This window comes from Streptomyces sp. NPDC046557 (genome assembly GCF_040645975.1).
GTDB lineage: Bacteria > Actinomycetota > Actinomycetes > Streptomycetales > Streptomycetaceae > Streptomyces.
On sequence record NZ_JBEYZH010000015.1, the window covers coordinates 1 to 111,114 of the forward strand.

The window sequence follows — 111,114 nt, forward strand, 5'->3', positions numbered from 1 at the left end:
TCGGTGCACTGCTGGTTCTGCGGGTTGGACAGGACGTTGATGTCCTGGACGCCGACGTTGACCAGGGCGACCAGCGACTGGACGTTGACCTTGGCCGGCAGGCCGATGCAGGGCTTGTTGAGGGTGCCCTGGACCAGGCTCAGCTGCGGGCTCATCACACCATCGGTCTTCTGGTTGCCGTAGATCTGCGAGGCGCCGTTGCCGTTGAGGGTGTTGATCCCGTTGTCGTTGCCGATGGCCATGGCCGGGGCGGCCACGGCAGCACCCGCGCCGATCGCGGCGGCGGTGGCAGCGACGGTGATCATCATGTTCTTCAGCATTCTCGAGCATTCCTTAGCTTGAGCGGAAACGGGCCCTGACAGGGAAGTCGTCCTGTTAACGCGGCAGAGCCACCGATGTGGCGGTGTGTCACCCGATCGCGCGGGCACGCCCGACCTCGCCCCCGCCCGCCGGCCGCGATCGCCGTGCGGCGTCCGGCCCGCGAACGGATCCGGCCGACCGGCACGTCAACCTGGTGAGGCGGTCGAGCCGGGGCGGTGAGCGGGCGCGTAAATGCGAGGAGGTGGGAGCGCCCCCTGGATCTAAGGTGGCCGGATGGTGCGGATACGGGAGATGGAAGAAGCCGACGTCGACGCCGTCTCGGCGATCCGCGTGCGGGGCTGGCAGTCCGCGTACGCCGGGATCGTGCCCGGGACGTATCTCGACGCGATGACGGTCGAGGGCGACGCGCAAGGGCGACGGACGTGGTTCGCGCACCCGCTCCGGCAGTCGACGGAACTGGTCGCCCTCGACGCCGGGGGAGAGCTCGTGGGTTGGATCAGCTGCGGTCCGTACCGGGGGTCGGTGCCCGGCGGGCGGCCGACGGGCGAGGTCTACGCCTGCTACGTCCGCCCCGACCGCATCGGGCGGGGAGTCGGCCGCGCACTGCTCGGCGAGGTCCACGCGCGCATGGGGGAGCGGGGGTTCCAGGCCGTGTCCCTGTGGGTGCTGGGTGACAACCGGCAGGCCCGACGCTTCTACGAACGCGCCGATTACCGGCCGGACGGCGGGACGCAGGACGACGTCTACGACGGCGTCACCCTCACCGAGCTCCGCTACGGGCGTCCCCTGCGCTGAGCGTGCCCCGCGCCGGGCGAGTCCGCGTCGGGCCACACCAGCAGCACGGGGCAGGGGGCGTGATCGACGACGAAGCGGGTGGCGGGGCCGAGGCTGCGCGGGCCAAGGCGGGTGTGGTCGCCGTCGCGGGCGAGGATCAGCAGGTCGGCCCCCGCCGCGGCGGCCACGACCTCCGTCTCGGGGCGACCGGCACGTTTGACCGGTGTGCAGGGCCTGCCGAGGAGTTCGCCCGCGGCGGTGAGGACGCGGTCGGCGGCGGCGGACGCCAGGTGCTCCATCGCCGTGCCGGGATCGCGTTCGACCCGGGCCCGACCGAGGAGCCCGGCGAACGCCCCGTGGCCGACGTCGCCCACGTCGGGGGTGGTCACGTGCAGCAGCACGATGTCCGCGCCCGCCGGTGCGAACCGGCGGGCGGCCTCGGTGCAGGCGGCCCAGGTGCCTTCGACGAGCCAGGCGATCACGGTCACGGTCGTTCAGCCTCCGAGGACGGTCGGTGCCGTCCACGATGGCACATCCGCTCGCCTCACCTCCGGAGGGCGGCGCGCGGGGCGGGTAGTACTGTGCGCCGGGTGGCTTTTCGATCTTCCCTCTCGATAATGCGGCACAAGCCGTTCCGTTTGTTTGTCCTGGCCCGGATCATCTCTATGAGCGGCTCGGCGATGGCGCCGGTCGCCTTGGCCTTCGCGGTGCTCGGTTTCGACGACCGTCCGAATTCGCTCGCAATCGTCCTGGCGTGCAATACCGTTCCACAGGTGGTCATGCTGCTCGTGGGAGGGGTGGTCGCCGACCGGCTGTCGCGGCGGCGCGTCATCGTGTCCGGGAACCTCGTATCGGCGTGTACGCAGGCGGGAGTCGCCCTGCTCGTGGCGTCGGGGACGGCGGACGTCACACGCGTCGCGGCCTTCGCCGTCCTCGCCGGCGGCGCCTCGGCGCTCGCGCAACCGGCGATGAACAGTCTTCTTCCCCACCTCGTCGAAGCGGGAGAGATACAGGAGGCGAATGCCCTCATGCGTCTTCCCGTCAACGCGGTCAAAATCGTCGCGCCGGCGCTCGGCGGTGTACTGGTCGCCCTTGTCGGGTCGGAATGGACGCTCGCCTGGGACGCCGCCAGTTTTGCCATCGCCGCCGCCCTTGTCGGTCGCATCGGCATTTCCGTACGGGAAAAGCGGACATCATCGGTTCTACGGGACTTCAAGGAGGGATGGGCGGCCTTCTCGGGCCGGTTCTGGCTCTGGTCGTACGTCGCCTCCGGGACGGTCGTCGTCGCGCTGTGGCTCGGCGGGTACCAGCTCTTGGGGCCTGTCGTGACGCAGGACCGGCATCTGGGCGCGGCCGCCTGGGGAACGGTGCAGGGCGCCTTCGCCTTGGGTCTGTTCGCCGGGGGGTTTGTCTCCCTCAGGTGGAAACCCTCCCGGATCATGGTCGTGTGCGTCTGCGCGAACCTGCCGTGCGCGCTTCCGTTGCTCGCGCTGGCCGTCGGGGCCCCGCTCGTGGTCGTGGCGGCGGGCGCGGCACTGGCGGGCATCGGCCTGGACATCGCCATCGTCTGCTGGCACACCGTCCTACAGGAGCAGCTGCCTTCGGAGGTGCTGGGCCGGGTCAATTCACTCGGCTCGACCGGTGAACTCATGGCGGTGCCGCTCGGGTACCTCGCCGTGGGCACCACCGCGTCCACCCTGGGGCCGACCTCCGTTCTCGTCGCCGGCGCCGCCGTGATGACACTGGCCACCCTCGTCCTGCTGCTCGCCCCGAGCGTGTGGGCGATACGTCGGCGGCGCCCGGTGGGCGCAGGGGTCCTCTGATCCTCTGATCCTCCGGCAGCACATGCCGGCCCCGGGCTGCCGAGGGGTCAGTCGAAGGCCGTGGCGAACAGCTCCAGGTGCCCGCACTGTGGGCAACGCCAGGCGTCGATCCGGCGGCGGGCGCGGCCCGACCGCTTCGGCCAACCGAACAAGCCGCGTTCCAGGGGCCCCGCGATCCAGCGGGCATACCCCGGGGCGCCCTGCCCGGCGTCCTCGACGAATCCGGGTTCGATGGCGCCGGCGCCGCAGAAAGTGCACCGCATCTCGGTCATCGGGCGAGTGTACGTACCTCGATGTCGGCCCGGACTGCGGCCCCAGGTCTTCAGCGGTCCGGCCGTTGGCGGTACGGCGGTTCGGCGGCTTTCTTAGCGGGACGTTAGATCTGGGCGCCGCTCCTTGTCCCGGTGCGCGGGGCGACGCATGCTCTGGGCACTTCCCCACCGTTGGGGTCCTCCGTCCTTCGTCCTTCCCCTCTCCCCTCGGGGACTTCCGCCCGGAGCCGCCATGTCCTCGTTCGCAGTCCTGCCCCCGGCGTCGCCCGGGGAGGTCCGAAAGAAGCGCCGTCTCGCCCTCGTGGGTGGTTCCCTCGGCAACCTCGTGGAGTGGTACGACTGGTTCGTCTACGCCAGCTTCGCCATCTACTTCGCCGACTCGTTCTTCCCCGGCGACAACCCGACGACCCAGCTGATGAACACGGCCGGGATCTTCGCCGTCGGCTTCCTGATGCGCCCGGTCGGCGGCTGGATCCTCGGCCGCGCCGCCGACCGGCACGGCCGCAAGAGCGCGCTCACGCTGACCGTCGCCATGATGTCGGGGGCGGCCCTCCTCATTGCCGTCGCCCCGACCTACGGCCAGGCCGGCTACGCGGGTGCCCTCGTACTGCTGCTCGCGCGCCTGCTCCAGGGGATGAGCATCGGAGGGGAGTACGCGGCCAGCGCCACGTACCTCACCGAGGCGTCCGCCCGCAACCGGCGCGGTCTCGGCTCTTCCTTCCAGTACGTGTCGATGACCTGCGGTCAACTCCTCGGACTCGGCATCCTCATCACCCTCCAGCACACGCTCACCGCGGCCGAACTGAAGGACTGGGGCTGGCGCGTACCGTTCGTCTTCGGGGCCCTGTTCGCCGTGGTCGTCTTCTGGCTGCGGCGCAGGCTGCAGGAGACCGACGCGTTCCGGGAGGAGTCGTCCGGCGCCGAGGCGCACGACGACAGCGCGCGCGGCTCGCTCAAGGCGCTGTGGCAGTACCGGCGGCAAGCCGCCCTGGTCATGGCGCTCACGCTCGGCGGAACCGTGGCCTACTACACGTACACCACCTACCTCACCAAGTACCTCGTCGGCAGCGCGGGCATGGCGAAGACGACCGCCACCCTGGTCAGTTTCACGGCCCTGGCCCTCTTCGCCGTGCTCCAGCCCTTCGCCGGGATGCTGTCCGACCGGATCGGCCGCCGGCCCCTGCTGATCACCTTCGCGGTGGGCTGCACCGTCGGCACGTACCCGATCATGACCGCCCTCGGATCGGCGACCTCGTACTGGTCGGCGCTGGGGCTGTCCCTGCTCGCCCTCGTGATCGTCACCGGCTACACCTCCATCAACGCGGCCGTGAAGGCGGAGCTGTTCCCGACCCGGGTCCGAGCCCTGGGCGTGGCGCTGCCGTACGCCGTCGCCAACGCCCTCTTCGGCGGTACGGCCGAGTACGTGGCGCTGTGGTTCAAGGACAGCGGCCACGAGAAGACGTTCTTCTGGTACGTCTCCGGCTGTGCGCTCGTCTCCCTGGTGACATACGTCCTGATGCCGGACACCCGCGACGCCGCGCTCAGCCGCGCGGAGGCGGCGGCCGACGCGGACGGCGGCCTGGGCGACGGCAGCCGGGATGACGGCCGCGCCGACCACGAGGGGCGGCCCGCCGGCGCTCGCGAGAGGGCTCGCTGAGCCACGCCGACGGCCGGTGCGGCGGCTCGCGTAAGCTGCCGCACCGGGCCGACCGGTCGGGCGGGGGCCCGACCACCGGTCCGCGCGCGATCCGAGGAAGCCGCCGATGCACGCCCTTCTCGTCGAGGACGACGACCGCATGGCCCAGGCCCTCGCCACCGCGCTCGTCCAGCGCGGACACACGGTCCGCCGGGTCGGCCGCGCCCTGGACGCCCTGCGACACGTCCACGAAGCCGACTTCGTCCTCCTCGATCTGGGCCTGCCGGACCTGGACGGCCTGGAACTGCTGCGTCGGCTGCGGACCGTCTGTGACGCGCCACTGATCGTGGTGACCGCGCGCTGCGAGGAGCGCGACGTCGTGCAGGGCCTGCGGGCCGGGGCCGACGACTACGTCGTCAAGCCGTTCCGGATGGCCGAGTTGATCGCCCGCATCGACACCGTCCGCCGCAGGACCGGCGCCCCGTCCGGGCGTTCGGCGGAGCGGAGTACCGCGGGCCCTTCCGGCACCGGCGGCCGGTCGGTGCGCAGCGGAGACGTCCAGGTCGACCTCGCGGGCCGCACGGTCACCGTGGCCGGCCTCGAAGTCCGTCTGACCCGCCGGGAGTTCGACGTCCTTGCTTTCCTGGCCGGCCGCCCGGACGAAGTGCACTCCCGGGAGGAGATCCTGGACCGGATCTGGGGTGACGCCTTCCTCGGCGCCTCACGGTCCCTGGACGTCCACGTGGCCGGCATCCGAGCCAAGACGCGCCGCCCCGGGCTGGTGCGCACCGTCCGCGGGTTCGGCTACCAACTCGGGTGCCCCGCCGTGGGCGACGAAGACGAGGGAAGCCGGTGAGGCGCCGGCTCCTCACCGTGCTGACGGTGCTCATGGGCGCCGCCGCGCTGCTGCTCTGCCTGCCGCTGGCCGAGGCGTACGCCCGCGGCCGGACGGAGCACCTGCTGCTGCAACGTCGTTCGGAAGCGGTGCGGTTCGCCGATCTCGCGGACCGGATGCGCACCGGCGCCGACCGGTCGGAACTGACCGCCGAGATCAGCCGGTACGCCGAACTGTACGGCGCGGAGGTGATCGTCGTCGACACGACCGGACGCACGCTCGCCCAGGCCGGCCCCGCCTCCCCGCTCTCCTCCACCGGGACGGCGGACGCCCGGCGCCGGGCGCTCACCGGCCGCTCCACCGACGGGCTGCCCACCCTTCGCCCGTGGGGTCCGAGGAGCGTCGTCGTCGCCGAGCCGGTGGGCCGTGACGAGCGGGTCAGCGGGGCGGTCCTGATGTCCGTGCCCACGACGACGGCCCGCCGCGACGTGACGGTCCGCTGGTCGCTGATCGCAGCCGGGGCGCTCGCGGCCTTCGCCGCGGCCGGCCTCGTCGCGGCGGGGACCGCGCGCTGGCTGATGCGCCCGGTCCTCGACCTCGACCGGGCGGTGGAAGGACTGACCGCCGGTCGCCTCCATGCGCGGGCCGTCTCCTACACCGGACCGCCCGAACTGCGTCGGCTGAGACAGCACTTCAACACGATGGCGCAGGCCATGGCCGACGCCATCGGCCGCCAGCGCGACTTCGTCGCCGACGCCTCCCACCAACTGCGCAACCCGCTGGCCACCCTCGTCCTCCGGTTGGAGAACGTCGAGCCGCACCTCGCTCCCGGCCCCGGCCGAGAGGAGCACGCCCGCGCGCTCGACGAGGCGGAACGACTGGAGGAACTGCTTGACGGCCTGCTGGCGATGGCCCGGGTGGAGTCGCGCATCACGGAGCCGGTCGACCAGGACGTGTCGCGGGCGGTACGGGAGCGGGTGACGGCTTGGACCCCGGTGTTCGGGGCCGCCGAACTGGAGCTGACGGTCTCCCGCCTCCCCGCGGACCTGTGGGCCACCGCCCTCCCCGACGCGGCGGGCCGCGTCCTGGACGCCCTCCTCGACAACGCCGTCAAGTTCGTCCCGCCCGGCGGTCGCGTCGTCGTGTGTGCCGCGCGGGACGCGACCGGGGGCCAGGTCGTCGTCCGCATCACGGACGACGGCCCGGGAGTCCCGGACGACCGACTCGATGTGCTGCTACGGCGCTTCGGGCGCGCGCCGGAGCACCAGAACGTCCCCGGCAGCGGACTGGGGCTGGCCATCGCCGACGAGATCGCCCGCGTCAGCGGCGGCCGCCTCGAAGCCCGCCGCAACACGCCGCGGGGGCTGGTCTTCGAACTGCGGCTCCCGTCCTCGCAGACCCCTCAGCCGTACACGGACCGGTAGTAGGCGACCGCGCCCGGGTGAAGCGGTACGCGGCCGGTGGAGATCGCGAACCGGGGCTCCAGTCGCGCCCCGGCCGTCACCTCCCGCAGCAGGTCGCTCCACCGGTCGAACACGACCGTCAGCAGTTCGCGCGCCGCGGCCTCCGGTACCTCCCCACGTGCGAGCAGGTAGTTGGCGACCCCGAGGGTGCCCACGGGCTCCGCGAGCCCGTACGCCCCGCTCGGAAGGGTGACGGCCGTGTAGACGGGCCCGTAGCGCTCCCGCAGCGGACCCACGTACCCGTCCAGCGGCAGGAACCGCAGCGGCACCTCGCGGGAGAGCGTCGACAGCGCCGGGGTGGGCACGCCTCCCGACCAGAACAGCGCGTCGACGGCGCCCTCGCGCAGCGCCCGCGCCGACTCGGCCAGGCCCAGTTGTCGCTCGCGGGCGGGGGAGGGGCCCTCTCCCAGCCCGGCCTCGCGCAGCACCCGCCCCGCCACCACCTGTACGCCCGAACCCGCCGCGCCCGCCGCGACCGGACGCCCGGCCAGGTCCCGCAGCGACCGCACGGGCCCGTCCGCCGGGACGAGCAGGTGCGTGTAGTTCACGTAGACCCGCGCCAGCGCCGTCGCCGCGGCGCGGCGGGTGAACGGCTCGCGCCCCAGCGCCGCGTCCTCGGCCACGTCCGCCATCGCCAGGGCCAGGTCGACGGCGCCGGCGTCCAGCTCGCGCAGGTTGTCCACGCTGGCCGCGGTGCTCACGGGAACGATTCGCAGGCGACTGCCGCTCGCGGCGACGGCCCGCGCGAGCGCGGCGCCGAACGCGTTGTACGGGCCTCCTTCCGGCCCCGTCGCCAGCAGCAGCCTGCGGGGCGGACCGGATCGCGCGGTGCATCCGGCCGAGACCCCCGCCACGGCCGACGACAGGGCGCCGAGCCCGGCCCCCACCACCCGCCGGCGGCTCAACTTTGCGCTGCTCACGTCAAGAGCGTAGCCAGTGCGGGCGACGCCGCGCGTCCGGTCGGAGCTACGACACGCGCCGCGCGCGCCCGCGGCGCACGGCTGCTCGGGGTCAAATGGGGGAAACGGTGTCCACCCGACAGTCCCGACAGTCCCGTCAACGAGGGAGAACAGCAATGGCCATCCCCATCGAGCAGTTGACCGATCCGACGGTACGCGCCTTCGTCGCCGCGCTGAACGCCGGCGACCGGCAGGCGTTCAACGCGTCCCTCACGCCGGGCGCCACCATGTCGGATGACGGCAGCGACCGTGATCTCACCGCTTGGACGGAGCGCGAGATCTTCGCCTCGGGCGGCCACATGGACGTCGAAACCCAGACCGACGACGGCCTCGGCCTGGTGGCGGACTTCCGGAACGACACCTGGGGCAGCATGCGCACCGCGTGGCGGTTCACCGTGGACGGCGGCAAGGTGACCCGCTTCGAGACCGGTCAAGCCTGACGGCGCCTCGGTCAACGGTCAGGACGCGCTACGGGCCGCCACCTTGGCCGGATCCGGTGGCCGGACCGGGGCGACGGTCGGCCGGCCGGACGCCACGACCGCCAAGGTGAGGCCCGCCGCGAGCGGGTACGCGCAGGCGGCCACCCCGACGGGCCAGGACACCGGCCGGCCGGCCGGGGCCAGCGCGTGGAGCGCCGGGACGATCCAGGTGCCGGCCGCCAGCACCCACATGGCGACGGCCGCCCCACCGAGGCGCCGCCCGCGCGGGGCGCCGTACCGCAACCAGATCAACGCGGGAACCGCCCACACCCAGTGATGACTCCACGAGATCGGGCTCGCCAGCAGGACGAAGAACTGCGCGGCCAGCAGCATGGCCAGCCGGTCACCGCGCAGTACCGCGGCCCGGAGCGCGAGCCCCGTAGCGGCGGCCGCGAGGAGTACGGCCCCCGGCCACCACAGGCCCGCGACGCCGCCGTCATGTCCGAGGAGCCGGGCCGCGCAGCCCCGCAGCGACTGGTTCTCCACCGAGGCCATCGGCCCGATGCGTCCGCTGTCGCCGAGCAGGTGGCGCCAGTACCGCCAGGACTCCACCGGGGCCACGAGCGCGGCCAAGGCGACCGTCGACGCGAAGGCGAAGGCCGCGCACACGGCCGCCCGGCGCCGACCCGCCGCCAGCAGGTACACGACGCCGCCCGCCGGCGTCAGCTTGATCCCGGCAGCGATGCCGATTCCCGCGCCCGCCGCGAGGGGGTTCGGCCGGAGCGCGGCGGCCATTGACAGCGCGGCGAGCGGCAGGCTGACCTGGCCGAGCGCGAGCCCGTGGGACACGGGCTCCAGCCACAGGACGGCGGCCGTCCACAGGAAGACACGGGCCGGCTCGACCGCCGTGCCCGGACGCGCCAGTGCGAACGAACCGCGGACGAGGTACATCGCGGCGGCCAGCGACAGCAGTTGCCACACCACCTGCGTCAGCCACCACGGCACGTACGCCAGGGGCAGGAACACCAGGGCGGCGAAAGGCGGGTAGGTGAAGGGGAGCGGCGGGGCCCCCGGGTCGGCGCGGACCAGCCGGAAGTCGTAGAGATGGCCGGTCAGGACGCCGGGCGCCCCCTCCCGGTACACCCGGAGGTCGAACATGTCCGCCGCGCAGAAGGCGACCGTCAGGTGCGCGACCGCTGAGCACACCACGATCAGCGTGGCGTGGCGCGTCAGCCAACTCGTCATGCCGGCCATCATCGCGCGTCCCACGCCGCCACACCCGCACCGTGGGACGCATCGGCGCGGGTGGACGTTCGTTCACCGTGGGGGCGGAGCCCCGCTAGGCGGAGGGCGGCGGCGGGTCTTCCGGCCCGATGCGCCGCTTGAGCTGTTCCTGTGCCATGTCGGTCTGGCCGCGGTACTTGTTCCCGGTCCGCTGGTCGAAGGCGTCACCGGCCTTGTCGACACCCTGGCCGGCCTGCGCCTCGTGTCCCTTGAGCATCTGCTTGAGCTTGTCCATCATGGACATGACGGTCTCCTTCGGCTCGTTGTCCAGCGCTCCCAGGATGATCCAGGCCCCCCTGATCCGCATCCGGGGACCACCGGCGCGATCAGGAGCCCTTCGCACGATCGAGCAGCGCCCGGGCGATCAGGTCGTGGACGAGGTATTCGCGGGGCGCCCGGTTCTCCTTGAGGCGCGGCAGATCGTCCGGCCCGAACCAGCCGTACGCGGTGTGCTTGGACCATTCCGGGTCGGGGCGGCTCAAGTCGCCCTCGACCTCGACGAGGAAGTCGGCCTCGTGCCGGGTTCCGGCGCCGTCGTCGCCGGTCCAGGTGGTGGTCCCGAGCAGGCGCCGTACCATCGTCAGGCGCCGGCCGGTTTCCTCTTCGACCTCGCGGGCCAGGGCGTCCAGGAGGGACTCGCCGGGTTCGACGTGGCCACCTCTCCCGCTCCGCCCACACTCGCCCCGCCCGCTTCAGCACGGCCGGTTGATCCGGCCGCGGTCCCACCCGGAGGGTCTCCGACAACGCCCTCAGGCGGGCTTGCGTGCCACGTGGACCACGTCCGGCACCCCGCGCGCCACGGGCACCTCCCGGGTCCGCACATCAGTGAAACCCACCTCGCGCAACGCGTCTTCGAAGACGGGGGAGTGCTGCGCCGACCAGACGGCCAGGACTCCGCCGGGATGAAGCCGGTCCCGGCACGCCGCGAGTCCGGCCGGGGAGTAGAGGTTCCGGTTCTCCTCGTCGACCGTCCAGTCCGGGCCGTTGTCGATGTCCAGGCAGAGCGCGTCGTACCGGTCGGCGGACGACGTGAGGTATTCGACCAGGTCGGTGTGGAGGATCGTCGTCCGGGGATCCGCGAGGGACCGGGCGGAGATCGCGCCGAGCGGCCCCGTCCGGTGCCACTCGATGATCGCCTCCTCCCGTTCGACGACCGCGATCCGCCCCCAGCGCGGCTGCGCGGCGGCGTGCGCGAGCGAGAAACCGACGCCCAGACCCCCGATCAGCAGGGCCGGCGGCGTCCCACCCGGCGGCGGGTCCAGCGCGAGGTACGCGGCGTCGACGAGCAGCCGCTCCGACCGTCCGTCGGAGGTGTCCATGAGGAAGCAACCATTGGCGATGATCTCGTACGTGGCTCCGCGTCGCCGCAGCACGACCTCGCCGAACCGGCCCTCCCGGCGGTCCACTGTCAGGGCCGCTCCCGATGTCACAGGTGTGGTCATGCGACGTCCAACGAACCACACCCGACCGGTGTTCCGGCCCGCACCGCACGGTATCCGCCGCTCCGCGCGCCGGCCGTGGACCCCGGCTCGCCTCGCGACCCCGATGGCGCGGGCCTACCTGATCCTGGGCATCTTCGACGTCCGCATCTTCGACGTCCGCATCTTCGACGTCCAGGGCTGGCTCGGCCACAACGGTTCGCTCCCCGGCTACGAATGCATCGCCGTCTACCTGCCCCAGGCGCAGGCGACCATGGTCATCGTCCTCAACACCGATGTCCTGCACGACGGCAAGGAGCCGAGCACGCTCTTCGGCGAGGCGGTCACCCACATCGTGCCCCCCAGCACGTGTACCCCGGCCACGAACCGTCGGCGCCCAAGGTCGGTTGAACGCGTCACACGGTGAGGGGGAAGCCCGAGGTGCGTCGGGCTTCCCCGCCGGAGTCCACCGTCAACAGCTCGTAACCGGCCTGCGCGGCGATCCATTCGTGCGCGGCCGGCCCGAGCACCATCGCGGCCGTCGCCCACGTGTCCGCCCAAGTCAGGTCCGGCCCCGTCACCGTCGCGGCGAGTAGCTGACGCACCGGACGGCCCGTGCGGGGATCGAGGATGTGCGGGCCGCGCTCGGCGACACCCGAGGTGGCGACGGCGAAGTCGCGGCCACTGACCGTGGTGAGCAGTTCCCCGGGGCGGGCCGGGTCGGCGATGCCGACACACCAGGGCCGGCCGGGGGCGGGCTCGCCCCCGAGGCGGATGTCGCCGCCGCCGTTGACGGCGCTGTTGGGCGCGCCCGCCGCGCGGAGGATCGCGTAGGCGTGCTCCACGGCCCAGCCCTTGACCAGGCCCGACGGGTCGAGTCCGCCCCGGGACAGGTCGGGGCCGGGCGCCGGGCGGGCGGAGAAGGCGCCTCCGGTGGCGGCTTCGGCCTGTTCGCACATCACCAGGACCCGTTCCACCTCGGCGGGCACATCGCGCCGCTCCGTTACCCCGCTGTTCAGCCGGCTGATGACGCTGTCGGGCCGGTAGGTGGAGAAGAGCCGGTCGATCTGGTGCAGCCAGTGCACCGCCTCCCGCAGGGCCTGCTGTACCGCCGCGGTGGACCGGTGGCGCAGGTCGAAGGAGAAGACGGTGCCCATGACGTGCTCGGTGTGACGGACACGTCCGGCCGGGGCGACCTCGCGGTCACGGTCCCCCTCGCGTTCGGCCTCGGCCTCGGCCTCGGGCTCACGGTCGTGGTCAGCCACGGGCCTGGTCCAGCGCGCTCTGCAGCGACCGCGTGTAACCGTGGCTGGTGTACGTGGCCCCGGAGACGGAGTCGATGCGCGCGGTCTGGGCCGCGAGGGCCTCGCGCGTGAGGCGGGGAACGGCGTAGGAGGCGATCTCGCGATCACGCCGGTTCTCGGACGGCACCCGCAGGACCTGGACGGCGGTGAGCCTGCCGGCGTCGAGGGTGACGGCGACCTGCACGGGCCCGAAACGGGTGTCGATCGCCTCACCGGTGAAGGTCCCGGTACGCGCGGCTCGGCCGGCGGCTGCGCCGGCCTGGTCGCCGGTCCCGCCGGAGGGCGCCGACGCGCCCGCCGGGGGCGGGGCCAAGGCCGTGGAACGGTCGGGCTGATGCGGTTTGAGGGCGAGGAGCGCGACGATGCCGGCGGCGGTCGCGGCGACGGTGGTGACTACGCGGCGCACGTGGATTCCTTCGGGGGCGGGGCGGCATGGGGTGGGGCGGCCTGGGGGCGGGGCGATCGGGACCGGACGCGTGCGGGGGCGGGCGTCACAGCGCGAAGTCCTCCTGGTGGATGCGACGGCGCGGAACGCCGGCCGCGCGCAGGGCGGACAAGGCGGCCTCGGTCATGCCCGGGGGCCCGCACACGTAGACGTCCCGCCGGCCGAGGTCCGGGACGAGCGCGGTGAGGCACGGGGCGGTGAGCGCCAGCGCGTGCCCCTCGGGCCGGTCGACGGAGTAGTGCACCCGGGCCCCCCGCGCGAGCGCGATGCCGTCGAGTTCACGGCGCAGCACCAGGTCGGCGGGGGTGCGCGCCCAGTAGATGAGGACCGGGTCACCGGGCAGGGACGCGAAGAGGGCCAGCAGGGGGGTGATCCCGATGCCGCCCGCCAGCAGCAGGGTCCGGCCCGCGCGCGTGCGCTCCGCGGTGAGGGCGCCGTACGGACCCTCGGCCCAGACCCGGGTGCCGGGTTCCAGCCGGGCGAGGGCGGCGCTGTGGGCGCCGAGGGCCTTGACCGTGATCCGCAGGAAGCGGGGATCGGCGGGTGCGGACAGCGAGTACGGGTTCGCCGTCCACCACAGGCCGGGGGTCAGGAAGCGCCAGCGCAGGAACTGCCCGGGGCGGGCGGCCAGCGCTTCGAGCCGTCGCCCGGTGACGTACACCGAGACCACGCCGGGCCCCTCCCGCCGCACCTCGGCCACCCGCAGCCGGTGTCTGCGGGCCGCGCGCAGCGGGGTGAGGAAACGGAACCAGAGTGCCAGTGCGGCGGCGGTCAGGTACATCGCGTACCAAAGGAGCTGCGCGGAGCGGTCGCCGACGAAGTCGGCTCCGTCGGCGAGTTGGTGACCGAAGGACAGGAACACGGCCGCGTAGGTGGTGAGGTGCAGGAAGTGCCAGGTCTCGTAGGAGAGGCGACGACGGGCCGAGCGGGCGGAGACGAACGCGGTGAGCAGGAGCAGCAGGGACGCGGCGGTGGCCTTGAGCATGTCCGGGTAGTGCAGGACCAGGGTCGTGGTCTCGTCGAGCAGCCCGGTCCCGTCGGTCAGCGCGTAGCCCCAGACGATCAGCAGGACGTGGGCGAGGAGGAGCGAGAGGGCGTACCGGCCGGCGGACGCGTGCCGGCGGGCCAACCGGTCGCTGCCGATCGTCCGGTCGAGCCAGGGGATCCTGGCCATGAGGACGACGACGACCACGCAGGAGTATCCGGCCAGCAGACCGGTGATTCGGCCCGCGCCGGTGAGCCAGCCGGCAGGCCCGACGACGGACGAGGTGTCGGCCCACCACAGGCCGAGGACGGCGACCGCGCCCGCCCAGCCGACGAGGTGCAGGGCGACGGGAACCAGGCGCGTGGCCGGCGGGAGCGCGGCGGGCCGTCGGCGGCCACGGAGCGGGGGCGATATGACGGCGTGTGGTGAGGTCACGGGGTCTCCAGTCGGTCGGTGCGGCGGGCCGGCACCCACACCGTGCCTGGTGTTCCTTTGAATAGCCTCTGAATGCGGCGCCCGCGAGCGTTGTGCGGGGGACTCCCGAGGTCCGGTCCTTCCCCCCTCCATGGCCGCCGCCCGCCGCGCGGTGTCAGCCGACCAGCCGGCGACGCCAGTCCAGGGGAGCGACGGTGAGGGTCTGACCGGGATCACCGTCCCACTCGACGCGCAGACCGGCCGCTTCGATGGCGCCCACTACTTCCCGGCCGATGGCCGCGGTGGTATCGGACGAGCCGTCGAACCCGCCGTAGAGGAGCGTCAGCCCGTGGCCGGCCGCGGCGGCGTCCGTGCACTGCGTGTGGAAGTAGACGAAGCCACGCGCGTCGGGGCCGCCTTCGCCGCCGATCTCGGCCTGGCCGCAGCCGCGGCAGCAGGTGAAGTTCTCCCGGGCGGTGATGCCGGCTTCCCGCAGGGTGGCGAAGGCCCGGGTGAGTCGCTCCGGGTCGGTCTCTCCCCGCCACTCGGCCTGCTCCGCGACCCGATCCAGCCACATCCGGTCCGCCAACGCCGCCGCCTGCTCGGGCGAGACGGGTCGGCTGCCCTCGGTGACCAGGTAGTCCTCGGCGAGTTCCGCCAACTCGGCACGGGTGGCGTAGCCGCCGATCAGCACCTCTCGAACGCGTCGCTCCAACTGCTCGTACGAGGCGGCGTCGAGGTCGAGCGGCGGCACCTCGCGGGCGGGCGCCAGGTTCAGCCTCGACCACGCCAGGCCGGTGTCCCAGCCTGCCTCGCGGCGGGCCCAGCCGCTCATCGCCGCGATCACGGGCCGAGGGCTCCGGAGCACCGACCGGTAGTGCCGGTCGGCGGCGCCGTCACGGTGCTCCAGCGTGTAGGACCCGCCGGCCTCGTGCCAGACCTGGATGAAGACGTCCGGCAGGTCGGGTATCCGCTGGACGACCAGGAACCGGTCACCGTCACCGCCGATCCGGCCGACGAGCGCCGCCAGACCACCGGCGGACGGGCGGACGTGCCGCTCCAGGTTCTCGGTCTCCACCACGATGTCGAACATGCCCGGACTCTGACACACGCCTCCGACAACGGACCCGCCGCCTCCGCCGTGACCTACCGCGGTCCGAGCCGCGGCTCCGCCACCGTACCCACCCACTCGGGCCGACCGACGGACCGAGCCCGGTCGGAGACGAGACGATCGGGATACGGCGAGGCGGCGGCGACGAGCCAGGAGGCCGACAGCATGGCGGAACCGTCACGCAGTCCCGGTAGCGATCCGGGGAAGAGGCTGCCCCGCGGCGGCCACCCGGCGACCGACCGGATGCCGCGCACGCTCCTGCGGCGCCGCAAGACGTCGATCCGCATCGCCGGCGTTCCTGCTGATCCGCCAGGGCGGGATCGTGCTGCCCGCCGTCGGCTGCGCCGTGCTCGGCCTGCTGCTGGTCTGCTTCGCCGGGACGGCCGCGTCCACCCTGCCCGCGCTGTTCCCCACCCGACTGCGGTACGGGGCGCTGTCCCTCGCCTTCAACATCTCCGTCTCGCTGTTCGGCGGGACCACGCCGCTGGTCGCCTCGGCGCTCGTCGAGGCGACGGGCGACACCATGGTCCCGGCGTACTACCTCATGGTCGTCGGCGTCGTCGGCGTCGTCGGCTTCGTCTCGACGCTCTTCCTGCACGAGACGGCCGGCAAACCGCTGCGGGGCTCCGGCCCCATGGTCGAGACGGCGGGTGAGGCGGACCGGCTGGTGGCCGGCAGTCGCTCGGCGGCCGGACGGCAGGCCAGGGACGTCTGGATCCGGCTGCGGCACCCGCGGGCCCACAGGGGACCCCACGACCACGACGGATGAGACGTCCGGTGGCGCGGTGGCTCCCGGAACGCCGGAAACCCGGAACCCCGGTTCGTGGTCATGGGCCTGCCCGGACCACGACCACTGCCTGCGCCCGACGACTTCCGGCGGCGTGAGCGGACCGTCGATCTCGGTGGAGCAGACGGCGGGGTTGCCGCGCACGACCCGGAGCCGGATGGGACAACCCGGCGGCCGGCGGGGCCCTACGGGTGATGTCGCCGGGGGAGGAGGAGCCGGCGGCCCGAAGGGGTAGATCCACCCCGTGCAGACATTCCTCCCCTACCCGGCATTCCTGGACTCGGCCGCCGTACTGGACCCGAGGCGCCTGGGAAAACAGCGCGTCGAGGCGCTCCAGGTCTTCCGGGGCCTCACCGTGCCCGGATACGGCTGGCGCCACCACCCCGCCGTACGGATGTGGGCGGGGTACGAGGAAGCCCTGGTGCGGTACGGCCTGGACATCTGCGGCGTCTGGACCGCCGAGGGGCGCTCCGACACGTGTGCGGCGTCGCTGCTGGGCGGCTACCTCGCCTTGCGTCCGGGAGCCGCCCCGCGCGAACAGCTCCGGCTCGCGGCGGACGGCGAGTTGCCCCCCTGGCTCGGTGATCCCGACTTCCACCGAAGCCACCAGTCCGCGTTGCTGCGCAAGGCCCCCGAGGTCTACCGCCGCCACTTCCCCGGGGTGCCCGACGACCTTCCGTACGTATGGCCGGCGTCCGACCGGGAGGGCGAGCCGCCTCCGTACACCGGGAGGACGCCGTGACCTCGGTGACCTCGGCCGGCCCGGCGGCCCGACGGCCTCCCCCCCCCGCCCCCTTGGAAGACGCGGTCTGCCGACCGATCCCGCCCATAGCGCAATTCGGTCCGCGGTACCACATCCGAACAACGGAATACGGCCGAAAGCGAACGGAATAGAGGTTCGAATTCTCTCGTCCATTTGTGCGATCGGAAGTCTTCCACCTCCTCTTTTGGCGCCGGCCACCCGGAACGGACCCTGTGTGGTGCCGGAATCCGGCCCCGTAAATGGCGCGTATTGGGTCCTCCGGTCCGATGAACTCCAACGAAAGTACTCATGCGGGAAGTTGGGCGTAGTTATGCTCCCGCCCACCGGTCATAAGATCCCCACTTTCGATGGTTCGAGGACGCCGATGGCGCAAAAAGACATTCCACCCGAAGCCGCCCGCCCCGAGGCGGGAACGAGCTGGATGATGCCCGTGATCGCGGCCGTGGCCGCCGCGTGCCTCGTCGGGGCGCTCGTTTCCCCCTCGGAAGCGGTCCGCACCGTCTGCGCCGTCATGGGCGCCGGCTGCACCGCCGTGGCGATCGCCGAAGCGCTCCGCCGCGGCCGCGCGCTCTCCGCCCGTCGCGCGCAGGTCGCGGCGCTGCGGCACTCCCTGTCCCGGCAGGAAACCGAAGCGGTGCGCCTGTCCGAGGTGGTGCTGACCGAGGCGATCGAGCGCCTGCGCAAGGGCGAGTTGCCCGAAGAGGTGCTCAACTCCATGGGTGGTCGCGGCGGACCGGGCAACCGCTGGGGCAACGACAGCGCCCTGACACCGCGCTTCAGAGCCGCCCTGCAATCCGTGCTGGCCCAGGCCATCGACGCGGTCCACAACGAGGAGAACCTGCGCGACTCGGCGCAGCGGGCCTTCGTGAACATCGCCCGCCGCGTACAGGCGATCGTCCATCAGCAGGCCCAGGAAATGCGGGAGATGGAGGACCGTCACGGCCGCGACCCGGACGTGTTCGGTGACCTCCTGCGCCTGGACCACGGCACCGCCCTGATCGGCCGGCTCGCCGACTCCATCTCGGTCCTCGGCGGTGCCCGCCCCGGCCGCCAGTGGAGCAGGGCCGTCACCCTCTACAGCGTGCTGCGCGGCGCGATGTCCAGGATCATCGACTACCAGCGGGTGGAGCTCCACTCGGTCTCCGAGGTCGCCGTCGTCGGCCCCATCGTCGAACCCCTGATCCACACCCTGGCGGAGCTGCTGGACAACGCCACGCGCTACTCGCCGCCGCACACCCGCGTCCACCTCACGGCCGCCGAGGTGCAGTCGGGCATCGCCGTGGAGATCGAGGACGGCGGTCTCAGCATGAGCGAGGAGGCCCGCAGGCGCGCCGAGGGGATGCTCGCTCAGGCGCAGTCCGGCATCGACCTCAACGACCTCGGGGAGACCCCCCGGTTGGGTCTCGCGGTGGTCGGCCGGTTGGCTCAGGCGTACGGGTTCCAGGTGTCCCTGCGCTCCTCCGCGTACGGCGGTGTCCGCGCCGTCGTCATCGTCCCGCAGCACCTGATCACCACGGCGGCCGCGGCGACCGGCCTCGCCCACGGCATCGGTTCCTCCTCGGGGCCCCGGGCCGTGCCCGCCGCACCGCGCGAGCACCCCGTCGACCGCTTCTCGGCCGGTGTGTCCGCGCCCACATCGGCACCGGCTCCCCTGCCGAGGCCGGCGCCCGCCACCGGTGGCCCCGCCACCGGACGTACCGCGACGGGCCTGCCGCAGCGACGCCGCAAGGACCGCGCCACCCTCCCCGACGCCCCGCCGGTGGCGGAGCCGCGGTCGGCGGAGGACCCCGGCCCCGGCATGTGGCTGGAGGCGTTCCACAGCGGACTGTCCGGCGCGTCCGGCCAAGACGCCCAGGACGTCCAGGACGCGTCGGGCTCAGCGACCAAAGGGGCATGAACAGTGATGACTCAGCGAAGCAGTATGGACTGGATGCTCAAGGACCTGGCCGCCGGCGTGCCGCAGACACGGCACGTGATCGTGCTGTCCGCGGACGGGCTCTGCGTGGCGCAGTACGGGGCCGAGACCGACACCGCCGACCGGCTGGCGGCGGCCTGCGCCGGCCTGCAGAGCCTCGCCGGGGCCGTGGCCTCCGAGCTGCCCCGCTCCGAAGGCAGAATGCGCCTGGTCGTGATCGAGATGGACGGCGGGTTCTTCTACCTGATGGCCGCCGGCGACGGCTCGTACCTGGCCGTGCTCGCCGACGAGGGCGTCGACGCGGGCCTGATGGGTGCCCAGATGCGCAACCTGGTGACCCGGATGGGGGAGCACCTGAGCAGCCCGCCCCGACATGACGGGCAGCCCGCGTGAGTGAGCCACCCGCAAGCTGGGAGGCCGGCAGTCCCGAACGGCTTTACGTCATCACCGGCGGCCGCAGCGGACCTTCCACCGCCGTCGACCTCGACCTCGTGACCCTGGTCGTCGCCAAAGCGCCCGCCCTGCCCGAGATGCAGCCCGAGCAGGCGGCCATCCTGCGGATGTGCCAGGCCCCGCTGTCGGTGGCCGAGATCGCCGCCTACGCGGGTCTGCCGGTGAGCGCCGTCACCGTGCTGGTCGGGGACCTGATGGCCGCTCGGCGCGTACACGTACGCCCGCCCGTCCCCCCCGCCCAGCTCCCCGACCTTGCTCTGATCGAGGCAGTGATCAATGGACTTCAAAAGCTCTGACCCGCCCCGCGGGCCGCTCCCCGCGGACATACTCCCCCAGACGGCGGCAGCCGCCGTCAAGATCGTCATCGTCGGCGGTTTCGGTGTGGGCAAGACGACGATGGTCGGCGCGGTCAGCGAGATCAAACCGCTGACGACCGAGGAGACCATGACCAAGGCGGGCATCGGCGTCGACGACACCCGGGGGGTGGCGCACAAGACCACCACCACCGTGGCGATGGACTTCGGCCGCATCAGCATCAACGACGAACTCGTGCTGTACCTGTTCGGAACCCCCGGCCAGGAACGCTTCTGGTTCCTGTGGCGCGGTCTCTTCGAGGGCGCCCTCGGAGCGGTCGTCCTCCTCGACACCCGTCGGCTGGAGACCAGCTTCGACGTCATCGGACGGCTGGAGGAACGGGGCGTCCCCTTCGTCGTGGCCGTCAACTCCTTCCCCGACGCCCCCGAGCATCCGCTGGAAGAACTGCGCCAAGCCCTCGACCTGCCCCACGCCGTGCCGATCCTCGTCTGCGACGCCAGGCGCCGGGACTCGTCCCGCGACGTCCTGCTGACCCTCATGCGCTACCTGCACTCCCAGGCAGCGACCCAGGAGGCAATGTGAGTACCCCCTTCACCCCTCCGCCCGAGTGCCCCGCCCACGCGGCGGGAGCCGGGGGCGGCCCCCTGCACCGCCTCCACGGGCCGGAGGCGGAAGCCGACCCGCTGGCGCTGTACGAGAAACTGCGGGCCGAGTACGGTCCCGTGGCGCCCGTACTGGTCAACGGGGACCTGCCGGCCTGGCTGGTCCTCGGCCACCGGGAGAACCTCGACGTGGCGCGCACCCCCTCGCGGTTCGCCCGCGACCCCCGGGGCTGGCGCGACATGAAGGAGGGCCGGGTACCGGCCGACACCCCGCTCGGCCCCATGGTCTCCTGGGTGCCCGTGTGCAACTTCACCGACGGGCCCGTCCACGAGCGGTTGCGCGGAGCCGTCGTGGAGTCCCTGGAGCGCTTCGACAAGCGCGGCATCCGCCGTTACGTGACGCGCTTCGCCAACCAGCTCGTCGACCGGATCGCCGCCGACGGCTACGCCGACCTGGTGCCCGCCTTCTCCGACCAACTGCCCATGCTGGTCATGACCCAACTCGTCGGAGCGCCCGACGAACACGGGCCCCGGCTGGTCAAGGCGGCGCGCGACATGCTCCAGGGCACCGAGACGGCCCTGCAGAGCGACCGCTACGTCACGCTCACGCTGGAACAACTGGTCATGGAGCGCAAGGCCAAGCCCGCGCACGACCTCGCCTCCTGGCTCATCGAGCACCCGGCGAACCTGAGCGACACCGAAGTGCTGATGCACCTGCGCGTGGTGCTGATCGCGGCGTACGAGACCACCGCCAACCTGATCGCCAACACCCTGCGGACCGTCCTGACCGACCCGCGCTTCCGGGCGAGCCTGTCCGGGGGGCACATGACCCTGCCCGACGCCCTGGAGCAGGTCCTCTGGGACGATCCGCCGATCAACACGATCATCGGACGCTGGGCCACGGGGGACACCCTGCTCGGCGGACAGCAGGTGAAGGCCGGTGACATGCTGCTGCTCGGCCTGGCCGCGGGGAACGTCGACCCGCAGATCCGGCCCGATCCGAGCGTCTCCGTCCACGGCAACCGCTCCCACCTGGCGTTCAGCAGCGGACCACACGAGTGTCCCGGCCAGGACATCGGCCGCGCCATCGCGGACACCGGCATCGAGGTCCTGCTGGACCGGCTGCCCGACCTCCAGTTGGCGGTCGGGGCGAACGAGCTCCGGTGGCGCGGCACCCTGATGTCTCGGCACCTGCTGGGACTGCCGGTACGGTTCACCCCGCGCTCCGTCGAGAACGCCGGACCGCACATCGAGCAGGCGTCCGAGCACCCGCCGCACGCCGTCATCCCGCCGCAGCCGACGGTGGCGCCCGCGCCGGCCGCCACCCGTCGGGGCGGAGCCGGCTGGTGGCGCCGGCTGTTCGGCCGCCGCTGAGCCGAACCACCGCGTAGGGGCCCCGGCCGGTGTGGCCGGGGCCCCGTCGTTCGCGGCGTCGTCAGCCGCTCACCCACCGCCACCAGGGGGCGAGGGCCGGCAGGTCCGGCGGCTCGCCCCCGACGACGCTGGGGCCGTCGGCGTACCGGAGCGCGAAGCCGGCGTCCGGCAGGGGCAGTTGGCACCGGTTGCGCGGACTCGCGTACCGGGGCGCCCGGCTCTGCCAGGCGATGCAGCCGGCAACGTAGTGGTCCAACGCCGCCAGGTGACGGCGCAGTTCCGGGCCGGCCCCCTCCCGCAGTCGCTCCCGGAGCGTGGTGAAGAGGACCATCACCCGGTCACGCAGGGCCACCGCGAGCGGTACCGCCTCGGCGGGGGAACAACCTTCCCGGTGGGCCAGGACATTGACGAGGTTCACCTCCAGCGGCTCCAGATGGTCGTCCTTGTCGTAGGAGAACAGGTCGTTGTCCGCACTGACGATGAACCCCGCCGCGTCGGTGAGCGCCGTCAAGGCGGGCGAATAGAGCACCTCGGCCGGCAACCGGTCCCCGCGTGCGACGTCCGACCAGGTGAGCGAGAAGCGCGTGCCGTTCGCCAAGGGCCCCATGGCGGCGAAGTCGTTCACCCCCGGCATGCCCCCGGCCTCGGCCCGCGCGGCCCTCCAGGCCGCCCCGAGCAGCCAGTCCCGGGTCCCCTCGGTGAACCTGCGGAGCTCGAAGGGGCTGAGCATGGCGTGCGTGCGCGTCACGAGGTCCACCAGCGCGCGGGTCATGGGACCGTCGGGCAGCAGCGACGCCCCAGGATTCTCGATGGTCCGCAGCAGTCGTACGCCGTGCTCCACGACGGGGCCCGTCCCCACGTCATCGGAACCCGAGTCCTGCCAGTCGTCGACCGCGTTGGCCCAGTAGTTCCACTCGGCGAACAACAGCAGGGCCTCCACCTTCCCTTCGGGGATGATGCGGCAGGTGAAGTCGGCGCTGTGGGTGGCCAGACCCCACGCGCGCTCCACCGCGTCGGAGTACAGGCCGAAGGAGTCCACCCACTCGACCGCCCGTGCCTCCACCTCCTTCGCCTCGGGATGGACGAGGTCGCGCTCCAAGGGGCAGTAGAACGCGGGCAGTCGTGACCCGATACGGGAGGGACGAGGGGGCGCCGTCATCGGCCGCCCCCGATCCGGAAGCGCAGCAACCGCGTCTCCATCGCGTGGTCGCGCCACAGTCGGAAGAGCTTGCTGTGCGCGATCGTCGACTGCTGGAGCCGTTCCCCGCTCCAGGAACCGGGATCACCGCCCGCCCGGAGCCGGTCGAGTTCGGCGGTGTTCCACGCCATGGACTGCACCCAGAACTCAGCCACCGAGTCGGTCACGTCCTCGTCCTGCACCAGCTCGAAGCCGGCCGCCTCGGCCGCCGCCAGGTACTCCGCGTGCGTGCCCAGGCGGGTTCTGTAGTAGCCGTCGATGAAGTCGAGCCACTCGGAGCGGCACACGAAATGCTCCTGGATGCCGAACCACCCTCCCGGCTCCAACGCCTTGGCGACGACCTCGAAGAGCCGGGTCCGATCGGTGTAGCCGCTGCTCTCGTTGGCGTAGACGGCGTCGTACGCATGGGAGTCGTGCAGCTCGTGCACATCGGCCACGACGGGTCGCACCCGGTCCGCGACCCCCGCCGCACCGGCGAACTTCCCGATGAGCGGTACGTGTTCGGCCGCGACGGTGAGGCCGGTGACCGAGGCGCCGTGCTCCTGCGCCCAGTAGAGGGAAGTGCCGCCGAGGCCGCAGCCGATGTCCAGGACCCGCCGGGGCGGAGTCTCGTACGCCCCCCAGGAGCGGGCCGCGTGCTCGACTATCCGCTCCTGCCCGGCGAGCAGGTGCTGCTTCAACACGCCCTGGGGAACGGTGGTGGGGGGTGGTGAGCCGTCGGGGAACAGCCCCACATGGAAGTGCACACGTGGGCCCGGGCCGTACTTCTGGAGGATGTCCTGGGTCTTGCCGCTGTAGTAGAGCCGCACCCGGTCGTCCGCGGACGGGTCGCGGTCGCTGCCTAAGGGTGAGGGTACGAGGGGTGTAACGCGCATGGGACGCCCGCCCTTTCGTAGGTTGGGGCCGGTCCCCGGGCACGCTGCCGCCGCTCTCACCGCGTCCCGACCGGCACACTGTTGAAGCACGGATCATCGTGGCACCTCGCGGCTCTCCCGTCAGCCCACTCCGTGGGAAAGATCAGCAGATCTACGCACGTTGTCGACCGGAGCGCCCCGGAGCGCCATCCACTCGGCGGACACCTATGCTGCCGGGATGATCAAGCCGGTGGAACTGCTGATATTCGACTGCGACGGTGTGCTCGTCGACACCGAACGCATCGCCGTACGGGTCCAGGTCGCCCTCGGCGCCGAGCTGGGCTGGCCGCTCACCGAGCAACAGGTGATCGACCGGTTCATCGGCCGCTCCCACGCCGACATCGGCGAGCAGGTCGCCGCGCGGCTCGGTCGGGAAACGGCTGCGATCTGGTCGGAGCGGTTCGAGCGGCTCCACCGCGAAGCCGTCGAGGCCGAGCTGACCCCCGTCGAAGGCCTGCCCGAGGCACTCGACGCGCTGACACTGCCGATGTGTGTCGCCTCCAGCGGCTCCCACGACAAGATGCGCCACACCCTGGGCCGCACCGGACTCTACGCACGCTTCGCGGGCCGCGTCTTCAGCGCCGCGGAGGTCTCCCGCGGCAAGCCCGCGCCGGACCTGTTCCTGCACGCCGCCCGACAGATGGGCGTGGACCCGGCGGCCTGCGCGGTCGTGGAGGACAGTCGCCCCGGCGTCCAGGCCGCCCGCGCCGCCGGGATGCGCGCCTTCGGCTACGCGGGCGGCATGACCCCGGCGGAGCGCCTCGAAGGCGACGGCACGGTGGTCTTCCACGACATGCGCAAGCTGCCCGGGCTCGTCGCCGAGCTGTAGGGGATCTCCGGTCCGGACACCCGTCCCCGATGTACCGGAGTCCGACGAGAAGGAGGATCTACATGCCCCCGCTGATGAAGCTGACCGCGATCACCCTGGACTGCGCCGACCCCGAAGCGTTGGCCGCCTTCTACCACCGGGCGACGGGGTTCGCACCGCACGAGCGGTCCGACGCGGACTTCGTCGGCCTGACCCGCGAGGACGGGCTCTTCCTCGGCTTCCAGCGCGTCGACGGCTACGTCGCCCCACGCTGGCCCCACCAGGCCGGGCCCCAGCAGATCCACCTCGACTTCCAGGTCGAGGACCTGGAGGGAGCCGAGGCCCTGCTGCTGAGGTGGGGCGCGACCAGGGCGGCGCACCAACCCGACGAGGACAGGTGGCGGGTCCTGCTGGATCCGGCCGGTCACCCCTTCTGCCTGACCCGGTCCTGATGCCCTGACCAGGCCCTGGTGCCGCGCGGAGATCGAACACGGGCTTAACCGCCGCGCGGGTGGGCAGGCGCCTGGTACGTCGATCGCCTGTTCGGCCCGGGTCGCGTGGCGCGGGCCGACAGGACAACGGGAGTGAACGTACATGGTGGAGGTGGCCTGGACCCCGGGCGGATGGGCGGTCGCGGCGACGCGGCGGCCCCGAGGTGCGAGTCGAGCGGGGGGTTCCGCATGTGTGGCCTGAGCGGGGAAGTGCGCTTCGACGGCAGGCGGGCGGATCTCGCCGCGGTCGAACGTATGACAGACGAGATGGAAGACCGAGGTCCGGACGGCAGAGGCGCCTGGTCGCAGGGCGCCGTCGCCTTGGGCCACCGTCGTTTGAAGATCATCGACCTGTCGGAGAGCGGCGCCCAGCCGATGACCGATCCACAGCTCGGCCTCACGGGCGTGTTCAACGGTTGCGTCTACAACTACCGGGAGGTGCGCGGACGGCTCGAAGGGCTGGGGCACCGGTTCTTCTCCGACTCCGACACGGAAGTGCTCCTCAAGGCATACGGCCAATGGGGACACGAGTGCGTCGAACGCCTGGTCGGCATGTTCGCCTTCGTGGTGGTGGAGCACCACACCGGCCGCGTGGTGCTGGGCCGTGACCGGCTCGGCATCAAGCCCCTCTACCTCACCCAGGACGGCGACCGGCTCCGTTTCGCCTCGACGCTGCCCGCCCTGCTGGCAGGCGGCGGTGTGGACACCTCCTTCGACCCGGTGGCGCTCCACCAGTACCTGAGCTGGCACGGCACGGTGCCGGCGCCCCGGACCGTGCTGTCCGGCGTACGCAAGCTGCCGCCCGCCACCGTCCGCGTGGTCGAGCGGGACGGCACGCACCGCGACCACTGCTACTGGCAGCCCTCGTACACCCGCCGCCCCGAACTGGGCAGCGACCCGGTGCGCTGGCGGGAAGCCGTCCACGACGCCCTGCGTACGGCGGTGCGCCGCCGCACCGTGGCGGACGTACCCGTGGGCGTCCTGCTCTCCGGCGGACTGGACTCCAGCCTCATCGTGGCCCTGCTCGCCGAGGAGGGCCACGGTGACATGGCGACCTTCGCCATGGGCTTCGAGTCGGAGAACGGGCAGGACGGCGACGAGTTCCGGTACTCGGACCTGGTAGCCCGCCGGTTCTCGACCGACCACCACCAGTACATGATTCCCTCCGACCGGCTCCCGGCCGCCCTGGAGGCTGCCATCGGCGCCATGAGCGAGCCGATGGTCAGCCACGACACCGTCGCGTTCCACCTGCTGGCCGAGCAGGTCGCCAAGGACGTGAAGGTGGTGCTGTGCGGCCAGGGCGCGGACGAGGTGTTCGCCGGGTACCACTGGTACCCGCCGATCGCCGAGGCCGCCCGTCCCGACGCGCCGGACGCGTACGCGGACGTCTACTTCGACCGCCCGCACGACGACGTGGCCTCCCTGCTGCACCCGGACGTGGCCCCCGGGCACGACGCCTCCCGGGATTACGTCCGCGCCCACATGGCGGCCCCGGGCGCGCAGAGCGCGCTGGACGCCGCGCTGCGCATGGACGTGCACGCGCTGATGCCCGACGACCCGGTCAAACGGGTCGACAACATGACGATGGCCTGGGGCTTGGAGGCGCGGGTGCCGTTCCTGGATCACGAGCTGGTCGAACTGGCCGCCGCCTGCCCCCCCGAGCTGAAGCTGGCCCAGGACGGCAAGGGAGTCCTCAAGGACATGGGCCGGCGCGTCCTGCCCCGCGAGGTCGTCGACCGCCCCAAGGGGTACTTCCCCGTACCGGCTGTCCGGCACATGGCCGAGCCGGTGCTCAGCCGCGTACGCGAGGCACTGACCGCGCCGGAAGCGCGCCGACGCGGTCTCTTCGACCAGCGCCGGGTGGCCGAGATGCTCGCGGAACCCGCCCGCCACCGCAGCAAACGCGGAGGCAGCACCCTGTGGCAGGTGGCCTCGTTGGAGATCTGGTTGCAGACCCACGGCATCGACTCACACTGAACGGTGACAGCCCCGGAAGCCCTCGAAGAGGCGGACATGCCCCTGGACAGCTCCGCACGTCAGCACCGTTACCGACCACCCGTCGAGGCGTGGGCGCCGGGCCCGGCCCCGGGCCACCCCGCCGCGCCGGTGCCCGTCCACCTCGCGGACACCGGCGCGGCGGACCCGCCGACGCTGCTCACCGCCCATGGGTGCTGGTACCCCTCGACCGACCCCGGCGGCGACCACGTGGCGTACATCTGCGACCGCGCCGGCGTGCCGCAACTGTGGAGCGGTCCCGCCCGGGGCGACGAGGCGCACATCCTCGACCCCGACCCCGACCCGGTGACCGAGGTGTCCTGGTCGCCCGACGGCCGCTGGATCGCGTACACCTCCGCGCCCGGCGGCGGTGAGCACACGCGCGTCCTGGTGGTGCGCCCCGACGGGACCGGCCGCCGGATCCTCGCGGGCGCCGAACCCGGCGCCTCGGCCCACCTGGGAAGCTGGACCAGGGACGGGGCGGCGCTCGCCGTCACCGTCGCCCAGCCGTCCGCCGCCCCGGGGGCCCACAGCGGCGCGGGTCACCTCACGCAGGACGCCGGCCCACCCGTACCCGACGCGCCGTCCGGCGCGGCCTGGACCGAACGCGACGGCCACGCGACCCTGCTCGGGCCGCCGTCCCCCGTCGCGGAGGCCCCGTACGCGACCGTCCTCCCCCGCCTGGCGCCGGCGTCACCGGTCTCGGTCGACGGCGGTGCGGCCCCGGGCGGGGGACTGGCCGCCTACCTCCTCGACCCGGACGGCACACGGGCCCCCGTGCTGCTGTTCGGCGAGCCGGGCGCCGCCTCCCTGCGAGTCTGCGACATCGGTGCGGAAGGCCGCTTCGTGCTGCTCCGGCGCGGGCCGCGCGGGCGCCGGGAGGCACTCCTGCTCGACACGGCCTCCGGACGCACCACCTTCCGCCTGCCCGTCGCCGACGGCGATCCCTGGATCGGCAGGCTCTCGGCCGACTCGCGCGTCCTGTGGTTGCGCAGCGACGCCGACCGCGAGTTCGCCGCACTCCTTCGGGCCCGGCTCGACGAGCGCGGCGTGCTCCGGGACCTGTCGGTGGCCGCCGAGCGGCGGGAGACGGCGCTCGACCTGCTCAGCCTTCCCGACCACGGGGGATGGGCGCTGCTCGCCTGGAACGTGCACGGCGCGAGCGAGCTGGAGAGCGTCCCCCTCCCGGCCGCCGACTCGGACGACGGCGTCGGACCGCCCCACCGGACGGCCCTGCCGCACGAAGTGGTGACCCGCATGGCACCCGTAGGCCGCGGCGGACTGTTCGCCGCCCTGGCCGGCTCCCGGCGCAGGCCGGGCATCTGGGACCTGACGAGCGGCTTCGCCCCTCTGCGCGCCGGCTGGTCGGCTCGCGACGAGGACGCGGCGCCGCCCGGGCGGCCCCCCGTCAGCCCGATGCCGTTGCGCTGCCGGGCCCGGGACGGGCTGGTGCTCGGCGGCTGGTACTACCGCGCGCCCGAACGCGACCCGGGCCGACCGGCGCCGTGCGTGATCCACCTCCACGGCGGCCCGGAGGAACAGGAGCGGCCCGTGTTCAGCCCGCTCTACCACGAACTCCTCGGCCGGGGCATGGACGTGTTCGCCCCCGACGTGCGCGGCTCCTCCGGCTGGGGGCGGTCCTTCGTCGACGCCGACCTCGGCACGGGCCGGTTCGCCGCCATCGACGACGTCGCGGACTGCGCCGCCCACGCGGTGGCCAGCGGGTACGCGGACCCCCTGCGGCTGGCGGTGATGGGCCGCTCCTACGGCGGCTACCTCACCATGGCCTCCCTGGTCTGGCACCCCCACCTCTTCCGGACCGGCGTCGCCGTCTGCGGCATGTCGGACTTCGCCACCTTCTTCGCCGGAACCGAACCGTGGATCGCCCAGTCGGCCGCGGCGAAGTACGGGCACCCCGAGCGCGACCTGGACCTCCTGCGCACCCTGTCCCCGATGAGCCGCATCGACCGGCTGCGCGCCCCCGTACTGGCCGTCCACGGCGAGCACGACACGAACGTGCCCCCGACGGAGTCGGAGCAGTTCGTCCGCGCGGCGCGCGACCGGGGTGTGCCGGCCGAGCTGCTCACCTTGCGCAACGAAGGGCACGAGTTCCTCCGGGCGGACAACCGTCGCCTCTACCGGCGGGCGGCGGCGGACTGGCTGGAGGAACACCTCGCCGGCGAGGCCGGCTCGGCACGGTAGGGACGACGAGCGAGCCGACTGGACAGCACTAGCGGAAGCCGGTGGGGCGGCGGCGCGCCAGCCACAGGGTGACTCCGGCCGTCACCAGGATGCCGCCGGCGAGACCCACCGCGCCAATGGCGTTCAGGCCGCCCGCGCGGGCCGCCAACCGTCGACCGCCTCCGGCGCCGCCCGACGGGGCTTCCTCGTCGTGGTGGCAGGCGCCGCCACGGACCGGCTGCGGGTGCGCCGCCACGACCGGCCGGGCCGATCGCACGGCGGCCACCACGTCGCCGTTGTCTTCCACGGTCTTGACCCGCGCGATGTCCTGGTGCGTCGTCTGCACACAGGCCGTGTCCCGGTCGGCGGCGGCCGTGTCGGCGGACGCCCCCAGGACACTCGCGGCGGCTATGAGGGTGGCCGCGGCCACGAGTCGGCTCGACATGGTGCTACTCCCTCTACGCGCGCTCCGGCACGACGACGTACCGGCGGGCATGGAACGGGCGCCGTATAGCACCCCAGAGCCATCCCTTCCGCACGGACACGCCGTCGGCACGGCCCCTTCCGCGAATTCACCGCAACGGCCGGTCCGCCCGTCGATCCGTCGTCGTCAGCGGCTGCCGTTCACCGCCCGGCTCGCGGTGTGCCAGCGGTGCTGGGGGAGGTAGCGGACGTCGAAGTCCTCCTCGGCGGCGCGGAACGCTTCGGGGGTGGGCAGGACCGGCCGGTGGGGGAGTCCGAGCTCCTCGGTCGGGGCGCCGAGGTTTTCGAAGAACCGCTCGAAGGTGGTGCCGGGACCGGCGGCCACGCCGACGACCCGGCTGTGGTGGCGCTCGATGCGGTAGGCGTGCGGGCAGTTCTTCGGTACGAAACCGAAGTCGCCGTCGGTCAGCAGCTTTTCGTGCTGTCGGCCTTCGAGGTCCTCGACGAAGAGGCGTACCGCGCCGTCGGTGACGTAGAAGACCTCATACGTGTCCGCGTGGGTATGGGTGGGGATCACTTCGCCCTCGGGGCCTTCGACGGTGAAGAAGTTGAAGCTGTTCTCCGTCTGCTCGCCGCCGGCGTAGACGGTGACCAGATCGGTGATCAGATGGGCGCGGTCGCCCATGCCCTTCTCTATGAAGTAGGGCACGTCCGGCTCGGCGGGGATGCGCGAGCGCGAGCGGTAGCGGGTGGTGAACTCCATCGTCACGGGAAACCCTCCGGAGGTGGGAAGCGATGTCAATCGTCAGGCTACCTGACGATTCGGACCCGGTTCGGCCGGATGGCTATGCTCAAGCCCCCCACCGTCAGAGGAGCCATGAGCGAGTCCGCCGCGAACCTGCCCCAGTTGCTCACCCGGGCCAAGCGTTGGTTCGAGGACGCGTTGCTCGCCGCTATGCGGGCCGCGGGCGAACAGCCGGTGACCGCCGCCCAGGCCGCCGTCTTCGCCGTCCTGGACGACGAGGGCACCTCCATCGCCGAACTCGCCCGCCGGGTCGGCGTCACCCGGCAGACCGCCCACCAGGCCGTGCACAGCCTGATCGGAATGGGGCTGCTGGAGCAGGTGCCCGACCCCGCCTCGGCCCGTAGCACCCTGGTCCGCGTCACCGCCGAGGGTGGTCGCGTCCACCGGCGCGCGCTGGGCGCGATCGCCGTGATCGAGGACGTCCTCACCGAGCGCATCGGCGCCGCCCCCGCCACCGCACTGCGCGCGGCCCTGACCGCCGACTGGGGCGAGCCGCCCCTGGTGGACGTGCCCGGCGCCGGGCACGATGGGGCCGGCGCCGGCCCCGCGCAGGGCGGCCCCACCGGGCGGTGAGGCCGTGACGGCCCCGTTCTCGATCAGCTCGACTGGGGAGGGGCCGCCGGGCGGTCACACCAGGGTCTGGGTGAGTGCGCTCCGCGTCGGTGTGTGGATGAGGCGGCCGTGCGCCCCGTTGACGATCGGCATGTACGGCGGGAGATGCCCGCACTCCACATCGGCGACGATCGGCACCTTCAGCGGGCCGAGCGCGTCCAGCACCGCCTCGTGCTGGGACAGCGAAGGCGCGTCCGGTGCCGGGGTCCGACCCACGAGCACCGCGTTCGCCGCGTCGAAGACGCCGGCCAGTCGCATGCCGTGCAGGTTGCGGCAGATCTGGAAGGCATCGTCACCGCCGGCCTCCACATATACCAGCAACCCGTCCGGTGCCTCGGCCCGAGCGAAGGCGGACACGTCGAGATATCCGGTCCCGGTGAGGTTGCACAGCGTCTCGATACAGCCCCCGACCAGCCGGCCCTCGACTTCCACGTCGTCGGTTCCGTCCAACCGCGTCCACCCTCCGGGGGTGTCGAGGACGTGTTCACGCACCTCGGGCCGGGCGGCGTAGTCGTCCCAGCCCGTCGACCTGTGGCGGCCCGGGGGTTCCTGCGTGAACCGGTGCCCTCGGGGCGCCTCGACGATGTCGAGCCACGAGAGCAACCCGGCGGGCACCCGGTAGGGCGTGTCCATCAGGTTGTTGCCGTGAAGGGTCGCAGCGCCGGTGAGAAGGGTCAGCGGGGTCATGATGGTCGACAGGTCGGAGAACCCCACGACCCAGGTGGGTTCGGCGCCGCGCAATCGATCCCAGTCCAGCAGCGGCAGCAGGTCGATCGCCAACTCCCCGCCCCACGGCGGCACAACCGCCCGGATGTCGGGATCGGTCAGCATCGCCATGAGTTCCGCCGCCCGCTCGGCGGCGGAGGCGCTCGCGTGCCCGGCCCCGTCCATGCACCGTCCGATGACCACCTCGAACCCGCGGGCCTCCACCACGCGGACGGCCACCTGGAGGCGCTCGCGCATCCTGTCGTCGACCCCGCTGGAGGGAGAGGTGACTCCGACGCGGTCACCGGGGCGCAAAGGGCGAGGGTATCGAACGGGCATGCGCCGGATTTTGGCACGTCAACGGACCGTACCCCAACGGGTTTGAGCGTCGCCAAGGGTGCGCTCCGGCCGGCAGTCACAGGGTCGGACCCATCGGGTAGATTCCTGGAAACTGACTCCAATTCGAGCGGGGCTGACGTGTTACAGCTGAGGGGGAGCGGGGCCGAGCCGCTGGAGGCCGAGGATCCGCCACGGATCGGGTCGATCGCGTTGGCGGGACGGCTCGGAGCCGGCGGTATGGGGCGGGTGTACCTCGGGGTCCACGAGGGTCGGTACGTGGCCGTCAAGCAACTGCTCGCCTCCGTCGTCGGCGAGGACGAGGACTTCGTACGCCGCTTCGGCCACGAACTGGACAACCTCTCCCGACTCCCGGCGCGGGCCACCGCGCCGCTGATCGACAGCGACCGCACCGCGCGGCCCCCGTGGTTCGCCACCGCGTACATCCCCGGCATCACGCTGCGGGAGGCCATCGAGGTCCACGGCGGCCCGCTGCCGGCCGCCGCGCTGTGGCTGCTGCTGCGGGAGGCGGCGGCGGGTCTGGCGTCGGTGCACGCGCTGGACATGGTGCACCGCGACATCAAGCCGTCCAACGTCATGCTGACCCTCGACGGCCTCACCCTGATCGACTTCGGTGTCGCCCGGGCCGCCGAACAGAGCCAGCTCACCAGGACAGGCATGGTCGTGGGGACGCCCGCGTACATGGCGCCCGAACAAGCCTCGGGAAAGAAGCGGTTGAGCGGCGCCACCGACGTCTTCGCGCTGGGCTCGGTACTCGCCTACGCGGCCTGCGGCCGGCCTCCCTTCGGTGACGAGTCGGGGCACGGCGTGCTGTACCGCATCGTGCACGAGGAGCCCGACCTGGAGCCGCTGCGGGAACTCGACCCGGAGCTCGCCGAGGTGGTCGCCGCCTGCCTGGACAAGGACCCGGAGGGCCGTCCCACCGCCGCCGAACTCCTCGAACGGGCCTCGGAGCACGGCCCGTTCGCCGAACCGATGTGGCCCGGGGCCGTCACCGAGCGCCTGTCCGAGCGGGCCGCCTTCGCCGCGGACGTGCAGGAGGTCGACGTACCGACGCTTCCGCTCGCCGGTGGGAAGCCGGACCCGGAGCCGGTGAAGGAAGCCGAGCCGACCCCCACGCCCGGGTCCCTCACGGAGCGACCGGAACGGCGGGAGCACCGGCGCCGGACCCGTGTCCTCCTCGCCGTCGTCCCGGTCGTCATGGTCGCGGGCGGCACGACACTGGTCATCCAGCACCTGCCCGCCACGACCTCGCCCCAGGCCGAGGCGAAGGGCGACCCGGCCGCCTCCGCCCCGGCCCCGGTGCCGGCCTCGGCCGTCCCACCGTCCACGACGCCGGGCGGCAGTCCGTCGGGTACGCCGTCACCGGGGGCGTCCCCGGCCCAGGGCGCGGCGCAAGGCGCGGCGCAAGGGGGCGCCGCGGGCGGAGCCCAGACCGGGGTGGCCGGGGGCACCGCGCCCGGCACGGGCGCCGGACCCGGACCCGGCCAGGGCCCTGGGCCGGGCCCCGGCACCGGCTCGCAGAACGGCTCGGGAACCCCGGGCGGCGGTGGCACCCCGGGCGGAGGCGGCGGCGCGACCTCCCCCGCCGCACCGCCCCCCGCCTCCGGCACCCACCGCTTCCGCAACGGCGACAACGGCAGGTGCATCACCCAGGTCTTCGGCTCCTCGGACAGCGGCGACTGCTCGGACGCGTCGGCCCGCTGGACCGTGAAGAGCGTGTCGGGCGGCGGCTTCAAGCTCGTCAACCAGCAGAGCGGCGGCTGCCTCTACTCCAACGGGCTGGGCCAAGCCGTCTTCGTCGGCGACTGCGCCCAGAGCGCCACCCCGATATGGCGCTCGGGCTCGGGCGGCAGCCTCCGCAGCGAGTACGGCGGCGGCTGCCTCGACCTGGGCATGAGCAGCGGCCTGGTCACCTCCACCTGCGCCGGAGAGGCGTCCCAACGCTGGACGCAGAGTTGAGCGCACGGCGGATGCACCCCGGTACGCACCCCACGGACGACCGGCTCGTACGACGGTCGATCGCCGGGCAGCTCCCGCGGTGGGCGGGGTTGCCGGTGGAGCGGTGACCGTCCGGTGGGACGGTCACCGCCGTGTACCGGCTGGGCGATGACATGGTCGTGGGGGGCGCCCGTGCGCACGACGGCCACCCGTACGGCGGAGACCGGCGACGAGAACGTGGGGGACCGCCGCGCTCCGACTCCCGGTCTCAGCCGCGGGCGCGGAGGTACGCCTCCAGCTCCGCGGCGCCCGCCAGCATCGCCCGCCCGCGGGCGGACAGCCGGCCGTGCCAGTCGCTCAGCGCGGCCGCCAGCGGCTTCAGACCACCGGCCGACCGCACTTGGGCGATCAGCGGGGCGATCCGGTCCAGCGGATAGCCGCCCCGCCTGAGCTGGTGCGCCAGCCGGGCGTCCCGTACGTCCGCCTCGTCGTAGACGCGGTACCCGGTCAGCGGGTCGCGCCGGGGCCGTACCAGCCCGGCCCGCTCCCATGCGCGCAGCGTCGCCGGCCGGATCGCGAGCCCGGCTGGTGGGTCTGCGGGACCTGATGATGGCCGACACCCTTCTCGCCCTCGCCGAACGGGGCCCCACACTCGTCCACGCCCACAACGCCCATCTGCAGCGGGAGAAGAGCACGATGCGGATGGGCGGGACGCCGCTGGAGTGGTGGAGCGCCGGTGCGCTCGTGAACGCCCGACTCGGCGGGGAGTACGCCTTCGTCGCCACCGCCCTCGGCACGATCCGGCACCGGGGCGTGGACACCCCGCCGTCGGACACCGTCGAAGGACTCCTCTACCGGCTCCCGCGGGACCGCTCCGTCATCGACGCCTCCCGGTTGGCCACCGCCCTCGGCGACACGCCCCCCGCGGCCCGCGTGTCCCCCTGGTTCGGCTACGCCCCGTTCGACCCGGCCCATCTCGCGGACAGCGACGGGATCGTGTTCGTCAAGGACGTCCCACAGGTGCGGTGAAGGCCGGACACCGAGGACCGGCGGTCCCTGACCCGCCCGCCTCGCCCCGCTCTGCCCCCACGTCCCGCACGCCGCGCTTGCTCCGTGCCCACCCGGGCATACGACGGGAGTGAGAGGTGAGCGGCAGACGTTCGACGGTTGGATCGCCGCCGTCGGAACGGGGTCCGGCACCCGTGTGGTCGTCGGCCACTGGCTCCGCTCGCCCTTCGGACCGTTCAGCGACGTGATGCTGGAGGGCGCCGACGGGCACCGGATGCTGCTGGCGCCCACCGATCGCATCGCGGACTACATCGCGGGCCTCTACCACTTCGACGAGGTCCGCATCGTGCCGGTGACGGTGCACACGCCGGACTCCGCATGGGACGTCACCGCGGGGCCGCTGGCCCTGCGCTTCGCCGTCGCCCCCAGGGGAGTCCTCGGGCTCGCCCTGCGGGCGGTCCCACCCACACTCGCGCGCAGCCCGGCATGGGCGACCCTGGCCGCCGTGCCGGCCCGCCTGCTGCCGGGCGTACGGACCCGGGGCAGCTCGCGTCCCGGGTGCCGCCAGTGGTACGCGGCCCGCGACCTACGGCCGATCGCCCTGGCCACCGCGAGCCTGGACGGGGCCGACCTCGGTCCGCTCGCCCCGGTCACCCCGCCCCTGCGCTTCGGATTCGGCTCGGCCCCCGCCGCACCGGCGCTGGTACGGGTCGTCTCCACGGTCGAACGGTCCGGGGCCGGGGCACCGGGTCCCGGACCGCCTTGAGCCTTTGCCCCTGCCGCGTTCCACCGGCCGTCACCGCCCGCCGCGGAAGTCCCACGCCTCGATGTCGCGGTAGTGGATCGGTCCCGGGCCGCGGCCGATGTTGCTGCCGACGAGGTGCAGGCGCTCGGCGCGCCATGGCCGGCCGGTGAACGCGGCGAGTGCGCCGGCGGCCTTCACCACACTGGACGGGTCGTCGCGCCGCGACCGGGCCAGGGTCAGATGGGGGCGCAGCGGCCGGTCCTCGAAGGGGATGCCGCACTCCTTGATTACGCGCCGGACTTCTCCGGTGAGGCGGTGTAGTCCTTCGAGGTCGCCTTCGAGTCCGCTCCACAGCACGCGCTCGTCGAAGTGGCCGCCGCCCCGCAGCGCCAGTTCCACCGGTCGGCCGCGGGCCGCGAGTTCCGCGAGCCGGGGCCGCAGGAGCGGAACGGTGGCGACGGGAAGCTCACCGAGGAACGCCAGGGTGATGTGCCAGTCCTCGATGCGGTTCCACCGCATGCGGGGGTATGCCTCGTAGGCGGGCGCCAGTTCGCGAGCCAGCTCTTCCTTGGCGTCGTCGGGCGGGGCGAGTGCTATGAACACGCGGACGGTCGAGGCGGGGGTCTGTTCCTTCACGAAGGACTTAGTACACCACCGCCGACCGGGTCGTTCACAGCGCACCCGGACATCCGGCCGGCGGCCGGCGGTCCGGGTCGGCCGAGGAACGACCGACCCGCACCGCCGGAGCGCCCGAGGCGGTTCACCCGGGGCGGCTCGCCGGGCGTGCGATCAGCCGAGGTCGAACCGGTCGAGGTTCATGACCTTGTCCCAGGCCCTCACGAAGTCACGTACGAACTTCTCCCCACCGTCCTGGCACGCGTAGACCTCCGCGGTGGCCCGGAGCTGGGAGTGCGAACCGAAGATGAGGTCGACGGCGGTGGCGGTCCACTTCGCCTCGCCCGTGCCACGGTCCCGGCCCTCGAAGACGTTCTCCGCCGACTCCGACGCCTTCCACTCCGTGCCCAAGTCGAGCAGGTTGACGAAGAAGTCGTTGGTCAGCGTCCCCGGCCGCCGGGTGAACACCCCGTGGGGCGACCGGCCGACATTGGCGTCGAGGGCCCGCATGCCGCCGACCAGAGCCGTCATCTCGGGAGCGGTCAGGGTCAGCAGGTTGGCGCGGTCCAGCAGAAGCGTCTCAGGCGAGAGCTTCTCTCCCGCCTTGAGGTGGTTGCGGAACCCGTCCGCCCTCGGTTCGAGCACGGCGAACGACTCCACGTCGGTCTGCTCCTGCGAGGCGTCCGTACGTCCCGGTGTGAACGGCACCGTGACGTCGTGCCCGGCGTCCTTGGCGGCGCGCTCCACGGCCGCGCAGCCGCCCAGGACGATCAGGTCGGCGAGCGACACCCGCACCCCGCCGGTCTGCGCGCTGTCGAAGTCCTGCCGGATCCGCTCCAGCGCCTCCAGTGTCTCGGTCACCTCGGGCAGGTCGTTGGCCTCCCACGACCTCTGCGGCTCCAGCCGGATCCGCGCACCGTTGGCCCCACCACGCTTGTCGGTGCCGCGGAAGCTCGCCGCCGACGCCCACGCCGTGGCGACGAGTTGGGAGACGGACAGCCCCGAGGCGAGGATCGTGCGCTTGAGGGCGGCGATGTCCTCGTTCCCGACCAGTTCGTGATCGACCTCGGGGACGGGGTCCTGCCACGGCTGCGGCTCGGGGATCCACGGGCCGAGGTACCGCGACACGGGACCCATGTCGCGGTGCAGCAGCTTGTACCACGCCTTGGCGAACGCCTCCGCGAGCTCCTCCGGGTTCTCGTGGAAGCGCTTGGCGATCGGCCCGTAGATCGGATCCACCTTCAGCGCCAGGTCCGTCGTCAGCATCATGGGAGCGTGCCGCTTCGACGGATCGTGCGCGTCGGGCACCGTGTCCCGCGCCGCGGGGTCCTTCGGGGTCCACTGCTTGGCGCCGGCGGGGCTGGTCGTCAGTTCCCAGTCGTAGCCGAACAGGTTGTCCAGGTACCCGTTGTCCCACTTCGTGGGTTCGTTCGTCCAGGCCCCCTCCAGCCCGCTGGTCAGCGCGTCGGCGCCCTTGCCGCTGCCGTACGTGTTCTTCCAGCCGAGACCTTGCTGCTCGATGGGGCACGCCTCGGGCTCCGGGCCGATGTACTCGGCGCCGACCGCGCCGTGGCACTTGCCGAAGGTATGGCCGCCGATGATGAGCGCGGCCGTCTCCTCGTCGTTCATGGCCATGCGCCCGAACGTCTCGCGGATGTCCCGGGCGGCGGCCATCGGGTCCGGGTTGCCGTTGGGGCCCTCCGGATTGACGTAGATCAACCCCATCTGCACGGCGCCCAGCGGACCGGAGAGTTCCCGGTCGCCGCTGTAGCGCTCGTCGCCGAGCCAGGTGTCCTCCGGCCCCCAGAAGATCTCCTCGGGTTCCCAGACGTCCTCGCGCCCGAAGCCGAACCCGAAGGTCTTGAACCCCATCGACTCCATCGCGCAGTTGCCGGCGAAGACCAGCAGGTCGGCCCACGAGATCTTCCGGCCGTACTTCTGCTTGACCGGCCACAGCAGACGGCGGGCCTTGTCGAGGCTGGCGTTGTCCGGCCAACTGTTGAGGGGGGCGAAGCGCTGGGCGCCCGCGCCGCCACCGCCCCGTCCGTCGGCGATGCGGTACGTCCCCGCCGAGTGCCAGCTCATGCGGATGAACAGCGGACCGTAGTGGCCGTAGTCGGCGGGCCACCAGTCCTGGGACGCCGTCATCACGTCGAAGACGTCCCGCTTCAGGGCGTCGACGTCGAGCGTCGCGAACTCCCGCGCGTAGTCGAAGTCCTCGTCCATCGGATTGGAGCGGGGCGAGTGCTGGTGGAGCACTTGAAGGTCCAGCTGGTTCGGCCACCAGTCCCGGTTCGACCTGGGTCGACTCGGCGCGGGCGTCGGGGAGGGGATTACCGGGTTCTCGCTTTCGCTGCCGGACACGTCCGTCCTTCTTCCTGTGTCGGTGTTTCCTTCTGCTGGCTGCATGCTCGTGACGTCGGGTGCCCTGCCGGTCGCGAGCAATGCGACCCGCGCGCCACGGAGCCCCGCCAGCTGGAAACGCCTCACCCGACCCGCGGCGGTCAACGCGGGGGCTGGACCGGCCGGCGAGAGACCCATCCTCACGCACCGGTGACGTTCACCACCCGCTCGACACGGCCGCTCACCGGCTGTTCCTCAGGCCGGGCCCGCAGAAGGGGCTACACGGAGACCGGGTGGCCGCCGCGCTCGACGGGACGGGCGCTGTCGCGAGCGCCAAGCACCCCCGGAAATGGGGCCCGCTCCTGCGCTGTCGCAGCCGGTTGACCGGGACCGGCACGGTCGAGGTCGAACTGCCGGACGGCGCCGTCCTGGCCGCCGGGGCACCCCGAGCTGGACCACAGGTTGTCCACGCTGCCGGGCCGGGACGTCGCCTTGTCGCGGACACCGCCCCGGCACGGCGCCGTCCTGGAGCGGGCCTTGCCCGAGTGCGAGGGCGGAATCCCGGACGGCATGCGCGGCAGCGCGTCCGCGCACGCCACCGGGGCGACGATCACCTCCGGTCATGTCGCGCCGGGGACGTTCTTCGACTTCGGAACGATCCACCTCCTCACGACCTCCGCCCTGGCACGGCTGCCGAGCCGCACACCCCACCGGTGACGCCGACGCCCGCCGCTTCCGCCCCGACCTCGTCGTGGAGACGCCCGACGAGCTGCGGACACCCCGAAGACGCCTGGACCGGTGCGCACCTGCGCGTCGGCGAAGCCCTCTTCCGCGTCGTGGTGCCCACGCCCCGGTGCGTGGTCCCCACCCTCCGGCACGACGAACTGCCCCCGGAGCCCGCCCTCATGCGGGCCGTCGCCCGCGACCACCGGATACCCCTGTTCGACCCGGGCCGGCTGTCGTACCTCGGCGTCTACCCGGACGTCCTGGAGCCCGGCACCGTGCGCGTCGGCGACCCGGTCGTCCCGGTGGCCCGGGACTCCTGAGCAGGCGCGGCGACAGCGGGGGCGGGAACAGCAGGAGCGGTCCGCGGTCGGGCTGGTGCGGACCAGGTGTAGGAGGCGGGGTCGAAGTGCCGGAGCCGGCGCGTGAGGCGCGGGGTGGACCAAGGCCAGGCGAAGGTGTTGCGTCCGCTGGGGGTGAGGTAATAGCTGGTGCAGCCGCCGGTGTTGTAGACGGTCGTCGCCAGCGCCTCCTGCACGGCGCTGTTGTGGGTCGCCTGAACGGCGGGCCGTACCTCCAGCGCCCCGTCGCCGCTCCGGTCGAGGTGGGCAAGGGCCGCGGTGAGGTGGTCGAGCTGGGCCTCCAACACGGTGATGGCCGAGGTGGAGCCGCCCAGCAGGTTGGGGCCCAGGAGCAGGAAGAGGTTGGGGAAGCCGCTGACGGTGGTGCCGAGGTATGCCTGCGGTTCACCGTCCCAGACATCGTGCAGGGTCCGGCCCTCCACGCCGCACAGGGTCCGGGACAGCGGCATGTCACCGACGCGGAAACCCGTGGCGGTGACGAGGACGTCCGCCTCGACGAGCGTCCCGTCGGCGCCGACGACGGTGTTGCCGCGTACGGCGCCCACCGCCGTGGCGTGCAGGTGGACGTGCGACCTGCCCAGGGTCGGGTAGTAGGTGCTGGAGGTGAGCAGGCGCTTGCATCCGAGCCGGTAAACGGGTGTGAGGGCCCGGCGCAGCCGCGGGTCGGCGACGGCGAGTCGCAGGTGCGCGCGGGCCGCCGCCTCGATGAGGAGGGCGAGCCGGGGATGACGGAAGGCGTAGCCGATGCCTTCCTGTAGGGCGTACTGGGAGGCGCGCAGGCCCCGTCGGGCGCCGGGGAGGCGGCCCACGGCCCGGTGGAACGCCGGGGGCAGCGGCAGGTCGGGTTTGGGCAGGACCCACTGGGCGGTGCGTTGGAAGAGGTGCACGGCAGCCGCCCGGTCGGCGACGGCGGGTACGACCTGCACGGCCGAGGCACCGCTGCCGACCACGGCCACCCGCTTTCCGGTCAGGTCGACGCCGTCGTCCCAACGGGCGGTGTGGAGCACGGGCCCGGCGAACGCGTCGAGCCCCGGTACGTCCAACGGACGCGGGACGTGCCACGGGCCGGTGGCCATGACCAGGACCGCGGCGCGGTAGGGACCGTCGCTGGTATCGAGCGACCAGCGGGCGGTGCCCGCGTCCCAACGGGCTCCGTACACCTGGACACCGGTGCGCAGCACTTCGGCCAACCCGTACCGCTCGGCCGTGGTGGCGAGGTACCTGCGGATCTCCTCCTGTCCGGCGAACATACGGCTCCAGGCCGTGTGGGGGGCGAAGGAGTAGCTGTACAACGTCGAGGGCACGTCGCAGGCGCAGCCCGGATATGTGTTCTCCCGCCACGTTCCGCCCGGCCGGTCCGCCTTCTCCAGCACCAACACGTCGCGGAACCCGGCCTCACGCAGTCGGATGGCGGCGCCGAGCCCCGAGAACCCCGCCCCGACGACCACCACCCGCACGTCCCGCGGGCGCCGGCCGCCCTGTGCGGGGATCACCGCGCTCTTCCGGCCGCGCCGGCGGCGCCGTGCCCCGGATCACCGCCCGTGCGCGCGAACCACCGATGTCCGAAGCCGAGGTCCTCCATGAACGCCATGCGTCCCATGATCCCCATACGGCTCTGCCCGCGTCGCCGCGCGGTGGGCGGTGGATCCGTTGCAGAAACGTCCCACTCTGGTTGTTCGACGGCTCCGCGGTACGCGGTCGGGTCCCCCGAACGGGGCAATCCCGCCCACCGCGGCCTCGGGCGGGCTCGGCCGCACGGGCGGACCTGCGCCCTGGTTACGGCGCCACGGCGTGGACGCCGCCGGACCGGGGCCGCGTCACGGGAGAGTGGCACCCGGGCTGGTCCCGGCCCTTGACCCCGGAAGTATCGGAGGAGCCGGTGGCGGCCGAGAGCATGACCGGTCCGGAACTCGCGGAAAGTTTGCTGCGGGAATCGGACGACCGAGGGGCCCGGGCCGCGACCCGGCTGCTGGGCGCGTACGACGACGGTTCCTGGCTGCGGCGCCTCATGGAGGACCGCTCACTGGAAACCGCCGCCGACCGGCCGATGATCAAACGGTCCGGCGCGCACCGGGCGGTCGACTGGGACGCGCTCGGCCGCCTCATGCTCACCCTGGGGTGGTCCCACCGGGCCACCAGGAGTCAGGTCGTGGTGCTGGAGGTCGCCGCCTCCCTCGTCGGCGGCTGCGCCGTCCAGCTCCGGCAGGTCGTCGAAGCACTCGACGAAGCGGAGCTCCGGCTCGTCCTGCGAGCGGTGGAGGAGGCGGCGCACGGCCCGTCGTCCTGACCGCCACGCCCCGGGCGGCCGGGTGGTCGCACGTCAAGGACGTCACCCGAATGGACGCGCCCGGATGCCCGGGCCACGACTTCGCCGGATGCTGGGACCGCGCCACGTTCCGGCGCACCGCCCGATGAAGGAGCTTGTCGTGGCACAGCCTTCGACCCCCGAGTCCACCGCACGCGCGCCCCGCGGCCACGAGGCCCACACGACCCGTGGAGCCTGGGCGGCGGGCGGCACCATGTTCGCAGGCGTCCTCCTCCTCGTGGACGGCATCCAGGCCATCATCAAGGGCATCGCCGGCATCGCGAAGGACGACGTCTACGCCCGCCTCGGCCACTACGTCTTCAAGTTCAACCTGACCGCCTGGGGCTGGATCCACCTCGTCCTGGGCATCGTGCTCGTCGTGGTCGGCGTCGGACTGCTCAAGAGGGCGGTCTGGGCGCGGGTCGCGGGTGTTATGCTCGCCGGGTGCAGCATCATCCTCAACTTCATGTGGCTGCCCTACACACCGGTCTGGGCGATCGTTTCGATCGCCATCGGCGTCTTCGTGATCTGGGCCCTGTCCAACACGGGCGACCACCGCTCGCCCGCCGTCTGAGACCGGCGCGCAGCGCGTCGGGGACGGCCCGCCTGATGCGGACGGTCCCCGACGCGGAGGCGTGTCAGACCGTACGCGCGGGCAACGGCAGCGGCAGCGCCGGCAGCCCGTCCAGGCTCGTCTCGATGAAGTCCTTCTTCTCGCAGTACGCGGCGAACTCCTCGTCGGTCTTGCGGCCGAAGTACTCGGCGTGCAGCGTCCGTTCCCCCTGGTACTCCATCAACGGGACGGCATAGCCACAGACATCGGCGATGCGCCGGGCACGAACCACGATGATCGCCCGCGCCGAGGGACCGTCGGCGTCCCCGAACAGGCCGATCAGCTCCGCCCAGCGCGGGTCGTCACGGAAGACGGCCTCGCCCTCGCCGTGGATGCGCACGATGTTCGGCGGTCCGCTGAACGCACACCACATGAGTGTGATGCGACCGTTCTCGCGAACGTGGGCGATGGTCTCGGCACCACTCCCACCGAAGTCCAGGTAGGCCAGGGTCTGTTCGTCGATGACGGCGAGGGTCCCCGCCCGGCCCTTGGGGGAGAGGTTGACATGGCCGTCACCGGAGAGCGGGGCGGTGGCGGTGAAGAAGATCGGCTGCTCCTCGATGAAGGTGCGCAGGCGGCCGTCGATGCGTTCGTAGAGTTTTCCCATGACCCGACTATCCACCAGAGCGGTCGGTCGGCCCAGGTCGCCCCCTGGGCACACGCATCGACGGCTGCCCGTTCACCGCCCGCGCAGGAGAGCGCCCCGCGCGAGGGCGTGGGCGCCGGTCACCCGACCCCGGGAATACGTCGGTCCCGGAACGCCGAACGGACGGCGTCCGCGGCGCTCTTGCCGTACATGCGCTGTGCCGTCGCGATCGTCGTCAACGCCGCGTCCTGGAAGCTCGTGTCGGGGCGGAAGCCGAACTGCGCGTTCACGATGATCCGGTCCGCGGTCCGGGCTCCCAACGCCCCGCGGATGTCGAAGAGCGCCCGCGACCAGATCTCACCGTCCGCGTGCACCTCCCCGACCCGGTCCGCGTACACCTTGTCGCCGTCCACGCGCCGCAGGCAGTGCGGAGCGGTGGTGTACCCCGTCGAGTCCCAGTCGGCGACACATGCCAGGTCCGTCTTGCGCGACCACCCGTAGACCTCGTCGGCGTGCGCACCGACCTCGACCGCGAGGTAGTCGCCGAACGCCTCACCGATCGCGCCGGCCTCCGGCGAGGTGCCGAATCCGGGAACCTGCGCGTTGTGTACGGCGTGGCCGTACTCGTGGACGATCACCTCGGCGTCCTCGGCGTCGTCCACCCCGCCCTTGCCGAAGCGGATCTCGGCCTTCTTGTCGGAGAAGAAGGAGTTGTCGGCCCCGTACTGGTTGATCCGGACCGGCTGCGCACGGTCGTCGGCGCCCGGCAGCTCGCTCCCGAAGCCGAGACCCTGGAGGTACTCCTGTGCCTCGTTCACCCAGAAGTAGGCCATGACCTGCTCGAACTGGTCGTCGGCTCGGGTGTAGCCGGCCGCCTCCGAGGTCTTCGCGGAGCTGCCGGTGTCGGAACGGACGTACGCCCAACGGCCCGACAGCGCGCCGCCGGGGTCGAGGTTGCGCAGCGAAGCCGTGGTGTACGCCGAGGCGGGCACGGCGTCGGCGGCGTCCTTGCCGTCGGTCAGCGTCTGGTCGCCCGAGGACTGCACCGGGTTGACCATGAAGACGCGGGCCTGGGGCGCGGACGGCTCGGAGGTCCCGCCCGACGGCAGAGCCGAAACCGGGCCGGCCAGGGCGAAAACGGCCGCGGTGGTGGTGGCCGCGGCGATCAGGCCGCGGGATGTGCGGCGGCCCATGGACGTCCTCCCGTGGTGGGGTGGTTGGGTGTGCGGCCGTGATCCTCGCGCACACCGACGCCCTTTGGCCAGGGGTTCGACCGTACCCGCCCCGGGGGCATGCCGAAGGGCCCCCGCCCCGGCCGGTCGGCGGGGGTCGGGGGCCGATGGCGGGCCGCGGTCAGCGCGTGGCGAGCAGGGTGAGCGTGTCGATCACCCGGTTCGAGAAGCCCCACTCGTTGTCGTACCAGGCGACGACCTTGACGTGACGGCCGTCCACCCGCGTGAGGGCCGAGTCGAAGATCGACGAGGCGGGATTGCCCGTGATGTCAGAGGAGACGAGCGGGTCGTCCGAGTACTCCAGTACGCCGGCCAGCGGCCCCTGCGCGGCGGCGCGGTACGCGGCGAGGACGTCCTCGCGCGTCACGTCGCGGGCGACGGTGGTGTTGAGTTCGACGATCGAGCCGACCGGAACCGGCACCCGGATGGAGTCGCCCGACAGCTTGCCGTCGAGGTTGGGCAGCACCAGCCCGATCGCCTTGGCGGCGCCCGTCGTGGTCGGCACGATGTTGACTGCGGCGGCGCGGGCGCGGCGAGGATCGCGGTGCGGACCGTCCTGCAGGTTCTGCTCCTGCGTGTAGGCGTGCACCGTCGTCATGAATCCGTGCTCGATGCCCGCGAGTTCGTCGAGTACGGCGGCCAGCGGCGCGAGGGCGTTGGTCGTGCACGAGGCGTTCGAGACGATCGTGTGCAGGGCCGGGTCGTACGCGTCGTTGTTGACCCCGTACGCGAGCGTGACGTCGGCGCCGTCCGACGGCGCGCTGACGAGGACCTTCCTCGCCCCCGCCTTGAGGTGGGCGCGGGCCGCCTCGGCCGAGGTGAAGCGGCCGGTCGCCTCCAGCACGATGTCGACACCCAGCTCGGCCCACGGCAACTGCTCCGGCTCCCGCTCGGCGAGCACCGTGACGCGCCGGCCGTCGACGACCAGGACGTTCCCGTCGACGCTCACGGGGCGGCCGAGCCGTCCGGACGTGGTGTCGTACGCGAGCAACCGGGCGAGGGTCGCGGGTTCCGTGAGGTCGTTGACGGCCACGACCTCCAGGTCGCTGTCCCGTTCGAGCAGCGCGCGCAGCACATTGCGTCCGATGCGGCCGAAACCGTTGATGGCGATACGAGTCATGAGCGGTGTCCCCTTCTCTGTTCGCCACCAGGTTCGCTCCGGTGCGCCTGCCGCGGACAGCGGCGTGATTGCCACGGTGCGAAAGGATCCCGCCAAAAGGATCTCACCGAGGACCAGGTCGACGTGGCGAGGGGCTATCCGTCCCGGGTGAAGGTGCGCCGGTACTCGCTCGGGGTGGTGCCGAGGATGCGCCGGAAGTGCAACCGCAGGTTCGCCCCTGTGCCCAGCCCGACGTCGGCGGCGATCTGCTCGACGCTCCGCTGCGAACGTTCGAGAAGCTCACGGGCCACGTCGAGCCGAGCGCGCATCACCCACTGCATCGGCGTGTACCCGGTGTCCTCGGCGAAGCGCCGCGAGAACGTACGGGGCGACACCGCGGCGTGCTCGGCGAGCGCCTCCAGGGTGAGGGGCTCGCCGAGACGGTGCAGCGCCCACTCGCGGGTGGCGGCGAACCGCTCCCCGAGCGGCTCCGGCACACTGCGCGGCACGTACTGCGCCTGGCCGCCGCTGCGGTACGGAGCCGCGACCAGGCGCCGGGCCGCGTGGTTGGACGCGGCCACCCCGAGGTCGCGGCGCAGGACGTGCAGGCACAGGTCGATCCCGGAGGCGGCCCCGGCCGAGGTCAGCACACTGCCTTCGTCGACGAACAGCACGTTCTCGTCGAGCAGGACCCGCGGATGCTTCGCCACGAGCGCACGCGCGTAGTGCCAGTGGGTAGTGGCGCGCTTGCCGTCGAGCAGTCCCGTCGCGGCCAGCGCGAACGCGCCCGTGGAAATGGCGGCGAGGCGCGCGCCACGGGCGTGTGCGGCGATCAGCGCGTCGATCACCGCCGGTGGAGGGTCGTCGCGGTCCGGGAACCGGTATCCGGGGACGAAGACGATGTCCGCCCACTCCAGCGCGTCCAGCCCGTGGGAGACGGAGTAGGACAGGCCGTCGCCGCCCGTGAGGAGCCCGGGCGCCGCGCCGCACACCCGCACCTCGTACGGCATGCTCGCCCGGGTCGAGAAGACCTGCGCGGGAATGCCCACATCGAGGGGTTTCGCCCCTTCGAGGACGAGGACGGCGACGCGGTGGAGGCGGGAGGCTGACACACACCGAGGGTACGCGGGGGGTCGGCGGGCGGGCCGCCCACCATCCCGTGGGCCTCCTTCGCCCTGGGCGCACGTCCGCCCCCGCCCGGGGAGGGGCGGGGGCGGGGCGAGGGGGAGGGCGGAGGCCCGAACGGGGCGTCAGAAGGCGAAGAGCGCGTTTCCGTTGAAGGTCGCGGACATCACGCAGCTGTTGGAGAAGGTGTGCTTCCAGGAGACGCGGCGGCCCTGCCACACCCCGTCCGCGGTGACGGTGACGGGGTCGTAGATCATCGGACAGACACGGGTCGAGTCCGGGGCGGCCAGGAGCGTGTCGAGGGAGCCGGCGGTGGCGGCGAGGGCGGTACAGGCGGCCTTGGGGTCGGGGTGCGTTCCCTGGGCGGTCGGGGCGCAGCTGAGGGTGGACGCCCGTACGACGGTGGCGCCGTTCTCGCCCTGACCGAGGGTGAGGACCACGGCGGACGGGGCGTACAGGCTGTCCGGCTTGGCCTCCGCGATGCCGGTGGCGCCTGCCAGGGTCAGGAGGGCGGCGGCGGAGACGGCAGCGATGCGGTAACGCACGAGGTGACTCTCTTTCAATTCTAAGGTAAGACGCAGCGGTTGGCTGCGTTCTTTCGACTGGACGCTGCCGAGTCTGTCGGGTGTGAAGGGTGCGCGCACATTGATGACCGATTTACAGACATCTCGTTCGATTATCGGCGACCGAACGGTCGTTCAGGCAGCTCAGGGGGCGGATGTGCCCTCTGCGATCACGCGCGGACGCAGGGTGACAACGGCCATAACGGCCGAACGGCGGCGCGCTGACCTGCTGTCGGCCGTGCCGGGTTCATCGAACGTCCATCCAGGCTGACCGGATCGCGTCGGTGTCACGGCCGCGGGCGGACCGCCGTTCCCCTGGCTCGGCTGTCCCTCGCCGAAGTCGTAGCGCGGGCTCAGCGCCTGTCCTGTGCCGTCATGTGCGCCCGGCGCCTGTCACGTGCCGTCCGGCGTGGGCGGGTGCCCTGCATGCGCTCCGTGCGGGGGCGGCGGGACCGGCCGGGCGCCGGGGCGCGCCGCCTCCCTCGGCCTCACCGCCCCGCACCCCACCGACCGCCGGGCCAAGCGCCTCGTCCTCACGGGCGAGGGCACCGCGCTGCGCGAACGCCTCCTCGCGCTCCTCTCCGAGAACGGCCTGCTGGCCGGCCTCACCCCGCACGAGCAACGCGTCCTCCAGGGACTGCTGGAGCGGGCGATCGTCTCCGGTTGACAGCGCCCTCCGGCTCACGGTCGACTGCAGGCTGCGCGCCGGTAGCGGACGGCCGGGGACCGTGGAGCGCGTCACGCGCTGTGGCTGGGGGCCGGTTCGGGCTCGTGCCGGGACGTGCGCTCGCGCCGGGGGAGCAGGAGCGGGGTCGTCATGAGGAGGAGGCCGGCGATCGCGATCGCGGTGCGGGGCCCGGTGACGGCGGCCAGCAGGCCCCACAGGGCGGTCAGCGCGGCGACGGTGAGTTTGCTGGTGATCGACCACGCGGACAGGGTGCGCGCGACCCGGTCCGTAGGCGTCCGGTCGAGCCGGTAGGTGGCGAACACCGGGTTGAACACACCCATGCAGGTGATCAGCCCGAACTCGACTGCCATGACGAGTACGAGCCCGCCCGTGCCGGGCCCGATGAAGGCCGGCCCGAGCGACCAACACGCCCGCAGCGCTCCGGCGGTGAGCATGACCCGGTGCCGCCCGAACCGTTCGACGAGCGGGGAGGCCAGCCGGGAGCCGAGCAGGCCGCCGAGACAGGGCACGGCGAACGCGAGGCCGTACTGCCACGGTGAGAACCCGAGGGGCCCAAGCATCAAGACGGCCAGCGACGGCATGGTCGCCATGATCAGGCCGCTCACCAGGACCGTGTTGAAGAACAGCGGTCGTAGGGCGGAGTCGGCCAGGATGTGGCGCCACCCGTCGAGCAAGTCGCCCGCGCGCAACCGTGTCGGTGCCCCGGTGCGCGCGGGCCGCGGCTCCTTCCCGCCGATCGCGCGGATCGCCACCGCCGACAGCAGGTAGCTCACCGCGTTCGCCACGACGGTCATCACGGGACCGAACAGGCCGATGGCGGCTCCGCCGAGCGGCGGCCCGAGCACGGTGGCGGTCCACGTCGTCGACTCGAACCGCCCGTTCGCGACGAGCCGGTCCTCCGGGCGCACCAGCGCCTTCAGGCACGCGCCAGCGGCCGAGGTGAAGGCGATGTCGGCCGCCCCGACGACGACCGACACGACGACGAGCTGGGCGAAGCCGAGCCGGCCGAGCGCGAACGCCGCGGGCACGCTCAACAGCGCCGTGAACCGGAGCAGGTCCATCGCCACCATCACCGGCCGCTTGCGGCGGAACTCCACCCACGGGCCGAGCGGCACCGCGACCACCGCGGCGACCGCCAGGCCCGCGGCCGCCAACAGCGACACCTCGGTCGTCCCCGAGTGCAGCACGCGGATCGCGATCAAGGGGAAGGCGTCGAACGCCAGCCACGTGCCGGCCGTGCTGACCGCGTACGCCGCCCACAGCCACCGGAACCGCCGCCCCAGCGACCGCCTGCCCATCATGATCGCTACACCCCCGCTCCCGCACACCGGACGACCGGAAGTCGACCGGTGCGATCAGAGCGAGCAGCCTACCCGCCGGTCACGGGTGGTGGGGCGGGACGGCCTCGGCCAGGGTGACGGGCTCCGGCGGCGTACCGTCCCCGAACGGGCGGCCGCCCAATTCCGCCCGGTCGTGCGGGGCGAACCAGCCCGACGGGTCGGGGCCGACGGGAACGATCCCGGACGGGTTGATGTGGCTGTGGACGACGTAGAAATGCTTCTTGATGTGGTCGAAGTCGACCGTGTCCCCGAAGCCGGGGGTCTGGAACAGGTCACGGGCGTACGCCCACAGCACCGGCATCTCCGAGAGCTTCTGCCGGTTGCACTTGAAGTGGCCGTGATAGACGGCGTCGAAGCGCACGAGCGTGGTGAACAGCCGCACGTCCGCTTCGGTGATCGTCTCGCCGACGAGGTAGCGGGAGCGCTCCAGCCGCTCGGAGAGCCGGTCGAGGCGGGCGAAGAGACGCTCGTACGCCGTGATGTGCGCCTCCTGCGACCCGGCGAACCCGACCCGGTAGACACCGTTGTTCACGTCCGTGTAGACCTCTTCGTTGATCGCGTCGATCTCCGGCCGCAGCGCTGCCGGGTACAGCGCCGGCGCCCCGGCACGGTGGTACGCCGCCCACTCCAGCGACATGTCGATGGTCATCCGGTCGTAGTCGTTGGTGACCACCTCGCCGCTCGTCACGTCCACGATCGCGGGCACGGTGATGCCCCGGTCGTATTCGGGATCACGGGCGAAGTACGCCTCCTGGAGCCGCTCGATGCCCAGTACCGGGTCGCGGCCCCCCGGGTCGAGGTCGAAGGTCCAACTGCGCTTGTCGTGCGTCGGCCCGGCGACGGCCATGGGCAGGGCCTTCTCCAGTCCCAGGAGCCGCCGAACAATGATCGCGCGGTGCGCCCAGGGGCAGGCGCGGCTGACCACGAGACGGTAACGACCGGGCTCCACCGGGAATCCGTCGCGTCCGTCGGCGGTGATCCGGGTGGTGATGTAGCGGCTGTCGCGGGAGTACCCCTTGGCGGGGTTTACAGAGCTCATCCCGGGGCTCTACCCGGGGCCGCGATCACGGACACCCCGGATGGATCGTCGCTCCAGTCGGACTCCGGCGACCGGTCCTCCTGCCACGCGGTCGCGCGGCAGGAGGACCGGAGGGCGCCCGTCAGGTGCGGTACGCGTAGTAGATCGCGTTCGGGTAGGACGCGATGATGCTCGCGAGCGACTTCCGGTACGTATTGGTGGAGTGGTAGGTGAGGTACGGCATTCCGGCGCCGCTGCGGTACGTCACCATCATGGAGTGGTCCTTGGACCCGTCCCTGTTGAAGTCCATCTGCACGATGTCGCCGACGTCCGCCTGGTAGACGTCGGCCAGGTTGGCGGCCCGCTGGTTGGACAGCGTGAACCACGCCCACTCGTTGGCGCCGACGAAGGAGTCGGACTGGTGGGCGCCGTCGTACCACCAGTTGCGGTAGTCCGACGCGGAGCCGGGAACGGCCTTCCAGCCGCCCGCCTTCAGCGCCTGGCTGATGAAGTTGGTGCAGTCGCCCCCGGCGCCCGTGAACTTGCGGTACGCCGGGTTGTAGTTGCTCCAGTAGGTCTCCGCGTACCGGGCCATGGCGGCGTAGTCGTAGGCGCCGCCCGTCTTCGCCTTGGGCTTGGCCGTGGCGGGGTACTTGGTGGACGCGGGCGTGCCGTCCGGGTACTGGTTGCCGTCGTCCTTGGCGACCTTCGCCTCGGCCGCGACGGGCACGTTGATCGCGACGGGTCCGCTGTCCTGGGACTTGATCGAGCTCACTTCCCAGGCGCCGCCCCGCTTGCTGGTGAGGGTGAGCTCGTAGCGCGTCCGGAAGTCGGTGGACGGCGGCTCGTCGCCGCGCAGCTTCTTGTAGACCAGCGTGGTCTGCTCCGTGACCTGGACGGTCGCCTTACCGCCGGTGACCGTGGCCTGGTCGACATGGACGGTGCTGCTCGCGCCCGTGTACGCCTCGCCGAGCTCCGCGAGCCGGGACTTGCGGGACCGCAACGACGAGATCGTCGCGTCCTCGTCCTTCTTCAGCTGCGGCGACAGCCGGGTCTTCGGGGAGGTCTGACGGGAATTGTGGTGTCCCGGCTGATCCTCGACCAGGGCCTGGTTGCGCTGGGAGAGCACGTCGTCGGCTATGCGGGCGAAGGTGTCGGCGGTGGCGCGGTCGGCCGCCTGGGGGCCGGTGCCCGCGTTCGCCGAGTAGGCGAGCATGCTGCCGGACGCCAGGGCCACGGTCAGGGCCGCGATGGCGGCGGGCCTGAACCTCTTAGGTATCACTGTGTTTCCCCTTGTCACCCGGTACGCACGAACCGGGGGACGGCATCTTCGCACAACTGGATGGCTCTTTCGCCGCGTTCCGCTTTGTCGGCCGTCCCGGGGCGCGGTCGCGCGGCCGCCCGGCGGCCCTGCCTCCGCTTCGCACCGGGACCGGAGCACCCGGGGGCTCGCGACGGGATGCGGACACCGCCTGCCGCTCTCACAGCAAGTGCATCTAGGGTGGGCGGGAAAGCACGGCACAGGGGGCATTCGGAGTGGGCGGGCAGGATTCGGCCGCAAGAGGGCGATCGCGGGGCGGGCGCGAGGCCGCGGAGGGCGCGGGCGGAACGCCGCCGGGCCGCCGGGGCAGTTCCGGGGCGCGGCGGCGCCCCCGCGCGCGGTCCGGGCGGCTGGGCGATCTCGCACGGGCCGGCGCCGGCCGGCTCGGCGCCCTCGCCCCGGCCGCCGCCGCGGCGCGTACGGCACTGCGACGCCTGCGGCCCGACTACCCGAGGCCCGGCCGCGTCGGCTGGCGCCGGTGGGCGCCCTCCTGGCGCCAATGGCTCGGTGCCTGCCTGTATACGTTCATAGCCCTTACCGGCTTCGTCGCGCTCGCGTACGCCACCACGGACATACCCGACGACCTCAACTCATTCGCCCGTCAACAGGACAACGTGTACTACTGGGCGGACGGTTCCACGATGGCCCGCACCGGCTGGGTCAGCCGGCAGGAGATGCCCCTGGACAAGGTCCCGCCCAAGGTCCAGGGAGCCGTGCTCGCGGCCGAGAACGCGAGCTTCTACTCGGACCCCGGGGTCTCGCCGTCCGGCGTCCTGCGCGCGCTGCGCGCCGCCGTGACGGGAGGCGAGACCCAGGGCGGGTCCACCATCACGCAGCAGTACGTGAAGAACGCCTACCTCAACCAGGACCGCACCCTGTCCCGGAAGTTCACCGAGATCCTGCTCGCCCTGAAGCTGGACAACCAGACGGGCAAGAAGCAGATCCTGCAGGACTACCTCAACACCAGCTGGTTCGGGCGCGGCACGTACGGCATCCAGCGCGCGTCCCAGGCGTACTACGGGAAGGACGTCTCCCAGCTCAACCCGAGCGAGGGCGCCTTCCTCGCCTCCCTCCTCAAGGGCGCCGGGCTGTACGACCCCGCGCTCGGCAAGGAGAACCACGCGCGGGCCGTCGAGCGGTGGTCCTGGATCCTGGACCGCATGGTGGACACCGGACAGCTCACCCGCGCGGAGCGCGCCGGCTACACGAAGTTCCCCGAGCCCACGGGCGCGTCCCTGCCCGGCACCCCCGGGGCGCAGACCGGGTACCTGGTCGAACTGGCCAAGGCGTACGCGATCAAGACCGGTCACATCCCGGACGCCGAGTTCGACCTCGGCGGCTACCAGATCTACACGACCTTCGACAAGAACCGCATGACGGCCCTCACAGCCGCCGTCCAGGAGGCGCAGAAGGGCTTCGACGCCGAACGGCGCCCCGACACCGACAAGCACGCCAAGATCGGCGCGGCGAGCGTCGCCCCGGACGGGCGGCTGCTCGCCGTGTACGGCGGCCCCGACTACCTCAAGCAGGGGTTCAACGAGTCGAACGCGACGACGATCCCGGCCGGTACGGCGTTCACACCGTTCGTCTACGCCGCCGCGCTGGAGGAAGGGGTGCAGCGCACGCGCGGCACGGCCCGTACGCCGGTCTCCCCCTCCACCCCGTACGACGGCAACGACCAGGTGACCGTGCGGACCCCCGAGGGCCCGTACTGGGACCGCAGCGGCAAGGTGGTGAAGGGGCACAACGACGGGGGGCGCAACTGGGGTCAGGTGACCTTGCGCCAAGCCGTCGCCGACTCCGTCAACACCCCGATGGTGCAGCTCGGCCTCGACGTGGGCCTCGACCGGGTGGACTCGTTCGCCGAGCGTTCCGGCCTGCTCGGATCGAGCCTCGGACCGCGGATACCCACCTTCTCGCTCGGAGAGAACTCGACCCCCAGCGCGATCCGCATGGCCGGCGCCTACGAGACCTTCGCCGCGGGCGGGATGCACACGGACCCGTACTCGGTGCGCTCGGTCAGCCGCAACGGCGCCGCGGTATCGCTCGACGCTCCGAAGCCGGTCCGGGCCCTGAAGCCGGAGACCGCCCGCGCGGTGACGGACGCCCTGCGGTCCGCGGTAACCGAGGGATCGGCGAAGGCGGCGGCCAAGGTGCGTCCGGGCACGGCGGCCAAGACGGGAACGACCGCCGCGAACACGGCCGGCTGGTTCGTGGGCAGCACCGAGCGCGAGTCCACGGCGGTGGTGGTCTACCGGATGTCGCTGACCGACCTGATCCCGCTGCCGCTGACGGGCCTGGGCGGTGATCCCCAGAACACGCCGGGCAGCGACCGGGCGCTGCGCCTGTGGGCCGACTACACCAAGGCCGTGAAGTAGGCGGGGGCCACGCGCCGGCCGCCCGGCCGCCGGCCGCACCGGGCCCGGCGACCGCCGGGCCGACTACTTGATCAGCGTCGTCCAGTCCGGCGCCTGCGCCGGGTCGAGGAGCCGAAGCTGGGCCAGGACCTTCGGGTCCTGGGCGTCGAGCCAGTCCGACAGCTCCTTGAACGAGACGCAGCGCACATCCTGGCGCGGGCAGACGTCCTTCATCACGTCCTCGACGGCCTTCATGTAGATGCCGCCGTTCCAGTCCTCGAAGTGGTTCCCGATGAACATCGGGGCCCGGCTGCCGTTGTAGACGCGGTTGAAGCCGTCCAGGTACGAGCCGCGGGTCTGCGCCTCCCACGCCGCGAACTTCGCCGGATCGCCCTGGGTGCTGTCGCCCGACTGGTTGTAGAGGAAGTTGAAGTCCATCGACAGGACCTGCACGTCCTTGCCCTGGAGCGGCACGAGCTGGAGTGGGAAGTTCCACATCCCGTTCAGCTTGGACGGCCACAGCTGGAAGTCCCCCGAGGAACTCGCGTCGTACCGCCAGCCGTAGGGCTTGATCGCGGTCAGGAGGTTCTTCTGCCCCTCCAGACAGGGCGCGCGACCGCCGACCATCTCGCGGTCCGGGTCGAAGGGCAGGGGCGCCTCCTTGGTGAAACCGGTATTGGTCTTCCAGTTCTTCACGAAGGAGTACGTCTGGTCGATCTCGCTCTTCCACTCGTCGGGGCTCCAGTCCCCACCACCCTTGGGTCCGCAGAAGTGGCCGTTGAAGTGCGACCCGATCTCGTCGCCGTCGCCCCAGGCGCCGCGCAATTGGGCGAGGGTGGACTTCACGTGCGGGACGGTCGGATAGGAGATGGCGGCGGCGCCCGGGTTGTGCTGGGGCGGGTGGTAGAGCGTCTTCTTGTCCTCCGGCAGCAGGTAGATGCCGGTGAGGAAGAAGGTCATGTGGGCGTTGTTCGCCTTGGCCACCTGGCGGAAATGCGAGAAGAGGTGGTCGTCGCCCTCCAGGGCGCCGTCCCAGGAGAACACCACGAACTGCGGCGGCTTCTCGCCGGGCCCCAGCCGCTCGGGCTTGAGCTGCCCCGGCTGCGGCCCGGTGTAGGAGGTGGAGCCGTCCCCCAGGACCTTGACCTTGCCGTCCCAGTCCTGCTCCGGGCCCTTCACGGCGGCGGCCCCGTTGGCCGCGGCGCCGGGTGCGGTGAGCTTGGCGTCGCTCTTGACGGACTCCGAGCCCGTGGCGAAGGCGTACGCGGTGGCGGCGGCCCCGCCGAGGGCGATCACGGCCCCGCCTATGCCCAGGCGTTTACGGATTTGTGCCTTCCTGCGTACTTTGCGGCTGGTCCGGGACTCCGTCCGGGTGTGGGCAGTGGCGTCGGTGTCGGCCATGGCTTTCGTCCCCCCTGCTCACCGCAGCAGGGCCGCGTGTGGATGGTTCATACGAATATAGAACTTGTCGGCACTCCTCCCGCACCCAGTGTCCTTCTCTTGCGTCGCTTCACAGCCGACCCACAGCTCCCCGCCGTTCCGGCCGGCGGCCGGGGAAGAGGGGGAGCCGTGGGTGCCGGTGCCCGGGCACCGGGTTATCCGGCGTGTACCTGCGTGTTCTGGCAGGCGTGCAGCAGCCACCGCCCGTCGTCCTGCTTGGTCATGACGTAGAGCGGAGCGCCCTCCGTATCCCCTTCCGCCGAGCGGTAGACCTGGCGGACCTTCACGGCCGCCACGTCGGGCCGAAGGAACCGGGTGTGCACCGCCTCGTAGGTGACCTCGCCGTCCCAGCTCGCGGCGGGCAGCACGGCGCGGGTGAACTCGGCTATCGCGTCGAAGCCGATGAGTACCTTGCCGTGCGCGGTCGTCCAGAGGGCATCGGGATGGAACAGCGCGAGGAAACCCTCCACGTCCTTGGAGCGCTGGGTGCGCTCGACGGTGGCCACGACTTGTGCGATGGCCTCGATGTCCGCGGTTTCGGTGCTCATGTGGATCATTGTCGAACCTCGAGTCGACTTGAGGTCAAGGCCGGCAGGAGCCGACGCGCCTGTTCCGGGCAGGACCGGGGTGGAGCGTCCGGGCGGCAGGCCGCCCGCTGCGTCCGGACAGGACGAACGGCGAGACGCAACGGTGATGGAGGGGACCCTTGACGAGGCTGTTGTTAGCGTTAACACTGCTGAAACGGCAGGCGGGAGCAGCGGTGAAACCGGGCTCACGGCGCGCCCCGCTGCCGGTTCCGCCCCCCGCCGCCCGCGCGCCTCCCCGACGTCCACCGGGCCGGGCCCCATCTCACCCCCTCGCCACGCCGAACACGGCGTACCACTGGAGGAAACGTGCGAAGAATGTCGATCGGCCTCGTCGCGGCGGCTCTCACCCTGACCCTGGCGAGCTGCGGCCAGAGCGCGAACGGCGTCGGCGAGGACGCCGCCGGCGGCGACGCCAAGGGCGGTCTCGTCGGCATCGCGATGCCCACCAAGTCCTCGGAGCGTTGGATCGCGGACGGCGACAACATGGTCAAGCACTTCCAGGCCAAGGGCTACAAGACGGACCTCCAGTACGGGGACAACGTCGTCGAGAACCAGGTCGCCCAGATCGAGAACATGATCACCAAGGGTGCGAAGCTGCTGGTCGTGGCCCCCATCGACGGCTCCTCCCTCAGCGACGTGCTCCAGCGGGCCGCCGACGCCAAGGTGAAGGTCATCTCCTACGACCGCCTGATCCGCGGTACCGGCAACGTCGACTACTACGCGACCTTCGACAACTACAAGGTCGGCGTGCTCCAGGGCAGCTACATTGCCGACCGGTTGGGACTGAAGGACGGCAAGGGACCGTTCAACGTCGAGCTGTTCGCCGGGTCGCCGGACGACAACAACGCGTCCTTCTTCTACCAGGGCGCGATGAGCGTCCTCAAGCCGTACATCGAGGGCGGCGAACTCGTCGTCAAGAGCGGCCAGAGCGAGTTCAACCAGGTGGCCACGCTGCGCTGGGACGGCGGCGTCGCCCAGTCCCGGATGGACAACCTGCTCAGCAAGGCGTACACGTCGGCCACCGTGGACGCCGTGCTGTCGCCCTACGACGGCATCTCCATCGGCATCGTCTCCTCCCTCAAGAGCGTCGGCTACGGCGGCGCCGGCAGGCCCCTGCCCATCGTCACCGGCCAGGACGCCGAACTCGCCTCCGTGAAGTCGATCATCGCGGGCGAACAGACCGAGACGGTCTACAAGGACACCCGGGAACTGGCCGAGGTGGCCGTCCGGATGGGCGACGCCCTGCTCACCGGCGGCAAGCCCGAGGTGAACGACACCAAGCAGTACGACAACGGCGTCAAGGTGGTGCCCGCCTACTTGCTCCAGCCGGTCAGCGTCGACAAGGACAACTACCGCAAGGTGCTGGTCGATTCCGGTCAGTACTCCGCGGACCAGCTCAAGTAGCCACCACCCGGCCCCCCCAGGGCCGAAGAGCCGGGTCGTGCGGCGCCGACGGACGGGCCGACCGCATCACCCCAGTCGAACGGACCACCACCATGGCCGGACCCACCGCCCCGCCCGGACCCGCAGCAACGCCCGGACCCACCACCCCGCCCGGACCCGTCCTCGAAATGCGCGCCATCAGCAAGTCCTTCCCCGGCGTGAAGGCGCTCACCGACGTCAACCTGAGTGTTGCCCCCGGCGAGGTCCACGCCGTCTGCGGCGAGAACGGCGCGGGCAAGTCCACCCTCATGAAGGTGCTCAGCGGCGTCCACCCGCACGGCACCTTCGAGGGCCAGATCCTCTTCCAGGGCGAGCCCTGCGCCTTCGGCGACATCCGGGCCAGCGAGCGGCGCGGCATCGTGATCATCCACCAGGAACTCGCCCTGATCCCCCACCTCTCCATCGCCGAGAACCTCTTCCTCGGCAACGAACACGCCTCCCGCGGGTTCATCGACCGGCGCCGCACGTTCACCCACGCCAAGGCGCTCCTCGAACGCGTCGGCCTGCCGGAGAACCCGCACACCCGGATCGCGGACATCGGCGTCGGCAAGCAGCAGCTCGTCGAGATCGCCAAGGCCCTCGCCAAGGAGGTGAAGCTGCTCATCCTCGACGAGCCGACGGCCGCGCTGAACGACGAGGACAGCCGCAAGCTGCTCGACCTCGTCCTCGAACTGAAGGGCCAGGGCATCGCCTGCGTCCTCATCTCGCACAAGCTGAACGAGATCGCCCGGGTCGCCGACTCCGTCACCGTCCTGCGCGACGGGCGCACCGTCGAGACCCTCGCGGTCGGCGCCGACGGCGTCTGCGAGGACCGCATCATCCACGCCATGGTGGGCCGGGACCTGGAACACCGCTACCCCGAGCGCACCCCGAGGATCGGTGACATCGCCCTGGAGATCCGGGACTGGACCGTCCTGCACCCGATCGACCTCCAACGCAAAGTCGTCGACGGCGCCTCGATCACCGTCCGACGCGGCGAGATCGTCGGCATGGCCGGTCTGATGGGAGCCGGCCGTACCGAACTCGCCATGAGCGTCTTCGGCCGCTCCTACGGACGTCGTACCGGCGGGCGTGTGCTGCTGGACGGCAAGGAGATCCGTACCCGCACCGTCCCGGAGGCGATCGGCCACGGCCTCGCCTACGTCACCGAGGACCGCAAGCACCTCGGGCTCAACCTCAAGGACGACATCCGCCGCAACATCTCCCTGAGTGCCCTCGGCAAGGTCTCCCGGCGGGGCTGGGTGAACCGGCACCAGGAGACCAAGGTCGCGGAGAAGTACCGCACCGCCATGAACATCAAGGCGCCTTCGGTCTTCGCGGAGACCGGAAAGCTCAGCGGCGGCAACCAACAGAAGGTCGTCCTCGCCAAATGGATCTTCTCCGAGCCCGAGGTTCTCATTCTCGACGAGCCCACCCGCGGCATCGACGTCGGAGCGAAGGCCGAGATCTACGCGGTCATCGCCGACCTCGCCGACCAGGGCAAGGCAGTCCTGGTCATCTCCTCCGAACTGCCCGAGCTCATCGGCCTGTGCGACCGCGTCTACACCATGGCGGAGGGGCGCGTCACCGGTGAGGTCAGCCGCTCGGAGGCGACCCAGGAAACCCTCATGCGCCTCATGACAGTGAGCGCGGCAAACCACGACGAGCAGGTGTGACGCATGACCTCCCACATACAGGTACAGGGCAAGAGTCGGGGTCCGGCCGCCGACGGCGGTGCGGGCGGACCGGCGGGGGAGAGGCCCGCCGGGGTGTCCGACGGTCCGGGCGCCCTCCTCCTGCGCCTCCTGCGCGGCAACATGCGCCAGTACGGCATGTTGGTCGCCCTGACGCTGATCATCGCGCTGTTCCAGGTCTGGACCGACGGAACGCTGCTCAAGCCGCTCAACGTCACCAACCTGATCCAGCAGAACGGCTACATCCTCATCCTCGCCATCGGCATGATGATCGTCATCATCGCCGGCCACATCGACCTGTCGGTGGGCTCCCTGGCGGCCTTCGTCGGCGCCGCCGCGGCGGTGATGATGGTCCGTCACGACATGCCCTGGCCGGTCGCGGTCGCCCTCGCGCTGCTGATCGGCGCCCTGGCCGGCGCCTGGCAGGGCTTCTGGATCGCCTACGTCGGCATCCCCTCGTTCATCGTCACCCTCGCCGGGATGCTGCTCTTCCGCGGCGGTACCCAGATCCTGCTCCAAGGCCAGTCGGTGGCACCCTTCCCCCGGGGCTTCCGCCAGATCAGCAGCGGCTTCCTGCCGGAGCTCGGACCGCACACCGACTACCACAACCTCACGCTGCTCCTCGGCCTCGGTGTGCTCGCCCTGGCGGTCGTGCAGGAGGTCCGGGGCCGCCGGCAGGCCGCCGACTTCGGGATCCCGCTGCTCCCCGTGGGCTTCTTCGTCGCCAAGCTGGCCGCGATCACCGTCGCCGTCACCGTCTTCACCCTGTTGCTCGCCAGCTACCACGGCTTCCCGATCGTGCTGCTCATCCTGGGCGGGTTGCTGGTGGCCTTCGGGTACGCCATGCGCAACTCCGTCCTGGGCCGCCACACCTACGCGATCGGAGGCAACGAGGCCGCCGCCCGGCTGTCCGGTGTCAAGAGCAAGAGGATCGTCTTCCTCGCCTTCGTCACCATGGGGGTCCTCGCGGCGCTCGCCGGGCTCGTCTTCGCCGCCCGCCTCAACGCGGGCACCCCGCAGGCGGGCATCAACTTCGAACTGGAGGCGATCGCGGCGGCGTTCATCGGCGGCGCCTCCGCCTCCGGGGGCGTCGGAACCGTACTCGGCGCGATCATCGGCGGGTTGGTGCTCGGCGTGCTGAACAACGGCATGTCGTTGGTCGGGATCGGCACCGACTACCAGCAGGTCATCAAGGGACTCGTGCTCTTGGCGGCGGTCGGCTTCGACGTGTGGAACAAGCGCAGGGCGGGCGTCTGAGGCTCGTCCCCCAGGACGGTCCGGCCCATCGGGGCCGGGCCGTCCGCTTCGGCGTGTCCCGGTACGGGGCCCCCGGCGCCCCGCGCCATGGGTTGTCGGGCTCCCACGTCTTGACCCCCGAGGCGTGCGGGAGCATGGTGGGAGCGCTCCCACCACCGGTCGCGTCGACGCTCTCGACGCCCCCTCCCTCGACTTCCGCAGGGATGCCCACCGTCGGCGCCGCGTCAGGCACGCGCCGCAGCCGCAAGGAGTCGCCCATGCGAAACCCCCCGCACCTGCCCGCGTTACTCATGGGCGTGGCCCTCGCCGTGGCGAGCGCCGTGCCCCTGTTCCCCCGTCAGGCGGCGGCGGCCGAGCCCGCCTGCTCGGTCCGGTACACCGTCACCAACAGCTGGGACCACGGCTTCCAAGGCGCCCTCACCCTCACCAACAAGGGCGCACCGCTCTCCACCTGGGCCCTGACCTTCGACTTTCCCGGAACGCAGAAGGTCACCCAGGGCTGGAACGCGAACTGGTCCCAGTCGGCCCGCCATGTCACCGCGACCAACGAGAGCTGGAACGGCAGCCTCGGTACCGGCGCGAGCACCACCCTCGGGTTCCTGGCCGCATGGTCGGACGGCAACACCGCGCCGTCCGCGTTCGAGCTCGACGGTACCGTCTGCGACGCCCCGCCCACCGACCCGAGCGACCCGACGGACCCCACCGACCCGCCGACACCGCCGGTCCCCGGCCCACCGGCCCTACGGGTACAGGGCGACCGGCTGGTCGACTCCTCCGGCGCACCGCGCCGCCTGACCGGGGTCAACCGCTCCGGCGCGGAGTTCATGTGCGTCCAAGGCCACGGGATCTTCGACGGCCCCGTCGACGACCGGGCGCTGACGGCCATCGCCGACTGGAAGGCCAACACGGTCCGGGTACCCCTCAACGAGGAGTGCTGGCTCGGCCTCGACAACATCAAGCCGGAATACTCCGGAGTCCGCTACCGCGACGCGGTGACCGCTCTGGTCCGGCGGATCGAGGTGCACGGCATGACACCCGTCCTCGACCTGCACTGGTCCTGGGGCCAGTACACCGGAAACTCGTCGGGCTGCGCGGACGTCCACGCCACCTGCCAGAAGCCCATGCCCGACGCCCGCTACGGCCCCGCCTTCTGGACCTCGGTCGGCGAGACGTTCAAGGGCGACCCCGCCGTCGTCTTCGACCTGTTCAACGAGCCCTACCCGGACCGCGCCACCGCGACCGCCGAGCAGGCGTGGGCTTGCTGGCGGGACGGTGGGACCTGCCCCGGCATCGGGTACGAGGTGGCGGGCATGCAGCGACTCCTCACCGCCGTGCGGGCCACCGGGGCGAAGAACCTGGTCCTGGCCGCCGGACTCGCGTACGCCAACGACCTCGGCCAGTGGTGGGCCCACCGGCCACAGGACCCGTCCGGCAATCTCGCCGCCGCCTGGCACGTCTACAACTTCAACGCCTGCGCCACCGAGACCTGCTGGGACTCCGTCCTCACCCCCCTGGCCACCCACGTACCGGTCGTCACGGGGGAGATCGGCGAGAACACCTGCTCGCACGGCTTCGTCGACCGCGTCATGAGCTGGCTCGACGGCCACGGACTGTCCTACCTCGGCTGGACCTGGAACACCTGGGACTGCTCCTCCGGCCCTGCCCTGATCAGCTCCTACGACGGCACACCCACCCCCTACGGCATCGGCGTGCGGGACCACCTGCGCGCCGTCCCCCCACCCACTGGGAAGGACCCACGATGAACCCCACCACAACGATCCGTCCCCGCACGGCCTTACTGGCGGCCGCGGCCCTGGTCGCCGCGGCCACCGGCACCGCGACCGCGATGTCCCCCGGCGCCACGGGAGCCGCCGCGGCCGGATGCCGGGTCGACTACACCGTGCAGAACCAGTGGGGATCCGGCTTCACCGCCGCGGTCACCGTCACCAACACCGGCGCCCCCGTCCAGAGCTGGCAACTTGATTGGTCCTTCGCCGGGAACCAGCAGGTCACCCAAGGATGGAACGCCGCGCTCACGCAGAACGGCCGCGCCGCCACCGCCAAGAGCGTTTCCTACAACGGCGCTCTCGCCACGGGAGGCTCCGCCTCCTTCGGCTTCAACGCCTCCTACAGCGGCGCCAATCCCGTCCCCGCCACCTTCACACTCAACGGGGTCACCTGCCAGGCCCCCGGCGGACCCACCGACCCGCCCACTCCCACCGACCCGCCGCATCCGACCGACCCGCCCACCGGCCGCGTCGACAACCCCTACCGGGGAGCGGCGGTCTACGTGAACCCCGAATGGTCCGCGAAGGCGGCGGCCGAACCCGGTGGCAGCCGGATCGCGAACCAACCCACCGGCGTCTGGCTCGACCGGATCGCCGCCATCGCAGGCGCCGGGGGCGGCATGGGACTGCGCGACCACCTCGACCGGGCGCTGAGGCAGAAGGGGTCCGGGGAACTGGTCGTGCAGCTCGTCATCTACGACCTGCCCGGCCGCGACTGCGCCGCGCTCGCCTCCAACGGTGAACTGAAGCCCGACGAGATCGAGACGTACAAGACGCGGTACATCGACCCGATCGCCGCGATCTTGGCCGAGCCCAAGTACGCCGGTCTGCGCATCGTCACCACCGTCGAGATCGACTCGCTGCCCAACCTCGTAACCAACACCGGCGGCCGGCCGACCGCCACCCCGCAATGCGACACGATGAAGGCCAACGGCAACTACGTGAAGGGCGTCGGCTACGCCCTGAAGAAGCTGGGCGCCATCCCCAACGTCTACAACTACGTCGACGCGGGCCACCACGGCTGGCTCGGCTGGGACGACAACTTCGGCGCCTCCGCCGAGCTCTTCAAACAAGCCGCGACGGCCGAGGGAGCCACCCTCGCCTCGGTCCACGGCTTCATCACCAACACCGCCAACTACAGCGCCCTGAAGGAAGACCACTTCACCGTCGACGACACCGTGGCGGGCAAGTCCGTCCGAGAGTCGAAGTGGGTCGACTGGAACCGGTACCCGGACGAGCTGTCCTTCGCGCAGGCGTTCCGCGCCAAGCTGGTCTCCATCGGCTTCGATCCGGGGATCGGCATGCTCATCGACACCTCCCGCAACGGCTGGGGCGGCGCCGCCAGGCCGGCCGGCGCCGGCCCCTCGACCGGTGTGGACGCGTACGTCGACGGCGGGCGCTACGACCGCCGCATCCACATAGGCAACTGGTGCAACCAGTCGGGGGCGGGACTCGGCGAACGCCCGAAGGCCCAGCCCGCGCCCGGGATCGACGCCTATGTGTGGATGAAGCCGCCGGGCGAGTCGGATGGCTCCAGCGCGCAGATCCCCAACGACGAGGGCAAGGGCTTCGACCGGATGTGTGACCCGACGTACGGGGGCAACGCCCGCAACGGGTTCAACCCGTCGGGCGCCCTGCCCGGCGCGCCGCTGTCGGGCCGCTGGTTCTCGGCCCAGTTCCAGGAGCTGATGCGCAACGCTTACCCCCCGCTGTCGTGAGGTGAGCGTCCGCCGGTGACCGCGTCCGGGCGGTCACCGGCGCACGTGCGCCAGGGAGCCGGGCGGCTCTAGCGGGACGCCGTACCCGTGCTGCGGCGCAGGACGATCTCCGTGGGCACCAGGACGTGCCGGACCGCCCGGCCGCCGTGTTCCGCCGCCGAGGTCGCCTCCGCTCCGGCCTCACCCGCTCCGGGGAGGTCGGACCCGGGCCGGTCCGACCCCGTCAGTTCCTCCACCAGCAGTTCCAGGGCCCGGCGGCCCAGCTCGCCGAAGTCCTGGCGCACGGTGGTCAGCGGTGGCGTGAAGTAGGCGGCTTCCGAGATGTCGTCGAAGCCCACCACGCTGATGTCCCCGGGGATGGTCCGCCCCGCCTCGTGCAGGGCCCGCAGCAACCCGAGGGCGAGCTGGTCGTTCGCGCAGAACACGGCGGTGACCGTGGGGTCGTCCGCGAGGGTGAGCCCCGTCTCGTAACCGGCCCGGGCGCTCCAGTCGCCGGAGTGCGGAGCGGGCGCCCGTACCCCGGCCTCCTCCAGCGCCTTGCGCCATCCGGCCAGCCGCGTCGTCGTCTCCAGCCAACCGGGCGGACCGGAGATGTGGTGAACGGTGGCGTGCCCGAGGTCGAGAAGGTGCCGGGTGACGGCGTAGGCGCCCGCCTCGTTGTCCACCGACACCGTCGGCACGCGTGAGCCGGCGCCCGCACCGACCGCGACGACCGGGACGGCGGTGGTCAGCCGGGCGATCGCGCTCACCGCCGGGGTCTGCGGGGCGATCACCACGACCCCTTCGACGCCCTGGTCGCGGAGCCGGTCCACCGCGTCCTGCACCGAGCGCGTGTCGAGCGAACGCAGGCTCGCCACGCTGACGAAGTAACCCGCGCCGCGCGCCGCCTGCTCGATGCCGTCCAGCATGGAAGCCGGCCCGTGCAGGGCGCTCCCGAAGCTGACCACGCCCAGCGTCTGCGACCGGCGCGTCACCAGGGCGCGGGCCGCCACGTTGGGGCGGTAGTCGAGCTCCCGGATGGCCGCGAGGACCCGCTCGCGGGTTTCCGGCCGGACGTGCGGCGCACCGTTGAGCACCCGCGAGACCGTTTGGTGGGACACCCCCGCCACCCTGGCCACATCCGCCATGACGGGCTGTCGGGGCTCCGGTGCGCTGCGTCCCGTTCCCACTGAGAGCCCTCTCGTCAACGTGTCCGCGGCGCGGCGGGCGCGCGCAGCACTTACGACGGGAGTGTAATTGTCCACGATCACGATCACGGCCACCCCCCGCCGCGGCGGGGGTCAGAGCCAGCCGTTGCGGCGGAAGGCGCGGTAGAGGAGGCCGGAGGCCAGCGCCATGAGTCCGAGGGCGAGCGGGTAGCCGTAGCTCCAGCGCAGCTCGGGCATGTGCTCGAAGTTCATCCCGTACACGCCGGCGACCATGGTGGGGATCGCGAAGATCGCCGCCCAGGCCGAGATGCGGCGCATGTCGTCGTTCTGCCAGGTGCCCACCCGCGCCTGTTGCGCGTCCAGGACCGAGGTCAGCAGCTCGTCCAGGGACCGGACCTCGGTGTCGGTGCGGTGCAGATGGTCCGCCACGTCACGGAAGTAGGGCAGCACCTTCGGCGGATGGTCCTGCCCGTCGCCGACCGGGCCGGCCAGGAGCCCCTGGAGGACGGGCACCAAGGGCGCCACCGCGTCGCGGAACTCCCGCACCTCCCGCTTGAGGGAGTAGATGGCCTCGGTGTGATCGACGCGGGAGGTGGAGAAGACGCAGTCCTCCAGCTTCGTCAGCGCGGCCCGCACGTTGTCCGCGGAATCGCCGTAGGCGTCCACGACCACGTCGAGGACGGCGTGCAGGACGGACAGCGGGCCGAACCGCAGCATGCCGGGGTCGGCTTCGAGCCGGCGCGCGGCTTCGGCGGCCGGGTCCACGGGCCCGTGCCGCACCGTGAGCACGTACCGGGGACCGACGAACACCATCAGCTGTCCCGTCTCCACCGCGGCGTCGGCGTCGACGTACCAGAGCGTCTTCAGCGCGACGGCCAGCACGTCGCCGAAGCGCTCGCGCTTGGGGCGCTGCCGTGCCTGGACCGCGTCCTCGACCGCGAGGGGGTGCAGGCCCAGTTCCCCCGCCAGCCGCACCAGCTCCGACTCGGCCGGGTCGACCAGACGCACCCAGCCGAACTCGCCCCCACCCAGCCCGCGCAGCCGCTTCAGCACCAGTTGGCAGGCTTCGTCCTCCACGCCGCACTCCACCGTCTCCGCCCGGCCCGAGCCTTCCTCGTACATCACGCATTCCATGTCACGCGCATGCTTCAACGCGCCGGTTTCATGCGTCGCGCGATGACCGGCCGAGTTCTGCCCGTCAGCGCGTCGGGTTCCAGCCGTCGGTGCCGGCCAGTTCGGAGGCGGAGACGTTCACCGTCTCGTGGTAGGTGCCGCGCGGGACCAGCACGGTCCGGTGGGCGGCGGAGCCGTCGGTGGCGACCGTCACCGTACGGCCGCCGGACGAACCGGTGGGCGCACCGGTGCGGTGCGCTGTTCCCCCTCCGGTTGCCGCCGGGGACGCAGAAGGTTGCCGCACCCTCACCGAAACCCAGCCGCACCGGTGACCTGTCGGTGCCGTGTCGGTGCCGCGCCGGTGTCAGGCGCCGTCGATGAGTCGCTGGAGGCCGGGCGCGTACAGGTCCGCCAGCCGTTCGGCGCTCGCGCGGGATCCGGCGCCGTCCGGCCGGTGCAGGCTCAAAGTAGCGCCCAAGCCCAGCAGTTGGCCGGCGATGAGCTCGGCCCGCAACCGCGCGTCGGGGCCGGTCAGCGTGTCGGCCAGCCGGTCGGTGACCTGCTCGCGGAACCGGGCGCGCAGCAGGGTCCGTTCGTCCTCCATGCCCAGGGAGAACACGACCCGCAGCAGGGGGTCACCCCGGAGCCGGTCGCGCAGCTCGACCATCGTCAGGACCAGATGCCGGCCGAGCGTGGCCGGCGGAGCGGCGAAGAGCGCGTCGGCGGCCGCCCGGAAGTCGGCGACCGTGTTGAACAGGGCCTCCTTGCTGCCGAACCGTTTCACGATCAGTGACGGGCTCACCCCGGCGTCGGCGGCGATGCCGCGCATCGTGACCTCGGCGTACGGCCGCAGCGTGAACGCCCTGCGCGCGGCGCGCACGATGGCATCGCGTCCCGTCCCGGCACCGGCCTCCCCACCGGCCGTGGCGGTGACGGATTCGTCGGTGCTGCTCATGCGCTCTCCCGGGCGGCGGTCGCGGACGCTGACACCGTGACCGTACCGCCCGTGCGGCCTGGGCCGCGCGTGGCGCCGGCTCCGGGCCGGTCCGAGGGAAGGAACAGCGTGGCACCGAGGGCGGCCAGCGCCGCTCCGGCGGCGATGAGGAAGATCAGCAGGTAGGCATGCAGGGTGGGGGCGGTGCGGCCGTCGGCCACGAAGGTCACGTGCGCCAGCACGGCGGCGACCACGGCGCTGCAGCAGGCCTGGCCGACGGAACGCATCAGGGTGTTCAGCCCGTTGGCCGCCGCCGTCTCGCTCACCGGCACGGCCCGCATGACGAGGGCGGGCAGCGCCGAGTACGCGATCGCGGTGCCCGAGGCCACCACGGTGGCCCCGGCCACGATCAGCCAGAGGCTGTGGCTGGTGAAGAAGCGGACCACGTAGCCGACCGCCATGACGACGGCGGCGAGCGCGAGCGCGGTACGCGGCCCACGGGCGGCGGAGATCCTCGCGGAGACGGGCGAGAGGGCGACCATGGCCAGACCGCCCGGCAGCAGGCACAGGCCGCTCACCACGATGGAGGCACCGAGCCCGTACCCCGTGCTGGTGGGCTCCTGCACCATCTGACCGGTGACCAGGGAGTTCGCGTAGAAGGCGAACCCGATCAGCAGGGCCGCGACATTGGTGAGCAGCACGGCGGGCCGGGCGGAGACCCGCAGGTCCACCATGGGGGAGCGGGCGCGCAGCTCGTAGCGTCCCCACAGCACACCCACCACCACCGAGGCGCCGAGCAGGCCCAGGGTGCGCGCCGAGGTCCAGCCCCAGTCCGCGCCCTGGGTGATGGCCAGCAGCAGCCCGACGAGCGAACCGGTCAGCCCCAGGGTTCCCAGGACGTCGAAGCTGCCGCGGGAACGCACCGCGGACTCGGGGACGATCCACAGCACCAGGAGCAGATCGAGCAGGCCGAGCGCGGCCGATGCCCAGAACATGGTGTGCCAGTCGAAGTTCTCGATCACCACCGCGGCCACCGGCAGGCCGATCGCCGCACCGATGCCGAGGGTCGAGCTCATGAGCGCGATCGAGGACAGGACGCGCTCCGCCGGGAGTTCGTCGCGGATGATGCTGATGCCCAGGGGGATCACCGCGAGCGCCGCGCCCTGCAGGGCCCGGCCGGTGATCAGCACTCCGATGTCGGAGCTGACCGCGCACAGTGCGGAACCGGCCGTGAGCACGCCCAGGGACGCGAGCAGGACCCGACGCTTCCCGTACATGTCACCCACGCGGCCGAGCACCGGCGTGAAGACCGCGCCGGTGAGGAGGGTGATGGTCACCAGCCAGCCCGCGGCGCCGGGACTCGCCCCCGTCAGGTCCGGGACGTGCGGCAGCAGGGGCACCACGAGGGTCTGCATCACGGCGACGACCATGCCGCAGAAGGCGAGGACGGGGACGACGGCCCGGGGATGGGGAGAGGCCGCGGGTGCCGGAGCGGGGGCGGGTATCGCGGAGGACATGCTGCTCCAGACGCGGGGACGAGAGCGGGCACAGCGGGGTGCACAACTGTTCACCCTCAGGGTAAACGATTGTGCACCCCGCTATCCGGTGCGGTCGCCGGTGCGGTCGCCGGCGCTTTCTCCGGTGCCCGCTTCCGTGCCCGCGACCTACGCGTTCCCGCTCCCGTCCCGCCGCCGGAGCAATTCCTCCACGGCGCTCGGCAGGGTCGTCTCGAAGTCGATCAGCTTCGCCCAGGTCGGCGTCACGACGATCCGGACCATCCCGTCGTAGAGCGAGCGGACGCCGGCCTCCCACTCGACCCGCTGCTCGGGCGTCATCCGGTAGGTGCCGTTCGCCTGTAGGTACTCGTCCGGGATGCCGTCGACGACGTCCAGTTCGGCCCGCCCGCGAATGAGGAGGATCTGCGGAGGGTGGACCTCGGTGTCGATGGTCAGGGCCACCGCCGGGTTGTGGCGCAGCGCCGGCAGCTTCGGCGCGTTCTTGGCGGTGCACATGACGATCTCCGAGCCGTTCCAGACGAAGGCGATCGGTACGGCCCGGGGTGTGCCGTCCTTGGCGACGTAGGCCAGCCGCGTCAGATCGCGGGCCAGGAGTTCCCGGCTGATCGGACGGTCCAGGATCTCGTCGATCTCGCTCTGCCGCACGATCGGCCCGCCTTCCGAGGGTCGTCCACCAGTCCGCTTCCGAGGGTCGTCCACCAGTCCGCCCAGCTTAGGAGCCCGGCGGCCCGGGACGAGGCCGCCACACCCGCGGGGGCGCGGCGGCCCCGCGCGGGCCGAGCGCGGTGGGCCGCGCCATCGGCGGAGCCGCGATCAGTGCACCTGGATGCCTGCGGCGGTTGCCCGACCCCCGCTGTAACAGGTGGCCGTGCTGGTGGTGCCCACGCGGTTCCACGTCGGGTCGTAGACGTAGTAGTCCTTCGCCCACGTCCTGACGCACTTGGTGTACACGCGGAACTCGCCGGTGCCGTTGGTACACGTACCGGCCGCGGTGGTCCCGGAGGCGTACCAGGTGCGGCAGTCATAGGCGTCCGCGGACGCCGGGCCAGCGACGGCGACCGTCAAGGCCGCCCCGAGGGCCGTCGAGACGATCAGGGACACAACGCGCTTCATACGGGCCTCCGTTGAGGGAAGAGTCCTCGGCGCTGCCCACTATCCCCGCGTGGGACCGATTCGGCCACCACGGACGGGTGTTCGGCCCGTCGGCGGCCGGGTCTATCCGAACAAGGGGAACCGGGCGGCGTCCGCACCCAGGCGGTTCCGGTCGGCGTCGCTCAGCGGGGCCCGCCCGGTCGCCACGCGCGCGTACCGCGCGTCGTCCCACGTCACCGGCGCCGGGTGGCCGAGCAGTCCGTCCAGCGTGCGGCGGACCTCTCCGAGCCCCTCCGCCGAAGGGCCCCGGGCGTCGGGGAGGGAGACGACGAGGTCGAGATGGTGGATCGTCGCCTCGACGGCCAGTGTGCGGAGCAGATCCCCGGCGGCCAGTACGTGGCCCTGCGTGGCGACCGGCCGGTCGAGCGCGGCGCCGGTCGCCGCGTCCACCACCGCGGCCGCGGTCTCCGCGTACAGCTCACACAACTGCTCGACGTGCAGGAACATACCGGCGACCACGCGGTTGAACCTCCGGCCGTTGGCGGCGCCCACCGTCCCCGGACGCCAGTCTGCCCAGTAGCCGACAGCGTCCCGGTCCGGCGCTCTGTCGACAGGCGTGTGCAGCGCCACCAGGCCGCGCTGCGCGTCGCGCAGGCAGTGGTAGACGAGGTCGCGCACCGACCAGCCGAGGCAGCCGGTCGGCAGCCACGACCGCTCGTCCGTGATCGTCGCGACGACGGCGCCGAACGCACCGTACGCCGAGCGCAACACCTGGGCCGGCTCGGGGACTTCCTTCTCGTGCGGCATGCCCGCGAGCGTAAGCCGGTCGCCCGTCCACCGACAACCGTGCCGTGGAGGCGCGCGGGTAGCCGACCGTCAGCCACCCGATCGGGGTTCGCCGGACAGGACTTCCACCTTGCCGGTGTCGAGCGAGTAGTAGGCACCCGCCACGGCGAGGGCGCCCTTGCCCACCAGCGGCGCGAGGTCCTGGTTCGAGCGCAGGGCGGTCGCGGTCAGCGTGACCTGGGCCCGGGCCATGGTGTCGACCGGGTCGGCGCCGCCTTCCTTCACGGCCTGCGCGTACGCCGGCTCCAGGGCCTTGACGATCGCCTGTAGGTTGCCGGGCAGCGGCTTGCCGTCCCGCAGCGACTTGTACGCCGCCTCCACGGCTCCGCACCGTTGGTGCCCGAGGACCACGATCAGCGGAGTGCCGCTCGTCATCGGTCCGTACTCGACGGAACCGGTCACCACCGGTGCGACCGCCTCCCCACCCGTGCGCATCACGTACAGGTCACCCAGCCCGGTGTCGAAGAGGAGTTCGGGCGGCACCCGGGAGTCGATGCAGGCGAGGATCGACGCGAAGGGCTCCTGGCTCTGGGCCACGAACTGACGCCGGTCCGGATCGCGGTCGGGGTGGTGCAGGTCTCCGCTCACCCAGCGCCCGTTGCCCTCCATCAGGCGGGTGAACGCGGCGGTGGGGGTGGTCGGCCGCGCACTCGACGAAGCGTCGGCCGCCGGCGTGGCGGCGCTCTTCGTCGCGCATCCGACGAGGCCGACCGAGGCGCTCGCGAGCACGCCGGCCAACAGGGTCCTACGATCCGGCGCCGCCGCAGTGTCCATCGATCGTTCCGTTCCCCTCGGTGTGCCGCAGAGCCCCGGCCGTGCGTCGACCACGGCGATTGTCCGGCGCCGGGCGGCCGACCGGTCGGAAGGCGCGCGCGGGTGCGGGCCAGTTCGCCACCGACGGCCCACACGGCGGGCGGCCCACGCGGGCGCGCCGCAGTCGTATCGGAAAGACCGCTCGTCGCCTATTCTTCCGGTCCTGGAGCGACGGGGGAGGGCTCATGTCCGAGCGGAAACCGGCCGGAACCGCCTACGGCGGGCGGCCTTGGTTCACGGCCAACGAGGGGCTCGCCTTCCTCGTGGAGATCGTGGCGCTGGCCGTCCTCGCCTGGTGGGGATACCGGACCGGCGGCGGCGGTGTCACCGGCGGGTTGCTCGCCGCGGGGACCTTGGCCGTGACCATCGCGCCGTGGGGCCTGTTCGCCGCGCCGAAGGCCCGTTTCCCCCTGCCCCTGGCGGGAGTCCTGACGGTCAAGGCACTGGTGCTGGGTGGCAGCGCCGCCGCCCTGTACGCCCTCGACCACCACACCGCCGCGCTGCTGTGGGCCGCCGTCGTGGTGGCCAACACCGCGGTCGCCGAAACCCTGCGCCGCCGGCGCTGACGCGGGGTCAGTCGGCGAGCCGCTCACCGCCGTCCTGCTCGGCCGGGAGGCCGGCGACGGCGTGCAGGCTGCGTTCCGCCAGGATCAGGGACCGCTCGCGGACGCAGTCGGCGTGCACGACGACCTCGCCGGGATCGAGGCAGTCGATCGCGCTCTGTACGGCCGCCAGGGCGGGCTCGTACCGTTTCAACCTGCGCAGCGCCCCCGCCTTGCGGAACAGTGCCTCCGGCCCGAGCAGGCCCTCCGAGAGGGCCGAGGTCTCCAACAGGTCCAGCATCAGCGACGCCTGCCGGGGGAGGTTCTCCCCGAGCCACAGCCCGTGCAGCAACGCGTGGACCACCTTGTCCTCGTCGCCCGCCCGGGCCACCACCGCCTCCATCAGCTCCAGCCCTTCCGTCCGCGAACGCCCGAGCAGGGCGAAGGCGCGCAAGGCGTCGGTGTACGGGTCCTGGGAGCCACGCCCGGACGGCAGCCCGGCGAAGAACTCCTCGATGGCGAGACAGCGGAAGTCGTACCGCAGGGTCGTCAGGTACGAGTGCCACAGGCCCCGTCCGAACGCGGTGCCCGGATCCGACGCCGTCACGTACGCGTCGTCCAGGAACAGCAGGGCGCTGAACCCCTCGGCCCGCGCCCGCCACGCGAGGTCGCCCGTCACCCGGGCAGACTCGCGCCACGTCGCCCCTCCCCGCGCGAGCCATCCGGCGGCCTCCCGCGTCCAGTCCCGCCCCGAGCCGATCTCCTCCGCCACCCGGGCGCGCACCATCACCCAGCCACGCCGGCGCAGCGCCTCGTCCCCCTGCCCCAGCGCGTACTCCACGGCATCGGCCGCCCTCGGCAGCCGCCACAGCCCGCCCGCCGCCCGCTCCGAGGCGGCCGTCCACCGCGGGGGCAGCGCACGGATCGCCGCCTTCGCCGCTTCCAGCCCGGGATGACGATCCCGCAGGGCCTGTCGTTCCACGTGCACCAGCCGCCTTCCACACCTACGACACGTTCGCGGCGCACCGACGCGCCCGCGCGCCCGTCGTCCACCCTCCACGGTGATACCCGAGCCCGGGCCGGGACGGGCGACGACGCGGCCACATGGGCTAGCCGATGCATCCGCGACAGCCTGACGGGGGGAAGGGAAGGAGGAGCAGCGGTCGCTGCGCGCCGGAGCGAGAGGGCGGGGAGATTGGACGGGGACGCGGACGCCGACGTGGTGATCATCGGGGCGGGCGCCGCGGGCCTGGGTCTCGCGCTGCGGCTGACCGCCCCCGGGGCCTGGGCCGCCCGTCCCCCTTCGGTGACCGTCCTGGAGGCGTACCCCGGCCCCTTGCGCGTGCCGGACCGGACCTGGTGCTTCTGGGAGCGGGGGCCGGGCGAACACGATCCGCTGTTGACCGGCCACTGGGACCGGCTGAGAGTGACCGGCGGCGACGGCCGCCCGGCCGAATCGGACCTCGGGCCGTGGCGGTACAAGATGCTGCGCTCCGCTCGATTCGAGGCGGCCGCCCGGCAGACGCTGGCGGCCCGGGGCTGCGGGCGCCGCACCGTGGACGTCGACTCGGTGCGGGACCACCCGGGCGGGGCCGAGGTACGCGGACACGACGCGGACGGGCGTACGCGGACGTTCCGTGCCCGTTGGGTGTTCGACTCGCGCCCGCCGCGACCCCTGCCCCCCTCCCGCACCACCCTGCTCCAACACTTCAAGGGCTGGTTCGTGCGGACCCCCGCTCCGGCCTTCGATCCGTCCCACGCCCACCTGATGGACTTCCGCACGCCGCAGCCGACCTCGGGCCTGTCCTTCGGCTACGTCCTGCCGTTCAGCCGCACCGAGGCCCTCGTGGAGTACACGCGGTTCTCGTCGCGCGTGCTGCCCGACGCGGCCTACGACGGGGAACTGCGGGACTACTGCCGCGACGTCCTCGGACTGCGCGCCTTCACGGTCACCGGCACCGAAGCGGGCGTCATCCCCATGACCGATGCCCGCTTCCCGCGCCGGCGGGGCCGCGCGATCGTCCCCATCGGAGCGGCCGGCGGTGCGACCCGGCCCTCGACGGGCTACACCTTCGCCGCGATCCAGCGCCAGACCCGCGCCATCGACACGGCGCTGCGCCACGGTCACGACCCGGCCGTCCCCGCCCCGTACGGGGCCCGCCCACTGGCCATGGACGCGGTGCTGCTGCGCGCCCTCGCGACCGGGCGGATGGACGGGGCGCGGTTCTTCACCGACCTCTTCCGGACCGTGCCGGCCGACCGCCTGTTGCGGTTCCTGGACGGCACGACGACCTGGTGGGAGGACCTCCTGCTCGGTCTGCGGACCCCGATGGCCCCGATGCTGCTGACCCTGCTGGAACTGCCCCTGGTGCGACGACGGACGCACCCCTGAGCCGCCGAGGACGCTTGCGCGGCCTCCCACGGAAGGAACCCCGCACCCCATGCCCGCCACACGATCCGTGCCCCTGCTGCGCGACGAGGACCTGTCCGCCGCTTTCGACCACGCCGCCTCGACCTACGACCTGCTGGTCGGCGCCCACCCCGGCTACCACAGCCAACTGCGCCGTTCGGCCCGCCGCCTCGGCGTCCGGTCGCTGCCCCACGGCGGCCGGCTGCTCGATCTGGGCTGCGGAACGGGCGCCTCGACCGCCGCGCTGCTCGCCGCGGGTGCCCACGGGTGTGGGATCACGGCGGTCGACGCCTCGGCGGGGATGCTGGCGCGGGCGGCCTCGAAGCGGTGGCCGGCGCACGTCTCCTTCGTGCACGCAGCGGCGGACCGTTTGGATCAGGCCGGAGCGGGCGGCCCGTTCGACGCGGTCTTCGCCGCCTACCTCTTCCGCAACGTCACGGACACCGACGGCGCGTTGGCGGCGGTTCTCGCCGCCATGGCACCCGGCGGTCGGATCGCCGTACACGAGTACACGCTGAGCGGCCGCGCGGTACACCGGGCCGCTTGGACCGCCGTGTGCCGGGGAGTGGTGATGCCGCTCGGCCGCATGACGGGGGACGCGGCCCTGTACGCGCACTTGTGGCGCAGCGTCGTCGGCTTCGACACGGCCCCGAGGTTCGCGGACAGGATGCGCCGCGCCGGTTTCCTCGACGTACGCACCCTGCCGCTCGCGGGATGGCAGGGGGGCATCACGCACACGTTCGTGGCGCGGGCCCCGAGGCGCGAGGAGCGGGCGGCATGACGTCCAAGGGCCGGGAGCGCCGCCATCCCGGGAGGGACCGGCGGGCGCACGAGGTGCCGGGGCGTCCGGGCCGCGAGCGGATCCAGGGCGAGCCGCCGCGCGTCGCGGTGGTCGGCGGCGGCATCGCGGGTCTGGCCGCCGCGGTGCCGCTGGCGGAGCGCGGGGTGGCGGTGACCGTGTTCGAGCGGGAGAACGGGCTCGGCGGGCGACTGGCCGGGTGGCCGGTCCGTCTCGGTGACGGATCGCGGGCAACGATGAGCCGCGGCTTCCATGCCTTCTTCCGCCAGTACTACAACCTGCGCGCGCTGTTGAGGCGTACCGATCCGGGCCTGCACGCTCTCGTGGGGCTGCCCGACTACCCCCTTCGGCACAGCGGCGGCGGCGAGGACGGCTTCGCCCGGGTACCGCGCACTCCTCCGCTCAGCGCCCTGGGCTTCGTCGCCCGCAGCCCCTCCTTCGGTTGGCGCGACCTGACCCGGATGGACGCCCGGGCCGCGCTGCCACTGCTGGACGTGGCGGTGCCCGAGGTCTACCGAACGCTCGACGGGGTGAGCGCCGAGGAGTTCCTGGCCGCGATCCGGTTCCCGCGGGCCGCGCGGCACCTCGCGTTCGAGGTGTTCTCCCGCAGCTTCTTCGCCGATCCGTCCCGGCTGTCGGCCGCCGAACTGGTGCTGATGTTCCACATTTACTTCCTCGGTTCCGGCGAGGGCCTGCTCTTCGACGTGCCGCGCGAGCCGTTCCCCCAGGCCTTGTGGGAGCCGCTCGGCCGTCACCTGGCCGCCTTGGGCGCCGACGTGCGCACGGCCACGGCCGTGGAGGAGGTACGCCCGACAGGTGCGGGCGGCTACGAGGTGCGGACGGCCGGCCGCATCGAACGCTACGACGCCGTCGTCCTCGCCATGGACGTCAAAGGGCTACGGCGGGTCGTGGCTGCCTGCGACGACCTCGGCGACGAACGGTGGCGCGAGGACATCGCAGGGCTGCGCACCGCCCCGCCGTTCCTCGTCACGCGGCTCTGGCTGGACCGTCCGGTCCGACCACAGCGGCCCGGTTTCCTCGGGACGAGCGGTTACGGGGACCTGGACAACGTCAGCGTCCCGGACCGCTGGGAAGGCGAGGCCCACCGCTGGGCGCTGCGGACCGGTGGCTCGGTGGTCGAACTGCACGCCTACGCCGTGGACCCGGCGCGGGAGCGTTCGGGGGTGGAGGAACGGCTCGTGGAGCAGTTGCACACGGTGTACGAGGAGACCCGGGGGGCCAGGGCGGTCGACGTACGGCACGAATGGCGCGACGACTGCCCGCTGTTCGAACTCGGCGGCTACACCTCCCGTCCGGGGGTGCGCACTGCCGATCCGCGACTGTTGGTGGCGGGCGACATGGTGCGTACGGGGCTGCCGGTGGCCCTGATGGAGCGGGCCGCGACCAGCGGGTTCCTGGCCGCCAACGCGCTGCTGGAGCAGTGGGGGCTACGGGGCGAGACGCTGTGGACGGTGCCGGAACGGGGGCGGTCCATCCTGATGCGGACGCTGGCGAGGCTGGGCCGGGCGCCCGCCTGAACACCGCGCCGTCCCGAGCGTCAGCCGGGGAATCGGCCGGTGCTGCGCAGGTGCCACCGGCGTTCGGCGTAGGCCAGGTCGTCCTTCCAGAGTCGGCCGGCCGCCCGGCGCACGAGCGGCCGCAGCAGGGCCGCGCCGGCCCGGGCTACGGCGAAGCCGGGGCGCTCGGAGGCCGCGATGACGGCCTCCGTCACCCTGGTCCGGGGCCGGCCGTCCCGCCCCGGCCCCAGCGGGGTCGCATGGGTCTCCACCACGGAGCCTCGGCCCTCGCCCTCGGTGATGTGCATGACGACGGTACGGGGCTCGGGGGCGGTGAACTCGGCGGTGACGGGGATGACGATCCGGTCGGTGAGGCGGAACGACACCCGGACGACCAGGGCGTCGCCCTGGGTCGACGACGACGGGCCCGAGGTCTCCAGTACCCGGAGGTCGACGAACGAGTAGGGGTGGAACCAGGCCCCGTGCCAGGGGTCGAGACGGTTGGCGACGATGTCCTCAGGCTCGCAGGTCCCGGTGGTCCCGTACACGGAGGCCACCGCCCGGCCGAGGTCCGGGCGCCGGGGTACGACCGGGCGCGGCAAGGGCTCCTCCCCGCCGTGCGCATCGAGCCGGACCCAGCACAGGACGCCGTCGTCGTGCGCCGGGTAGCCGGTCCAGCCCGCGAAGGGTCCACCGTCCAGGGCCATTCCGTGCCAGTGGCAGACGAGCGTTCCGCAGTCCACCCGGGCCTGCGCCAACGGGGCTCCCAGGTGGGGACAGATGCCGGAGCCGGCCAGCAGGCGACCCTCCCCGTCGCGCCACGCGACGATCTCCTCGCCGGCCACCGAGAAGCCGTGCGGCGTGCCCGGCCCGATGCCGGAGGAGGCGCCCAGGACGTACCAGTTGCCCGACGGGCGGGCGAGCGCGCCCTCCAGGGACGCACGGATGGTCCGGGGGGAGGCGGCGCGCCAGGTGGGCTCCTGCCGCTCCCAGGGGAGGGGCGCCCGGCGCAGACTGAGGGGAAGGCGGGCGCGGCGGGTGCGTTTCGTGCTCACCGTGTGGTCTCCGTCAGGTTTTCCGGCGTGGCCGTCGGTGTTGGCGTGGCCGCGGACGCCGGCCGGGCGGCCTGGCGCGGGAACCCGCCGGAGCGGCGCCGGCGGGCGGTGACGGCCCGTACCAGGCCCCGTCCGGCGATTGCCGCCCGGCGTCGCCGGGGGACCGTCGAGCGGTGGTGTACCGAGGCGTACCCGTCACGGGCCACGGCGTCGAGGATGTCCCCGTACAGCACGAAAGCGGTCCGGACGCAGGGGCGGCTCGTGGGGTGCAGCAGGTCGATCCCGGGTTCGGCCCGCGCGTAGACGCCCCTGGTGTGGGAGGCCGCGGCCTTGAGCGCCTCGGTGATGCGCGGATCGCCGCGCCCCGTGCCGCGGCTCCACACCAGCAGGTCGCGGTCCACCCCGTATGCGCCGAGGAGGTCCATCGGCAGGTAGACCCGGCCCCGGTCGAGGTCTTCGCCGACGTCCCGGATGAAGTTGGTCAGCTGGAACGCCTCGCCGAGCGCAGCGGCGTACGGCGCGGCCTCGTCGCGGGGGCCGACCGTACCGAGGACGGGGAGCATCTGCAGGCCGATGACGGCGGCGGACCCGTGCATGTAGGCGCGCAGGTGCCGCATCGTCGGATAGTGGGTGACGCTGAGGTCGCTGCGCATGGAGGCCAGGAAGTCGGTGAAGTGGGCGGCCGGGATGCGGTAGCGCGAGGCGGTGTCCGCCAGGGCGCGGACGACCGGGTCGTCGCTGCCGCCGCCGGTCAGCGCCGTCGAGAGGGAGGCGGTGAGCTCGCCCAGGAGCCGCGAGCGGTGCTCTTCGCCGGCGCCGCCGAGGTCGGCGTGAGTGTCGGTGTCGTCGACGATGTCGTCCGCCCGGCGTGCGAAGCCGTAGAGGGCATGGACGGCCGGGCGCCGGTCGGCGGGCAGGAGCCGGGTCGCGAGGAAGTACGTCTTGCCGTGCCGGGCGTTGAGCCCGCGACAGGCGGCGTACGCGGCGCGCAGGGCCGGCTCGGTGATGCCGGCCGCGTCCAGTTCACGTCGCGTCACGCCGGTGCTCCGTTCTCGGTGGATCGACTCTCGGTGGACGGACTCCCGGTGGATCGGGCGCGCGGGAGAGACCGGCCGGTTCCCGCCGTGATGCGCGCGGCGGCGAGCTTCCCGGAGATCAGGACCGTGGGGACGCCGACACCCGGGGTGGTGCCGCAGCCCGCGAGGACGGCGTTCGACGTGCCCCTCACGAGGTTGCGCGGGCGGAAGGGCCCGGTCTGGGCGAAGGTGTGCGCGGCGGAGAAGGGAGTGCCCGCGGCGTGGCCTTGCGCCGTCCAGTCGGCCGGTGTGACCAGGGCTTCCTCTTCGATGGCGGCCTCCAGGCCGGTGAGGCCCCGGTGTTCGAGTACGGCGAGGAGCTCGCGGCGGTAGCGCGGCCCGAGGACCGCCCAACGGTCGGCCGAGGGGCCGATGTCGGTGTTCGGGCAGGGGGCCAGCACGTAGTGGCCGTGCCGCCCGGCCGGGGCCAGTCGCGGGTCGGTGGCGGTGGGCCGGGTGACGAGGAGGGAGGGGTCGCTCATCAGCCGTCCGGTCCGCGTCAGCTCGTGAAAGGTTTCCTTCCACTTCTTGCCGAAGAAGATCGAGTGGTGGGCGAGCCGGGACCAGGTGCGGTCGGTGCCCAGGTGCAGCACCACGGCCGAGGGCGAGTGCCGCAGCCGCAGCGGGCGACGTGGTGACGCCCCGAGGAGCCGGTAGGTGACCGGGAGGTCGGGGGTGAGGACGACGGCGTCGCAGGCGATGCGCTGCCGGTCGGTGACGACGGCGGTGATCCGCTCGCCGCGCCGTTCCAACCGTGTCACCTCCTGCCCGTAGAGGAGGGAGGCGCCCGCGTCGGAGGCGGAGCGGGCCATGGCGCGCGGCAGGGCGTGCATGCCCCCGGTGGGGAAGTAGACGCCGGCGATGGTGTCCATGTAGGCGATGACCGCGTAGGCGGCCAGCGCGCGGGCCGGCGGGACACCCGCGTACAGGGCCTGGAAGGAGAAGACCCGGCGCAACCGCTCGTCCTTGACGAAGCGTCCGATGGCGGGGTCCAGGCGGCCGAAGCCGCCCAGCGCGGCCAGCCGGGCGAGGTCGGGGTGCAGCAGTTGCCGGGGCGAATCGAAGTTCGTGTCGATGAACCGTCGCATCTGGGCCCGGTAGAGGTCCTGGAGCCAGCGGCGCAGGCGGCGGTACCCCAGGGCCTCACGGCTGCCGGCGAACCGTTCGACCTCCGCTTCCATGGCCTCGGCCCCGGTGTGTACGTCCAGGGTGCTCCCGTCGGCGAACGAGGCGCGGTAGGCCGGGTGCAGCGGGGCGAGCTCAAGCCGGTCGCCCAGCGTGTCGCCGACGGCGGCGAAGGCCTCTTCCAGCAGGTGCGGCATGGTCAGGACGGTAGGGCCCGTGTCGAAGCGGAAGCCGCCCTTCTCCAGGAATCCGGCCCTTCCCCCGGGCACCGGCGCGCGTTCCACCAGGGTGACCTGCCGCCCCGCGCCCAGCAGGTGCAGCGCGGCGGCCAGGCCCGCGAGACCGGCGCCCACGACGACCACGTGGTCCGTGCGTCCGCTGACGGTCCTCATCGGCCGCCTCCCGGGCGTCGGGCGGCGGCGGACGGGGACGAGGGGGACGAGGGGGACGAGGGGACGGCGTGGGGGCCGTCATCCCGGCCGGGGCCGGGGGAGGCCACCTCCCGAAGGAGGCGTACCAGAGTGGACGCGGCCGGGCCGTGCAGCTCCGCCCGGGACACGTGGCGCTCGGCCGTGACGGTCAGCCTCCGGATGCGCCGTTCGACGCGGGCGACCGCTCCGGTGGCCCGAAGGACCTCCCTGACCCCGGCCAGGCCGTCCTCGGTGAGGGAGCGGTCGCCCAGGGACCGGTCGAGGAGGCGCAGGGCGCCCGTATCCGGACCGGAGGCCGCGAGGGAGAGCGCCAGCGCCACCAGGTAGGTGTTCTTCCCCGCCCTGATGTCGTCGCCCGCCGGCTTGCCGGTGACCTCCGGATCGCCGAACACACCGAGCAGATCGTCGCACAGCTGGAAGGCGACACCGGCGCAGCGCCCCGCGGCGCCCAGCGCCGCCGCGGTGGCCGCGTCCGCTCCGGCCAGGGCGGCGCCGAGGGCCATCGGCCGCTCCACGGTGTAGCGGGCCGTCTTGAGGCAGGCGGTCCGCAGGGCCAACGTCGTGGAACGGGTGCCGGTGGCCTGGGTATAGAGGTCCAGGTACTGGCCGGCCACCATCTCGGTCCGCATCAGCCCCCATATCTCCAGCACGGAGTCCCGGGTCGCGGCCGGCAGGTCGGCCGCGGCCACGAGGTCGTCGGCCCACGACAGGGCCAGGTCACCGGCGAGGACGGCGGCGGACGCGCCGAAGGCCCCGGGCGCCTCGCACCTGTCGGCATACCGTGCTTCGAGCTGTGTGTGGAAGGACGGGCCGCCCCGGCGGAGCGCGGACCGGTCCATCACGTCGTCGTGGACGAGGGCGCACGCCTGGATGAGTTCGAGGGCCGCGGCGACCCGCAGCAGCGCGGGCGTCAGGGCCTCGCCGGCTCCGCAGGCACGGGCGGCCCACCACAGGAACCTCGACCGGTTGCGGCGCCCGCCCCGCAGGACGAAGGCGGCGAGGCGGTCGGCCACGTCGCAACCGAAAACGGGGTCGAGCGCCCGGGCCCGGGCCAGCAGGTCGTCCAGTACGGTTTCGAGTTCCCGCCCCACCGCCGTGGGCACGTCCGCGTCCACCCGGTCGCGTCGAGGGTCGGTCGACCCGGGTCGTCCGGTGAGGGCTGCGTGTGCGAGAACGGCCTTCGGAATCAATTGCGGTCCTCCGTCGGATGGGCGGCTGCGCTCTCGGTGGTTCGGCGGGCGACGCGCCTTCGGATGCACCCGACCGCACGGATTCCTGTGCTCCTCGGGATTCCTGTCGTCGTCGCGGCCGTGATCCATCTCTGTCCTTCCCCGCCCGGGCCGCCCCCGACGTCGCTTCCGCCCGGACGGCGCAACCGTTGACCCGGACGCGGGCGTATCGCGCGCCGAGGAGGGTAGGGGCCCGGCAAGAACCGCTCGCACCAGCGGGAGGAGCCATGGCCCGACGGGTCCACGAGGTGATGACCGGGAAGCCGGTGACGGTCGACAAACTGACCTCACTGGCGGAGGCGGCGCGCCTGATGCGGGACGCCGACATCGGGGACGTCCTCGTCGTCGACGAAGGTCGGCTGCGCGGCATCGTGACCGACCGGGACCTCGTCATCCGCGCCATGGCCGAGAACCGGGATCCCGCCCGGACGACGGTGAAGGACATCTGCAGCACCGAACCGATCACCATCAAGCCCGACGACGGCGTGGACCAGGCCAACGACCTGATGCGCCGGCACGCCCTACGGCGCCTGCCCGTGCAGACGGCCGACGGGGACCTCGTCGGCGTCGTCACGCTGGGTGATCTCGCGGTCGAACGCGACCCCGGCTCCGCCCTCGCGGCCATCGCGGCTGCCAAGCCGGACACCTGAGCGGCCCGGGCCCCTCTCCGGGATGCGGATGCGGAGGGCGCGGAGGGGAGGCGCGATGTCGGCGATCGCGAACTCAGGCGTTTGGGCCGGTCGGGGCGCCGCGATGACCCGGGTGGGTGGCCGGTGGCGGGTGACACCCCCCTGGCCCGCGCGGTTACGACCGGTCGTGCACAGCTACGCCGGCTACCGGGAACCGCCGCAGGTTCCGCACGAGGCGGTGTAGACGGCGGCGGCCGGAGTCATGTGCTCGCAGGGTTCCGCCAGGTGCGTCTGGCCGGCGTCGGCCTCGCCCCACCGGGTGCGGCTGGGGCCCACGGCCGGGCAGTCGTGGTGATCACACCATTGACCGATCCGCACCGAGGAAGGGGAGAGGGGGCTGGCCGGCCGCGGTCCCGCCCGGCGGGGACCACGGCGATCAGCGGTGCGGGCGCTGGGCGTCGACGATCTGCCGCACGGAGCCGTCGACGTCCGCCCGGGCCTGGACCCGTTCGGAGAAGCCGGGGAACTGCCCGGCGATGGCGCTCAGCAGCCGCAGCTCCAGCGGCGCCACGTTGACCTCGCACAGGTCGCGGTGGACGGCTCGTACGACGCCGTCGGCGACCTTCCCGGGCGTTACGGTGCGGATGCCGTTCGGGGTGGCCGCACCGGTGGCCGCGAACATCCCGGCGTCGCGGACGAAGCCGGGCTGGACCAGTGACACCCCCACTCCCGTGCCCCTGAGTTCCTGGCGCAGCGCCAGGGCGAATCCGCGCAGCCCGAACTTGGTCGCGTTGTAGAGGGAGGTCGACTTGGTCGCCGCCTTGCCGGAAATGGAACCGACCAGCACGATGTGCCCGCGGCCGCGGGCAACCATTCGCTCGGCCAGCAGCCGGGACAGTTGGATGGGCGCCCGCAGGTTGACGTCGAGGGCGCGGTCGAGCTGTTCCTCGGTGTAGTCCAGGAGATCGCCGCTCGCGGGCAGGGCGGCGTTGGCCACGAGGACGTCCGCCTCGGCACAGCTTTCGGCGAGACGGACGACATCGGACCGGACGGCCAGATCGGCGACGACGGTACGGGCGCCCCAGGCGTCCGCGGTGGCCTTGAGGGCATCCGCGCGCCGCCCGGTGACCGTGAGCCGGGCCCCCTCCGTGGTGAGGCGCCCGGCCAGGGCGGAGCCGATGCCCCCGGTGGCCCCGGTGAGCAGAACGTTCGATCCGGATATGTCCAAGACGACTCCCGTGCGGCGACCTTCAACTGTTCGTTCGAACGAACAGTAGGGATCGCCCCGTCCGCTGTCCACACCCGGAACGCACCAACTCGCCGTCCCCGCAAGGCAACGCGCAGAGGTGATGGGGCAGAATGCCGACATGCCCCATGCTTCCGAGACCCGCCAGAGCATCATCGACGCCGTACTGCGGATCATCGGGCAGGACGGCATCGCCGCCCTCACCAACCGGCGGATCGCCAAGGAGGCCGGAGTCTCCCTCGGTTCGGTCACCTACCACTTCGCCACCCAGCACGAACTGCTGCGCGAGAGCCTCCTGCACTTCGTCGCCGAGGAGACCCGACACTTCACCGAACTCGCCGACGCCTGCACCGACGAGCGCTTCGACATCGGGCAGGCCGCCGAGGTGGTGGCGCGGGTCGCGGGCGGCAACGCCTTCGACAGCCGTCACATCGCGCCCTTCGAGCTGTACGTCCAAGCCGGCCGCGACGCCCGTCTGCGCGCCGCCGCGGCCGAATGCTTCGCCGCCTACGACCTGTTGGCCACCGGAATCCTGACCCAACTCGGCGTACCCGACCCCGAACGCCTGGCCGGCGTGGCCGTCGCCCTGGTCTTCGGACAACAGTTGCGCCGCCTGGCCACCGGCGCGCCCGCCGAGGACCTCGTCGACACCCTGCTGATCCTGACGAAGTTCACCCCGACGCAGGCCCCGTAGCCGGCGGCGGCCCACCGGCCACCGGCACGCCCGGAACCCTGACGCACCACCCTCAGCTACAACCCGCGCGCCCCGTCGATCCGCTCGCGGAGCAGGTCGGCATGTCCGTTGTGCCGGGCGTACTCCTCGACCATGTGAATGAGCACCCAGCGCAACGACACCACGCCGCGCCACGTGTCCAGGCCCTGGACGTCCAAGTGCGGGGCCTGGCGGACGAAATCGTCCGCGAACGCCACCTCGTCCCGCCACGCCTGCCAAGCCGCCGCGATATCCGCGGGTTTCGACGACGCGTGGTCGAAGTCCCCGTCGGGTTGGTGAGGCGAGGAAAACAAGGCGGGAGCGTCCTGTCGGGCCAGCACCGCCCGGAACCACCGGCGCTCCACATCGGCGAGATGCCGGACGAGACCGAGCAGGGACAGCGTGGACGGCTCCACGGAACACCGGGCCACGTCCGCGCCGACGCCCGCACACTTCAACTGCAACGTCGCGCGCTGGTCCGCGAGGAAGCCGAGCAGCATGCTCTTCTCGTCACCGGTCGAAGGACCGCTGAACCGGCGGTCGTACTGCGCACCGTCGAACAACTCGGCTCTTCTTCGCGCAAGGGTCATGAGGCCATCATCCATTCCATCCACCGGCACGGGTCCGATCCGTTCGACCGGGCCGCACCGGGTTCCCTCGCCTCCGGCCCCTACGGCCGGACGCTCGACGCCATCCTCGCCGGACACCGCCTAGGCTACGGACATGACCACGCAGACCTATCTCTCCGAACTGTTCTCGCTGGAAGGCCGGGTCGCCGTGGTGACGGGCGGCAGTTCCGGCATCGGGCGGGCCATCGCCGGAGCGCTCGCGCGGGCGGGGGCCGGCGTGGTCGTCGTGGCGCGGAAGGAATCGGAACTGACGGCGACCGTCGCCGAGTTGACGGCCGAGGGCTGCCGGGCGGCCTGGGTCAGCGCCGATTTGGGCACCCGTGACGGGGTGCGCGCGGGCGCGGAGCAGGCGGCGGAGGCATTCGGCGAGCCCGACATCCTCGTCAACAGCGCCGGAATCAACCTGCGACCCCCGATGGACGAGCTGGGCGACGACGTGTGGGACGCCACGATGGCGGTGAACCTGGAGGCCCCCTACCTGTTGGGGCAGCGGTTCGGGCCCGGAATGGCCGAACGGGGCTTCGGGCGGATCATCCACGTCACCTCGCAGCAGGCGCACCGGGCGTTCGTCCAGAGCGGGGCCTACGGTGTCTCCAAGGGCGCGCTGGAGTCGCTGGCCCGCTCGCAGGCCGAGGCGTGGTCGCCGTACGGCGTCACCTGCAACACCTTGGTGCCGGGCTTCGTCATGACGCCGCTGAACGCGCGGCTGTCCTCCGACCCGCAGAAGGTGGCGGAGCTCGCCGCGCGCACGATGGTCGGTCGCAACGGTCTGGCCGAGGACTTCGCAGGAGCGGCCGTGTTCCTGGCCGGCCGCGCCTCCGGCTACGTCACCGGGCAAGCGATCTTCGTCGACGGCGGGCTGTCCGTTCACTGAACCCGAACGGGCCCCGGCCCCCGAACCGGCCGGGCCCCGAGGCGGCGCCCGCGTCGGAAGGCGCGCCCTGCCCGGTCCGGGCCCCGGTCAGCCCAAAGCAAACACCGCCGCGCGTGGCATCCCGGCTCACACGCCCGCCGGCGCGGCGATTCCACGAGGTCGGCGGCTGGTGAGGAGATGATGGGCCGGTCGAACCGGGCTGCGGCTTGCGATGCGGAGGACGAACGCGGTGTACCGACCCGATGGCTGGAACACGCGGGTGCGCATCGGGGTGCTCACCCCGCATGCCGATGTGGGGCCGGAGTCCGAGCTGCGGGCCATGGCGCCCTCCGACGTCGGCATCCACGCGGCCAGGGTCCCTTCGGCGCGATGCGTCCGGGCGGTGCGATGGACCCCACGATCCCGCTCGCCCCCGTACGGGCCTTCGCCGAACCACCCCATGTCGATGACGCCGCGGAGCTGCTCGCCGCCGCGCCCGTCGACGTGCTCGCGTTCGCGTTCACCAGTTCGGCCTACGTGATCGGATCCGATGCCGAGGCGGCGATGCTGGACCGGCTTTCCACGCGGGCACACGGCCTGCCGGTGGTCGGCACCTGCTCCGCCACGGTGCGGGCGTTGCGGTCGCTGGGAGCGCGCCGGATCGCCCTGGTCGACCCGCCCTGGTTCAGTGACGAGCTGAACCGCCTCGGCCTGGACTACTACGAAGCCGCGGGTTTCGACGTGGTGTACGCGGCCCCCTGCTCGCTCTCCAGCGGCCAGCAGCTGGTCCGGCCGGCCGACCTCCACGACTGGGTCGCGGCCCACGTGCCGTCCGATGCCGAGGCCGTCGTCATCGGCGGCAACGGGTTCCGTGCCGTCGGGGCGGTGGAGGCCATGGAACGCACGCTGCGCCGGCCCGTGCTCGCGGCCAACCAGGTCCTCCTGTGGGCGGCCCTGCGAGCTGCCGGGAACCCGGATGCGGGGATCGACGGGTACGGGCAACTGTTCCGACGGACCGCCGACACGTGACGCCGCCGGGCGGCGCTCCCGGACCGAGGTGGGGGCGCAGTCAGACGACCCCGCCCCCACCGCTCACGCCACAGAATCCGGAGCTTGGTGGTGAACACCCGGCCCGCCACCTTGTCGCCCAGGGCGAGGCCGTCGGTGGCGTCCCGCGGGAAGTGGACGCCGAGCCGGACGCGGCTGTCGGCGTCTTCCTGGCCGGAATGGCCGGTCCCGCCCGTCAGGCCGGCGAATATCGGACCGTAGGCGAATTCGGCAATGGCTCGGCGATGAAGAGGGATCGTGCGAACATGGCGCCCGGGGCGAAGCGCCTGCCGAACTCGGGCCGGGGGAACGGCTCGACTGCCCCGAAAGCACGTCCTTGATCCTTGCCGATGGGGGCGTTTGAAACCGTTCTCGCGGTGCAGACGAGCGTTGACAACGGCTTTATCCAGCGAGGCAGGAGACGCATCATGGGCATTCTGGCTTGGATTTTCATCGGGCTGTTCGCGGGCCTCATCGCCAAGGCGCTGATGCCGGGCAAGGACCCGGGCGGCATCATCGTCACCGTCCTCATCGGTATCGCGGGCGGCCTGCTCGGCGGCTGGCTCGGCAAGGTCATCTTCGGCGTCGACTCCATCGACGGCTTCTTCGATCTCTCCACCTGGATCGCCGCCATCATCGGCTCCGTGATCCTCCTCGCGCTCTACCGTCTGGTCACCGGCAACAGGCACCATCGCGGCCACCACAGCCACGCCTGAACGCCCCATTCATCTCATCGCGCAACGGCTCCCCCTTCCCAGGGCGGAGCCGTTTCGTCTTCCGGTCACTTCTCGCCGTGCGGCGGGCGTACGGCCAAGCCCTGCAGTCGGAAGCGCCGTTCACGGTGCGGGTGTCGGGTCTGAGGCGGGAGTCGCACGCCCTTGCTCCAGGCGCATGATGTAGTCGACCGAGAGGCCGGCGAACGCGGCGAGCTCTTCCCGGCGCAACCCGGGCACCCGACGCGGGCCGCCCGCCGGCAGGCCCAGATCGCCCGGCCGGACGCGGTCGCGCCAGGCGCGCAGAAGGGGGGCGAACTCACGGTGCGGGGAGGTCAGCCCCCAGTCGCGCGCAACTGCTCGCGCCCATCGCCCGCTTCGTCATCCCGCTGTCGATCGAGGGCACCCCCGAGCCCTGGTACGTCTTCGAGGGTCCCGAGCGCGTGCTGGGCTACATCGAATCCATCGCGGCGAAGTTCGATCACGTCGCGTTCCTCGACAAGCGATGGACGGTCGGCGAAGACGCCCGCTCGGTCGTCCTCCAGGCCGACGGCGACATCCTCTCCAGCGCGGAAGGCTCGTCTACAACAACGTCTACATCTTCCGCATGAACGTCCAGGACGGGAAGGTGGTGGAGGTCTGGGAGTACGCCAACCCCGTCGCCTATGCCAACCTCGGTGCGCCAAAAGCCCCTGAACGCGACAAACCGATTCGCCCGGGCGACGGTCATCGCCGGCGACATCCGGATCAACCTCCTCGACATCGAACTGCTCACGATCAAGCTCCGCCTGGTGGTCGCGTCCGTCGAGCGGGCCAAGGAGATGGGGATCGACTGGTGGGAACAGGACCCCGCCCTCTCCTCCAAGGCCCGGCACCGCGAACTGGGCAGGGAGAACGAGGAATTGCGCCGCCGTGTGGCCGAGTTGGAAGCGCGCCAGGACGCGCGCCAGGAGGAACTCCCGTGACGGACGAACTGTTCTACGTCTACGCCGTGCTGCGGAGCGCGGCACCACCCTGCGCGCCCCCGGCCCTCGACCAGCGCGCCCCTCTGGGCCGCGGGCTCCAACTGGTCGAGCACCGGGGGCTCACGGCGGTCGTGGAACCAGTGGAGGCGGCCGACTTCGACGAGGAGCCGTTGCGCGCGCATCTGGAAGACCTGGACTGGCTCGCCGATGTGGCGCGGGCCCACCACGGCGTGGTCGCCCACGTCGGACGCCAGACCACCACGGTGCCCCTCCGGCTGGCGACCCTCTGCCGAGGCCGCTCGGGGGTCGAGCGGATGCTGGCCGACGCCCACCAGACCCTCGGCGACGCCCTGGAACGGGTGACGGACGCGGAGGAGTGGGGTGTCAAGCTCTACGCCCAAGCCGCCCCCGTCGCCCCGACCGACCCCGCCGGCTCCCCGACCACCCGCTCCGGCCCGGTCGCCGCCCCCGGTGCCGCCTCCGGCCGTGACTACCTCCGCCGCCGCCTGGCCGACCGCCGCGCCCAAACCGACCTCACCGGGCAAGCCCGGAGCACGGCCGAAGCCCTCCACGAACGGCTCGCCCACGAGGCGTCCGGCGCCGTTCTCCACCCACCCCAGCAACAGCAGCTCTCCCAGGTGCCCGGACAGAACGTCCTCAACGCCGCCTACCTCGTCCCCACGGCGCGCCGCCGGGCATTCCTCGAAACCGTCCCGGCCGCCGACGACCTCCCGTCCGGCGTCCGGGTGGAGGTCACCGGACCCTGGGTGCCCTACTCCTTCACCCACACCACCGCCCCGACCCCGTCGGCCGAGCCGACGTGATCGGGAACCAGGACGTCGCCCTCGTCGACCTCCTCGACCGCCTGCTCGCCGGCGGCGTGGTCCTGGCCGGTGACATCACCCTGCGCATCGCCGACGTCGACCTCGTACGCATCGACCTCAAAGCCCTGATCAGCTCGGTCAACGACAACGTGCCCGCACCCTGGATGGAGGGAACCCCATGAGCCGTCCGCAGCGGGTGGACCTCGACCCCGACACCGTCGAACGCGACCTCGCCCGCCTCGTCCTGACCGTCATCGAACTGCTGCGACAGCTGATGGAGCGCCAAGCCCTGCGGCGTGTCGAGACCGGCGGTCTCTCGGAGGAACAGGAGGAGCGCCTCGGCCTGACCCTCATGCTCCTCGAAGACCGGATGGAACTCCTCCGCAGCCGCTTCGGACTCCGCCCCGAGGACCTCAACATCGACCTCGGGCCCCTGGGAAAGCTCCTGTAGGGCCAGAGGTTGACCGTGCGGAGGGTTTATGGCACGGACTTCCGGTCACACGCTGGACATGACCGAATCGGAGAAGTCACACAACGACACTTCCACGTCCCGCGGTTCCTCCAACGGGACCAAGCCCCGCTCCCGGGCCGCCGGCGCGGCACGCGAAGCCGCGAAGTCGACCGCCGACGCGGCGAGCGGCACCGCTGGCGCCTTCACCGCGCTCCCCGCCCCGCTGGCCCAGAAGACCGCGGCCGCGGCGCAGGCGCTGCGTGGCACCGTCGGTCGAGCCGGCCGGCTCTGGACCGTGGTACGGGCCCGCAAGGCCATCGCGGCCGGAGCCGCCACCGCCGGCGCGGCCGCCGTGACCACCGCCTACACCTTGGGCCGCCGCTCGGTCCTCCGCCGCCGCGGCCCCCTTTCGCGGCTCACCGGCGGACGCATCTGACCCCTCGCGCCGTGCCATGCCCGGCGGGGGCCGGATGGGCCACGACGTGAGCTCTGTCAGGTCGGCCGACGCCTAGGAGACGACGACGGCCTTGCCACGGCGGCCTGCCACGGCGGCCTGCTACAGCGGCCCTGCTACGACCGGCCGGTGGACGGCGGCCGCTCCGCGGGTACGGCGCAGGCCGGTGTGCCGCCCGGCAGCCGCCGCCGATTGATCGCGATGATCCGGTACGCGGCGTGGGCGATCCAACGCATCGGCGGCAGGGTGAGCACCGCCCCCAGGACCGCCCACGCCCCGCCGGTGCGCAGCAGCAGTTTCGCCACCGCCTGCGCTCCGCCGTAGACCTGCCCGTCGGGAGTCACCCACAGCGCCTCGTACGTGGCCTGCTCCTGGGAGACGCCGAGGGATCCCAGATCCGCGGATTGCCACGCCACGACCTCACAAGGAGGGCGGAGCCGGCGTCGCACCGTGTCGGCCGAGGCCGTGCAGAAGCCGCAGTCTCCGTCGTAGACGAGCACGGGACGTGTTCTCATGACCCCATGGTGCCCGCTCTCGCGCGTACACTTCGGGGCCGCGCTGCGAACGCCGGTGGCGGGCGGACCGCCGAGCCCGCTGTCGGCCGGCCGGCCTCCCCACCGTCCGCCCTCCAGGGGTGGTGAGCGGGTCGCCGGGAGCGGCTGGATAGCATCGCGTCATGCCCGTCCGCCCCGCTTGGCGCCCACGTCCCGCTCTCGCCGTTGTGGTGGCGGGCGTGTTGCTGGCCTGCGCCTACCTGATGGGCGGCCCCGGAGCCAGCGCCATGCCCATGCCCATGCCCATGCCCATGCCCATGCCGGGCTCCGCGTCCGCGTCCGGGTCCATGTCGGGCACGGGCACGACCGCGACCGCCGAGGCAGGCGCCGCGACCGCGGAGCAGCCGCAGACGATGGCCCTTCCGACGGACCAGGGTTGTCCGTCCGGAAGCACGGACTGCCCGCTCGCGGTCGCCCATACACCTCTGCCCGTCGCACTCGCGGCCCCGCCCGAGACCGGCACCCTCGCCCGGCCGACCGACGCGGGCGTCGAGCCCGTAGGGGCCACCGGGGACGGGTGCGCGTGGCCGAGGGCCCCCGATCCCGTCTCTCTCCTCTGCGTCAGCCGGACCTGACACGACCGGCACCCTGTCGGCCGTGATGCCGGCCGGGTGCTTCGCCGTGCCCGGATCCGATCACCTGACGCTCGGGAGAGTTCCTCCACCCATGTCCACCACTTTGTTCGTCACCGGTCTGACCACCGGCTTGTTCGCCGGCGGCGCTTCCTGCGCCGCCGTCCAAGGCGGCCTGCTCGCCGGCGCCGTCGGCCGCCGGGCCACCTCTCGGACGCCCGAAGCGTGGGAGCGCGGCGGCCTGTTCGCGCCGGTCGGTGCGTTCCTCGGCGCCAAGCTCGTCTCCCACACCCTGCTCGGCGCCGCCCTCGGGCTCGCCGGAGCCGCCGTCCAGCCCGGGCCGCGCTCCTGGTGGCGAGCGCGCTGCTGATGGTCCTTTTCGCCCTCGACATGCTGGGCGTCCGCCCGGTGCGTCGCTTCGTTCCCCGTCCGCCCGCCGGGTGGGGGCGACGGGTACGCCGATCGGCGAAATCGAGGGCCGTCACCACCCCTGCCGTCCTCGGCTTCCTCACCGTCCTCATCCCCTGCGGAGTCACCCTCAGCGTCGAACTGATCGCCGTCACCACCGGCTCACCCCTGACCGGGGCGGCGGTCATGGCGGGCTTCGTCCTAGGAACCGGCCCCCTCTTCGCGCTCCTCGGCGTCTTCCTGCGCTCCGCCGCCCGTGTGTGGCAGGGCAGGCTCACCGCCGTCACGGCCCTGATCGTGCTGGCCGTCGCCTCCTGGACGCTCACCTCCGGGCTCCGACTGGGCGGCTGGTGGCCCACGACCACGACCACGCCCACGACCGCGGCGGTGGCGGTGGCCGCGACGGCCGCGCAACCGGCGCGGACGGTGGCCGTCGAGAACGGCGTCCAGACCATCACCGTCCAAGCCCGCAGCACCTCCTACGCACCCACCCGCATCACCGCGGCCGCCGGCGTACCCACCCGACTGATCGTCGCCACCCGTGACACGAACGGCTGCGTGCGCTCGTTCGTCGTCCCCGACCGAGGCGTACAGGAGGTCCTGCCCGTCACGGGCCGGACGACCATCGACCTGGGCCCGAGCCGGGAGTCCTCGCCTTCACCTGCGGCATGGGCATGTACGGCGGCGAGATCCGCTTCCAGAAGCCCACCACCTCCCAGACCCCCGCTCCCGAGGAGACCGCCCGATGACCCAACGCCCGACCACCCTCCGCTTCGTCGAATTCGCCGTCACCGGCATGCACTGCAACAGTTGCGGGCTCCTGATCGACGACGAGGTCGAAGAACTGGCCGGCGTCAGGGCGAGCACCACCAGCCTGCGCACCGAACGCACCGTCGTCGAACTCGAAGGACCCGTACCGGCCGGACAGATCATCGACGCGATCGCCACGGCCGGCTATGCGGCCACCCAGGTCAGCCGACCCACCTGATGGCCTGAACACGTGCCCACCTGACCGTCGTCAACCGTCAGTTGCCGGCCGGCGCGTCCTGCGCCGGCCGGAGCTGCGGTCCCGGAGCGGGTCGTCCGGGGCCGCAGAAACCGCGGGTTCGATCAGGAATCGAGAAGCGCGGTACACGGCCCCGGTTTTAACGTTCTTGCCATGGACATCACCATTCACACCAGCTCCCTGCCGCACGACGACCCGGACGCGTCGATCGCCTTCTACCGCGACGTCCTCGGCTTCGAGGTCCGCAGCGACGTCGGGCAGGGCAGGATGCGCTGGATCACCGTCGGCCCGGCCGGGCAGCCCGACACGTCCCTCCTCCTCGCGCCGCCGGCCGCGGACCCCGGAATCACCGAGGACGAGCGCCGGACCGTCACCGAGATGATGGCCAAGGGCACCTACGGCTGGATCCTGCTGGCGACCCCGGACCTCGACGCCACGTTCGAGAAGGTCCAGGCAGGCGACACCGAGGTCGTCCAAGAGCCGACCGAACAGCCGTACGGCGTCCGGGACTGCGCCTTCCGCGACCCCGCGGGCAACCTCATCCGCATCCAGGAACTTCGCTGACCGCAGCCGTGGGCACGAGGAAAGAAGGAGAGGGCTCAGATGTGCAAGCCCGAATGGCGGCGAGCCCGCGTCGAGGCACAGCGCCTGACCGATCTGGCGCGGCTGCGCCGCGTCCGTGACCGGATCGACAGGGAATACGCCCAGCCGTTGAACGTGGAGGAGCTCGCCCGCGGTGTGGCCATGTCCGCCGGGCACCTCAGCCGCCAGTTCCGGGCCGCCTATGGCGAGTCGCCGTACGCGTACCTGATGACACGCCGCATCGAGCGCGCGACGGCGCTGCTGCGGCGCGGCGACCTCAGTGTCACCGAGGTCTGCTTCGCGGTCGGCTGCGCGTCGCTGGGTACGTTCACCACCCGCTTCACGGAGCTGGTCGGGATGCCGCCCGGGGCCTTCCGACGCCGCATGGCGGACGCGACGGCTGCGGCCACTGCATCGCCGACGCCGACGCCGACGCCGACGCCGACGCCGACGGCGACGGTGACGGTGACGGCCGACGGCACCGACACCGAGAGCACGTCCGCCGCCGACGCGGGGCCCGCCGTCATGGTGGAGGGGATGCCGGCGTGCGTGGCGAAGCAGGTGACGAGACCGGTCAGGATTCGAGAAGCGCCGGCCACCGGGCAGCCCCTAGCGTGATGGACATGGCAACCACCGAATCCACCGCATCCACCATGTCCCTCGCGTCCGTCACCCTCGAGGTGGCCGACCCAGAAGCCACCCACCGCTTCCTCACCGCCTTCGGAGTGGAGACGTACGTACGGCTGCGGGCGTCCCAAGCGCCTTCCACCGGCTTCCGCGGCTTCACCCTGGCCCTCACCGTGTCCCGGCCGGCCACCGTCGACGGCTTCCTCGACGCCGCTGTGAACGCCGGCGCCACCGTGCTGAAGGCCGCCGCCAAGACGCTGTGGGGATACGGCGGCGTCGTCCAGGCGCCGGACGGGACGATCTGGAAGGTCGCGACGTCCGCGAAGAAGGACACCGGCCCGGCCACCCGCGAGATCGACGAGGTCGTCCTCCTGCTCGGCGTGGAGGACATGAAGGCCGGCAAGCAGTTCTACGTCGACCGGGGCCTGCCCGTGGCCAAGAGCTTCGGCGGCAAGTACACCGAGTTCGCCGCCGGTGATTCCAGCCCGGTCAAGCTGGCGCTCTACAAGCGGCGCGGCCTGGCCAAGGACGTCGGCGTCCCCGCCGAGGGCGCCGGCTCCCACCGCATCGTCCTCGGCAGCACCGCCGAGTCCTTCACCGACCCCGACGGGTTCGCCTGGGAAGCGTCCACGTCCTCCGCCCGCCCCTGATCCCGGCTCCCACCCCGACCTGCGCCCACCCCGTCTCATCCCCGTACGAGAGGAAATCCGGGATGCCTTCCACGAAGTCGACCGTCGAGAACCCCGACGCGACCGCCGAACAGTACAACGGCTTCACCGCCGAGGAGCGGGCCGCGATGAAGGAGCACGCGCAGGACCGGAAGAAGGCGGCGACCCGGCGCGGCTCGCGGGCCGAGACGGAGGCCGCGGCGGAGCGGGACGTGCTCGCGAAGATCGCCGAGATGCCCGAGGTGGACCGGGTCCTCGCCGAGCGGATCCACGCCATCGTCAAGGCCGTCGCTCCGGACCTCAAGCCCAAGCTCTGGTACGGGATGCCCGCCTACGCCAGGGACGGCAAGGTCGTCTGCCACTTCCAGAGCGCGCAGAAGTTCAAGTCGAGGTACGCCACGCTCGGGTTCAGCGACCAGGCGGCGCTCGACGACGGCGCGATGTGGCCGACCGTTTACGCCCTCACGGAGTTGAGCGCAGCCGACGAACAGCGCATCGCCGCGCTCGTCAAGAAGGCGACGGGCTGAGGACGGCCGGGGCGGGGCCGGCGGCACGGGTCGCGCACGTCCGGGCCGGGCGACGCGCCGTGACAGTGCCGCCCGACCGCCGCAGAAGGGACACATCCACCGTGCCCGCTCCACGCTCCGCCACCGAACAGGCCATTGCCCTTCCGCGTGAGTGTGACGCCGAGGACATCGTCCATCCCGGGGGCACGCTCCTCGCCCATCTCCAGCGCGTTCAGGCGCGCCGCGCCTCGTGGAAGGCCCGCCCGGCGCTCCGGCCAGGCCGCTGGCCGCTCGGCGACCCTGTTCACCGCGGCGTTCGACCAGACGACCTGCGTGGGGATCTATGTGGGCATGGAGTCGTTCGAAGGCTCGCTGCACGGACGAGACGGGACCTTGAACTTCGTGCATTCGGCGACGAGGTCCGGCAGCGACCGCACCGCGGAGTTCTTCACGATCGTGCCCTCGAGCGGCACGGGCGACCTGACGGGAATCTCCGGTGCCGGAGGCATGGCCGTGGACGCGGACGGCACGCACCGCATCTGGTTCGACTACGAACTCGGCTGACAGCGAGATCAGAGCCGCAAGGTGGCTGCATGACTGCTGTGCGCAGGCGATCGGTCAGCCGGTGGGTTGCAGAGAGCCCCGCATGCCGCGAGCGTGCGCGCACACGGGGTCGGCTGAAGCGGCGGGGATGCGCATACGACGCAGCAGGTCGCGTGTGGTGCGCAGGGTGAGGGTGCTGCGCCAGGTGGTGCCCGGGTAGCGGGAGCGGAGGTGCGACAGGGCGCGGGTGCCGACTCCGGTGGAGAGGAGATGACCGTCGAGGTCGACGCCGGTGATCACCCCCTCGACGCAGGCGGTGCAGATCCGGTAGTGGATCTGGCCGACGACCCGGCGGCCATGGACCAGCAGTAGGCACTCTTCACCCGGCCCGGCACCCTCGCCGGGGATGTGGGTGGAGAGGAACGCGATGTCGCGGTACGCGAGGAGCCTGCCGCGCAGCCGCCTGCCGAACCTTCCGCGGCGTTGCCCGTGCCGGGCACCGTGCGGGGGCACCTCGGGGTCGGGGGCGGAACGGAACAGGGCGCTCGTGGGACGTGCGTGTTCTCCGGACATGAACCTCGTCTGCCCACGAGACAGCCCCTGACGCCCCCTCACTCGACAGTGCCGGTGCGCAGGCCCGCGCGCGTCGCGCTGGACCACCCGTCGCAGCCCGGACCCTTGACTCGACGTCCCGGAAAACCGGCGCATTCTCTTGCCCGCCTGCCGGGATAAGAAACCGATAAAGATCGCATGCATGGGTGGGTGGCGCTGGGGCAGAAGGCGCTTCGGAGGTTGATAACTATGGTTCCCCTGCTTCTCGTTCTTCTGCTCGCCCTGATCCTCTTCGGTGCCGGTTTCGCGGTGAAGATCCTATGGTGGGTCGCCATCGCCGTGCTGGTGCTGTGGCTGATCGGTTTCGTCGCCCGTCCGAGGGGTGGTAGTGGCCGCTGGTACCGCTGGTAGCCGTATTCGGTAGCCGTTGGGCGACAGCCCAGTGGTGACATACAGGGCGGTGGCCTGCCGCTCCCCCTTCCCGAACAGGGGGGCGGCAGGCCACCGCCCTGTCGTCGCTGGTGCCGCCGGAGCAGGACCTTGAAAAGCGCTTCCATGCGTTGCGTCGTGTGGTCATGTACGCACCCTCTGGGTCGTGGCTAGGCGCGGAAGGTTGTCCTGAGGAGTGCACCGGACTCGGCGGGGTGGGTGGTCAGGCCCGTGTGTCCGCCGGGGAAGTGCAGGAGTTCCGTGCCGAGGCGTTCGGCCAGGAGGGCGGCCGCACGGTAGGACAGCTCGCCACGCGAATCCTGGCCGCCGGCGAGCACGAGCCGGTCGGACAGGACCCCCAGCCGCTGGACGTCGGGGGCGTAGGACATGAAGCCGGGCACGATGCGGCCGACGAAGTGGGGGAGGTTTGTCATCATCTGCTCGACCCGCGTCGCCGCCTGGGGCGGAACCTCGATCTCCTTCCTGGGTGCCGTGCGCTTCAGGCCCGCGCCCGCGCCCGCGCCCTCGTCCTTCTTCAGCCCTGCGGCGAACGCGGCCATCGCCGGCATGAGCCCCTCGGTGCGGAACGTCTCCTGCACGCGTGCGATGAGTGCGCGGTGTACGGCGGCGTCCGGGAGGACCTCCACCACCGGCGGCTCATGTGCCACGACGCGTTCCACGCGTTCGGGATGGGTGGTGAGCAGGTGCAGGGCGGTGATCGCGCCCGAGCTGGAGCCGAACACCCGCGCCGGCTCACCGGGGGAGAAGGGCTCCAGCAAGCGGAAGGCGTCGTCGGCGTGTTAGGAAGCGCAAAGGGGATCGTGAGGGAGACTCATGCTGCGGCTCGTCGCCACCCGCTACTGTCGAGCGGCGCGCCTGTCTCCTCGGCGGGGTCGGCGACATGGCAGGGGGCCGAGCGGGAGGGGCACAACGTGCGTAGATTCACGGACAAGTTGACCGGAACCACGTACCCACCCAGCGGCGTCACACCGCTGTCCGCCCACGAGGTCCGGGCCGCGCTGCTCGCGCTCAACCGCCCCGACGCGCGGTTCGTCGTCCGGCAGGGTACGGCGAAGGAGCGTGCCGACCTTGTGGCGGAATGCGACGTGGCGGCGTGGGCCCTGATCCTCAAGACCCGTATGCGTCTGGATGCCCCGGCGCGGGAGGTGCGTGTCCTCGAAGAACGGTGGGAGCCGGTGAGCGAAGGGTCCGGCAGGCAATACGGGCGCGGGCCGGCTCGTACGATTTACCGAAAATGGGAGTTCAAGCGAGGGGTGGATGGCCGCCGGCGCAGGGTCGAGACGCTCCGCTTCGACACTCGCGAGATGAAGGATCCCTTGCAAAAGGCCGTCCTCGGCGCGGGCTGGACCTGGCGCGGAGTGCTGTTCAGGTTCTGACGCGACGTCTTTCGGCGACACGGCAAGGCACGCCCATGATGGCAATCACGGGTAGGGCCAATTTCGCCTAGGAGAAGGGACATGGGAGTGGACCCCTCCTCCGAGTCGACGAGCCCGGGGCCGGTGTTGGTCGTCGGCGGCACCGGGATGCTGGCCGGTGTCGTAAGTGGTCTGCTCCGGCAGGGACTCACCACCGCAGTGGTGTCCCGCCGTCCGCGAGGGCCGGCCGCCGTCCTGCGGCGGGAGGGCGGAGCTGGAGGAGGGACCCCGCAGCAGCGGGAGGCGGCCGGCGCATGGATGTCGACCGTCATGACCGCCCGCGAGTTCGAGGAGCGTCGGGCCTGAGGGATACCCGGTGACCATGGGTCAGCTCCGTTGTCAGTGGCTCCCCATAGTGTTTGGACATCACCCGGGAGCATCGGAAAAGGGAGCACAGCCATGTCCGGAAACAAGATCCAACACAAGGTGAATCACGTCGCGTTGGTCGTGGACGCCTCGGGTTCCATGCGCCCGCACGAGGGTCAACTCATCCGCGTGGTGGACGAGTTCGTGGCGGGTCTGAAGGCCGAGTCGGACAGCCTCGGCCATGAGACGCGGATCAGCCTCTACTCGTTCGACCACAAGGTGGAGAACCTGGTCTGGGACATGGACGTGAAGCACCTGCCGTCCATGCGAGGTCTGTACAAGGTCAACAACGGCGCTACGGCACTCATCGAAGCCTCTCTGAAGTCCCTGGACGACCTGGGTCACATCTGGGAGGAATACGGCGAGCACAGCTTCCTCCAGATCGTCGTGACGGACGGCGAGGAGAACGCCTCCGGCGGCGACCGGCGGCATGACGGTGACATGGCCGTCCTCGGCCCCTGGCTCGACAAGATCGCGGCGAAGATGGGCGAGCTTCCCGGTCACTGGACTTCGGCGATCCTCGTCCCGAACTCCTTGGCGAAGCGGACCGCCCAGAACTACGGGTTCCCGGCCGGGAACATAGCCATCTGGGACGCGGATTCCAAGGAGGGTGTCGAGGAGGCGATCGGCACGGTGCGCGCCGCCGCCACCAGCTTCCTGCGTGGCCGCGAACAGGGCGTGCGCGGGACGAAGAACCTGTTCGCCGTGGGGCAGGACATATCGGTCGACGACGTGCGGGCGAACCTCGAACCGGTCCCGGCCGACAAGTATCGGCTCCTGAAGGTCGACGCGGAGGTCGAGATCCGTGCCTTCGTCGACTCGCATCCGGGCGTGACGTACGAACGGGGCTCCTGCTACTACCAGTTGGGCACTCGGGTGCAGGTCCAGCCCGACAAGGAGGTCATCGTCGTCGAGAAGGACACCGACCGCGCGTACACGGGCGAAGCGGCTCGGAGCCTTCTCTTCGGTACGGGGATCCAGGGAACCGTCTCCGTGAAAGCGGGACACAATCCCCAGCTGGAGGTCTACGTGCAGAGCCGTTCGGTGAACAGGAAGCTCAAGCCGAAGACGCGTCTGCTCATCATGATCTGAAGCCGGCCCGGGGTGCCCGGGGGTGAGGTGTGTCTCAGCGGGGCGGTGGCACTTGTCTATGCAACGAGTTGCATAGAAAGATCGAGGCATGGCGCTTGAGCACGCGATCCTCGTCTCCCTGCTGGAGAAGCCGGGCTCCGGTTATGAGCTGGCCCGGCGGTTCGACCGGTCCATCGGCTACTTCTGGACCGCCACCCACCAGCAGATCTACCGCGTGCTCAAGCGGATGGAGAGCGAGGGCTGGATCGAGGTCCGTGACGTCGTGCAGCAGACGAGACCGGACAAGAAGGAACACTCCGTCACCGAGTCCGGCCGGGCCGCCCTCGCGGCGTGGCTCCACGAGCCCGTCCAGCCCGACAGCGTCCGTCACGAGCTCGCCGTCAAGATCCGCGGCGCGGCCTTCGACGACCCGGCCGCGCTGATCCGCGAGGTCGAGCGGCACCACCAGGCGCACGCCGACCGGCTCACCCACTACCTCGCGGGCGAGCTGCGCGACTTCACCGGCCCGGAGGCTCCCACCGCGCCGGACACCGGCCAAGAGCTACAACACGTCGTGCTGCGCGGTGGAATCGCATACGAGCGGATGATGCTCGCCTGGCTCGAGGACGTCCTCGCCACGCTCCGCCGGATCGCCTAGTAGGCCGCACGGTCGCCGATGGTCGCGCCGGCGCGCGAACCGTGCGTCCGCCCGCACCGATCAGCCACCCCCGGGGCGCCGACACCGGTGCCCCGGACCCTCACCTCACCCCGCCCCATCCCTCGACCGAGCCCGCACCGCGCCGGCTCCCGGGCCCCCGAAAGGCGAACCTCATGACCGACACGCTGCTGTTCAACCCGCGCACCTACGACCCCGCCCACTTCGACCCCGAGACCCGCAGGCTCCTGCGCGCCACCGTCGACTGGTTCGAAGACCGCGGCAAGCGCAAGCTGATCGAGGACTACCGCTCCCGCGCCTGGCTGGCGGACTTCCTCGCCTTCTCCGCGAAGGAGGGGCTCTTCGCGACCTTCCTGACCCCGGCGCCCGAGGCCGGCGAGGAGCAGCAGGACCGGCAGGAGCAGGGCGAGCAGGACAAGCGCTGGGACACCGCGCGGATCGCCGCCCTCAATGAGATCTTCGGCTTCTACGGCCTCGACTACTGGTACGCCTGGCAGGTCACGATCCTCGGTCTCGGCCCGGTATGGCAGAGCGACAACGCCGCCGCCCGCACCCGCGCGGCGCACCTCCTGGAGGAGGGCGAGGTGTTCGCCTTCGGCCTGTCCGAGAAGACCCACGGCGCCGACATCTACTCCACCGACATGCTCCTGGAGCCCGACGGCGACGGCGGTTTCCGCGCCGGCGGCTCCAAGTACTACATCGGCAACGGCAACGCCGCCGGCCTCGTCTCCGTCTTCGGTCGCCGCACCGACGTCGAGGGCCCCGACGGCTACGTCTTCTTCGCCGCCGACAGCCGTCACCCGGCGTACCACCTGGTGAAGAACGTCGTGGACTCCTCCAAGTACGTCAGCGAGTTCCGCCTGGAGGACTACCCGGTCCGCGCCGAGGACGTCCTGCACACCGGCCGCGCCGCCTTCGACGCCGCGCTCAACACCGTCAACGTGGGCAAGTTCAACCTCTGCACCGCCTCCATCGGCATCTGCGAGCACGCGATGTACGAGGCCGTCACCCACGCGCAGAACCGGATCCTCTACGGCCGCCCCGTCACCGCCTTCCCGCACGTCCGCCGCGAGTTGGCCGACGCCTACGTCCGCCTCGTCGGGATGAAGCTCTTCAGCGACCGCGCGGTCGACTACTTCCGCTCCGCCGGCCCCGACGACCGCCGCTACCTGCTCTTCAACCCCATGACGAAGATGAAGGTGACCACGGAGGGCGAGAAGGTCATCGACCTGATGTGGGACGTCATCGCCGCCAAGGGCTTCGAGAAGGACACCTACTTCGCGCAGGCGGCCGTGGAGATCCGCAGCCTGCCGAAGCTGGAGGGAACGGTCCACGTCAACCTCGCACTGATCCTCAAGTTCATGCGCAACCACCTTCTGGAGCCCGTCGAGTACGCGCCCGTCCCGACCCGTCTCGACGCGGCCGACGACGCGTTCCTCTTCCGCCAGGGGCCGGCCCGCGGCCTGGGCTCCGTACGGTTCCACGACTGGCGTCCCGCTTTTGACGCGTACGCCGCCCTGCCCAACGTCGGCCGCTTCCGCGAGCAGGCCGACGCCCTGTGCGAGTTCGTGCGGACCGCCGCCCCCGACGAGGAGCAGAGCCGTGACCTCGACCTCCTCCTGGCCGTGGGGCAACTGTTCGCCCTCGTCGTCCACGGTCAACTGATCCTGGAGCAGGCGCGCCTGTCCGGCCTGGACGAGGACGTGCTCGACGAGCTGTTCGCCGTCCTCGTGCGCGACTTCTCCGCGCACGCGGTGGAGCTGTACGGCAAGGACTCCGCGACGGCGGACCAGCAGAGCTGGGCGCTCGGCGCGGTTCGGCGCCCGGTGGTCGACGCCGACCGCTCGGCGCGTGTCTGGGCGCGCGTGGAGGCGCTGGCCGGGGCGTACGAGATGGCGCCCTGACCCGGACGCGACACCGGCGGGCTCCCTCGCCCGCGGCGCGGAGGGAGCCCGCCCGGCGCGAGGGAGCCTGTTCGCGCCGCCGGTTCCACGCCCGCTACCGGGGAGGTAGGCCCGCTCCCGCCCCCCGGTCGTCGAGTGCGACGCCCAGTCGGTCGGCCACGGCCGTGAGGGTGCTCCCCAGGGGCAGCGCGACCCGGGTGACCGCGTGCCCGTCGCCGCGGGTCGGGTCCCGGTTGACGATCACGACGGGCTTCCCGGCCCGGGCTGCCTGGCGGACGAACCGGAGCCCGGACATCACGGTCAGCGACGAGCCGAGCACCAGCAGGGAAGTCGCCCCGTCCACCAGGTCGCGGCAGTGCCCGACCCGCTGCGGCGGTACCGCTTCGCCGAAGAACACCACGTCCGGTTTGAGGACGCCGCCACACCCTGCGCAGGGCACGACGCGGAAGTCCCCGACCTGGTCGTCGGTGAGGTCGGCGTCACCGTCCGGGTTGAGGCCGGCCGCCACCGGCTCGAAGCCCGCGTTCGCTTCCTCCAGCCGTCGGGCGACCTCCCGGCGCGGTGTGAAGGCGCCGCAGGAAAGGCAGACGACGCGGTCGAGGCTCCCGTGAAGCTCGACCACGCCGTCGCTTCCCGCGGCCTGGTGCAGGCCGTCGACGTTCTGGGTGATCAGGCCCGAGAGCGCGCCGTGCCGTCCGAACGCCGCCACGGCCCGGTGCCCGGCGTTGGGCCGGGCGCGGCCGAACGTGCGCCAGCCGAGGTGACTGCGCGCCCAGTACCGGCGCCGGGCCTGCGTATTGGCGGTGAATTCCTGGTAGGTCATCGGGGTGTGCCGGCGCAGACTCCCGCCCTCACCCCGGTAATCGGGGATGCCCGATTCCGTGGAGAGGCCCGCCCCGCTGAGCACCAGCACCCCGCCGGCCGTCAGCGCTTCGACGACCGGCTCCGGATCCGTGGTCCCGGGCCGTGGCTCCTCGGTGGGCGTCCAGCTCAGAGTGGGGCGCATGCGCATGCTGCCAGCGTACGGAACGGGTGGGACAACGGCACGGGTCCCATGATCGGGCTCTGCGGTCAGGAGCGGGAGAGGCCCCAGGTCTGCAGGCTGAAAGGGCGACCCTTCTCCTCACCGGTGATCAGCGGTACGTCGAGCAGGCGAAAGCCCGCCTTGGTGGCCACGGCGACGCTGGCGGTGTTCTCGGCCTCCAACTCCAGGATCACCTGCTCCGCGTCGAGTTGCTCGAAGGCGTAGGCGGACATGACCCGCACCGCTCGGGCCGCCAGCCCCTGACCGCGGTGCGCCGGGCCGATCGCGTAGCCGATCTCGATCCCTTCGGGGGCCCGCCGCAGCATCACCTCGCCGAGCGGCGCCCCACCGTCGACGGTGACGGCGAGGAGGATGGTCGTGCCTTCCGCCCGCATCTGCCGGTCCCGGGCCAGGCGGGCGCGGGCGGCCGCGTCGTCGAAGGGGGAGACGATCGGTGTCCAGTACGCGATGTCGGGGTGGTCGAAGAGTTCCGGCATCGCGGCCAGATCCGCCTCCGTCCAGTCGCGAAGGACAAGACCCTCTCCCGAAAGCTCGATCCGCTCGGGAAACGACGACGTGGTGCTGCTCATGATGGGGACCTCCGTGCCCTGTTCCGACGAGGCAGGGTAACCGGGCGCAGGTGGGAGGGCACCCCGGATTCCGGCCCGCACGTCACTCGCCTGTGCGCAGCGTGGTCACGCCGGTGCCCAGGGTGGCTGCCGGAAATCTTCACAGCGTGAGAGTGGAGTGGATGACTCCCTTTGTGTAGTCGGGCGACATGTCCGACATCTCCGGTGCGATTGATCCGGTTACACCCCTTATCTCCTTCCAAGTTTGCACACTGCACAGATGTGTTACTCGATCTTGTGGGGAGGATGTGACGATCTTGGGGGTGATTCGAAAAATCTTGCTACCCGTCGGTTGCCCTGCCCGCCCGACGCCGTCAACACGGTTCGCCCGCTCACCCGTTGGCGTGCTTACATCGGCGCACCGCAGCGGTTTCGGAAACGGCGTCCCATGCCGGCCGAGGCCCTCGCGCAGGTGGTCGGACCGCCTTGTCGCGGCCTGCCCACACCCCCCCATCAAGAACACTTTCAGACAACGAAGGGTGCGCTCCCATGCGTAACGACATCGAGACCCGCGAGATCGCCGACGACGAGCTGGACGCCATCTCCGGCGGTATCGCCCTCGGCGGCGGCCTGCTCGGCGGTGTGACCGGTGACGTCCAGCACGTCCTCGGCACCGTCACCTCCCTCCAGACCGTCCACGGCGCGCTGGCACTGCCCGGCCAGGTCGAGGGCATCGTCGGCGTCCACGCGGGTGTCGCCGGTCTCTGAGCGGTCCCGCTCGCCCCATGAACCCCGGAACGCACCCGTTCCGGGGTTCATCCCGTGTGACGAAGGCAGTCGAAGGCAGTCGAAGGAAGAGTCCGAGTCGTGCAGTTCCGTCAAAAGGCGCTCTCCAAGCTGCAATCGCCCGAGGAGCTCGATCTCCCCGTGCGGTTCGCGCGTCCGCAGGGCCGGCTCGTCCTGGCCGTCACGGTCATCGTCATGACGGCCGCCGCCTTCTGGGCCTTCACCGGATCGGTCTCCTCCCAGCTGGGCGCACCCGGCATCCTCACCCACCCAGAAGGCAGTTACCTGCTGCAGAGCCCCTTCGCCGGACAGGTCACCGCGGTCCACGCCAAAGAAGGCCAACTACTCGCCGCAGGTGCGCCGTTGCTCCAAATCGGCACCGAGCAGGGCGACCGGACCGTACGCGCGGTCGCCGGGGGACGGGTCACCTCCCTCGTCGCGCGGGTCGGGGCGGTGGTCACCACCGGCGCGGACGTGGCGACCGTGGAACGGGTGAAGAACCCCGACGACCCGCTGGTGGCGGTGCTGTACGTGCCTGCCGGAAGCGGCGCGGGCATCCCTCTCGACGCCACCGTCGACCTCACCGTCGATTCGGTGCCGCGCCGGCGCTACGGCGTACTGCGCGGCCGTGTCAAGGAAGTCGGCCGTACACCCCAGACCCCGGCGCAGATCGGCGGGTTCCTCGGCGACGCGGGGCTCGCCGCGCAGTTCGCCCGGCAGGGCAACCCCGTAGCGGTCGTCGTACAGCTCGACCGCAGCCCGCGGACAAGGTCCGGGTACCGGTGGTCCTCCGCCGACGGCCCCCCGTACACCCTCGACTCCACGACACCGGTCACCGGCGCCGTCCACCTCTCCGTGCAGCGCCCCGTCGATTGGCTGCTCCCGTGACCACCCCCGCCACCACCACCGCCGCACCCGGTTCCGCCACCCCCGGACACCGTTCCTCCCGGCGCAAGCCCGCACCCACCCCCAAGGGACGCACGCCACGCCCCGTGCGGACCCCCACCGTGCTCCAGATGGAGGCGGTGGAGTGCGGCGCCGCCGCGCTCGCCATGGTGCTCGGCCACCACGGCCGCTTCGTCCCCCTGGAGGAACTGCGCATCGCCTGCGGAGTCTCCCGCGACGGCTCCCGCGCCGCCAACCTCCTCCGCGCGGCCCGGGGCTACGGCCTCCAGGCCAAGGGCATGCAGATGGACCTCGCCGCGCTGTCCCGGGTACGGCCCGCGGCCATCCTCTTCTGGGAGTTCAACCACTACGTCGTCTACGACGGCATGACCCGCCGCTTCGGCCGACGGGGCGTATACGTCAACGACCCCGCCAAGGGCCGCCGGTTCGTCCCGATGGACGAGTTCGACACCAGCTTCACCGGTGTCGTCCTCACCTTCGAACCCGGCGCCGGCTTCCGCCGCTCCGGCCGCAAGCCCGGCGTCCTGGGCGCCCTTCCCGCCCGGCTGCGCGGCACCTCCGCCTCGATGCTCGTCGCCGTGCTCTCCAGCCTCCTGCTGGTGGCGGTCGGAGCGACGGTGCCCGCGCTGAGCCGCACGTACATCGACATGTTCCTGATCGGGGAGCAAACCTCCCTGCTCGGAGTGCTGTTCGCGTCGATGGCGGTGGCCCTCGGCCTCACGGCGGTGCTGACCTGGCTCCAACAGGCCAACCTGCTGCGGGGGCGCATCATCTCCTCGACCCTCGGCAGCGCACGCTTCTTCCGTCACCTGCTGAGGCTGCCGGTCACCTTCTTCTCCCAGCGCAACCCGGCCGACCTCGTCCAGCGCCTCCAATCCAACGACGCGGTCGCGGAAACCCTGGCCAGGGACCTGACCGCCGCCGGGGTCGACGCCGTGGTGGTCGTCCTCTACGCCGTACTGCTGTGGACATACGATCCCCAACTCACCCTCGTCGGCGTGCTGATGGCGTTGCTCAATGTCGTCGCCCTGCGGATCGTGATCCGACTGCGGTCCACCGGCACCCAGAAGCTGCGCGCGGAGAGCGCCCGGCTCACCAACACCTCCTACAGCGGACTCCAGCTCATCGAGACGATGAAGGCCACCGGCGGCGAGAACGCCTTCTTCCGCCGCTGGGCGGGCCGGCACGCCGTCACGCTCGACGTGCAGCAACGGCTGGGGGTGCCCAGTGCCTGGCTGGCGATCGTCGCGCCCACGCTGGCCGCGCTCAACAGCGCCCTGATCCTGATGATCGGCGGTCTGCGGGCGGTGGAGGGCCACCTGTCGGTCGGCCTGCTCGTCGCCTTCCAGGCCCTGGTGACCAGCTTCACCGCCCCGATCACCCGCCTGGGCGGCGTCGCCGGACGGATCCAGGACTTCGCGGCCGACGTCGCCCGCCTCAAGGACGTCGAGAACTTCCCCGTCGACCCGCTGTACGCGCGGCGCGAACCCCCTGCCGCCACCCGACGGCTCAAGGGCCACGTGGAACTGGAGCACGTCACCTTCGGCTACAACCCACTGGACGCGCCACTGCTGAAGGACTTCTCCCTGACGGTCGGACCCGGGCGGCAGGTCGCGCTCGTCGGCGGCTCCGGCAGCGGCAAGTCCACCGTCTCGCGGCTGATGTCCGGCCTCCACGCCCCCTGGGAGGGCGCCATCCGCATCGACGGGATGCGGCTGGAGGACATCCCGCGCGGAGCGCTCGCCGCCTCCGTGTCGTTCGTCGATCAGGACGTCTTCCTCTTCGAGGGCACCGTCCGCGACAACGTCGCGCTGTGGGACCCCTCCCTCTCGGACGAGGCCGTCATAGCCGCCCTTCGCGACGCCGCCGTGTACGACGTCGTCGCGCGCCGCGCCGGCGGCATCCACAGCCGTGTCGAGCAGGACGGCCGCAATTTCTCCGGAGGACAGCGCCAGCGCCTGGAGATCGCCCGCGCCCTGGTGCGCCGCCCCAGCGTGCTGGTGCTCGACGAGGTGACCAGCGCCCTGGACGCGGCGACCGAGCGGACCGTCATGGACAGCCTGCGCCGCCGCGGCTGCGCCTGCGTGGTCATCGCCCACCGGCTGAGCACGGTCCGCGACAGCGACGAGATCGTCGTGCTCGACCGGGGGACCGTCGTCGAACGCGGCCGGCACGAGGACCTGCTCGCCCGGCAGGGCGCGTACGCCGCACTGGTCAAGGAGCACTGACATGACCACCACGTGGCACACGCCCGCGCAGGCCGCCTCCGACCCCGTCGTGGCCGCCCTCGGCGCCGTCGGATCCGCGGTCGACTGCACGGGTCTGCGCAGCCTCTCCCTGGAGGGTCCGCTCGTGCTGTGGCTCGTCGAGGGCGGGGCGCTGGACCTGTTCGCCGTCGATGCCGCGCTGGAGGGCCACTGGCACTTCCTGGGCAGGCTGGAGGAGGGCTCCCTGCTGCTGGGCCCGGCCGGCGGCTGCGCCCACACGCTGATCGGCCGGCCCCTGCACGGCTGCCGGCTGCGCCGCATCGAGCTGCGCGAACTGGTCCGCCCCGAGTACGCGGGCGGGGCGCCCCCGCAGGACGCATCCTGGGGGTGGTACGCCGACCAGGGCGGCCACGGCGTCGCCGGTGCGGCGCTGAGCCCCCTCGAAGAAGCGTTCGCGCTCGGCGTCGGACGCGGACTGCGCGTGCTCTACCAGGCACCGTTGGAGAGCCGGACCAGCACGGGCCCGGGCCGCGACGACGAGGTCCTCTGGATGCAGATCACCCCGGGCAGCGTTCTGTACGGGGCGGCGTACGAGGGCCAGGGCATGGCCGGGACGCTCCTCGTCGACGGGGCGATGTGGCAAGGCATGGTGGACCAGCAGTACCGGCTGCTGCACGCCCTGGACCGGTGGATCGAACAACTGGAGCAAGCCCACGAGGACCGTACGGCCGCCGGGATCGAGGCGGGGGAAGCGGCCCGCACCCAGGCGGACCGCGCCCTGCTGGCATCCATCGGCCGCGCCGGCCGGGGCACCCGTTCCCGTCGGCCCCCCGGCGACGACGCGACCCTCGCCGTGTGCCGCCTGGTCGCCCGCGACGCCGGCATCACCCTGTCCGAACCTGGCGCGACGGCCCCCGCCTCCGAAGGTACGGACCCCCTCGAACGCGTCGCGCTCGCCTCCCGGATCCGTACCCGTCCCGTCAAGCTCGCCGGGCGCTGGTGGCGGGAGAACAGCGGACCGCTGGTGGGCCGCCGGGCGAAGGACGAGGCGCCGGTGGCGCTGCTGTGGCGGCGCGGCGGGTACACCGCCGTCGACCCCGCCACCGGCGTGCGCGAACGCGTCGGCGAGGACGGCGCCGCGGCCTTCGAACCGGGCGCGGTGATGCTGTGCCGCCCGCTGCCGGACGGAAAGCCGAGCCTGCCCGCGCTGCTCCGTTTCAGCGTCCGCGGTACGGGGGGCGACCTGCGCAGCCTCGTCCTGGGCGGCCTCGTCGCGGTGGTTCTGGGGGCGCTCGTCCCGCTGGCCACCGGCCGGGTGCTCGGCACGTACGTACCCCGAGCCGAAGGCGGCCTCATCGTGCAGAGCGCCCTGGCGCTCATCGCGACCAGCGTCGTGTCGGCCGCGTTCATGCTGCTGCAGAACACCAGTGTCCTGCGCATCGAGGGCCGGATCGAAGCCACTTTGCAACCCGCCGTGTGGGACAGGCTGTTGAGGCTTCCGGTGACCTTCTTCGCTGGTCGTTCCACCGGCGAACTGGCCGGCGCCGCCATGGGGATCAGCTCCATCCGTCGCGCGGTCTCCGGGATCGGCGCGGTGTCCGTGCAAGCGACCGCGGTCGCCGCGATGAACCTGGTCCTGCTGCTCGTCTACAGCGTGCCGCTGGCGTTGGTGGCCGTCGCCATGCTCCTCGCCATCGCCGCCGTCTTCACGGGACTGGGCCTGTGGCAACTGCGCTACCAACGAAGGCTCGTCAAGCTCGGCAACAAGCTCGGCAACCAGGCGTACCAGACCCTCCGCGGCCTGCCCAAACTGCGCGTGGCCGCCGCCGAGAGCTTCGCCTATGCCGCCTGGGCGCGGGAGTTCGCCAAGACCCGCGAGCTACAGCAGCGCATCGGTCGGATCAAGAACGTCGTCACCGTCCTCAACGCGGTGTGCCTGCCCGTGTGTTCACTGGTGATGTTCATGCTGCTGGCCGGACCGGCCCGGGGCAGCATGTCCGCGAGCGGGTTCCTCACCTTCAGTACCGCCGTGACGATGATGCTGTCCGCGGTGACACAGCTGACCGGCGCCCTCTTGTCGGCCGCCGCCGTGCAGCCGATGTTCGAGGAGGTCAAGCCGATCCTGGAGGCGAGCCCCGAGGTGCGCGGCTCCGGCATCCGGCCGGGGACGCTCGGCGGCGCCGTCGAGGTGAAGAACCTGTCCTACCGGTACGCCGAGGACGGCCCGCTCGTCCTCGACGACGTGTCGCTCCGGGTCCGCCCGGGGGAGTTCGTCGCGATCGTCGGGGCCAGCGGCTGCGGCAAGTCGACACTGCTGCGCCTGCTCATCGGCTTCGACGCTCCCACCTCCGGCAGCGTGCTCTACGACGGCCAGGACCTGGCGGCGCTCGACCGCGCGGCGGTGCGCCGCCAGTGCGGCGTCGTCCTGCAGAACGCCCAACCCCTGTCCGGCTCGATCCTCGAATGCATCGGCGGCGCCGAGGCGTGTTCCCTGGAGGAGGCGTGGGAGGCGGCCGCGCGGGCGGGCCTCGCCGAGGACATCAAAGCCATGCCGATGGGCATGCACACCGTGCTCTCGGACGGCGGCGGCACGGTCTCGGGCGGCCAGCGCCAACGACTGATGATCGCCCAGGCCCTCATCCGCAAGCCGCGCATCCTCTTCCTCGACGAGGCCACCAGCGCGCTGGACAACGCGGCCCAGCGGGTGGTCATCGAATCCACCCGCGCCGAGCGCTGTACCCGCGTCGTGATCGCCCACCGGCTGTCCACGATCATGGATGCCGATCGGGTGATCGTGATGTCGCAGGGGCGCATCGCCCAACAGGGGCCGCCCGCGGAACTGTTGGCCGACGCGGGCGGCCCCTTCCACGAGTTGGTCCGCCGCCAGGTCGGCTGACCCGGGGCGGTGCGCGGGCGGCCCGGTGGCCCGGGCCGGTCCCGACGGTCCGGGGCGGTCCCGCTCCGGGGCGCTGCGGTGGGGTCGCGCGGGGTGTCCGCGCCGCGCGCTCGGCGTGAACCGCGCGCCACGGCCTTGGTCCGGGCGGCCGCGTACCAGCCACAGCGGGTCCCCGGACAGCGCCGGACGGGTTTCCCGACGGCCCGCGGGACGGGTTGGGCGAGTTCCGCGGCGCCCTCGGGGCGGCGCAGGGTGCGCACTCCGCCGGTGACGAACGGGGCGGCCGGCAGGGGCCGGGCGGGCTTTCGTAGAACAGCCATGCCCCGCTGGTGCCCCGGCTCGACCCGTCCATCAGGCCGTCCGGGGCGCGTCCCGCCGTCAGTGCAGCGGCTTGTCCAGAACGGCCTTGCGGTGGCTGAAGGTGTCCAGGGAGTAGCGGCCGTGATAGCTGCCCATGCCGCTTTCCCCCACGCCCCCGAAGGGCAGGTCCGAGACCGTGAGGTGGGCGACGGGCAGTCCGAAGGCCAGGCCGCCCGAGGAGGTTTCCCGGGTCAGGCGCTCGCGCGTGGTGTCGGATTCGGTGAAGGCGTACAGCGCCAGGGGCTT

113 protein-coding genes and 8 pseudogenes (1 of these 121 only partly in view) are annotated in these 111,114 nt (G+C 72.1%); 67 read left to right on the forward strand and 54 right to left on the reverse strand.

From position 1 onward, the window contains the following. The coding region (locus tag ABZ934_RS22800; RefSeq protein WP_361316161.1) for a rodlin at positions 1–320 on the reverse strand (320 nt) is incomplete at its 3' end. A 274-nt stretch (positions 321–594) separates the two neighbouring features. On the opposite strand from ABZ934_RS22800, the gene ABZ934_RS22805 reads away from it, so the two are divergent. After that, positions 595–1,116: a GNAT family N-acetyltransferase gene (locus tag ABZ934_RS22805; protein WP_361316164.1), complete on the forward strand. Its 522-nt coding sequence runs from the start codon at positions 595–597 to the stop codon at positions 1,114–1,116. Here the strand turns inward: ABZ934_RS22805 and ABZ934_RS22810 are convergent. Then, positions 1,095–1,583: a universal stress protein gene (locus tag ABZ934_RS22810; RefSeq protein WP_361316166.1), complete on the reverse strand. Its 489-nt coding sequence runs from the start codon at positions 1,581–1,583 to the stop codon at positions 1,095–1,097. The two genes, ABZ934_RS22805 and ABZ934_RS22810, sit on opposite strands and share 22 nt — an antisense overlap. Before the next feature lie 102 nt (positions 1,584–1,685). On the opposite strand from ABZ934_RS22810, the gene ABZ934_RS22815 reads away from it, so the two are divergent. Then, the gene (locus ABZ934_RS22815; RefSeq protein WP_361316168.1) at positions 1,686–2,918 is read left to right on the forward strand and encodes an MFS transporter; all 1,233 of its coding nucleotides are present in this window, start codon (positions 1,686–1,688) and stop codon (positions 2,916–2,918) included. A 47-nt stretch (positions 2,919–2,965) separates the two neighbouring features. On the opposite strand, the gene ABZ934_RS22820 is transcribed toward ABZ934_RS22815, so the two are convergent. After that, complete coding sequence (locus ABZ934_RS22820) at positions 2,966–3,190, reverse strand: hypothetical protein (RefSeq protein WP_361316171.1); 225 nt, start codon at positions 3,188–3,190, stop codon at positions 2,966–2,968. 232 nt (positions 3,191–3,422) lie between these two features. Here ABZ934_RS22820 and ABZ934_RS22825 point away from each other — a divergent pair, with 232 nt between their 5' ends. The 3 genes from ABZ934_RS22825 (at position 3,423) to ABZ934_RS22835 (ending at position 7,085) form a co-directional block, all read left to right on the forward strand. Next, positions 3,423–4,847 carry an MFS transporter gene (locus ABZ934_RS22825; protein WP_361316174.1) on the forward strand — a complete coding sequence of 475 codons (1,425 nt, stop codon included), beginning with the start codon at positions 3,423–3,425 and terminating at the stop codon, positions 4,845–4,847. Positions 4,848–4,953: 106 nt separating this feature from the next. Continuing rightward, positions 4,954–5,682 (forward strand): response regulator transcription factor, encoded by a 729-nt coding sequence (locus tag ABZ934_RS22830; RefSeq protein WP_361316177.1) that lies wholly within the window; start codon positions 4,954–4,956, stop codon positions 5,680–5,682. Further along, positions 5,679–7,085 carry a HAMP domain-containing sensor histidine kinase gene (locus ABZ934_RS22835; protein ID WP_361316179.1) on the forward strand — a complete coding sequence of 469 codons (1,407 nt, stop codon included), beginning with the start codon at positions 5,679–5,681 and terminating at the stop codon, positions 7,083–7,085. The genes ABZ934_RS22830 and ABZ934_RS22835 overlap by 4 nt, the downstream gene beginning before the upstream one ends. On the opposite strand, the gene ABZ934_RS22840 is transcribed toward ABZ934_RS22835, so the two are convergent. After that, entirely contained in the window at positions 7,064–8,044 is a 981-nt protein-coding gene (locus ABZ934_RS22840) for a TAXI family TRAP transporter solute-binding subunit (RefSeq protein WP_361316181.1), read from the reverse strand. The genes ABZ934_RS22835 and ABZ934_RS22840 overlap by 22 nt on opposite strands. 155 nt (positions 8,045–8,199) lie before the next feature. Between ABZ934_RS22840 and ABZ934_RS22845 the strand changes: the two genes are divergently transcribed. Next, positions 8,200–8,523, forward strand: a complete 324-nt coding sequence (locus tag ABZ934_RS22845) for a nuclear transport factor 2 family protein (RefSeq protein WP_361316183.1) — start codon at positions 8,200–8,202, stop codon at positions 8,521–8,523. An 18-nt stretch (positions 8,524–8,541) separates the two neighbouring features. On the opposite strand, the gene ABZ934_RS22850 is transcribed toward ABZ934_RS22845, so the two are convergent. From ABZ934_RS22850 to ABZ934_RS22865, 4 genes and pseudogenes are all read right to left on the reverse strand, one after another. Further along, positions 8,542–9,747 (reverse strand): glycosyltransferase 87 family protein, encoded by a 1,206-nt coding sequence (locus ABZ934_RS22850; RefSeq protein WP_361316186.1) that lies wholly within the window; start codon positions 9,745–9,747, stop codon positions 8,542–8,544. Positions 9,748–9,841: 94 nt separating this feature from the next. Then, the gene (locus ABZ934_RS22855; RefSeq protein WP_361316188.1) at positions 9,842–10,093 is read right to left on the reverse strand and encodes an antitoxin; all 252 of its coding nucleotides are present in this window, start codon (positions 10,091–10,093) and stop codon (positions 9,842–9,844) included. Positions 10,094–10,112: 19 nt separating this feature from the next. Next, positions 10,113–10,433: pseudogene (locus ABZ934_RS22860) on the reverse strand (NUDIX domain-containing protein); the annotation flags it as partial. Between the two features lie 102 nt (positions 10,434–10,535). Then, positions 10,536–11,228 carry a spermidine synthase gene (locus tag ABZ934_RS22865; protein ID WP_361316191.1) on the reverse strand — a complete coding sequence of 231 codons (693 nt, stop codon included), beginning with the start codon at positions 11,226–11,228 and terminating at the stop codon, positions 10,536–10,538. 148 nt (positions 11,229–11,376) lie between these two features. Here ABZ934_RS22865 and ABZ934_RS22870 point away from each other — a divergent pair. After that, a pseudogene (locus tag ABZ934_RS22870) lies at positions 11,377–11,615 on the forward strand (serine hydrolase); the annotation flags it as partial. Between the two features lie 5 nt (positions 11,616–11,620). Here ABZ934_RS22870 and ABZ934_RS22875 read toward each other — a convergent pair. The 4 genes from ABZ934_RS22875 to ABZ934_RS22890 form a co-directional block, all read right to left on the reverse strand. Beyond that, the gene (locus ABZ934_RS22875) at positions 11,621–12,469 is read right to left on the reverse strand and encodes an FAD:protein FMN transferase (protein WP_361316193.1); all 849 of its coding nucleotides are present in this window, start codon (positions 12,467–12,469) and stop codon (positions 11,621–11,623) included. Beyond that, a complete protein-coding gene (locus tag ABZ934_RS22880; RefSeq protein WP_361316196.1) occupies positions 12,462–12,914 on the reverse strand; it encodes an FMN-binding protein in 453 nt (150 codons plus the stop codon). Before ABZ934_RS22880 ends, ABZ934_RS22875 begins: the two co-directional genes overlap by 8 nt. Positions 12,915–12,999: 85 nt before the next feature. Continuing rightward, positions 13,000–14,295: a ferric reductase-like transmembrane domain-containing protein gene (locus ABZ934_RS22885; protein ID WP_361316477.1), complete on the reverse strand. Its 1,296-nt coding sequence runs from the start codon at positions 14,293–14,295 to the stop codon at positions 13,000–13,002. Between the two features lie 232 nt (positions 14,296–14,527). Further along, on the reverse strand, positions 14,528–15,445 hold the full coding sequence (locus ABZ934_RS22890; RefSeq protein ID WP_361316199.1) for a hypothetical protein: 918 nt from the start codon (positions 15,443–15,445) through the stop codon (positions 14,528–14,530). Between the two features lie 307 nt (positions 15,446–15,752). Here ABZ934_RS22890 and ABZ934_RS22895 point away from each other — a divergent pair. From ABZ934_RS22895 to ABZ934_RS22925, 7 genes and pseudogenes are all read left to right on the forward strand, one after another. After that, positions 15,753–16,232 (forward strand): annotated as a pseudogene (locus tag ABZ934_RS22895) (MFS transporter); the annotation flags it as partial. A 262-nt stretch (positions 16,233–16,494) separates the two neighbouring features. Beyond that, entirely contained in the window at positions 16,495–16,992 is a 498-nt protein-coding gene (locus ABZ934_RS22900; RefSeq protein WP_361316201.1) for an MSMEG_6728 family protein, read from the forward strand. Positions 16,993–17,377: 385 nt separating this feature from the next. Next, a complete protein-coding gene (locus tag ABZ934_RS22905; RefSeq protein WP_361316203.1) occupies positions 17,378–18,910 on the forward strand; it encodes an ATP-binding protein in 1,533 nt (510 codons plus the stop codon). Between the two features lie 6 nt (positions 18,911–18,916). Beyond that, complete coding sequence (locus ABZ934_RS22910; protein ID WP_190184310.1) at positions 18,917–19,321, forward strand: roadblock/LC7 domain-containing protein; 405 nt, start codon at positions 18,917–18,919, stop codon at positions 19,319–19,321. After that, the gene (locus ABZ934_RS22915; protein WP_361316205.1) at positions 19,318–19,677 is read left to right on the forward strand and encodes a DUF742 domain-containing protein; all 360 of its coding nucleotides are present in this window, start codon (positions 19,318–19,320) and stop codon (positions 19,675–19,677) included. Before ABZ934_RS22910 ends, ABZ934_RS22915 begins: the two co-directional genes overlap by 4 nt. Continuing rightward, a complete protein-coding gene (locus ABZ934_RS22920; RefSeq protein ID WP_361316208.1) occupies positions 19,658–20,278 on the forward strand; it encodes an ATP/GTP-binding protein in 621 nt (206 codons plus the stop codon). The genes ABZ934_RS22915 and ABZ934_RS22920 overlap by 20 nt, the downstream gene beginning before the upstream one ends. Continuing rightward, on the forward strand, positions 20,275–21,672 hold the full coding sequence (locus tag ABZ934_RS22925; protein WP_361316210.1) for a cytochrome P450: 1,398 nt from the start codon (positions 20,275–20,277) through the stop codon (positions 21,670–21,672). Before ABZ934_RS22920 ends, ABZ934_RS22925 begins: the two co-directional genes overlap by 4 nt. Before the next feature lie 61 nt (positions 21,673–21,733). Here the strand turns inward: ABZ934_RS22925 and ABZ934_RS22930 are convergent, their stop codons facing one another. Further along, the gene (locus ABZ934_RS22930) at positions 21,734–22,831 is read right to left on the reverse strand and encodes a hypothetical protein (protein ID WP_361316212.1); all 1,098 of its coding nucleotides are present in this window, start codon (positions 22,829–22,831) and stop codon (positions 21,734–21,736) included. Further along, positions 22,828–23,745: a methyltransferase domain-containing protein gene (locus ABZ934_RS22935; RefSeq protein ID WP_361316214.1), complete on the reverse strand. Its 918-nt coding sequence runs from the start codon at positions 23,743–23,745 to the stop codon at positions 22,828–22,830. The genes ABZ934_RS22930 and ABZ934_RS22935 overlap by 4 nt, the downstream gene beginning before the upstream one ends. A gap of 217 nt (positions 23,746–23,962) precedes the next feature. On the opposite strand from ABZ934_RS22935, the gene ABZ934_RS22940 reads away from it, so the two are divergent. The 4 genes from ABZ934_RS22940 to ABZ934_RS22955 all read left to right on the forward strand — a co-directional run bounded on the left by ABZ934_RS22940 (position 23,963) and on the right by ABZ934_RS22955 (position 29,280). Beyond that, positions 23,963–24,613, forward strand: a complete 651-nt coding sequence (locus tag ABZ934_RS22940; RefSeq protein WP_361316217.1) for an HAD family hydrolase — start codon at positions 23,963–23,965, stop codon at positions 24,611–24,613. 62 nt (positions 24,614–24,675) lie between these two features. Continuing rightward, positions 24,676–25,044, forward strand: coding sequence for a VOC family protein (locus tag ABZ934_RS22945; protein WP_361316220.1), 369 nt, complete (start codon positions 24,676–24,678; stop codon positions 25,042–25,044). 228 nt (positions 25,045–25,272) lie between these two features. After that, positions 25,273–27,060 carry an N-acetylglutaminylglutamine amidotransferase gene (locus ABZ934_RS22950; protein WP_361316223.1) on the forward strand — a complete coding sequence of 596 codons (1,788 nt, stop codon included), beginning with the start codon at positions 25,273–25,275 and terminating at the stop codon, positions 27,058–27,060. Between the two features lie 36 nt (positions 27,061–27,096). Then, positions 27,097–29,280, forward strand: a complete 2,184-nt coding sequence (locus ABZ934_RS22955; RefSeq protein ID WP_361316225.1) for a prolyl oligopeptidase family serine peptidase — start codon at positions 27,097–27,099, stop codon at positions 29,278–29,280. Between the two features lie 28 nt (positions 29,281–29,308). Here the strand turns inward: ABZ934_RS22955 and ABZ934_RS22960 are convergent, their stop codons facing one another. Then, entirely contained in the window at positions 29,309–29,704 is a 396-nt protein-coding gene (locus ABZ934_RS22960; protein WP_361316228.1) for a hypothetical protein, read from the reverse strand. Between the two features lie 165 nt (positions 29,705–29,869). Further along, a complete protein-coding gene (locus tag ABZ934_RS22965) occupies positions 29,870–30,451 on the reverse strand; it encodes a quercetin 2,3-dioxygenase (RefSeq protein WP_361316230.1) in 582 nt (193 codons plus the stop codon). 108 nt (positions 30,452–30,559) lie between these two features. Between ABZ934_RS22965 and ABZ934_RS22970 the strand changes: the two genes are divergently transcribed. Further along, positions 30,560–31,060 carry a MarR family winged helix-turn-helix transcriptional regulator gene (locus tag ABZ934_RS22970; protein ID WP_361316232.1) on the forward strand — a complete coding sequence of 167 codons (501 nt, stop codon included), beginning with the start codon at positions 30,560–30,562 and terminating at the stop codon, positions 31,058–31,060. Positions 31,061–31,114: 54 nt separating this feature from the next. On the opposite strand, the gene ABZ934_RS22975 is transcribed toward ABZ934_RS22970, so the two are convergent. Then, the gene (locus tag ABZ934_RS22975) at positions 31,115–32,143 is read right to left on the reverse strand and encodes a S66 peptidase family protein (RefSeq protein WP_361316234.1); all 1,029 of its coding nucleotides are present in this window, start codon (positions 32,141–32,143) and stop codon (positions 31,115–31,117) included. 138 nt (positions 32,144–32,281) lie between these two features. On the opposite strand from ABZ934_RS22975, the gene ABZ934_RS22980 reads away from it, so the two are divergent. Next, entirely contained in the window at positions 32,282–34,123 is a 1,842-nt protein-coding gene (locus ABZ934_RS22980) for a protein kinase (protein WP_361316237.1), read from the forward strand. A gap of 247 nt (positions 34,124–34,370) precedes the next feature. Here the strand turns inward: ABZ934_RS22980 and ABZ934_RS22985 are convergent. Beyond that, a pseudogene (locus tag ABZ934_RS22985) lies at positions 34,371–34,676 on the reverse strand (MerR family transcriptional regulator); the annotation flags it as partial. Positions 34,677–34,684: 8 nt separating this feature from the next. On the opposite strand from ABZ934_RS22985, the pseudogene ABZ934_RS22990 reads away from it, so the two are divergent. Together ABZ934_RS22990 and ABZ934_RS22995 are read left to right on the forward strand one after the other, a co-directional pair. Continuing rightward, a pseudogene (locus tag ABZ934_RS22990) lies at positions 34,685–35,131 on the forward strand (erythromycin esterase family protein); the annotation flags it as partial. 109 nt (positions 35,132–35,240) lie between these two features. After that, complete coding sequence (locus tag ABZ934_RS22995; protein WP_361316239.1) at positions 35,241–35,876, forward strand: hypothetical protein; 636 nt, start codon at positions 35,241–35,243, stop codon at positions 35,874–35,876. A 30-nt stretch (positions 35,877–35,906) separates the two neighbouring features. Here ABZ934_RS22995 and thpR read toward each other — a convergent pair whose 3' ends face one another. Further along, positions 35,907–36,491 carry an RNA 2',3'-cyclic phosphodiesterase gene (gene thpR / locus ABZ934_RS23000; RefSeq protein WP_361316242.1) on the reverse strand — a complete coding sequence of 195 codons (585 nt, stop codon included), beginning with the start codon at positions 36,489–36,491 and terminating at the stop codon, positions 35,907–35,909. 153 nt (positions 36,492–36,644) lie between these two features. Next, positions 36,645–38,834 (reverse strand): catalase/peroxidase HPI, encoded by a 2,190-nt coding sequence (gene katG, locus ABZ934_RS23005; RefSeq protein ID WP_361316245.1) that lies wholly within the window; start codon positions 38,832–38,834, stop codon positions 36,645–36,647. Between the two features lie 441 nt (positions 38,835–39,275). On the opposite strand from katG, the gene ABZ934_RS23010 reads away from it, so the two are divergent. Next, the gene (locus ABZ934_RS23010; protein WP_361316247.1) at positions 39,276–39,530 is read left to right on the forward strand and encodes a hypothetical protein; all 255 of its coding nucleotides are present in this window, start codon (positions 39,276–39,278) and stop codon (positions 39,528–39,530) included. Further along, positions 39,527–39,859 (forward strand): hypothetical protein, encoded by a 333-nt coding sequence (locus tag ABZ934_RS23015; RefSeq protein WP_361316250.1) that lies wholly within the window; start codon positions 39,527–39,529, stop codon positions 39,857–39,859. The genes ABZ934_RS23010 and ABZ934_RS23015 overlap by 4 nt, the downstream gene beginning before the upstream one ends. On the opposite strand, the gene ABZ934_RS23020 is transcribed toward ABZ934_RS23015, so the two are convergent. After that, positions 39,787–41,391 carry an NAD(P)/FAD-dependent oxidoreductase gene (locus tag ABZ934_RS23020; RefSeq protein ID WP_361316253.1) on the reverse strand — a complete coding sequence of 535 codons (1,605 nt, stop codon included), beginning with the start codon at positions 41,389–41,391 and terminating at the stop codon, positions 39,787–39,789. The two genes, ABZ934_RS23015 and ABZ934_RS23020, sit on opposite strands and share 73 nt — an antisense overlap. Positions 41,392–41,750: 359 nt before the next feature. On the opposite strand from ABZ934_RS23020, the gene ABZ934_RS23025 reads away from it, so the two are divergent. Together ABZ934_RS23025 and ABZ934_RS23030 are read left to right on the forward strand one after the other, a co-directional pair. Next, positions 41,751–42,185, forward strand: coding sequence for a hypothetical protein (locus ABZ934_RS23025; RefSeq protein ID WP_361316256.1), 435 nt, complete (start codon positions 41,751–41,753; stop codon positions 42,183–42,185). 139 nt (positions 42,186–42,324) lie between these two features. Beyond that, positions 42,325–42,777, forward strand: a complete 453-nt coding sequence (locus tag ABZ934_RS23030; RefSeq protein WP_361316260.1) for a hypothetical protein — start codon at positions 42,325–42,327, stop codon at positions 42,775–42,777. A gap of 64 nt (positions 42,778–42,841) precedes the next feature. Here ABZ934_RS23030 and ABZ934_RS23035 read toward each other — a convergent pair whose 3' ends face one another. The 5 genes from ABZ934_RS23035 to ABZ934_RS23055 form a co-directional block, all read right to left on the reverse strand. Continuing rightward, positions 42,842–43,423, reverse strand: a complete 582-nt coding sequence (locus ABZ934_RS23035; RefSeq protein ID WP_361316263.1) for a pyridoxamine 5'-phosphate oxidase family protein — start codon at positions 43,421–43,423, stop codon at positions 42,842–42,844. A gap of 119 nt (positions 43,424–43,542) precedes the next feature. Beyond that, positions 43,543–44,595, reverse strand: a complete 1,053-nt coding sequence (locus ABZ934_RS23040) for a M36 family metallopeptidase (RefSeq protein ID WP_361316266.1) — start codon at positions 44,593–44,595, stop codon at positions 43,543–43,545. A 160-nt stretch (positions 44,596–44,755) separates the two neighbouring features. Beyond that, the gene (gene gap / locus ABZ934_RS23045) at positions 44,756–45,754 is read right to left on the reverse strand and encodes a type I glyceraldehyde-3-phosphate dehydrogenase (RefSeq protein ID WP_361316268.1); all 999 of its coding nucleotides are present in this window, start codon (positions 45,752–45,754) and stop codon (positions 44,756–44,758) included. A gap of 134 nt (positions 45,755–45,888) precedes the next feature. Further along, positions 45,889–46,845 (reverse strand): helix-turn-helix domain-containing protein, encoded by a 957-nt coding sequence (locus tag ABZ934_RS23050; protein WP_361316271.1) that lies wholly within the window; start codon positions 46,843–46,845, stop codon positions 45,889–45,891. Between the two features lie 138 nt (positions 46,846–46,983). Continuing rightward, a complete protein-coding gene (locus tag ABZ934_RS23055; RefSeq protein ID WP_361316273.1) occupies positions 46,984–47,403 on the reverse strand; it encodes a subtilase-type protease inhibitor in 420 nt (139 codons plus the stop codon). A 427-nt stretch (positions 47,404–47,830) separates the two neighbouring features. On the opposite strand from ABZ934_RS23055, the gene ABZ934_RS23060 reads away from it, so the two are divergent. After that, positions 47,831–48,088, forward strand: a complete 258-nt coding sequence (locus tag ABZ934_RS23060; RefSeq protein WP_361316275.1) for a hypothetical protein — start codon at positions 47,831–47,833, stop codon at positions 48,086–48,088. A gap of 71 nt (positions 48,089–48,159) precedes the next feature. On the opposite strand, the gene ABZ934_RS23065 is transcribed toward ABZ934_RS23060, so the two are convergent. The 3 genes from ABZ934_RS23065 to ABZ934_RS23075 all read right to left on the reverse strand — a co-directional run bounded on the left by ABZ934_RS23065 (position 48,160) and on the right by ABZ934_RS23075 (position 51,749). Continuing rightward, on the reverse strand, positions 48,160–49,410 hold the full coding sequence (locus tag ABZ934_RS23065) for an MFS transporter (RefSeq protein WP_361316277.1): 1,251 nt from the start codon (positions 49,408–49,410) through the stop codon (positions 48,160–48,162). Between the two features lie 79 nt (positions 49,411–49,489). Next, positions 49,490–50,488, reverse strand: coding sequence for a glutathione S-transferase C-terminal domain-containing protein (locus ABZ934_RS23070; protein ID WP_361316279.1), 999 nt, complete (start codon positions 50,486–50,488; stop codon positions 49,490–49,492). A 121-nt stretch (positions 50,489–50,609) separates the two neighbouring features. Continuing rightward, positions 50,610–51,749 carry an amidase domain-containing protein gene (locus tag ABZ934_RS23075; protein ID WP_361316282.1) on the reverse strand — a complete coding sequence of 380 codons (1,140 nt, stop codon included), beginning with the start codon at positions 51,747–51,749 and terminating at the stop codon, positions 50,610–50,612. 464 nt (positions 51,750–52,213) lie between these two features. Between ABZ934_RS23075 and ABZ934_RS23080 the strand changes: the two genes are divergently transcribed. Next, entirely contained in the window at positions 52,214–54,166 is a 1,953-nt protein-coding gene (locus ABZ934_RS23080) for a transglycosylase domain-containing protein (RefSeq protein ID WP_361316480.1), read from the forward strand. A gap of 63 nt (positions 54,167–54,229) precedes the next feature. Here the strand turns inward: ABZ934_RS23080 and ABZ934_RS23085 are convergent, their stop codons facing one another. Together ABZ934_RS23085 and ABZ934_RS23090 are read right to left on the reverse strand one after the other, a co-directional pair. Then, positions 54,230–55,546, reverse strand: a complete 1,317-nt coding sequence (locus ABZ934_RS23085; RefSeq protein WP_361316284.1) for a hypothetical protein — start codon at positions 55,544–55,546, stop codon at positions 54,230–54,232. 194 nt (positions 55,547–55,740) lie between these two features. Next, on the reverse strand, positions 55,741–56,142 hold the full coding sequence (locus tag ABZ934_RS23090; RefSeq protein WP_361316287.1) for an SgcJ/EcaC family oxidoreductase: 402 nt from the start codon (positions 56,140–56,142) through the stop codon (positions 55,741–55,743). 345 nt (positions 56,143–56,487) lie between these two features. On the opposite strand from ABZ934_RS23090, the gene chvE reads away from it, so the two are divergent. The 5 genes from chvE (at position 56,488) to ABZ934_RS23115 (ending at position 64,050) form a co-directional block, all read left to right on the forward strand. Then, positions 56,488–57,576 carry a multiple monosaccharide ABC transporter substrate-binding protein gene (gene chvE / locus ABZ934_RS23095; RefSeq protein ID WP_361316290.1) on the forward strand — a complete coding sequence of 363 codons (1,089 nt, stop codon included), beginning with the start codon at positions 56,488–56,490 and terminating at the stop codon, positions 57,574–57,576. A gap of 167 nt (positions 57,577–57,743) precedes the next feature. Continuing rightward, on the forward strand, positions 57,744–59,270 hold the full coding sequence (gene mmsA / locus ABZ934_RS23100; RefSeq protein WP_361316482.1) for a multiple monosaccharide ABC transporter ATP-binding protein: 1,527 nt from the start codon (positions 57,744–57,746) through the stop codon (positions 59,268–59,270). A gap of 3 nt (positions 59,271–59,273) precedes the next feature. After that, complete coding sequence (gene mmsB / locus ABZ934_RS23105) at positions 59,274–60,545, forward strand: multiple monosaccharide ABC transporter permease (RefSeq protein WP_361316293.1); 1,272 nt, start codon at positions 59,274–59,276, stop codon at positions 60,543–60,545. Between the two features lie 257 nt (positions 60,546–60,802). Beyond that, on the forward strand, positions 60,803–62,308 hold the full coding sequence (locus tag ABZ934_RS23110) for a cellulose binding domain-containing protein (protein ID WP_361316295.1): 1,506 nt from the start codon (positions 60,803–60,805) through the stop codon (positions 62,306–62,308). After that, on the forward strand, positions 62,305–64,050 hold the full coding sequence (locus ABZ934_RS23115) for a glycoside hydrolase family 6 protein (RefSeq protein WP_361316297.1): 1,746 nt from the start codon (positions 62,305–62,307) through the stop codon (positions 64,048–64,050). Before ABZ934_RS23110 ends, ABZ934_RS23115 begins: the two co-directional genes overlap by 4 nt. 68 nt (positions 64,051–64,118) lie before the next feature. Here the strand turns inward: ABZ934_RS23115 and ABZ934_RS23120 are convergent, their stop codons facing one another. From ABZ934_RS23120 to ABZ934_RS23160, 9 genes are all read right to left on the reverse strand, one after another. Next, a complete protein-coding gene (locus ABZ934_RS23120; protein ID WP_361316485.1) occupies positions 64,119–65,177 on the reverse strand; it encodes a LacI family DNA-binding transcriptional regulator in 1,059 nt (352 codons plus the stop codon). 153 nt (positions 65,178–65,330) lie between these two features. After that, a complete protein-coding gene (locus tag ABZ934_RS23125; RefSeq protein WP_361316299.1) occupies positions 65,331–66,350 on the reverse strand; it encodes a magnesium and cobalt transport protein CorA in 1,020 nt (339 codons plus the stop codon). A 46-nt stretch (positions 66,351–66,396) separates the two neighbouring features. Then, entirely contained in the window at positions 66,397–66,525 is a 129-nt protein-coding gene (locus ABZ934_RS23130) for a hypothetical protein (protein WP_361316301.1), read from the reverse strand. A 150-nt stretch (positions 66,526–66,675) separates the two neighbouring features. After that, positions 66,676–67,266, reverse strand: a complete 591-nt coding sequence (locus ABZ934_RS23135) for a TetR family transcriptional regulator (RefSeq protein ID WP_361316303.1) — start codon at positions 67,264–67,266, stop codon at positions 66,676–66,678. Continuing rightward, positions 67,263–68,762: an MFS transporter gene (locus ABZ934_RS23140; protein ID WP_361316306.1), complete on the reverse strand. Its 1,500-nt coding sequence runs from the start codon at positions 68,760–68,762 to the stop codon at positions 67,263–67,265. Before ABZ934_RS23140 ends, ABZ934_RS23135 begins: the two co-directional genes overlap by 4 nt. 147 nt (positions 68,763–68,909) lie before the next feature. Beyond that, positions 68,910–69,407, reverse strand: coding sequence for a pyridoxamine 5'-phosphate oxidase family protein (locus tag ABZ934_RS23145; protein WP_361316309.1), 498 nt, complete (start codon positions 69,405–69,407; stop codon positions 68,910–68,912). Positions 69,408–69,575: 168 nt separating this feature from the next. Continuing rightward, positions 69,576–69,875 (reverse strand): hypothetical protein, encoded by a 300-nt coding sequence (locus ABZ934_RS23150; RefSeq protein ID WP_361316311.1) that lies wholly within the window; start codon positions 69,873–69,875, stop codon positions 69,576–69,578. 102 nt (positions 69,876–69,977) lie between these two features. Continuing rightward, the gene (locus ABZ934_RS23155; protein ID WP_361316314.1) at positions 69,978–70,661 is read right to left on the reverse strand and encodes a maleylpyruvate isomerase N-terminal domain-containing protein; all 684 of its coding nucleotides are present in this window, start codon (positions 70,659–70,661) and stop codon (positions 69,978–69,980) included. A gap of 69 nt (positions 70,662–70,730) precedes the next feature. After that, positions 70,731–71,474, reverse strand: a complete 744-nt coding sequence (locus tag ABZ934_RS23160; RefSeq protein ID WP_361316316.1) for a carbonic anhydrase — start codon at positions 71,472–71,474, stop codon at positions 70,731–70,733. Between the two features lie 224 nt (positions 71,475–71,698). Between ABZ934_RS23160 and ABZ934_RS23165 the strand changes: the two genes are divergently transcribed. Further along, on the forward strand, positions 71,699–72,079 hold the full coding sequence (locus ABZ934_RS23165) for a YrdB family protein (protein WP_361316318.1): 381 nt from the start codon (positions 71,699–71,701) through the stop codon (positions 72,077–72,079). Between the two features lie 7 nt (positions 72,080–72,086). Here the strand turns inward: ABZ934_RS23165 and ABZ934_RS23170 are convergent, their stop codons facing one another. After that, the gene (locus ABZ934_RS23170) at positions 72,087–73,037 is read right to left on the reverse strand and encodes a hypothetical protein (protein WP_361316320.1); all 951 of its coding nucleotides are present in this window, start codon (positions 73,035–73,037) and stop codon (positions 72,087–72,089) included. A gap of 213 nt (positions 73,038–73,250) precedes the next feature. Between ABZ934_RS23170 and ABZ934_RS23175 the strand changes: the two genes are divergently transcribed. From ABZ934_RS23175 to ABZ934_RS23185, 3 genes are all read left to right on the forward strand, one after another. Then, the gene (locus ABZ934_RS23175; RefSeq protein ID WP_361316322.1) at positions 73,251–74,447 is read left to right on the forward strand and encodes a lycopene cyclase family protein; all 1,197 of its coding nucleotides are present in this window, start codon (positions 73,251–73,253) and stop codon (positions 74,445–74,447) included. A gap of 67 nt (positions 74,448–74,514) precedes the next feature. After that, on the forward strand, positions 74,515–75,246 hold the full coding sequence (locus ABZ934_RS23180; protein WP_361316488.1) for a class I SAM-dependent methyltransferase: 732 nt from the start codon (positions 74,515–74,517) through the stop codon (positions 75,244–75,246). Then, complete coding sequence (locus ABZ934_RS23185; protein WP_361316325.1) at positions 75,243–76,802, forward strand: FAD-dependent oxidoreductase; 1,560 nt, start codon at positions 75,243–75,245, stop codon at positions 76,800–76,802. Before ABZ934_RS23180 ends, ABZ934_RS23185 begins: the two co-directional genes overlap by 4 nt. Positions 76,803–76,822: 20 nt before the next feature. On the opposite strand, the gene ABZ934_RS23190 is transcribed toward ABZ934_RS23185, so the two are convergent. Genes ABZ934_RS23190 through ABZ934_RS23205 form a run of 4 tightly spaced genes read right to left on the reverse strand, consistent with a single transcriptional unit; the run spans position 76,823 to position 81,571 of the window. After that, positions 76,823–77,836 carry a DUF5914 domain-containing protein gene (locus tag ABZ934_RS23190; RefSeq protein WP_361316328.1) on the reverse strand — a complete coding sequence of 338 codons (1,014 nt, stop codon included), beginning with the start codon at positions 77,834–77,836 and terminating at the stop codon, positions 76,823–76,825. Further along, positions 77,833–78,873, reverse strand: coding sequence for a phytoene/squalene synthase family protein (locus ABZ934_RS23195; RefSeq protein ID WP_361316330.1), 1,041 nt, complete (start codon positions 78,871–78,873; stop codon positions 77,833–77,835). Before ABZ934_RS23195 ends, ABZ934_RS23190 begins: the two co-directional genes overlap by 4 nt. Then, on the reverse strand, positions 78,870–80,429 hold the full coding sequence (gene crtI / locus ABZ934_RS23200; RefSeq protein WP_361316332.1) for a phytoene desaturase family protein: 1,560 nt from the start codon (positions 80,427–80,429) through the stop codon (positions 78,870–78,872). Before crtI ends, ABZ934_RS23195 begins: the two co-directional genes overlap by 4 nt. Further along, on the reverse strand, positions 80,426–81,571 hold the full coding sequence (locus ABZ934_RS23205; protein WP_361316334.1) for a polyprenyl synthetase family protein: 1,146 nt from the start codon (positions 81,569–81,571) through the stop codon (positions 80,426–80,428). Before ABZ934_RS23205 ends, crtI begins: the two co-directional genes overlap by 4 nt. A gap of 353 nt (positions 81,572–81,924) precedes the next feature. Between ABZ934_RS23205 and ABZ934_RS23210 the strand changes: the two genes are divergently transcribed. After that, positions 81,925–82,347: a CBS domain-containing protein gene (locus ABZ934_RS23210; RefSeq protein WP_361316337.1), complete on the forward strand. Its 423-nt coding sequence runs from the start codon at positions 81,925–81,927 to the stop codon at positions 82,345–82,347. Between the two features lie 415 nt (positions 82,348–82,762). Here the strand turns inward: ABZ934_RS23210 and ABZ934_RS23215 are convergent, their stop codons facing one another. Further along, positions 82,763–83,554 (reverse strand): SDR family oxidoreductase, encoded by a 792-nt coding sequence (locus tag ABZ934_RS23215; RefSeq protein ID WP_361316339.1) that lies wholly within the window; start codon positions 83,552–83,554, stop codon positions 82,763–82,765. A 139-nt stretch (positions 83,555–83,693) separates the two neighbouring features. Here ABZ934_RS23215 and ABZ934_RS23220 point away from each other — a divergent pair, with 139 nt between their 5' ends. Further along, the gene (locus ABZ934_RS23220) at positions 83,694–84,266 is read left to right on the forward strand and encodes a TetR family transcriptional regulator (protein WP_361316342.1); all 573 of its coding nucleotides are present in this window, start codon (positions 83,694–83,696) and stop codon (positions 84,264–84,266) included. A 56-nt stretch (positions 84,267–84,322) separates the two neighbouring features. On the opposite strand, the gene ABZ934_RS23225 is transcribed toward ABZ934_RS23220, so the two are convergent. Beyond that, positions 84,323–84,874: a DinB family protein gene (locus tag ABZ934_RS23225; RefSeq protein WP_361316344.1), complete on the reverse strand. Its 552-nt coding sequence runs from the start codon at positions 84,872–84,874 to the stop codon at positions 84,323–84,325. Between the two features lie 133 nt (positions 84,875–85,007). On the opposite strand from ABZ934_RS23225, the gene ABZ934_RS23230 reads away from it, so the two are divergent. The 3 genes from ABZ934_RS23230 to ABZ934_RS23240 all read left to right on the forward strand — a co-directional run bounded on the left by ABZ934_RS23230 (position 85,008) and on the right by ABZ934_RS23240 (position 87,529). Beyond that, positions 85,008–85,787 (forward strand): SDR family oxidoreductase, encoded by a 780-nt coding sequence (locus ABZ934_RS23230; protein WP_361316347.1) that lies wholly within the window; start codon positions 85,008–85,010, stop codon positions 85,785–85,787. Positions 85,788–86,174: 387 nt separating this feature from the next. After that, complete coding sequence (locus tag ABZ934_RS23235; protein WP_361316349.1) at positions 86,175–86,795, forward strand: maleate cis-trans isomerase; 621 nt, start codon at positions 86,175–86,177, stop codon at positions 86,793–86,795. 446 nt (positions 86,796–87,241) lie between these two features. Beyond that, entirely contained in the window at positions 87,242–87,529 is a 288-nt protein-coding gene (locus tag ABZ934_RS23240; protein ID WP_361316352.1) for a GlsB/YeaQ/YmgE family stress response membrane protein, read from the forward strand. 150 nt (positions 87,530–87,679) lie between these two features. Here the strand turns inward: ABZ934_RS23240 and ABZ934_RS23245 are convergent. Next, a pseudogene (locus ABZ934_RS23245) lies at positions 87,680–87,865 on the reverse strand (helix-turn-helix domain-containing protein); the annotation flags it as partial. Positions 87,866–87,969: 104 nt separating this feature from the next. Between ABZ934_RS23245 and ABZ934_RS23250 the strand changes: the two are divergent. From ABZ934_RS23250 to ABZ934_RS23275, 6 genes are all read left to right on the forward strand, one after another. Beyond that, positions 87,970–88,137, forward strand: a complete 168-nt coding sequence (locus ABZ934_RS23250) for a hypothetical protein (RefSeq protein WP_361316354.1) — start codon at positions 87,970–87,972, stop codon at positions 88,135–88,137. Between the two features lie 66 nt (positions 88,138–88,203). Next, the gene (locus ABZ934_RS23255; RefSeq protein ID WP_361316357.1) at positions 88,204–88,491 is read left to right on the forward strand and encodes a gas vesicle protein; all 288 of its coding nucleotides are present in this window, start codon (positions 88,204–88,206) and stop codon (positions 88,489–88,491) included. Further along, positions 88,488–89,315, forward strand: coding sequence for a GvpL/GvpF family gas vesicle protein (locus ABZ934_RS23260; RefSeq protein WP_361316360.1), 828 nt, complete (start codon positions 88,488–88,490; stop codon positions 89,313–89,315). Before ABZ934_RS23255 ends, ABZ934_RS23260 begins: the two co-directional genes overlap by 4 nt. After that, the gene (locus tag ABZ934_RS23265) at positions 89,312–89,497 is read left to right on the forward strand and encodes a gas vesicle protein (RefSeq protein WP_361316363.1); all 186 of its coding nucleotides are present in this window, start codon (positions 89,312–89,314) and stop codon (positions 89,495–89,497) included. The genes ABZ934_RS23260 and ABZ934_RS23265 overlap by 4 nt, the downstream gene beginning before the upstream one ends. Continuing rightward, entirely contained in the window at positions 89,494–89,766 is a 273-nt protein-coding gene (locus tag ABZ934_RS23270) for a gas vesicle protein K (protein ID WP_361316365.1), read from the forward strand. Before ABZ934_RS23265 ends, ABZ934_RS23270 begins: the two co-directional genes overlap by 4 nt. Positions 89,767–89,794: 28 nt before the next feature. Then, on the forward strand, positions 89,795–90,202 hold the full coding sequence (locus ABZ934_RS23275) for a hypothetical protein (RefSeq protein ID WP_361316368.1): 408 nt from the start codon (positions 89,795–89,797) through the stop codon (positions 90,200–90,202). A 134-nt stretch (positions 90,203–90,336) separates the two neighbouring features. Here ABZ934_RS23275 and ABZ934_RS23280 read toward each other — a convergent pair whose 3' ends face one another. Next, positions 90,337–90,735, reverse strand: coding sequence for a DUF393 domain-containing protein (locus ABZ934_RS23280; protein ID WP_361316371.1), 399 nt, complete (start codon positions 90,733–90,735; stop codon positions 90,337–90,339). Between the two features lie 161 nt (positions 90,736–90,896). Here ABZ934_RS23280 and ABZ934_RS23285 point away from each other — a divergent pair, with 161 nt between their 5' ends. The 9 genes and pseudogenes from ABZ934_RS23285 (at position 90,897) to ABZ934_RS23325 (ending at position 95,707) form a co-directional block, all read left to right on the forward strand. Beyond that, complete coding sequence (locus ABZ934_RS23285; RefSeq protein ID WP_361316374.1) at positions 90,897–91,349, forward strand: hypothetical protein; 453 nt, start codon at positions 90,897–90,899, stop codon at positions 91,347–91,349. Between the two features lie 91 nt (positions 91,350–91,440). Beyond that, the gene (locus ABZ934_RS23290; RefSeq protein ID WP_361316376.1) at positions 91,441–91,716 is read left to right on the forward strand and encodes a hypothetical protein; all 276 of its coding nucleotides are present in this window, start codon (positions 91,441–91,443) and stop codon (positions 91,714–91,716) included. Positions 91,717–91,736: 20 nt separating this feature from the next. Further along, positions 91,737–92,333 (forward strand): annotated as a pseudogene (locus ABZ934_RS23295) (sulfite exporter TauE/SafE family protein); the annotation flags it as partial. A 166-nt stretch (positions 92,334–92,499) separates the two neighbouring features. Beyond that, the gene (locus ABZ934_RS23300) at positions 92,500–92,742 is read left to right on the forward strand and encodes a heavy metal-associated domain-containing protein (protein ID WP_361316379.1); all 243 of its coding nucleotides are present in this window, start codon (positions 92,500–92,502) and stop codon (positions 92,740–92,742) included. Positions 92,743–92,913: 171 nt separating this feature from the next. Then, positions 92,914–93,324: a VOC family protein gene (locus ABZ934_RS23305; RefSeq protein ID WP_361316382.1), complete on the forward strand. Its 411-nt coding sequence runs from the start codon at positions 92,914–92,916 to the stop codon at positions 93,322–93,324. Positions 93,325–93,363: 39 nt separating this feature from the next. Continuing rightward, complete coding sequence (locus ABZ934_RS23310; RefSeq protein WP_361316384.1) at positions 93,364–93,960, forward strand: AraC family transcriptional regulator; 597 nt, start codon at positions 93,364–93,366, stop codon at positions 93,958–93,960. Continuing rightward, complete coding sequence (locus ABZ934_RS23315; RefSeq protein ID WP_361316386.1) at positions 93,960–94,619, forward strand: glyoxalase; 660 nt, start codon at positions 93,960–93,962, stop codon at positions 94,617–94,619. The genes ABZ934_RS23310 and ABZ934_RS23315 overlap by 1 nt, the downstream gene beginning before the upstream one ends. Positions 94,620–94,681: 62 nt before the next feature. Beyond that, a complete protein-coding gene (locus tag ABZ934_RS23320; protein WP_361316388.1) occupies positions 94,682–95,164 on the forward strand; it encodes a DUF1801 domain-containing protein in 483 nt (160 codons plus the stop codon). Between the two features lie 198 nt (positions 95,165–95,362). Continuing rightward, entirely contained in the window at positions 95,363–95,707 is a 345-nt protein-coding gene (locus ABZ934_RS23325) for a DUF3224 domain-containing protein (RefSeq protein ID WP_361316491.1), read from the forward strand. 54 nt (positions 95,708–95,761) lie between these two features. Here the strand turns inward: ABZ934_RS23325 and ABZ934_RS23330 are convergent, their stop codons facing one another. After that, positions 95,762–96,259, reverse strand: a complete 498-nt coding sequence (locus ABZ934_RS23330) for a hypothetical protein (RefSeq protein ID WP_361316391.1) — start codon at positions 96,257–96,259, stop codon at positions 95,762–95,764. 228 nt (positions 96,260–96,487) lie between these two features. Between ABZ934_RS23330 and ABZ934_RS23335 the strand changes: the two genes are divergently transcribed. Beyond that, a complete protein-coding gene (locus tag ABZ934_RS23335) occupies positions 96,488–96,649 on the forward strand; it encodes a hydrophobic protein (RefSeq protein WP_136216060.1) in 162 nt (53 codons plus the stop codon). A gap of 188 nt (positions 96,650–96,837) precedes the next feature. Here the strand turns inward: ABZ934_RS23335 and ABZ934_RS23340 are convergent. Then, positions 96,838–97,467 (reverse strand): annotated as a pseudogene (locus tag ABZ934_RS23340) (alpha/beta hydrolase); the annotation flags it as partial. 153 nt (positions 97,468–97,620) lie between these two features. Between ABZ934_RS23340 and ABZ934_RS23345 the strand changes: the two are divergent. From ABZ934_RS23345 to ABZ934_RS23365, 5 genes are all read left to right on the forward strand, one after another. Then, positions 97,621–98,064, forward strand: a complete 444-nt coding sequence (locus ABZ934_RS23345; protein ID WP_361316394.1) for a hypothetical protein — start codon at positions 97,621–97,623, stop codon at positions 98,062–98,064. Positions 98,065–98,145: 81 nt separating this feature from the next. Further along, a complete protein-coding gene (locus ABZ934_RS23350) occupies positions 98,146–98,409 on the forward strand; it encodes a hypothetical protein (RefSeq protein ID WP_361316397.1) in 264 nt (87 codons plus the stop codon). 93 nt (positions 98,410–98,502) lie between these two features. Further along, positions 98,503–99,561: a vWA domain-containing protein gene (locus tag ABZ934_RS23355; protein WP_361316399.1), complete on the forward strand. Its 1,059-nt coding sequence runs from the start codon at positions 98,503–98,505 to the stop codon at positions 99,559–99,561. 88 nt (positions 99,562–99,649) lie between these two features. Then, the gene (locus tag ABZ934_RS23360; RefSeq protein ID WP_361316402.1) at positions 99,650–100,198 is read left to right on the forward strand and encodes a PadR family transcriptional regulator; all 549 of its coding nucleotides are present in this window, start codon (positions 99,650–99,652) and stop codon (positions 100,196–100,198) included. Positions 100,199–100,371: 173 nt separating this feature from the next. Beyond that, complete coding sequence (locus ABZ934_RS23365; RefSeq protein ID WP_361316405.1) at positions 100,372–102,120, forward strand: acyl-CoA dehydrogenase family protein; 1,749 nt, start codon at positions 100,372–100,374, stop codon at positions 102,118–102,120. Between the two features lie 94 nt (positions 102,121–102,214). Here the strand turns inward: ABZ934_RS23365 and ABZ934_RS23370 are convergent, their stop codons facing one another. Then, positions 102,215–103,132 carry an NAD-dependent protein deacetylase gene (locus tag ABZ934_RS23370; protein ID WP_361316408.1) on the reverse strand — a complete coding sequence of 306 codons (918 nt, stop codon included), beginning with the start codon at positions 103,130–103,132 and terminating at the stop codon, positions 102,215–102,217. Positions 103,133–103,191: 59 nt separating this feature from the next. Next, positions 103,192–103,734: a GNAT family N-acetyltransferase gene (locus ABZ934_RS23375; RefSeq protein ID WP_361316410.1), complete on the reverse strand. Its 543-nt coding sequence runs from the start codon at positions 103,732–103,734 to the stop codon at positions 103,192–103,194. A 528-nt stretch (positions 103,735–104,262) separates the two neighbouring features. On the opposite strand from ABZ934_RS23375, the gene ABZ934_RS23380 reads away from it, so the two are divergent. The 4 genes from ABZ934_RS23380 to ABZ934_RS23395 all read left to right on the forward strand — a co-directional run bounded on the left by ABZ934_RS23380 (position 104,263) and on the right by ABZ934_RS23395 (position 110,508). Further along, complete coding sequence (locus tag ABZ934_RS23380; protein WP_361316413.1) at positions 104,263–104,481, forward strand: hypothetical protein; 219 nt, start codon at positions 104,263–104,265, stop codon at positions 104,479–104,481. Between the two features lie 99 nt (positions 104,482–104,580). Beyond that, positions 104,581–105,387: an HlyD family efflux transporter periplasmic adaptor subunit gene (locus ABZ934_RS23385; protein ID WP_361316416.1), complete on the forward strand. Its 807-nt coding sequence runs from the start codon at positions 104,581–104,583 to the stop codon at positions 105,385–105,387. A 104-nt stretch (positions 105,388–105,491) separates the two neighbouring features. Further along, the gene (locus tag ABZ934_RS23390; protein ID WP_361316494.1) at positions 105,492–107,633 is read left to right on the forward strand and encodes an NHLP family bacteriocin export ABC transporter peptidase/permease/ATPase subunit; all 2,142 of its coding nucleotides are present in this window, start codon (positions 105,492–105,494) and stop codon (positions 107,631–107,633) included. A 1-nt stretch (position 107,634) separates the two neighbouring features. Beyond that, complete coding sequence (locus ABZ934_RS23395; protein WP_361316419.1) at positions 107,635–110,508, forward strand: NHLP bacteriocin export ABC transporter permease/ATPase subunit; 2,874 nt, start codon at positions 107,635–107,637, stop codon at positions 110,506–110,508. A gap of 378 nt (positions 110,509–110,886) precedes the next feature. On the opposite strand, the gene ABZ934_RS23400 is transcribed toward ABZ934_RS23395, so the two are convergent. After that, positions 110,887–111,114: the 3' portion of an aldehyde dehydrogenase family protein gene (locus ABZ934_RS23400; RefSeq protein WP_361316422.1), read on the reverse strand. Its footprint extends 1,092 nt past the window's final position; the window shows 228 of its 1,320 coding nt (coding positions 1,093–1,320); its start codon lies off the right edge, out of view — the gene reads right to left on this strand; it ends in the stop codon at positions 110,887–110,889.

Coding starts and splice junctions, on each gene's coding strand:
- ABZ934_RS22805 (WP_361316164.1), top strand. CDS start 595: ATGGTGCGGATACGGGAGATGGAAGAAGCCGACGTCGACGCCGTCTCG.
- ABZ934_RS22820 (WP_361316171.1), bottom strand. CDS start 3,190: ATGACCGAGATGCGGTGCACTTTCTGCGGCGCCGGCGCCATCGAACCC.
- ABZ934_RS22825 (WP_361316174.1), top strand. CDS start 3,423: ATGTCCTCGTTCGCAGTCCTGCCCCCGGCGTCGCCCGGGGAGGTCCGA.
- ABZ934_RS22830 (WP_361316177.1), top strand. CDS start 4,954: ATGCACGCCCTTCTCGTCGAGGACGACGACCGCATGGCCCAGGCCCTC.
- ABZ934_RS22845 (WP_361316183.1), top strand. CDS start 8,200: ATGGCCATCCCCATCGAGCAGTTGACCGATCCGACGGTACGCGCCTTC.
- ABZ934_RS22850 (WP_361316186.1), bottom strand. CDS start 9,747: ATGACGAGTTGGCTGACGCGCCACGCCACGCTGATCGTGGTGTGCTCA.
- ABZ934_RS22855 (WP_361316188.1), bottom strand. CDS start 10,093: ATGCGGATCAGGGGGGCCTGGATCATCCTGGGAGCGCTGGACAACGAG.
- ABZ934_RS22865 (WP_361316191.1), bottom strand. CDS start 11,228: ATGACCACACCTGTGACATCGGGAGCGGCCCTGACAGTGGACCGCCGG.
- ABZ934_RS22890 (WP_361316199.1), bottom strand. CDS start 15,445: ATGTTCGACATCGTGGTGGAGACCGAGAACCTGGAGCGGCACGTCCGC.
- ABZ934_RS22905 (WP_361316203.1), top strand. CDS start 17,378: ATGGCGCAAAAAGACATTCCACCCGAAGCCGCCCGCCCCGAGGCGGGA.
- ABZ934_RS22910 (WP_190184310.1), top strand. CDS start 18,917: ATGACTCAGCGAAGCAGTATGGACTGGATGCTCAAGGACCTGGCCGCC.
- ABZ934_RS22920 (WP_361316208.1), top strand. CDS start 19,658: ATGGACTTCAAAAGCTCTGACCCGCCCCGCGGGCCGCTCCCCGCGGAC.
- ABZ934_RS22930 (WP_361316212.1), bottom strand. CDS start 22,831: ATGACGGCGCCCCCTCGTCCCTCCCGTATCGGGTCACGACTGCCCGCG.
- ABZ934_RS22935 (WP_361316214.1), bottom strand. CDS start 23,745: ATGCGCGTTACACCCCTCGTACCCTCACCCTTAGGCAGCGACCGCGAC.
- ABZ934_RS22940 (WP_361316217.1), top strand. CDS start 23,963: ATGATCAAGCCGGTGGAACTGCTGATATTCGACTGCGACGGTGTGCTC.
- ABZ934_RS22945 (WP_361316220.1), top strand. CDS start 24,676: ATGCCCCCGCTGATGAAGCTGACCGCGATCACCCTGGACTGCGCCGAC.
- ABZ934_RS22950 (WP_361316223.1), top strand. CDS start 25,273: ATGTGTGGCCTGAGCGGGGAAGTGCGCTTCGACGGCAGGCGGGCGGAT.
- ABZ934_RS22955 (WP_361316225.1), top strand. CDS start 27,097: ATGCCCCTGGACAGCTCCGCACGTCAGCACCGTTACCGACCACCCGTC.
- ABZ934_RS22960 (WP_361316228.1), bottom strand. CDS start 29,704: ATGTCGAGCCGACTCGTGGCCGCGGCCACCCTCATAGCCGCCGCGAGT.
- ABZ934_RS22970 (WP_361316232.1), top strand. CDS start 30,560: ATGAGCGAGTCCGCCGCGAACCTGCCCCAGTTGCTCACCCGGGCCAAG.
- ABZ934_RS22975 (WP_361316234.1), bottom strand. CDS start 32,143: ATGCCCGTTCGATACCCTCGCCCTTTGCGCCCCGGTGACCGCGTCGGA.
- ABZ934_RS23035 (WP_361316263.1), bottom strand. CDS start 43,423: ATGGGAAAACTCTACGAACGCATCGACGGCCGCCTGCGCACCTTCATC.
- ABZ934_RS23040 (WP_361316266.1), bottom strand. CDS start 44,595: ATGGGCCGCCGCACATCCCGCGGCCTGATCGCCGCGGCCACCACCACC.
- gap (WP_361316268.1), bottom strand. CDS start 45,754: ATGACTCGTATCGCCATCAACGGTTTCGGCCGCATCGGACGCAATGTG.
- ABZ934_RS23065 (WP_361316277.1), bottom strand. CDS start 49,410: ATGATGGGCAGGCGGTCGCTGGGGCGGCGGTTCCGGTGGCTGTGGGCG.
- ABZ934_RS23070 (WP_361316279.1), bottom strand. CDS start 50,488: ATGAGCTCTGTAAACCCCGCCAAGGGGTACTCCCGCGACAGCCGCTAC.
- ABZ934_RS23085 (WP_361316284.1), bottom strand. CDS start 55,546: ATGGCCGACACCGACGCCACTGCCCACACCCGGACGGAGTCCCGGACC.
- ABZ934_RS23090 (WP_361316287.1), bottom strand. CDS start 56,142: ATGATCCACATGAGCACCGAAACCGCGGACATCGAGGCCATCGCACAA.
- chvE (WP_361316290.1), top strand. CDS start 56,488: ATGTCGATCGGCCTCGTCGCGGCGGCTCTCACCCTGACCCTGGCGAGC.
- mmsA (WP_361316482.1), top strand. CDS start 57,744: ATGCGCGCCATCAGCAAGTCCTTCCCCGGCGTGAAGGCGCTCACCGAC.
- mmsB (WP_361316293.1), top strand. CDS start 59,274: ATGACCTCCCACATACAGGTACAGGGCAAGAGTCGGGGTCCGGCCGCC.
- ABZ934_RS23110 (WP_361316295.1), top strand. CDS start 60,803: ATGCGAAACCCCCCGCACCTGCCCGCGTTACTCATGGGCGTGGCCCTC.
- ABZ934_RS23115 (WP_361316297.1), top strand. CDS start 62,305: ATGAACCCCACCACAACGATCCGTCCCCGCACGGCCTTACTGGCGGCC.
- ABZ934_RS23120 (WP_361316485.1), bottom strand. CDS start 65,177: ATGGCGGATGTGGCCAGGGTGGCGGGGGTGTCCCACCAAACGGTCTCG.
- ABZ934_RS23135 (WP_361316303.1), bottom strand. CDS start 67,266: ATGAGCAGCACCGACGAATCCGTCACCGCCACGGCCGGTGGGGAGGCC.
- ABZ934_RS23140 (WP_361316306.1), bottom strand. CDS start 68,762: ATGTCCTCCGCGATACCCGCCCCCGCTCCGGCACCCGCGGCCTCTCCC.
- ABZ934_RS23150 (WP_361316311.1), bottom strand. CDS start 69,875: ATGAAGCGCGTTGTGTCCCTGATCGTCTCGACGGCCCTCGGGGCGGCC.
- ABZ934_RS23155 (WP_361316314.1), bottom strand. CDS start 70,661: ATGCCGCACGAGAAGGAAGTCCCCGAGCCGGCCCAGGTGTTGCGCTCG.
- ABZ934_RS23160 (WP_361316316.1), bottom strand. CDS start 71,474: ATGGACACTGCGGCGGCGCCGGATCGTAGGACCCTGTTGGCCGGCGTG.
- ABZ934_RS23165 (WP_361316318.1), top strand. CDS start 71,699: ATGTCCGAGCGGAAACCGGCCGGAACCGCCTACGGCGGGCGGCCTTGG.
- ABZ934_RS23185 (WP_361316325.1), top strand. CDS start 75,243: ATGACGTCCAAGGGCCGGGAGCGCCGCCATCCCGGGAGGGACCGGCGG.
- crtI (WP_361316332.1), bottom strand. CDS start 80,429: ATGAGGACCGTCAGCGGACGCACGGACCACGTGGTCGTCGTGGGCGCC.
- ABZ934_RS23210 (WP_361316337.1), top strand. CDS start 81,925: ATGGCCCGACGGGTCCACGAGGTGATGACCGGGAAGCCGGTGACGGTC.
- ABZ934_RS23220 (WP_361316342.1), top strand. CDS start 83,694: ATGCCCCATGCTTCCGAGACCCGCCAGAGCATCATCGACGCCGTACTG.
- ABZ934_RS23225 (WP_361316344.1), bottom strand. CDS start 84,874: ATGACCCTTGCGCGAAGAAGAGCCGAGTTGTTCGACGGTGCGCAGTAC.
- ABZ934_RS23230 (WP_361316347.1), top strand. CDS start 85,008: ATGACCACGCAGACCTATCTCTCCGAACTGTTCTCGCTGGAAGGCCGG.
- ABZ934_RS23235 (WP_361316349.1), top strand. CDS start 86,175: ATGGACCCCACGATCCCGCTCGCCCCCGTACGGGCCTTCGCCGAACCA.
- ABZ934_RS23240 (WP_361316352.1), top strand. CDS start 87,242: ATGGGCATTCTGGCTTGGATTTTCATCGGGCTGTTCGCGGGCCTCATC.
- ABZ934_RS23270 (WP_361316365.1), top strand. CDS start 89,494: ATGAGCCGTCCGCAGCGGGTGGACCTCGACCCCGACACCGTCGAACGC.
- ABZ934_RS23275 (WP_361316368.1), top strand. CDS start 89,795: ATGGCACGGACTTCCGGTCACACGCTGGACATGACCGAATCGGAGAAG.
- ABZ934_RS23280 (WP_361316371.1), bottom strand. CDS start 90,735: ATGAGAACACGTCCCGTGCTCGTCTACGACGGAGACTGCGGCTTCTGC.
- ABZ934_RS23285 (WP_361316374.1), top strand. CDS start 90,897: ATGCCCGTCCGCCCCGCTTGGCGCCCACGTCCCGCTCTCGCCGTTGTG.
- ABZ934_RS23290 (WP_361316376.1), top strand. CDS start 91,441: ATGTCCACCACTTTGTTCGTCACCGGTCTGACCACCGGCTTGTTCGCC.
- ABZ934_RS23300 (WP_361316379.1), top strand. CDS start 92,500: ATGACCCAACGCCCGACCACCCTCCGCTTCGTCGAATTCGCCGTCACC.
- ABZ934_RS23305 (WP_361316382.1), top strand. CDS start 92,914: ATGGACATCACCATTCACACCAGCTCCCTGCCGCACGACGACCCGGAC.
- ABZ934_RS23310 (WP_361316384.1), top strand. CDS start 93,364: ATGTGCAAGCCCGAATGGCGGCGAGCCCGCGTCGAGGCACAGCGCCTG.
- ABZ934_RS23315 (WP_361316386.1), top strand. CDS start 93,960: ATGGACATGGCAACCACCGAATCCACCGCATCCACCATGTCCCTCGCG.
- ABZ934_RS23320 (WP_361316388.1), top strand. CDS start 94,682: ATGCCTTCCACGAAGTCGACCGTCGAGAACCCCGACGCGACCGCCGAA.
- ABZ934_RS23330 (WP_361316391.1), bottom strand. CDS start 96,259: ATGTCCGGAGAACACGCACGTCCCACGAGCGCCCTGTTCCGTTCCGCC.
- ABZ934_RS23335 (WP_136216060.1), top strand. CDS start 96,488: ATGGTTCCCCTGCTTCTCGTTCTTCTGCTCGCCCTGATCCTCTTCGGT.
- ABZ934_RS23350 (WP_361316397.1), top strand. CDS start 98,146: ATGGGAGTGGACCCCTCCTCCGAGTCGACGAGCCCGGGGCCGGTGTTG.
- ABZ934_RS23355 (WP_361316399.1), top strand. CDS start 98,503: ATGTCCGGAAACAAGATCCAACACAAGGTGAATCACGTCGCGTTGGTC.
- ABZ934_RS23360 (WP_361316402.1), top strand. CDS start 99,650: ATGGCGCTTGAGCACGCGATCCTCGTCTCCCTGCTGGAGAAGCCGGGC.
- ABZ934_RS23365 (WP_361316405.1), top strand. CDS start 100,372: ATGACCGACACGCTGCTGTTCAACCCGCGCACCTACGACCCCGCCCAC.
- ABZ934_RS23370 (WP_361316408.1), bottom strand. CDS start 103,132: ATGCGCATGCGCCCCACTCTGAGCTGGACGCCCACCGAGGAGCCACGG.
- ABZ934_RS23375 (WP_361316410.1), bottom strand. CDS start 103,734: ATGAGCAGCACCACGTCGTCGTTTCCCGAGCGGATCGAGCTTTCGGGA.
- ABZ934_RS23380 (WP_361316413.1), top strand. CDS start 104,263: ATGCGTAACGACATCGAGACCCGCGAGATCGCCGACGACGAGCTGGAC.
- ABZ934_RS23395 (WP_361316419.1), top strand. CDS start 107,635: ATGACCACCACGTGGCACACGCCCGCGCAGGCCGCCTCCGACCCCGTC.